General features: G+C 63.0%; 92 protein-coding genes and 1 tRNA gene (1 of these 93 cut by a window edge). 22 read left to right on the top strand and 71 right to left on the bottom strand.

Annotation, left to right across the window (positions count from 1 at the left end; translation table 11 throughout):
- Positions 1–316 precede the first annotated feature (316 nt).
- From CRO48_RS22100 to phnG, 15 genes are all read right to left on the bottom strand, one after another.
- Positions 317–823, bottom strand: coding sequence for a TIGR00645 family protein (locus CRO48_RS22100; RefSeq protein ID WP_097142030.1), 507 nt, complete (start codon positions 821–823; stop codon positions 317–319).
- A gap of 116 nt (positions 824–939) precedes the next feature.
- Positions 940–1,548: a phosphonate metabolism protein/1,5-bisphosphokinase (PRPP-forming) PhnN gene (phnN, locus tag CRO48_RS22095; protein ID WP_245423621.1), complete on the bottom strand. Its 609-nt coding sequence runs from the start codon at positions 1,546–1,548 to the stop codon at positions 940–942.
- Positions 1,545–2,684, bottom strand: coding sequence for an alpha-D-ribose 1-methylphosphonate 5-triphosphate diphosphatase (locus tag CRO48_RS22090; protein ID WP_097142029.1), 1,140 nt, complete (start codon positions 2,682–2,684; stop codon positions 1,545–1,547). Before CRO48_RS22090 ends, phnN begins: the two co-directional genes overlap by 4 nt.
- 1 nt (position 2,685) lies before the next feature.
- Entirely contained in the window at positions 2,686–3,396 is a 711-nt protein-coding gene (locus CRO48_RS22085) for a DUF1045 domain-containing protein (RefSeq protein WP_097142028.1), read from the bottom strand.
- A 120-nt stretch (positions 3,397–3,516) separates the two neighbouring features.
- Positions 3,517–5,025, bottom strand: coding sequence for a phosphonate ABC transporter, permease protein PhnE (phnE, locus tag CRO48_RS22080; RefSeq protein ID WP_097142027.1), 1,509 nt, complete (start codon positions 5,023–5,025; stop codon positions 3,517–3,519).
- An 11-nt stretch (positions 5,026–5,036) separates the two neighbouring features.
- The gene (gene phnE / locus CRO48_RS22075) at positions 5,037–5,999 is read right to left on the bottom strand and encodes a phosphonate ABC transporter, permease protein PhnE (protein ID WP_097142026.1); all 963 of its coding nucleotides are present in this window, start codon (positions 5,997–5,999) and stop codon (positions 5,037–5,039) included.
- Between the two features lie 84 nt (positions 6,000–6,083).
- Positions 6,084–6,989 (bottom strand): phosphonate ABC transporter substrate-binding protein, encoded by a 906-nt coding sequence (gene phnD, locus CRO48_RS22070; RefSeq protein WP_097142025.1) that lies wholly within the window; start codon positions 6,987–6,989, stop codon positions 6,084–6,086.
- Between the two features lie 84 nt (positions 6,990–7,073).
- Positions 7,074–7,928 (bottom strand): phosphonate ABC transporter ATP-binding protein, encoded by an 855-nt coding sequence (gene phnC / locus CRO48_RS22065; protein WP_097142024.1) that lies wholly within the window; start codon positions 7,926–7,928, stop codon positions 7,074–7,076.
- A gap of 132 nt (positions 7,929–8,060) precedes the next feature.
- A complete protein-coding gene (locus tag CRO48_RS22060) occupies positions 8,061–8,678 on the bottom strand; it encodes a DapH/DapD/GlmU-related protein (RefSeq protein ID WP_097142023.1) in 618 nt (205 codons plus the stop codon).
- Complete coding sequence (phnL, locus tag CRO48_RS22055) at positions 8,675–9,382, bottom strand: phosphonate C-P lyase system protein PhnL (RefSeq protein ID WP_097142022.1); 708 nt, start codon at positions 9,380–9,382, stop codon at positions 8,675–8,677. The genes CRO48_RS22060 and phnL overlap by 4 nt, the downstream gene beginning before the upstream one ends.
- Before the next feature lie 48 nt (positions 9,383–9,430).
- Positions 9,431–10,207, bottom strand: a complete 777-nt coding sequence (gene phnK / locus CRO48_RS22050; protein ID WP_097142021.1) for a phosphonate C-P lyase system protein PhnK — start codon at positions 10,205–10,207, stop codon at positions 9,431–9,433.
- A 154-nt stretch (positions 10,208–10,361) separates the two neighbouring features.
- Positions 10,362–11,255, bottom strand: coding sequence for an alpha-D-ribose 1-methylphosphonate 5-phosphate C-P-lyase PhnJ (locus CRO48_RS22045; protein WP_097142020.1), 894 nt, complete (start codon positions 11,253–11,255; stop codon positions 10,362–10,364).
- Positions 11,252–12,364 (bottom strand): carbon-phosphorus lyase complex subunit PhnI, encoded by a 1,113-nt coding sequence (locus CRO48_RS22040; RefSeq protein ID WP_097142019.1) that lies wholly within the window; start codon positions 12,362–12,364, stop codon positions 11,252–11,254. The genes CRO48_RS22045 and CRO48_RS22040 overlap by 4 nt, the downstream gene beginning before the upstream one ends.
- Positions 12,365–12,368: 4 nt before the next feature.
- Positions 12,369–12,977: a phosphonate C-P lyase system protein PhnH gene (gene phnH, locus CRO48_RS22035; protein ID WP_097142018.1), complete on the bottom strand. Its 609-nt coding sequence runs from the start codon at positions 12,975–12,977 to the stop codon at positions 12,369–12,371.
- A complete protein-coding gene (gene phnG, locus CRO48_RS22030; RefSeq protein WP_097142017.1) occupies positions 12,974–13,447 on the bottom strand; it encodes a phosphonate C-P lyase system protein PhnG in 474 nt (157 codons plus the stop codon). The genes phnH and phnG overlap by 4 nt, the downstream gene beginning before the upstream one ends.
- A gap of 121 nt (positions 13,448–13,568) precedes the next feature.
- On the opposite strand from phnG, the gene phnF reads away from it, so the two are divergent.
- Positions 13,569–14,291, top strand: coding sequence for a phosphonate metabolism transcriptional regulator PhnF (phnF, locus tag CRO48_RS22025; RefSeq protein ID WP_097142016.1), 723 nt, complete (start codon positions 13,569–13,571; stop codon positions 14,289–14,291).
- Between the two features lie 56 nt (positions 14,292–14,347).
- On the opposite strand, the gene CRO48_RS22020 is transcribed toward phnF, so the two are convergent.
- Both CRO48_RS22020 and CRO48_RS22015 read right to left on the bottom strand, forming a co-directional pair.
- On the bottom strand, positions 14,348–14,512 hold the full coding sequence (locus CRO48_RS22020) for a DUF1328 domain-containing protein (protein ID WP_097142015.1): 165 nt from the start codon (positions 14,510–14,512) through the stop codon (positions 14,348–14,350).
- Between the two features lie 168 nt (positions 14,513–14,680).
- Positions 14,681–14,878: a CsbD family protein gene (locus tag CRO48_RS22015; protein ID WP_097142014.1), complete on the bottom strand. Its 198-nt coding sequence runs from the start codon at positions 14,876–14,878 to the stop codon at positions 14,681–14,683.
- A gap of 189 nt (positions 14,879–15,067) precedes the next feature.
- On the opposite strand from CRO48_RS22015, the gene CRO48_RS22010 reads away from it, so the two are divergent.
- Both CRO48_RS22010 and CRO48_RS22005 read left to right on the top strand, forming a co-directional pair.
- A complete protein-coding gene (locus CRO48_RS22010) occupies positions 15,068–15,223 on the top strand; it encodes a DUF3309 family protein (protein ID WP_097142013.1) in 156 nt (51 codons plus the stop codon).
- Between the two features lie 32 nt (positions 15,224–15,255).
- The gene (locus tag CRO48_RS22005; RefSeq protein ID WP_097142012.1) at positions 15,256–15,516 is read left to right on the top strand and encodes a glycine zipper domain-containing protein; all 261 of its coding nucleotides are present in this window, start codon (positions 15,256–15,258) and stop codon (positions 15,514–15,516) included.
- A gap of 73 nt (positions 15,517–15,589) precedes the next feature.
- Here the strand turns inward: CRO48_RS22005 and CRO48_RS22000 are convergent, their stop codons facing one another.
- The gene (locus CRO48_RS22000) at positions 15,590–15,775 is read right to left on the bottom strand and encodes a NepR family anti-sigma factor (RefSeq protein WP_097142011.1); all 186 of its coding nucleotides are present in this window, start codon (positions 15,773–15,775) and stop codon (positions 15,590–15,592) included.
- A 149-nt stretch (positions 15,776–15,924) separates the two neighbouring features.
- Between CRO48_RS22000 and CRO48_RS21995 the strand changes: the two genes are divergently transcribed.
- The gene (locus CRO48_RS21995) at positions 15,925–16,728 is read left to right on the top strand and encodes a response regulator (RefSeq protein ID WP_097142010.1); all 804 of its coding nucleotides are present in this window, start codon (positions 15,925–15,927) and stop codon (positions 16,726–16,728) included.
- Between the two features lie 117 nt (positions 16,729–16,845).
- Here the strand turns inward: CRO48_RS21995 and CRO48_RS21990 are convergent, their stop codons facing one another.
- The 7 genes from CRO48_RS21990 to CRO48_RS21960 form a co-directional block, all read right to left on the bottom strand.
- Positions 16,846–17,193, bottom strand: a complete 348-nt coding sequence (locus tag CRO48_RS21990) for a RidA family protein (protein ID WP_097142009.1) — start codon at positions 17,191–17,193, stop codon at positions 16,846–16,848.
- Positions 17,194–17,365: 172 nt separating this feature from the next.
- A complete protein-coding gene (locus CRO48_RS21985; RefSeq protein ID WP_280952690.1) occupies positions 17,366–17,893 on the bottom strand; it encodes a gluconokinase in 528 nt (175 codons plus the stop codon).
- An 8-nt stretch (positions 17,894–17,901) separates the two neighbouring features.
- Positions 17,902–18,729, bottom strand: a complete 828-nt coding sequence (locus tag CRO48_RS21980) for a dipeptide ABC transporter ATP-binding protein (protein WP_097142007.1) — start codon at positions 18,727–18,729, stop codon at positions 17,902–17,904.
- Positions 18,726–19,580, bottom strand: coding sequence for an ABC transporter ATP-binding protein (locus CRO48_RS21975; RefSeq protein ID WP_097142006.1), 855 nt, complete (start codon positions 19,578–19,580; stop codon positions 18,726–18,728). Before CRO48_RS21975 ends, CRO48_RS21980 begins: the two co-directional genes overlap by 4 nt.
- Positions 19,580–20,497 carry an ABC transporter permease subunit gene (locus CRO48_RS21970; RefSeq protein WP_097142005.1) on the bottom strand — a complete coding sequence of 306 codons (918 nt, stop codon included), beginning with the start codon at positions 20,495–20,497 and terminating at the stop codon, positions 19,580–19,582. The genes CRO48_RS21975 and CRO48_RS21970 overlap by 1 nt, the downstream gene beginning before the upstream one ends.
- Positions 20,498–20,509: 12 nt before the next feature.
- Positions 20,510–21,514: an ABC transporter permease subunit gene (locus CRO48_RS21965; RefSeq protein ID WP_097142004.1), complete on the bottom strand. Its 1,005-nt coding sequence runs from the start codon at positions 21,512–21,514 to the stop codon at positions 20,510–20,512.
- A gap of 96 nt (positions 21,515–21,610) precedes the next feature.
- Positions 21,611–23,206, bottom strand: coding sequence for an ABC transporter substrate-binding protein (locus CRO48_RS21960; protein WP_097142003.1), 1,596 nt, complete (start codon positions 23,204–23,206; stop codon positions 21,611–21,613).
- A gap of 426 nt (positions 23,207–23,632) precedes the next feature.
- On the opposite strand from CRO48_RS21960, the gene CRO48_RS33280 reads away from it, so the two are divergent.
- Both CRO48_RS33280 and CRO48_RS21950 read left to right on the top strand, forming a co-directional pair.
- Positions 23,633–24,355, top strand: coding sequence for a helix-turn-helix transcriptional regulator (locus CRO48_RS33280; protein WP_176526846.1), 723 nt, complete (start codon positions 23,633–23,635; stop codon positions 24,353–24,355).
- A gap of 177 nt (positions 24,356–24,532) precedes the next feature.
- Complete coding sequence (locus CRO48_RS21950; protein WP_097142001.1) at positions 24,533–24,940, top strand: response regulator; 408 nt, start codon at positions 24,533–24,535, stop codon at positions 24,938–24,940.
- 80 nt (positions 24,941–25,020) lie between these two features.
- Here the strand turns inward: CRO48_RS21950 and rirA are convergent, their stop codons facing one another.
- Complete coding sequence (gene rirA, locus CRO48_RS21945) at positions 25,021–25,485, bottom strand: iron-responsive transcriptional regulator RirA (RefSeq protein ID WP_097142000.1); 465 nt, start codon at positions 25,483–25,485, stop codon at positions 25,021–25,023.
- Positions 25,486–25,657: 172 nt separating this feature from the next.
- On the opposite strand from rirA, the gene CRO48_RS21940 reads away from it, so the two are divergent.
- Positions 25,658–26,692 carry a Fe(3+) ABC transporter substrate-binding protein gene (locus CRO48_RS21940; RefSeq protein ID WP_097141999.1) on the top strand — a complete coding sequence of 345 codons (1,035 nt, stop codon included), beginning with the start codon at positions 25,658–25,660 and terminating at the stop codon, positions 26,690–26,692.
- A gap of 96 nt (positions 26,693–26,788) precedes the next feature.
- On the opposite strand, the gene CRO48_RS21935 is transcribed toward CRO48_RS21940, so the two are convergent.
- Positions 26,789–28,285, bottom strand: coding sequence for a CoA-acylating methylmalonate-semialdehyde dehydrogenase (locus CRO48_RS21935; RefSeq protein ID WP_097141998.1), 1,497 nt, complete (start codon positions 28,283–28,285; stop codon positions 26,789–26,791).
- A gap of 120 nt (positions 28,286–28,405) precedes the next feature.
- On the opposite strand from CRO48_RS21935, the gene CRO48_RS21930 reads away from it, so the two are divergent.
- The gene (locus tag CRO48_RS21930; RefSeq protein WP_097141997.1) at positions 28,406–29,287 is read left to right on the top strand and encodes a LysR family transcriptional regulator; all 882 of its coding nucleotides are present in this window, start codon (positions 28,406–28,408) and stop codon (positions 29,285–29,287) included.
- Between the two features lie 119 nt (positions 29,288–29,406).
- Here CRO48_RS21930 and CRO48_RS21925 read toward each other — a convergent pair whose 3' ends face one another.
- From CRO48_RS21925 to CRO48_RS21905, 4 genes are all read right to left on the bottom strand, one after another.
- Positions 29,407–30,456, bottom strand: a complete 1,050-nt coding sequence (locus CRO48_RS21925) for an NAD(P)-dependent alcohol dehydrogenase (RefSeq protein ID WP_097141996.1) — start codon at positions 30,454–30,456, stop codon at positions 29,407–29,409.
- 371 nt (positions 30,457–30,827) lie between these two features.
- Positions 30,828–31,226, bottom strand: a complete 399-nt coding sequence (locus tag CRO48_RS21915) for a (R)-mandelonitrile lyase (protein ID WP_097142038.1) — start codon at positions 31,224–31,226, stop codon at positions 30,828–30,830.
- A 505-nt stretch (positions 31,227–31,731) separates the two neighbouring features.
- A tRNA-His gene (locus tag CRO48_RS21910) sits at positions 31,732–31,808 on the bottom strand.
- Between the two features lie 179 nt (positions 31,809–31,987).
- Complete coding sequence (locus tag CRO48_RS21905; RefSeq protein WP_097141995.1) at positions 31,988–32,437, bottom strand: phasin; 450 nt, start codon at positions 32,435–32,437, stop codon at positions 31,988–31,990.
- 232 nt (positions 32,438–32,669) lie between these two features.
- Here CRO48_RS21905 and CRO48_RS21900 point away from each other — a divergent pair, with 232 nt between their 5' ends.
- Positions 32,670–36,266 (top strand): PAS domain S-box protein, encoded by a 3,597-nt coding sequence (locus tag CRO48_RS21900; protein ID WP_097141994.1) that lies wholly within the window; start codon positions 32,670–32,672, stop codon positions 36,264–36,266.
- A 242-nt stretch (positions 36,267–36,508) separates the two neighbouring features.
- Positions 36,509–38,092, top strand: coding sequence for an ABC transporter permease (locus CRO48_RS21895; protein WP_245423622.1), 1,584 nt, complete (start codon positions 36,509–36,511; stop codon positions 38,090–38,092).
- 271 nt (positions 38,093–38,363) lie between these two features.
- Here CRO48_RS21895 and CRO48_RS21890 read toward each other — a convergent pair whose 3' ends face one another.
- The gene (locus tag CRO48_RS21890; protein ID WP_097141993.1) at positions 38,364–40,316 is read right to left on the bottom strand and encodes an acetoacetate--CoA ligase; all 1,953 of its coding nucleotides are present in this window, start codon (positions 40,314–40,316) and stop codon (positions 38,364–38,366) included.
- A gap of 187 nt (positions 40,317–40,503) precedes the next feature.
- Here CRO48_RS21890 and CRO48_RS21885 point away from each other — a divergent pair, with 187 nt between their 5' ends.
- Entirely contained in the window at positions 40,504–42,342 is a 1,839-nt protein-coding gene (locus CRO48_RS21885; protein WP_141402091.1) for an AsmA family protein, read from the top strand.
- A gap of 174 nt (positions 42,343–42,516) precedes the next feature.
- On the opposite strand, the gene CRO48_RS21880 is transcribed toward CRO48_RS21885, so the two are convergent.
- From CRO48_RS21880 to CRO48_RS21860, 5 genes are all read right to left on the bottom strand, one after another.
- Complete coding sequence (locus CRO48_RS21880; protein ID WP_097141991.1) at positions 42,517–43,335, bottom strand: ABC transporter permease; 819 nt, start codon at positions 43,333–43,335, stop codon at positions 42,517–42,519.
- 3 nt (positions 43,336–43,338) lie between these two features.
- Positions 43,339–44,250, bottom strand: a complete 912-nt coding sequence (locus CRO48_RS21875; protein WP_097141990.1) for an ABC transporter permease subunit — start codon at positions 44,248–44,250, stop codon at positions 43,339–43,341.
- Between the two features lie 3 nt (positions 44,251–44,253).
- A complete protein-coding gene (locus CRO48_RS21870) occupies positions 44,254–45,393 on the bottom strand; it encodes an ABC transporter ATP-binding protein (protein ID WP_097141989.1) in 1,140 nt (379 codons plus the stop codon).
- A gap of 133 nt (positions 45,394–45,526) precedes the next feature.
- Positions 45,527–46,627 carry a polyamine ABC transporter substrate-binding protein gene (locus CRO48_RS21865; protein WP_097141988.1) on the bottom strand — a complete coding sequence of 367 codons (1,101 nt, stop codon included), beginning with the start codon at positions 46,625–46,627 and terminating at the stop codon, positions 45,527–45,529.
- A 174-nt stretch (positions 46,628–46,801) separates the two neighbouring features.
- Complete coding sequence (locus CRO48_RS21860; protein ID WP_097141987.1) at positions 46,802–48,217, bottom strand: helix-turn-helix domain-containing protein; 1,416 nt, start codon at positions 48,215–48,217, stop codon at positions 46,802–46,804.
- Between the two features lie 239 nt (positions 48,218–48,456).
- Between CRO48_RS21860 and aceA the strand changes: the two genes are divergently transcribed.
- The 3 genes from aceA (at position 48,457) to CRO48_RS21845 (ending at position 51,383) form a co-directional block, all read left to right on the top strand.
- Positions 48,457–49,746 carry an isocitrate lyase gene (gene aceA, locus CRO48_RS21855; RefSeq protein ID WP_097141986.1) on the top strand — a complete coding sequence of 430 codons (1,290 nt, stop codon included), beginning with the start codon at positions 48,457–48,459 and terminating at the stop codon, positions 49,744–49,746.
- A gap of 128 nt (positions 49,747–49,874) precedes the next feature.
- Positions 49,875–50,114, top strand: a complete 240-nt coding sequence (locus CRO48_RS21850) for an SMc00767 family acetate metabolism repressor (protein WP_097141985.1) — start codon at positions 49,875–49,877, stop codon at positions 50,112–50,114.
- A 177-nt stretch (positions 50,115–50,291) separates the two neighbouring features.
- Positions 50,292–51,383, top strand: coding sequence for a helix-turn-helix transcriptional regulator (locus CRO48_RS21845; RefSeq protein WP_097141984.1), 1,092 nt, complete (start codon positions 50,292–50,294; stop codon positions 51,381–51,383).
- A gap of 66 nt (positions 51,384–51,449) precedes the next feature.
- On the opposite strand, the gene CRO48_RS21840 is transcribed toward CRO48_RS21845, so the two are convergent.
- The 4 genes from CRO48_RS21840 to CRO48_RS21830 all read right to left on the bottom strand — a co-directional run bounded on the left by CRO48_RS21840 (position 51,450) and on the right by CRO48_RS21830 (position 57,832).
- Positions 51,450–53,288 carry a methyl-accepting chemotaxis protein gene (locus CRO48_RS21840; protein ID WP_097141983.1) on the bottom strand — a complete coding sequence of 613 codons (1,839 nt, stop codon included), beginning with the start codon at positions 53,286–53,288 and terminating at the stop codon, positions 51,450–51,452.
- A gap of 183 nt (positions 53,289–53,471) precedes the next feature.
- Positions 53,472–56,003: a methyl-accepting chemotaxis protein gene (locus CRO48_RS21835; RefSeq protein ID WP_097141982.1), complete on the bottom strand. Its 2,532-nt coding sequence runs from the start codon at positions 56,001–56,003 to the stop codon at positions 53,472–53,474.
- A 270-nt stretch (positions 56,004–56,273) separates the two neighbouring features.
- Positions 56,274–56,423, bottom strand: a complete 150-nt coding sequence (locus CRO48_RS32320; protein WP_176526845.1) for a hypothetical protein — start codon at positions 56,421–56,423, stop codon at positions 56,274–56,276.
- A 227-nt stretch (positions 56,424–56,650) separates the two neighbouring features.
- Complete coding sequence (locus tag CRO48_RS21830; protein ID WP_097141981.1) at positions 56,651–57,832, bottom strand: BaiN/RdsA family NAD(P)/FAD-dependent oxidoreductase; 1,182 nt, start codon at positions 57,830–57,832, stop codon at positions 56,651–56,653.
- Between the two features lie 175 nt (positions 57,833–58,007).
- Between CRO48_RS21830 and CRO48_RS21825 the strand changes: the two genes are divergently transcribed.
- The 5 genes from CRO48_RS21825 (at position 58,008) to edd (ending at position 65,083) form a co-directional block, all read left to right on the top strand.
- Entirely contained in the window at positions 58,008–59,444 is a 1,437-nt protein-coding gene (locus tag CRO48_RS21825) for a glutamine synthetase family protein (protein ID WP_097141980.1), read from the top strand.
- Between the two features lie 106 nt (positions 59,445–59,550).
- On the top strand, positions 59,551–60,837 hold the full coding sequence (locus tag CRO48_RS21820; protein WP_097141979.1) for an NAD(P)/FAD-dependent oxidoreductase: 1,287 nt from the start codon (positions 59,551–59,553) through the stop codon (positions 60,835–60,837).
- Positions 60,838–60,929: 92 nt separating this feature from the next.
- Positions 60,930–62,402 carry a glucose-6-phosphate dehydrogenase gene (zwf, locus tag CRO48_RS21815; RefSeq protein WP_097141978.1) on the top strand — a complete coding sequence of 491 codons (1,473 nt, stop codon included), beginning with the start codon at positions 60,930–60,932 and terminating at the stop codon, positions 62,400–62,402.
- An 8-nt stretch (positions 62,403–62,410) separates the two neighbouring features.
- The gene (gene pgl, locus CRO48_RS21810) at positions 62,411–63,109 is read left to right on the top strand and encodes a 6-phosphogluconolactonase (protein ID WP_097141977.1); all 699 of its coding nucleotides are present in this window, start codon (positions 62,411–62,413) and stop codon (positions 63,107–63,109) included.
- A gap of 153 nt (positions 63,110–63,262) precedes the next feature.
- Positions 63,263–65,083 (top strand): phosphogluconate dehydratase, encoded by a 1,821-nt coding sequence (gene edd / locus CRO48_RS21805; RefSeq protein WP_097141976.1) that lies wholly within the window; start codon positions 63,263–63,265, stop codon positions 65,081–65,083.
- A 42-nt stretch (positions 65,084–65,125) separates the two neighbouring features.
- On the opposite strand, the gene CRO48_RS21800 is transcribed toward edd, so the two are convergent.
- The 6 genes from CRO48_RS21800 to CRO48_RS21775 form a co-directional block, all read right to left on the bottom strand.
- Positions 65,126–65,542 (bottom strand): hypothetical protein, encoded by a 417-nt coding sequence (locus tag CRO48_RS21800; RefSeq protein WP_097141975.1) that lies wholly within the window; start codon positions 65,540–65,542, stop codon positions 65,126–65,128.
- 102 nt (positions 65,543–65,644) lie between these two features.
- Positions 65,645–66,736 carry an ABC transporter ATP-binding protein gene (locus CRO48_RS21795; protein WP_097141974.1) on the bottom strand — a complete coding sequence of 364 codons (1,092 nt, stop codon included), beginning with the start codon at positions 66,734–66,736 and terminating at the stop codon, positions 65,645–65,647.
- Between the two features lie 20 nt (positions 66,737–66,756).
- Positions 66,757–68,409 (bottom strand): beta-galactosidase BglA, encoded by a 1,653-nt coding sequence (gene bglA, locus CRO48_RS21790; RefSeq protein ID WP_097141973.1) that lies wholly within the window; start codon positions 68,407–68,409, stop codon positions 66,757–66,759.
- Between the two features lie 27 nt (positions 68,410–68,436).
- Complete coding sequence (locus tag CRO48_RS21785; protein ID WP_097141972.1) at positions 68,437–69,582, bottom strand: carbohydrate ABC transporter permease; 1,146 nt, start codon at positions 69,580–69,582, stop codon at positions 68,437–68,439.
- A gap of 1 nt (position 69,583) precedes the next feature.
- Positions 69,584–70,594, bottom strand: a complete 1,011-nt coding sequence (locus CRO48_RS21780) for a carbohydrate ABC transporter permease (protein WP_176526844.1) — start codon at positions 70,592–70,594, stop codon at positions 69,584–69,586.
- A gap of 102 nt (positions 70,595–70,696) precedes the next feature.
- The gene (locus tag CRO48_RS21775) at positions 70,697–72,055 is read right to left on the bottom strand and encodes an ABC transporter substrate-binding protein (RefSeq protein WP_097141971.1); all 1,359 of its coding nucleotides are present in this window, start codon (positions 72,053–72,055) and stop codon (positions 70,697–70,699) included.
- Positions 72,056–72,326: 271 nt separating this feature from the next.
- Between CRO48_RS21775 and CRO48_RS21770 the strand changes: the two genes are divergently transcribed.
- Positions 72,327–73,370, top strand: a complete 1,044-nt coding sequence (locus CRO48_RS21770; RefSeq protein WP_097141970.1) for a substrate-binding domain-containing protein — start codon at positions 72,327–72,329, stop codon at positions 73,368–73,370.
- Positions 73,371–73,490: 120 nt separating this feature from the next.
- Here CRO48_RS21770 and folD read toward each other — a convergent pair whose 3' ends face one another.
- Positions 73,491–74,390, bottom strand: coding sequence for a bifunctional methylenetetrahydrofolate dehydrogenase/methenyltetrahydrofolate cyclohydrolase FolD (gene folD, locus CRO48_RS21765; RefSeq protein WP_097141969.1), 900 nt, complete (start codon positions 74,388–74,390; stop codon positions 73,491–73,493).
- A 388-nt stretch (positions 74,391–74,778) separates the two neighbouring features.
- Between folD and CRO48_RS21760 the strand changes: the two genes are divergently transcribed.
- Entirely contained in the window at positions 74,779–75,573 is a 795-nt protein-coding gene (locus CRO48_RS21760) for a WecB/TagA/CpsF family glycosyltransferase (RefSeq protein WP_097141968.1), read from the top strand.
- An 83-nt stretch (positions 75,574–75,656) separates the two neighbouring features.
- Here the strand turns inward: CRO48_RS21760 and CRO48_RS21755 are convergent, their stop codons facing one another.
- The 23 genes from CRO48_RS21755 to CRO48_RS21645 form a co-directional block, all read right to left on the bottom strand.
- A complete protein-coding gene (locus CRO48_RS21755; protein ID WP_097141967.1) occupies positions 75,657–76,187 on the bottom strand; it encodes a hypothetical protein in 531 nt (176 codons plus the stop codon).
- Positions 76,184–76,552 (bottom strand): hypothetical protein, encoded by a 369-nt coding sequence (locus CRO48_RS21750; protein ID WP_097141966.1) that lies wholly within the window; start codon positions 76,550–76,552, stop codon positions 76,184–76,186. The genes CRO48_RS21755 and CRO48_RS21750 overlap by 4 nt, the downstream gene beginning before the upstream one ends.
- 16 nt (positions 76,553–76,568) lie before the next feature.
- Positions 76,569–77,132 carry a rod-binding protein gene (locus CRO48_RS21745; protein WP_097141965.1) on the bottom strand — a complete coding sequence of 188 codons (564 nt, stop codon included), beginning with the start codon at positions 77,130–77,132 and terminating at the stop codon, positions 76,569–76,571.
- Positions 77,133–77,461: 329 nt separating this feature from the next.
- Positions 77,462–77,860, bottom strand: coding sequence for a hypothetical protein (locus CRO48_RS21740; protein WP_097141964.1), 399 nt, complete (start codon positions 77,858–77,860; stop codon positions 77,462–77,464).
- A gap of 9 nt (positions 77,861–77,869) precedes the next feature.
- Positions 77,870–78,619 carry a flagellar biosynthetic protein FliR gene (gene fliR, locus CRO48_RS21735; RefSeq protein WP_097141963.1) on the bottom strand — a complete coding sequence of 250 codons (750 nt, stop codon included), beginning with the start codon at positions 78,617–78,619 and terminating at the stop codon, positions 77,870–77,872.
- Positions 78,616–80,703 (bottom strand): flagellar biosynthesis protein FlhA, encoded by a 2,088-nt coding sequence (gene flhA / locus CRO48_RS21730; RefSeq protein ID WP_097141962.1) that lies wholly within the window; start codon positions 80,701–80,703, stop codon positions 78,616–78,618. The genes fliR and flhA overlap by 4 nt, the downstream gene beginning before the upstream one ends.
- A gap of 112 nt (positions 80,704–80,815) precedes the next feature.
- Positions 80,816–81,082, bottom strand: coding sequence for a flagellar biosynthetic protein FliQ (locus CRO48_RS21725; RefSeq protein WP_097141961.1), 267 nt, complete (start codon positions 81,080–81,082; stop codon positions 80,816–80,818).
- 7 nt (positions 81,083–81,089) lie between these two features.
- Positions 81,090–81,506, bottom strand: coding sequence for a flagellar hook assembly protein FlgD (gene flgD, locus CRO48_RS21720; protein ID WP_097141960.1), 417 nt, complete (start codon positions 81,504–81,506; stop codon positions 81,090–81,092).
- Positions 81,500–81,946 (bottom strand): flagellar biosynthesis repressor FlbT, encoded by a 447-nt coding sequence (flbT, locus tag CRO48_RS21715; RefSeq protein ID WP_097141959.1) that lies wholly within the window; start codon positions 81,944–81,946, stop codon positions 81,500–81,502. The genes flgD and flbT overlap by 7 nt, the downstream gene beginning before the upstream one ends.
- On the bottom strand, positions 81,943–82,290 hold the full coding sequence (gene flaF / locus CRO48_RS21710) for a flagellar biosynthesis regulator FlaF (protein WP_097141958.1): 348 nt from the start codon (positions 82,288–82,290) through the stop codon (positions 81,943–81,945). Before flaF ends, flbT begins: the two co-directional genes overlap by 4 nt.
- Before the next feature lie 38 nt (positions 82,291–82,328).
- Positions 82,329–83,390 carry a flagellar hook-associated family protein gene (locus CRO48_RS21705; RefSeq protein ID WP_097141957.1) on the bottom strand — a complete coding sequence of 354 codons (1,062 nt, stop codon included), beginning with the start codon at positions 83,388–83,390 and terminating at the stop codon, positions 82,329–82,331.
- 4 nt (positions 83,391–83,394) lie between these two features.
- On the bottom strand, positions 83,395–84,828 hold the full coding sequence (flgK, locus tag CRO48_RS21700) for a flagellar hook-associated protein FlgK (protein WP_097141956.1): 1,434 nt from the start codon (positions 84,826–84,828) through the stop codon (positions 83,395–83,397).
- Between the two features lie 39 nt (positions 84,829–84,867).
- Complete coding sequence (locus tag CRO48_RS21695; protein WP_097141955.1) at positions 84,868–86,094, bottom strand: flagellar hook protein FlgE; 1,227 nt, start codon at positions 86,092–86,094, stop codon at positions 84,868–84,870.
- 126 nt (positions 86,095–86,220) lie between these two features.
- Complete coding sequence (rem, locus tag CRO48_RS21690; protein ID WP_097141954.1) at positions 86,221–86,892, bottom strand: transcriptional activator Rem; 672 nt, start codon at positions 86,890–86,892, stop codon at positions 86,221–86,223.
- 270 nt (positions 86,893–87,162) lie between these two features.
- Positions 87,163–87,735, bottom strand: coding sequence for a transglycosylase SLT domain-containing protein (locus CRO48_RS21685; RefSeq protein ID WP_097141953.1), 573 nt, complete (start codon positions 87,733–87,735; stop codon positions 87,163–87,165).
- Entirely contained in the window at positions 87,665–89,152 is a 1,488-nt protein-coding gene (gene fliK / locus CRO48_RS21680) for a flagellar hook-length control protein FliK (protein ID WP_097141952.1), read from the bottom strand. The genes CRO48_RS21685 and fliK overlap by 71 nt, the downstream gene beginning before the upstream one ends.
- Positions 89,149–90,432, bottom strand: coding sequence for a chemotaxis protein MotC (gene motC / locus CRO48_RS21675; RefSeq protein ID WP_245423620.1), 1,284 nt, complete (start codon positions 90,430–90,432; stop codon positions 89,149–89,151). The genes fliK and motC overlap by 4 nt, the downstream gene beginning before the upstream one ends.
- Positions 90,433–90,469: 37 nt before the next feature.
- Positions 90,470–91,624 carry a flagellar motor protein MotB gene (locus tag CRO48_RS21670; protein ID WP_097141950.1) on the bottom strand — a complete coding sequence of 385 codons (1,155 nt, stop codon included), beginning with the start codon at positions 91,622–91,624 and terminating at the stop codon, positions 90,470–90,472.
- Positions 91,621–92,271, bottom strand: coding sequence for a hypothetical protein (locus CRO48_RS21665; RefSeq protein WP_097141949.1), 651 nt, complete (start codon positions 92,269–92,271; stop codon positions 91,621–91,623). Before CRO48_RS21665 ends, CRO48_RS21670 begins: the two co-directional genes overlap by 4 nt.
- 341 nt (positions 92,272–92,612) lie before the next feature.
- A complete protein-coding gene (locus CRO48_RS21660) occupies positions 92,613–93,584 on the bottom strand; it encodes a flagellin N-terminal helical domain-containing protein (protein WP_097141948.1) in 972 nt (323 codons plus the stop codon).
- 345 nt (positions 93,585–93,929) lie between these two features.
- Positions 93,930–94,865: a flagellin N-terminal helical domain-containing protein gene (locus tag CRO48_RS21655; protein ID WP_097141947.1), complete on the bottom strand. Its 936-nt coding sequence runs from the start codon at positions 94,863–94,865 to the stop codon at positions 93,930–93,932.
- Positions 94,866–95,112: 247 nt separating this feature from the next.
- Positions 95,113–96,090 (bottom strand): flagellin N-terminal helical domain-containing protein, encoded by a 978-nt coding sequence (locus CRO48_RS21650; RefSeq protein ID WP_097141946.1) that lies wholly within the window; start codon positions 96,088–96,090, stop codon positions 95,113–95,115.
- 250 nt (positions 96,091–96,340) lie between these two features.
- The gene (locus CRO48_RS21645) at positions 96,341–97,207 is read right to left on the bottom strand and encodes a flagellin N-terminal helical domain-containing protein (RefSeq protein WP_097141945.1); all 867 of its coding nucleotides are present in this window, start codon (positions 97,205–97,207) and stop codon (positions 96,341–96,343) included.
- A 403-nt stretch (positions 97,208–97,610) separates the two neighbouring features.
- Between CRO48_RS21645 and CRO48_RS21640 the strand changes: the two genes are divergently transcribed.
- On the top strand, positions 97,611–98,453 hold the beginning of the coding sequence (locus CRO48_RS21640) for an O-linked N-acetylglucosamine transferase, SPINDLY family protein (protein WP_245423619.1). The gene runs 1,068 nt beyond the window's last position; the window shows 843 of its 1,911 coding nt (coding positions 1–843); it begins with the start codon at positions 97,611–97,613; its stop codon lies off the right edge, out of view.

Here is a 98,453-nt window from a genome sequence, read left to right as displayed (position 1 = left end):
AAGAACCTTAGAGCGAGTTCGTCGGTCGCCAGCAGCGCCGCCGCCCTCGTTGGTGAGGCGGTTTCTACGGCCCAACACAAAACAAGTCAACAGCCCAAATGACAGTTTTTTGAAATTTTTCCCCACACCCAAACCAAAACCCCGGTTTTCCAGCAATCCTGATCCCAAAAATTCTCAAACATCACAAAACAAACCAAAACTAAGCTCCCATGCCTGGCCAAGGCACGCCCGTACCCCCGCCTCAGGACGCAAAAAGGGCGCCGGTGGTCTCCCGCGGCGCCCTTTCTAGGTCTTCACCTATCCACCAGCGGACAGGTCAGGCCTTGATCTTCAACTGGGTCATGATCCTCTCGAGGTAGCCGAGCAGGACCGCCGAGATGACGAAGGCGAGATGCATGAAGGTCAACCACATCAGCTGCATGTCGGTATATTGCTGGGCATTCAGGAACACCTGCAAAAGGTGGATCGACGAGATGGCCACGATCGACGAGGCTACCTTGATCTTCAGGCTGCCGGAATCGAGCTTGCCGAGGAAGGAAACGTCGGCTTCCGCCTCGTCGAAGCGGCTGACGAAATTCTCGTAGCCGGAGATCATCACCATCAGGATGAGGCTTGCCACCAGCGCGGCGTCGATCAGGCCCAGCATGGCAAGGATCATGTCCGCGTCGTCGAACACGAAGGCATTCTTTGCAACCTTGAGGAGCTTGTAGGCGAAGGACACGGCGTAGACTGCAAGCGCCGCCACAAGCCCCAGATAGAGCGCGACGAGAATCCACCGGCTGGAAAGGATGATCCGTTCGACCAGGATTTCGAGGGACTTCATGGGCGGCTCCGTCTGTGGTTTTCGATCTGACGCGAGTGATTAACCAATGGCTTCCAGACGGGCAAGTGCCGCTCGAGCCGTCTTCCGCACGCAACGAACCACAGGTGTTGCCAGCTTCAGCGGGCAACAGCCCCGACGAGCAGATCGACGAACGCGCCACCGGCCACCTCAAGCGGGCCACTGTTGTCGATCGTTATGCAGTCGATCGGCATGTCCGGCATACGCGGCTGGCGCTCGAGGCGTCCGGCGATGGCGTCACCGCTTTCCCGCCCGCGCCGCGCCAGCCGTTCGGCGCGAACCTCGGCATGGGCGGTGATCGTTACCACCGTCAACCTCGAAAACGCCGCGACGAAGGCAGGCAGCGCCTGGCGGCTGCCGTTCACCAGCACCACCCTGCCCTGTTCCACTTCGGCCTGCACCTGCATGGGGACGCCGTAGCACAGCCCGTGCGCCTCCCAGGCGACGCAAAAGGCCCCCTCGTCCTTCATCCGGGCGAAGGTCGCCTCGTCCACGCCGATATGAGCCTCGCCGCCGGCGTCTGCCGGGCGGGTAATCACCCGCCTTGCAAAGACGAAATGATCATCACCGGCGAGATTCCGCGCGGCATGGGCCATGACGCTATCCTTGCCCGCCCCGCTCGGCCCGACGACGACGATCGCCATGCCGCGTCCCGCATCCGTTGCCGGCGCCAATGCCCCCCCAACCGTTCCTGCCACTGCCGTCATGCCACCCGCCCGCCCTGGCGCCAGACGGCACGGACGACCGGAACGCCCTCCGGACGGCGGACGCGGACGAGATCGGCGCGCAGGCCGGGGGCGATGCGCCCGCGGTCGTCAAGGCCGACGGTGCGGGCCGGGGTGGCCGACACCATCGCAATCGCCTTCGGCAGGCTGATCGCCGCGTTCTCGTCTGCGAGAATGAAGGGGGCCTGAATCAGGCTCAGCGGCACGTAGTCGGAGGAGAGCACGTCGAGCACGCCCATGGTGGCGAGATCGCGGGCGGCGATGTTGCCGGAGTGCGACTTGCCGCGGACGATGTTCGGCGCGCCCATCAGCACGCTCATGCCCGCACCGTGCGAGGCCTTCGCCGCCTCGACACTGGTCGGAAACTCCGCAAGGCGGATGCCGTAGCCAATCGCCTCTTCCACATGCTCGAGGGTGGCGTCATCATGACTGGCCACCGCGATGCCGCGCGCAGCGCAGTGGGCGGCGATCGCATCGCGATGCGGTTTGGCGTAGCGGGCGGACAGCTCCTGCTGGCGCCGGCAGAACTCCGCGAAGGCCTCGTCGGACAGGCCGCGCTTGGTCTTGTAGTAGAGCGTATACTGCTCCATCGTCTGGAACTGGCGCTGGCCGGGCGCATGATCCATCAGCGAGACGAGACGGACCTGCGGGTCGTTTTCAAACTCTCCGAAGTGATCGAGCACGTTGTCGGTGGAGACCTCGCAGCGCAGATGGATCAGATGGTCGGCGCGCAGGCGATCGTCGCGGCCGGCCTGCGCAAGCGCGTCGGCCATGGCGCGCATCTCGCCCTTCGCGAAGCCGCCGTCCTCGTCCGACCCCATGCGCAGGCAGTCGAAGACGGTGGTGATGCCGGAGGAGGCAACCTGGGCGTCGTGAGCCTGGATCGCAGCGGTCGTGTTCCAGCGCACGCCGGGGCGCGGCGAATAGTGGGCCTCGAGGTGGTCGGTGTGCAACTCGACTAGCCCGGGCAGCAGGTAGTCGCCGCCCATATCCTCGCCGGCGACCGTCGGCGTGTCGGAAATCTCGGCGATCAGGCCGTCGCGGATCAGTACGGCTCCGTGGACGATCTCGTCCTCGAGCACGATTTTCGCATTGGTCAGGGTCAGTTCGGTCGACATATCAGGCGATCTTTCTGTTGGCGGTTCCGCCCGTCAGCGGGAACAGCGAATGCACGATGAAATCTGCGCCGCGGGACGGCTCGCGGAAGAGGGCTATACCCGAAATTGCAAGCGGGCGCGCATGGTACTCAGAGAAATGCCGCAGCAGCGCCTCCTCCATCGCCGGGGCATCGGAAGCGGCGACCCGGCCGGTCAGCGTCATGTGGAAACGGAACGTGTCGAACACGTAGGGGTAGCCCCATTGCACCAGATTCTGGCGTTCCTCGCTGGAAAGCTCGTCCGGCTTGCGTCGCGCAATGTCCGCCGATGACAGCGGCCCGCGAAAATCCTCGAACCGGCGGACCACTTCGCCGGCGAAGGCCTGCAGCGGTTCGCATTCATCTGCGGGAACCAGGGCGAAGAAGGAACCCAGGCGGCCGACGACCACCTCTGGAATCTCGAAGCTCTCCATGGCGGCGGCGAAACGGGCGACCTCGGCGACGAGGTCGGCTTCGTTTCGGCCCTCGGCAAGCTCGAACGGCGCCTTCAGGGTCGCGTGGAAACCGTAGCGGCGCGGATCTGCCGTCAAGGACGCCAGCGCCGGCGGCTCGAACCCCGCAACTGCCGGCTGAACCAGCGATGCACCGTTGAAGGCGTTGCGGCCGAGCCACCGCGCTGCGGCAAGCGTGAGGCCATCGCTGGCGGCCGGGGTGAAATAGAGGGCATATCGCACAATCAAACTTCCTGTTCAGTTCCGAGGCGCCCAAGGCGCGACCGCGACCGTAGAAGGGATTCGTGTGGCAGCATCATGCCATTGCCAGCTGCGAAATCCATTACACCGTATGGTGGCCACTCAATGGTGGGCTCGTCCGATCAATCGCGACCGCAGCGCATTCGAGATGCCGTCGAAGACGAATACGACGATCAGGATCAGCACCACCATATAGGCAACGTTCTCCCAATCCGAATTGGTCCGCATCGCTTCCCACAGTTTCAGGCCGATGCCGCCGGCGCCGACCGCACCGATGATCGTGGCCGAACGCGTATTGGATTCCCAGAAATACAGCGCCTGCGAAACAAAGACGGGCAGGACCTGCGGCAGCACGCCGAAACGCTTGACGGCGACGGACGGCGCGCCGACGGACTTGACCCCCTCGCGCTGCTTGTCGTCGATGTTCTCCAGGGCCTCGGAATAGAGCTTTCCAAGCGTGCCGGTGTCGGTCAGGAAGATAGCCGACATGCCCGCAAGCGGCCCCGGCCCGAAGGCACGGGTGAAGAACAGCGCCCAGATCAGCATGTCGACGGAGCGCAGGAAGTCGAAGAAGCGCTTCGTCAGCTGGTTGGAAATCCAGCTCCGGGTGATGTTGCGGGCAGCGACGAAGGCCAGCGGGAAAGCAAGCAGCGTTGCCAGCACCGTTCCGACGAACGCCATCACGATCGTCTGCAGAAGCTTGGTCCAGACGTCGAGATGCTGCCATTCGGAATTGTAGAGGATGTTGTTCCAGGCCAGCGAGATGTTGGAGCGGGCGGGATCGATGCGGTCGCCCCAGGCGATCAGCGAGAACACCTCGGAGGCCGACTTGTCGAAGAAGGGCGAGCGCGTGTCGAACACAAAATTTGCCCAGCCGAGGAAGCGCTTGCGGATGCTCACCTCGTCCCCCTCGATCTCCGCCCAGCCGGCGATGCCAAAGGAGAGGACGACCTTCTCGCCGGGCCGCTTCTGCGTCGCCCATTGCGGCAGGGGCTGCGTCTCGGGCGTCACGGTGCGGCCGTCGATGGCAACACGGAGGCGTTCGCCGCCGTGCTGCACGGTCACCTCGCCAGGCAGCACCTCTATCCGGGTGGAGCGGCCCATGACGACCTCGGCACGGGTGACGACTTCTTCGGTACGCGTCTCCGTCGCCGGCGGAGCCGTCGTGACCGCCTCTGCGGCAGCGCTGCCGAGTGCTGCACCCGGTGCCATGAAGCTGGTCGTCGGCTTGGGCGAAGTGGTGCGCGCCGCCGCCGGCACCTCGATGGTACGGGTCACCGTCTGCCGCTCGGCAATCAGCCAGTCGGGGTTCGGATTGTCGCCCAGCGGCGAAAACCTCGGATAGACGATCTTCATCGTACCGTGATCGTCCATACGGATCTCGGGGCGCACCTCATAGGAGACCCAGTCGGCCAGGTAGGTGCCTGCCAGCGACCAGTTGGCATTTCCGAGCACCGCACCGATGGCAAAGAACCACCAGCAGTACACTCCGTAAAGCACCGCTGCGAGCACGATCAGCGGCATGCGGAACCGCGCCCAGAAGGTGGTCCGGAAGATTTCCGGATGCCGGGCCGCGATGTCTTCCATTTCCGACACGTGAAGCTTGGTCATGGTCTCTTTCCTCACTGTGCGAGTTGGAAGGCCTGGTCACCGACGAGGCGCCGCCTTGCCCAGGCGGATAGCTGGTCGACGGCGACGATGGTGCAGAAAAGCAGGAGCACGATCGCCAAGGTCTTGGCCTGGTGGTTCTGCCCGATCGAAAGGCGCAGCAGCTCGCCGATACCGCCGCCGCCGACGGCGCCGATGATGGTGGAGGCACGCACGTTGATCTCGAGTCGCAGCAGGAAATAGCTTATGAAGTTCGGCATGACCTGCGGAACGATGGCGAACCAGACGCGCTCGATCCAATTGGCGCCGGCAGCCCGCAGGCCCTCCTCCGCCTTCATGTCGGCATTCTCCACGACCTCGAAGAAGAGCTTGCCAAGCGCGCCGATCGTGTGGATCGAGACCGCGATCACGGCGGGCAACGGTCCGAGCGAGAGAACGGCCAGGAAGAAGCCGGCAAGCACAACTTCCGGGAAGGCGCGCAAGATTTCCATCATGCGGCGAACGAAACCGCGGACGAACCAGTTGGGCATCAGGTTGCGGGCGGCGAGGAAGCAGAAGACGAAGCCGAAGACCGTACCGACGATCGTGGAAAAGATCGCGATGTTGAGCGTCTCCAGCATCTTGTAGAAGTATTCCGGCACATAGAAGCTGTCGGTTATATAGTGCCGTCCTTCGGGGTAGTTGTATTTGAAGCTACCGTCATAATAGGGCGACGGCAGGTCGAACAGCGCCCGGAAGATCTCCAGGGCATCGCGCGGGATCATGTCACCGACGAAGTCGAAAAGATACGGCAGGCGGTCGAAGAACTTGCCGGCATTGGTCTCGTTGGCAAACCAGAGCGAGCCGCAAAAGGCGACCGCGAAAAGGCCGAGGCCTAGCCAGGTGTACAAACGACGCTTGGCGGCCAGTTCCTGCCAATGGCGCTCGATCAGCGCACCGCTCTCGCTGAAGTCCTTCGGTAGCGTATTCACAGCCATGCCGGAGTCCCGCCTCGCTCACAATTCACGAAAATGGAGACGCCGGCCGGTAACCCGGCCGGCGTCCGGTTTATCCAAAAAGGATCAGCCGCCGATCGTCGCCTTGCGGGCGTCGATGATCGGCTTGTAGAAGTCGACGTTGACCTCGGTGAAGGAGGTGAAGTCGCCACCCATGACGGCGGCGAAGCAGGCCGCATCCTTCTTCGGCAGGTCCAGCATGAACTGCTTGAACTTTGCCTTCATGTCGTCGGCCATCGAGCTGCGCACGACGATCGGGCCGTTCGGGATCAGCGGCGACTTCCAGATCTCGACGAGATCGTTCATGTCGAGGATGCCCTTCTCGACCATCTTGTGCAGGTTGCCGGAGGTGTAACCGTCCTTCCATTCGCCGACGCCCGAGCCGAAGGTCGTGCCGGCATCGAAGGTGCCCTTCATCACTTCGAGGACGAGGTTCTCATGGCCGCCGCCGAAGCCGGTCTCGCCGAAGTATTCCTTCACCGGGGCGCCGATCGCTTCCGGGAGGGTGACGAGCGGGACAAGATAGCCGGACGTGGAGTCCGGATCGGCGAAGCCGAGCTTCTTGCCCTTCAGGTCTTCCAGCTTGGTGATGCCGCTGTCCTTACGGGCAACCATGATCGAGTGGTAGCCGGTCGAGCCGTCGGTCTGGACGGTCGTCAGGATCGGCTCGACGGCATCGGCCTTGGCGAGGTAGATCTTGGCGAAGCCGGAGGCGCCGAGTTCGGCATAGTCCAGCGTGCCGCCGAGCAGGCCCTGGATGACGCCGTCATAGTCGGCGGCCGGGAAGAACGACACCTTCTCGAAGCCGAGTTCGGCCTTCAGGTGGTCGCCGAGGCACTGATAGTTGCGCAGGCGGTCGGCTTCGTTCTCGCCGCCGATGATGCCGACGCGGAATTCCTTCAGGTCTTCTGCCTGGGCGTGGCCGACCAGCGCCAAAAGGGCGACTGCGCCGAAAAGAGCTTTCTTCAGCATGGACTTCTCTCCTGTTTGACCGGCCCCCGCCGGCTCTGAGAATGATGGCGGCCCTTGACGCGGGCCGTTCGATCCCGGCAAGGCTCAGATGCCTGCCAGTGCCAGCGGCGTGACGCTGGCGGATTCTTTCACGTTGTCCTGTACGAGCCCCGCGCCGCCCTTGATGCTCGTCGAGGTCACGGTCTCGTCGATTTCCGCGCCATCGGCGCCGGTGCCGTAGATCGCGCGCACCGCGGCCGCATCGAGATCGCGCGGGGCACCGTCGAAAACGATCCGGCCGGCCGACATCCCGATGATGCGCTCGCAATAGTTGCGGGCGGTGTCGAGCGTATGCAGGTTGGTCATCACGGTGATGCCCTCGCGCTCGTTGATGTCGCGCAGCGCATCCATCACCACCTTGGCGTTGAGCGGATCCAGCGAGGCGATCGGCTCGTCCGCCAGGATCATCTTCGGCTGCTGCATCAGCGCACGTGCAATCGCCACGCGCTGCTGCTGGCCGCCCGACAGCGTGCCCGCCTTCTGCAGCGCGGTCTGCTCGATGCCGAGGCGCTCCAGTGCCGCGATCGCCATGATGCGTTCCTCGCGGGTGAACATGTTGAGGATGCTGAGCGCGGTCGAACGATGATTGAGGCGGCCGAGCATAACGTTGGTCAGCACGTCAAGACGCGGCACCAGGTTGAACTGCTGGAAGATCATGGCGCAGTCACGTTGCCAGTTGCGCAACGCCGCACCACGCAGCGAGGAGACCTCGACGTCGCCGAAATGGATCGAGCCTTCGCTCGGATCGACGAGCCGGTTGATCATCCGCAGCATGGTCGACTTGCCAGCTCCCGAGCGGCCGATGACGCCGACCATCTGGCCCTGGGGAATGTCGACGCTGACGGAGCTGACTGCGGCCTTGCCGCCAAACCGGCGCGTGACGTTCTTTAGGCTAAACATGGCTTCCCCTCTCGAGGCTTGTTCATTGACACTGCTGCGGCTTTAAAGCCGATGGATGAATGCGGAATGTCAGTTTCATGTCTGTTCGGTAACAATCCACAAAGCCCGGATTGCCAGGGCTTTGGGCAAGGTTCAGCCACCGTATTTGACAAGGAAGGCATCGGCGTCGAGTGCTCGGAAATCCTCAAGGGCGACACGCAGGCGGGCGTGGTCCCAGTCCCACCAGGCAAGCCTTTCGAAACGTTCGGCAATATCGCGTCCGAAGCGTTCGCGGATCAGCTTCGCGGGCACGCCGCCGACGATGGTGTAGGGCGCGACGTCCTTCGTCACCACCGCGCCGGAGCCGATGATGGCGCCATTGCCGACGGTGACACCGGGCAGGATGGTGGATCCGTGGCCGATCCAGACGTCGTGGCCGATGACGACGCGGTTGCTCCGCCGCCAGGCAAAGAAACTCTCCTCCCTGTCGGCGTCGGGCCAGTAGTCGGCGGCACGATAGGTGAAGTGGTGCAGCGTCGCCCGCCACATCGGATGGTTGGTGGCATTGATGCGGACCGAGGAGGCGATGTTTGCAAACTTGCCGATCGTGGCGCACCAGACCGAGCCGTCCTCCATGATGTAGGAGTAGTCTCCAAGCTCGGTCTCGGCGATGCGGCAGCGCTCGGAGATCTCCACGAAACGACCGAGCGTGCAGTCGGTGACCGATGCCGTTGTGTGGATGAGCGGAGTGTGTTCCGAAAGCCTGGTCATGCGGCGGCCTTTCGCGGCGAGAATGCCGAGACGTCGATGACGCGATCGGCGACCCGGACGCGCACGTCGTCGTCATGGAAGATGCCGAGCAGGGCCACGCCCGCCCGCTTCTTTTCCGCGATCATGTCGACGACGATCTCGCGGTTCTTCGCATCCAGCGAAGCCGTCGGCTCGTCGAGAAGCAGGATGCGGTGGTCGGTGATGAAGCCCCGGGCGATGTTGACGCGCTGCTGCTCGCCGCCGGAGAAGGTGGCCGGCGGCAGTTGCCAGAGTTCGCGCGGCAGGTTGAGCCGGGCAAGCATGGTTTCCGCCTTTTCGCGAGCGACTGCGGGGATCGCACCGTCCGCCACGAGCGGTTCGGCCACGACGTCGACGGCCGCGACCCGCGGCACGACGCGTAGAAACTGGCTGACATAGCCGAGCGTCACCCGCCGGACGGCGAGCACGCTGCGCGGGTCGGCGGTCGCGAGATCGACGAACTGACCTTCGTGCTCGACGAGAATCTGCCCGGTGTCGACGCCATAGTTGCCGTAGACCATCTTCAAGAGCGAACTCTTGCCGATGCCGGAGGGACCGCCAAGGACGACGCACTCGCCCGCCTTGACGGAAAAATTGACGCTGGAGACGACTGGCAGGCGGATGCCGTCCCTCAGGTGCATGGTGAAGCTCTTTGCGACTTCGGATACGACGAGTGGCGTCGCCATGATCGATTTCCTTCTAAGCTGGGTGTTCGGCAACGGATGCCGGCCCGGTCAGACCTGCAGGATGGAGGAGACGAGAAGCTGGGTGTAGGCCTCGCGCGGATCGTCGAGCACGCGATCGGTCAGACCCTGCTCGATCACCTGGCCGTCCTTCATCACCATCATCCGGTGCGACAGGAGCCTTGCGACCGCGAGGTCGTGGGTGACGATGATCGCCGACAGGCCGAGGTCGTGGACCAGTCCGCGGACGAGATCGAGCAGGCGCGCCTGCACCGAAACATCAAGACCGCCGGTTGGCTCGTCCATGAAGACGAGGCGGGGTGCAGTGACGAGATTGCGGGCGATCTGCAGGCGCTGGCGCATGCCGCCGGAAAAGGCGCGCGGCTGGTCGTCGATGCGGTCAATGCCGATCTCGACGCGGCGCAGCCAGTCGCCTGCGGTCTCGCGAATGTTGCCGTAGTGCCGCCCGCCGACCGCCATCAGCCGCTCGCCGACATTGGCGCCGGCCGAGACCGTCATGCGCAACCCGTCAGCGGGGTTCTGATGGACAAAGCCCCAGTCGGTGCGCATCAAGAAGCGGCGCTCGGCCTCGCCCATGCGGGCGAGATCGCGCATCTGGCCGTCGCGGGTGCGGTATTCGATCGTGCCCGATGTGGGCATCAGCCGGGTGGCGAGGCAGTTCAGAAGTGTCGTCTTGCCGGAACCGGATTCGCCGACGATGGCGAGCACCTCGCCCGGCCAGAGGTCGAAGGAGACGTTGCGGCAGCCGATGCGGGCGCCGTAGAATTTCGAGATGTCGCGGACCTTCAGAAGCGGGGCGTCGGTCATTGCTGGAACTCCGTCGTTTGCGTCTTGCGCCCTGTTCTCCCGATCGGGGAAAAGTGCCGGGCGCCGCGAGGCGATGAGGCTGGGTGGGCGCGGCGACCTTGCCGATCGGTGTCGGGCAGAGGATGGTGTCGGCGCCATACGACGCGGTCGCCACTCATCGCGCCGCCTCCTTGCCATAGGCGAGCATTGTGCCGCAGTGGCCGTGGGCGCGGCGATCCTCGCAATGGTCGGTATCGGAGCAGACGAACATCCGCCCGCCGCGATCATCGAGCACCACTTCGTCGAGATAGACGTTCTCCGCGCCGCAGAGCCCGCAGGGCTTGTCAAAGCTCTGGACCTCGAACGGATGGTCCTCGAAGTCGAGGCTGACGACCTCGGTGTGCGGCGGGACGGCATAGATGCGCTTCTCGCGGCCCGCGCCGAACAACTGGAGCGCCTCCGACATGTGCATCTTCGGGTTGTCGAACTTCGGCGTCGGCGACGGATCCATGACGTAGCGGCCTTCCACCTTCACGGGATAGGCATAGGTCGTCGCGATGTGGCCGTTCCTGGCGATGTCCTCGTAGAGCTTGACGTGCATCAGCCCGTATTCCTCGAGCGCATGCATCTTGCGGGTTTCGGTTTCCCGCGGTTCGAGAAAGCGCAGGGGCTCGGGGATCGGCACCTGATAGACCAGCGTCTGGCCGGTCGTCAGCTTCTCCTCAGGGATGCGGTGACGGGTCTGGATGATCGTCGCCGCGCGCGTCCTCGTCGTCACCGCGACGTTTGCGACCTTCTGGAAGAAGGCGCGGATGGAAACGGCGTTGGTGGTGTCGTCGGCGCCCTGGTCGATGACCTTGAGCACGTCTTCCGGCCCCAGGATCGCCGCCGTTACCTGCACGCCGCCGGTGCCCCAGCCATAGGGCATCGGCATTTCCCGCGAAGCAAAGGGCACCTGGTAACCGGGGATCGCGATCGCCTTCAGGATCGCGCGACGGATCATGCGCTTCGTCTGCTCGTCGAGATAGGCGAAGTTGTAGGTCGCCAGTTCGCTTGCTGCCGTTGTCATTCTGCGGCCTCCGGAATGTCGCTATCGGTTTTGTCACCGCGTCCCGCCTCATATTCCCGGCGCATGCGGCGGACGAGATCGAGTTCGGCCTGGAAGTCCACGTAATGCGGCAGTTTCAGATGCTCCACGAAGCCGGTCGCCTGCACGTTGTCGGAATGCGAGATGACGAATTCCTCGTCCTGCGCCGGCGCCACGACATCTTCGTCGAATTCGCTTGCTCTCAGCGCCCGATCGACGAGCGACATGGCCATCGCCTTTCTCTCGCTCTGCCCGAAGACAAGGCCGTAGCCGCGCGTGAACTGCGGCGGACTTTTCGCCGAACCCTTGAACTGGTTGATCATCTGGCATTCCGTGATGCGGATGCGCCCGAGCGAGACGGCGAAGCCGAGTTCGGGCAGGTCCAGCTCGACGTCCACCTCACCGATGCGTATTTCACCCACGAAGGGGTGGGAACGGGCATAGCCGCGCTGGGTGGAGTAGCCGAGCGAGAGCAGGAAGCCCTCGTCGCCGCGGGCGAGCGCCTGCAGGCGGAGGTCGCGGGCCATCGGAAACTCCAGCGGCTCGCGGGTCAGGTCACCCGGCACGTGGCCTTCCGGCAGCGTGCCGTCGTCCTCCATCAGATCCTCGTCCGCCAGGATGTCGGTGACACGCATGATGGGCTCCTGCCCGCCCTCGCGCTGCAGGGCCTCGTCGACAGGGGCATCGTGCAGCAGCGACGGATCGAGCAGGCGGTGGGTATAGTCGAAGGTCGGGCCGAGCAGCTGGCCGCCCGGCAGGTCCTTGTAGGTGGCGGAAACGCGGCGTTCGACCTGCATGTCGGCGGTCTCGAGCGGCACCGAATAGCCGAAGCGCGGCAGCGTGGTGCGATAGGCGCGCAGAATGAAGATCGCCTCGATCAGGTCGCCGCACGACTGGCGGATGGCAAGCGCTGCGATGGCGCGATCGTAGAGCGAGGCCTCCGCCATCACCCGGTCGACGGCGAGGCCGAGCTGGGCGACGATCTGCTCGATCGTGATCGACGGCAGCGAGCGGTCGCCGCGGCGACGGTCGGCGAGCAGGCGGTGGGCGTTGGCGATGGCGGCCTCGCCACCCTTGACGGCAACATACATGGGCTCAGGCCTCCCTGTTGTTGATGACGGTGGTGCGCGGCAGGCAGAGGATGCGATCGCCGGCCACGAGAATGAGGTCCACTCCGCGCGGGAACATGGCCCGGTTCGCTCCGGCCAATGCCACGAAGGTTTCCGGCAGCCCCTGCGGGGCGACCACCGCCTCGTCGCGGATACCGGGGCCGGTCAGCACCAGCGGCCGACCGCCCTCGAAGCTTTCAATCTCGACCACAAGCGTTGCCGAACGGTCCGGATACTCCTGGGTGCCCTGTGCAAAGAGGCCGAAGCCCGGAACGACGGCGCCCTTTTCTACGAAGGCGAAGCGGGCGTCCTGCTTCTCGACGGTCACCGCGGCACCGGCATGGAATGCCAGCCAACCGGGCAGCTTCGACTTCGAAAGCTGCGGTGTCAGCCAGACCGGGGTATCGTGGTCGCATAATGTGAGCGCGATCGCGCCCGCTGCCGCTCCGAGCGGCTGCGGCGGCCTCGCGGCTGCGGCAATCGTCCCGATCGTGCCCGGCCGGGCCATGCAGTCCATGACCGTGCGGAAGACCGACTGGGCGGCGAACACCGGCTCGGCGAATGCGCCGGAAAAAATCTGGGCGTCGGGCATCAGTCGTCTCCCCTGACCATGGTGAAGAAATCGACGCGTGTGGCAGCCGTCTCCCGGATCCTCTGCGCGTCCTCAGCCTCGATGCGCGCCGACACCTGCGAAAGCAGACGCTCGACTGCCGGGGCATGCTCGGGCAACTGAAGGAGAGCGTCGAAGATCGCGGCAAGCCGCGCCTTCTCGCCGTCGGTGCCGAGCGACTGCCCATGACCGACGGTGCCGCCTTCAAGGCGGACGCTGGCGCGTGTCGCCGTCACTTCACCAAGGTTGAAGGGCGCGCCGCCGCCACCGATGCGACCGCGGACCATGACGAGCCCCGTCTCCGGCCCGCGAACCGGCACGGCCTCGGGCCGCTGCGGCAGGGCATTCCAGACCTGCTCCAGCTCGAGCCGGGTTGCCTTCGCCAGCACGCCCATGGCCTGCCTGCGCCTTTCCGGCCCGGTGCCGGGGAGCGGCTGCTGTCCATCTGATGCCATTGCAAATCTCCAAATGCGCTCTCGAAAATTGTCTATTGATCTAGACAACTAGACATCGTATGGTGTCGTCTTACCGGGTCAAAATGACAGGCATGTGACGAGTCGTGCCACAGGAGCGGAAATGATCGAGCGGCGATCGGGCGTGGCGCTATGGCGGCAGATCGCCGACAGGATACGCCTTGCGATCAATAGCGGCGACTACGACGCAACGGGGATGATGCCGGCGGAGACGGCTCTCGCTGAACGCTTCGGCGTCAATCGCCATACGGTGCGCAGCGCCCTTGCTGCACTTGCCGAAGAAGGCATGGTCCGTGCCGTGCAGGGCGTGGGCACCATGATCGAGCGCCGCGACCGCCTAACGTTTCCGATCTCGCGGCGTACGCGGTTTTCCCAAGGCCTCGGCGATCAGGCCAAGGAGACCGAGGGGCGGCTGGTTCGCCAAGGGGTGGAACCGGCGCCCCCCGCCGTTGCCGCAGCCCTTGGGATTGCGACGGGAACCGAGTGCGTGCGCCTGGAAACCCTGGCCCTTGCCGACGGCAAGCCGATATCGCTCGCCACGAGCCATTTTCCGGCGGCGCGGTTCGAGGGCATCGGCGATCTCTATCGAAAGACCGGATCAATCACCAAATCGCTTTCGGCGCTGGGCGTTGCCGACTATGTGCGCCGCTCGACGGAGATTTCAGCCGTTCATGCCGAGGGCGACGACGTCCGCCTCCTCAAGCTATCGCCCGGCGCGATCCTGCTCGTAACGACGGGCATCAATGCGGATGCGGCAGGCCAGCCGATTCAGTACTCCCGTACGCGCTTTGCGGCTGATCGGGTGAAGTTCTTCGTAGAGACCTGACGCACGAAAAGGGCGGAGCATGCGCCCCGCCCTCTCGTTTTCTACCATCTGACGGTTCAGACGCGGCGCGACCAGCCGAACAGCAGCGAGACGACCAGAAGCACCAGGAAGACGAAGAACAAAATCTGTGCAATGCCTGCCGATGCGCCAGCTATTCCGCCGAAGCCCAGCACGCCTGCGATCAACGCGATGACCAGAAACACAACAGCGTAGTAAAGCATACCAGCAACTCCTCTTTTATCATCGAGAGGAGAACGAGGCGGTCGACAAAAAGTTCCGATACGGAAAATTTCTATCGAGAACGCCCATGTCTATTCACATCACAAAGAAAAACACCGCTGCGCGTGAGCGCAACGGCGTCTTTTGCTTCTGCATGAGGCATGGAGGCCTTAGTGGTGACGGGACCAATCATCGATCTCGCGCTCGGCCTCGTCCTTTGCCATGCCATAGCGCTGCTGAAGCTTGCCGGAGAGTTCGACCCGGCGTCCCTTGATCACGTCGAGGTCGTCATCCGTAAGTTTGCCCCACTTCGCCTGGGCCTTGCCCTTGTACTCGTTCCACTTGCCTTCAATGATGTCCCAATTCATGTGAATCTCCTTTCGGCTTGTGTTGCCGACAGACAAACGCGCCCGGCAAGCGAACGTTCCGCCGTGACGGCGGATAAATTCAACTGTCGGCGATTGTTTCGAAAATTCGCACCACCCCCGGAACAATTGTTCATGCCGCGCATTTCCCCGCCAACGAATTAAGCTGCGTTTTCGCAGGGGAGGTGCTTGATGCTTGGAACGATTCTTCTCATTGTCCTTATTCTGCTTCTGATCGGGGCTTTGCCGAACTGGGGCTACAGCAGCGGATGGGGATACGGTCCCTCCGGTGGTATTGGGCTGATCGTCGTCATTTTGCTGATCCTGATCCTCATGGGGCGCATTTGACCGATTTTCGTTTTTGAAGAGGACTGGACATTATGAGAAATCTTATTGTCGCGGGCGCCATCGCTCTTTCCGCCTTGACTGTCAGTTCGTGCACCCAGACTGAGAAGGGCGCCGCCATCGGCGCCGCGTCGGGTGCGATCATTGGCGGTGCTGCGACCAACAGGGTCGGCGGTGCTGCGGTCGGTGCCGTTGCAGGCGGCGCGATCGGCGCCCTGATCGGCAATGCCAACGAGCCCGGTCGCTGCATCTACCGCGATCGATACGGACGGCGCTATGAAGCTCCGTGCCGCTGAGCAACATCCCGATGAAAGCAGAAACGGGCCGCTGGCCCGTTTCTTTGCGTGTTTCGACGCTCGGCGCGTCGCGTCAGGGCTGCTTGGCCTTCCGCTCGGCCTCGTCCAGCTTGTCCAGCAGATCGAGCAGTTGCTCCGGCAGGGGCTCGGTTTCGATCGAATCGTAATAGGATCTCAGCTTGCGACCGACGATGCCGTTGGAGTCGAGAGCACTCGTCGTACCATCCGGCTTTCGGCCGCGCGTAGCGGGCTTGGTCATCGCTATCTGCTCCTTCGCGCCGGTCCAGCAACTTTGTTTAGCCCCAAAGTCAGCCTAACCATTGGGGTTTGATTACGCACCAAAATCGTTTCCGTGGAATGAATTTACAGGAAACTGACCGATTTCGGTACCAATTCAGGGAGAAGTATATGTCGCTATCCACCCGTATTGCACCCCATCTGCCGTTGTTGCGGCGATTCTCGCGTGCGGTAACCGGCTCGCAGACCTCAGGAGATGCATATGTGGCAGCGATGCTGGAAGCGCTCGTTGAAGACATAACGCTTTATCCCGAGCGTTCGAATGACCGCATCAGCATTTTCAGGCTCTATTGCTCGCTTTTCGACAACGTGCAGGTGAACATTCCGCCGAGCTCGGAATCGCCCTTCGGCTGGGAACGCCAGGCCGCCGCCAACCTTGCCCATGTCACGCCGCTGGCGCGGAAGGCCTTTCTCCTCGTTGCCGTGGAGGGCTTCGAGCTGGCCGAATGCGCCGACATCCTCGGCATTTCCGAGGAAGAGGCGAAGGCGGCCCTGAACCAGGCGTCGCGCGAGATCTCCGAACAGGTCGCAACAGACATCCTCATCATCGAGGACGAACCCCTGATCGCCATGGACATAGAGGACATGGTCACCGCGATCGGTCACCGCGTCACCGGCATCGCGCGCACGCATTCCGAAGCGATCGAACTGTACCGGCGCTCGCCGCCCGGCATGGTTCTGGCCGACATCCAGCTTGCCGACGGCAGCTCGGGCATCGACGCCGTCAACGACATCCTGAAGTCGAGCACCATTCCGGTGATCTTCATCACCGCCTTCCCGGAGCGGCTCCTCACCGGCGAGCGACCCGAGCCGGCGTTCCTCGTGACCAAGCCGTTCAATCCGGACATGGTCAAGGCGCTGATCAGCCAGGCGCTGTTCTTCGACGAGCATTCGCGGCTGGCCAAAAGCGCCTGACGCCATCCTCGAACAGCGAGATGCAAAAGGGCGGGCCGCAACGCGGCCCGCCCTTTCATCTTCCGTCACGTCGATCCGCACGCGTCACAGCGGACGGCGGACTTCGCCGTTCGAGGATCAGGCCTGTGCGGCCGTGACGATGATCTCGACCAGATATTCCGGACCGGCCAGCTTGGATTCGCCGGTGGCGCGTGCCGGTGCGTTACCCTGCGGCACCCAGGCGTCCCAGACAGCGTTCATCTTCTGGAAATCGGCCATGTCGGCAAGCCAGATCTGGGCGGACAGGATGCGGGTCTTGTCGGAGCCCGCAAGCGCCAGCAGCCGGTCGATCTCGGCCAGAACCTGCTTCGTCTGCGTCGTGACGTCGGCACCCGGCTCACCGACCTGGCCGGCCAGGTAGATGGTGCCGTTGTGGACGACTGCGCCGCTCATGCGGGCGCCGGTTTCAAAGCGAGTGATGGTCATCGGTTCGTTCCTGTCTTTGGTGTTCGAGCCCTGTGGCCGGCCAAACAGAGGCAGCAGCCACCCGCCGGCGGGTATCTGGAGCGGCCTCAGGTCTATACGATTGCCGCACGCGCATTGCCAGCACGATTGTGCCAGCGGAAATTGTGCCTGCGGAGCAATCCCCGGAACCGTCCTACCGGCCTTTCTCCGCCAGCACGGAAAGCTGTGTCAGGCTGGCGGCAATGACGTCTGCGACCGACGCATCGATGTCAACCGTCGCCACGTCCGGCTCGCCGGAAGGGTCCTCAAGGGCCGCAAGCTGGCTGTCGAGCAGGCACGCCGGCATGAAATGGCCCTTCCTCTCCCCCATCCGCTCAAGCAGAAGCGCGCGGCTGCCGCTCAGGAACACGAAGGAAAGGCCACTTCCTGCGGCCGACCGCAGGCGGTCGCGGTAGGCGCGCTTCAAGGCGGAACAGGAGACGACAATCCCCTGCTCCGATGCCGTGGCGTCGCGCAGCCGCTCGCCGATCCGCTCCAGCCAGGGCCAGCGGTCCGCGTCCGTCAGCGGCACGCCCTTCGACATCTTGTCGATATTGGCCTGCGGATGCAGTTGGTCGCCTTCGAGGAAGGAATAGCCGAGGCTTCCGGCAAGACCTTCGGCGACAGACGTCTTGCCGCAACCGGATACGCCCATCACGACGATCGCCCTGCCACTGTTCACGACCGGCCTCAGGCGCGCTTGCGCCGCTCGAGGCGGGCCTTGATCGCCTCCACGTCGACCCGCGGCGTGGCGGCAAACAGCGTCTTGGTATAGCTGTGCTGCGGATCGCCGAACACCTGATCGCGACTGCCGTATTCGACCGCCTCGCCGAAGTACATCACCATCACGTCGTCGGAGATGTGGCGCACGACCGACAGGTCGTGGCTGATGAAGACGTAGGTCAGGTGAAACTCTTCCTGCAGGTCGGCGAGAAGGTTGAGCACCTGGGCCTGGACCGACAGGTCGAGTGCCGAGACCGGCTCGTCCAGCACCAGAAGGCGCGGGTTGAGCATCAGCGCACGAGCGATCGCCACGCGCTGCCGCTGGCCGCCGGAAAACATGTGCGGATAGCGGCTGTAGTGCTTCTCCTCGAGCCCCACCTTCTTCAGCATCGCCATCGCCCTGTCCCGGCGCTCAGCGGCGGGGATCTTGGTGTTGATGATGAGCGGTTCGGTCAGGATGTCGCCGATTTTCTTGCGCGGGTTCAGCGAACCGTAGGGGTTCTGGAAAACGATCTGCACCTTGCTGCGCATGTCTGACGACAGCGGTTCGGCCACAATGTCCACCTTTTGGCCGTCGATCAGCATCTCGCCCGACGTGACCGGGTCGATCATCGTGACCATGCGGGCAAGCGTGGACTTGCCACAGCCGCTTTCGCCGACGATCGAGAGCGTCTTGCCCTGCTCGACCTTGAAGCTCACGCCCTTGACCGCATGGACCGTCTTGGCCTTCTTGAGAAGGCTTCCGGGGATGTGGTAGTCGCGCTTGAGATTGCGCGCCTCGAGAACGGGGGTCATCGAACGGCTCCCTCGAAAATCTGTTGGTCGGTGAGCTTTTCCGTGATCGTCGGCAGCCTGCCACCCACGGCATTTTCCGGCAGGGCGGACAGCAGCGCCTTGGTATAGACGCTCTTCGGATTCTCGAAGAGCGAGAGCACGTCGGCCTCCTCGATCTTCCGGCCCTTGTACTGCACGATCACGCGATCGGCGGTCTCGGCCACCACGCCCATGTCGTGCGTGATCATGATGAGGCCCATGCCGTGCTCGGCCTGGAGCTTCATCAGAAGGTCGAGGATCTGCTTCTGGATCGTCACGTCGAGCGCCGTTGTCGGCTCGTCGGCGATGAGAAGCTTCGGATTGCAGGCGAGCGCTGTCGCGATCATCACACGCTGGCACTGACCGCCAGACATCTGGTGCGGATAGTGGCCGAGTCGCTCCTCCGGGTTGGGGATGCCGACAAGCTGGAACAGCTCGATCGCCCGGGCCCGCCGCGCCTTGCGGTCGAGATCGGTATGCACGCGCAACACCTCCTCGATCTGGTAACCGACGGTGAAGCACGGATTGAGGCTGGCTACCGGCTCCTGGAAGATCATCGAGATCTCCTTGCCGATGATCTTGCGCCGCTCGGCGTCCGACATCGACTGCATGTCGCGGCCGTAGAAGGTGAGCTTGTCGGCGGTGACCTTGGCGGTCCAGGGCAGAAGGCCCATGGCGGCCAGCATGGAGACGGACTTGCCCGAGCCGGATTCGCCGACGATGGCGAGCACCTCGCCCTCGTCGACCTTCAGCGAGACACCGTCCACGGCCCGGAACGGGCCAGAGGCCGTCTGGAATTCGACGACCAGGTTCTGGATTTCGAGGAGCGACATCACGACCTCTTCAATTTCGGATCAAGAGCATCGCGCAGGCCGTCGCCCATCAGGTTGATGGCGAGCACGGTGATGAGAATGGCAAGGCCCGGGAAGGTGACGACCCACCAGGCGCGCTGGATGAATTCGCGCGCTTCGGCAAGCATCGTGCCCCATTCCGGCGTCGGCGGCTGGGCGCCCATGCCGAGGAAGCCGAGGGCTGCCGCGTCCAGGATCGCCGCCGAGAAGGCGAGCGTCGCCTGCACGATCAGCGGCGCCAAGCAGTTCGGCAGGATGGTCAGGAACATCAGCCGCAGGGTGCCCGCACCCGCCACTTTCGAGCCGACCACATAATCCTTGGTGCGCTCGGTCATCACGGCCGCACGCGTCAGGCGCACGAAGTGCGGCTGGTTGACGAGCGAGATCGCGATCATCGCATTCAGCAGGCCGGGGCCGAGCACTGCGACCAGCACCAGCGCCAGCAGCAGCGAGGGAAACGCCAGGATGATGTCCATGATGCGCATGATGAAGGTATCGACCCGCCCGCGGAAATAGCCGGCGACGAGACCGATCAACACACCCGAGATCACCGACAGCGTCACGACGACGAGGCCGATGAAGAGTGAGAAGCGCGCGCCATAGATCAGGCGCGAGAGGATGTCGCGGCCGACAGCGTCCGTGCCGAGGATGTGCCCCCAGCTGCCGCCTGCCTGCCAGACCGGCGGCATCAACAACATGTCGCGGTTCTGGACGCTCGGGCTGTGCGGCGCGACGATGGGCGCGAAGATCGCGACGAACAGGATGATCAGGAAGACCACCAGGCCGATCACCGCACCCTTGTTCCGCGAGAAGTAGAACCAGAATTCGGAGAGACCGGACGGCGGCGCCTTGGCTTCGGCGACCTTCGGATCGACGGCCTTGCTTTCGATTGCAGTCATTTCAGCCACCTCCTAGTGCCGGATCCGCGGGTTGATGAACCCGTAGAGCAGATCGACGATCAGGTTCACGAGCATGATGACGCCGGCGATCAGCATCAGGCCGCCCTGCACTACCGCGTAATCCCGCTTGAACACCGAATCGACCATCCACTTGCCGATGCCCGGCCAGGAAAAGATCGTTTCCGTCAGGATCGCGCCGGCCAGCAGCACGCCGACCTGCAGGCCGATGGTGGTGATGACCGGAATCATGGCGTTGCGCAACGCATGCACGCCGACGACGCGCAAGGGTGCGAGCCCCTTGGAGCGGGCGGTGCGGACGTAGTCTTCACCCAGCACTTCGAGCATCGCCGACCGCGTCTGGCGGGCGATGACGGCGAGCGGAATCGTCGCCAGCACGATCGTGGGCAGGATCAGGTAGGTGACCGCCGACTTGAAGGCGCCAGCCTGCCCGGACAGAAGGCTGTCGATCAGCATGAAACCGGTGACGGGCGGGAAGAAATACAACAGCGAGATGCGGCCCGAGACGGGAGTCCAGCCCAGATAGCCGGAGAAGAAGATGATCAGCAGCAGGCCCCACCAGAAGATCGGCATCGAATAGCCGACGAGGGCCGCGCCCATCACGGTCTGGTCGATCCACGAGCCGCGCTTTACAGCCGCCAGAACGCCTGCGGGAATCCCCAAGCAGACGGCGAGGATGATGGCGCAGAGCGACAGTTCGAGGGTCGCCGGGAAGAGCTGCAGGAAGTCGTCCAGCACCGGGCGCTTGGTGACGATCGAGCTGCCGAAGTCGCCGGTCAGCAGCCCGCCCAGGTAATCCAGGTACTGCACATACATCGGCCGGTCGAGGCCGAGCTGGTTCATCAGTTCGGCATGGCGTTCTGGCGACATGACCCGCTCGCCGGACATCAGCATGACCGGGTCGCCGGGAAGGAGTCGGATGAACGAGAAGGCAATGATCGATACCCCGATGAACGTGGGTATCAGGACGGCAAGCCGTCCGAGAATGAAGCGTAGCATGGGAGCCAATCCCTGTTGGAAAAAACCGACGGCCCGAATGTCTTCGGGCCGCCGGCAATGCACACTCTTTGTCGGCGTGCTTTTCTTGTTGGTATTTTACTCGGCGATGTCCACACCGTCAAAGCGGTGGATGCCGAGCGGGTCCATCACGAAGCCCGTGACCTTCTTGTTCATAGGGACGGCGACGAGCGAGTGGTCGATGGTGTTCCAAGGGGCTTCCTTCTTGAAGATGACCTGGGCCTCTTCATAGTACTTCGTGCGCTCTGCAACGTCGGCGGTCGCCTTGGCCTTCGTCATCAGGTCGTCGAATTCCTTGTTGCACCATTGTGCGCGGTTGTTACCGCCGACGGCGTCGCAACCAAGCAGCGTGTCGAGGAAGTTGTCCGGATCGCCGTTGTCGCCGGTCCAACCGAGGATGACGGCACCGTCGCGGTTCTTGTCGGAGGAGAGCTTGAGGTATTCGGCCCACTCGTAGGAGACGATCTCGACCTCGACGCCGATCTTGGCAAGGTCGGCCTGCATCAGCTCGGCGGCGCGGCGCGCGTTGAGCATGTAGGGACGAGCGACCGGCATGGCCCAGATCTTCATCTTCAGGCCGGAAACGCCTGCATCCTCAAGCATCTTCTTGGCTGCTTCCGGATCGTACTTGTCGTCTTCGACGGCGTCATTGTACGACCACATGGTCGGCGGGATCGGGTTCTTGGCAACCGTTGCCGCGCCCTGGAACACAGCATCGACGATGGCCTGCTTGTTGACGGCCATGTTGAGCGCCTTGCGGACCTCGACTTTGTCGAACGGAGCCACCAGCGTGTTGTAGGCGAGGTAGGCGACGTTCAGGCCTTCCTGCTCCAGAACCGTCAGGTTCGGGTCTTCCTTCAGGCCGGCAACGTCAGCGGCGTTCGGATAAGGCATGATATGGCATTCGCCGGCCTTGAGCTTCTGGGCGCGGACGGCGGCGTCGGTCGTGATCGCGAAGACGAGGTCGTCGATCTTCTGCGCGCCGCCCCAGTAGTCCGGGTTGGCCTTGTAGCGGATGGCGGCGTCGGCCTGATAGGCAACGAAGGTGTAGGGGCCGGTGCCGAGCGGCTGCTGGTTCATCAGCTCCATCTTGCCGTCGGCTTCGAGCTTGTCGGCGTACTCCTTCGACAGGATCGAGGCGAAGTCCATGCCGAGGTTGGCGAGGAACGGCGCTTCCGGGCGGTTGAGGGTGAACTTGACCGTCAGATCGTCAACCTTCTCGATCGACTTGATCAGTTCCGGGAAGCCCATGCCGGCAAAGTACTCCCAGGACGCGCCCGCGACGTACTTGTTCCACTTGTTGTCTTCCTTGTACTGGCGCTCGAACGAGAAGATGACGTCGTCGGCACTGAGTTCGCGCGTCGGCGTAAAGAATTCGGTGGTCTGGAACTTCACGCCCGGACGGAGCTTGAAGGTGTAGACAGTGCCGTCGTCGGAAACGGTCCAGCTTTCGGCAAGGCCCGGCTCGATCTCCGTGCTGCCGTGCTTGAATTCAACGAGGCGGTTGTAGACCGTGCGCGACGATGCGTCGAACGTCGTACCAGCGGTATACATGCCGGGATCAAAGCCTTCCGGCGATCCTTCGGAGCAATAGACGAGGGTCTTGGACCAGGCGGCAGACGCCATCATGGACGCAAGCGCGGTCGCCGCGAGGAGAGTAGTCAGCTTTTTCATAGCGAGCTTCCCAGATTTTGCTTTTTTGTTTGTTTCGGTCGCGGGTGCGCAAGTCGGGCCCCCGGCCTTGCGCGGATGGAACGATATTTGCCGCGCGATTGCAATAAGGCCGCGAATAATTTTATCCAGATGTAAAACAGTAGAGAAAAATCATCCGCAGAAGGCATTTTACGGGCCATTTCATCTGTCTCGCGCCCATGGCAGGCCGGCGACGCATACCGGGCATGAATCGAACGGACACAACTGCCGGCACACCTGACCGACATGCGCGAAACGTACGAAATTGCTCCCAGAAACGGTCACTTACGTGCATGTCAGGCATATTCTCACGGAAAAATGTGTCCCACTGCGAAAAAACGGACCTAATACTCTTTGCTCATGCTTTTTGCGCGGCTACAGTCCTGCGTCAGATGGTTGGGGAGCCGCGTGGCCGCACTTTCACCGCATCATCGCCGATATGATTTCGAATGCGATTTGGACAAGGCTCTCAATCGTGTCGATTTCTTCCGCCTGTTTCACGGCACGGCGCTGCGCTTCGGCTTCGAGCATTTCTGCGTCATTCAGTTGGGGGCGGATCAGGAAGGCGGCAGCCTTGCGAGCAAGCTTGTGCTGCACGACCTGTCGGCCGGCCTTGCGGAAACCTACGACAAGCGGCACCGCTTCCACGAATCCGACGTGGCGAAAAGCCTTCACCGCTCGGCCATACCGACGGTCTGGCGAGCCGGGGATCTGCCGGTTGAGACCGGCGACGGCGCGACACATAGCCTGCTGACGCAACTCGGCTTCGAGCTGGCGGCGGCCGTTCCCGTACAGGCCACGTCCGGCGCCCGCCATGCGGTGATCTACCTCGGCGACAACAGCGACATCCATCGCCAGCAGCACATGGAACTATGCTACGAGACCGCTTGCGTCTTCGACTACTTCTTTCGTGCCGTCCTATCGATCAAAACCGGAACAGGCCTGACTCGGCGCGAGACCGAAATCCTGCGGTGGATATCCTATGGCAAGACGGCGAGCGAGATAGCCCTCATCGTTTCGGTCTCGGAGCACACCGTCAACTCCCATACCGCAACGATCCTGAAGAAGCTCGACGTGGTGAACCGCACGCAAATGGTCGCCAAAGCGATCCGAGAGCAGATCATTCAGTAGGCCGGACCACTGGGAACGGTGTACAATTGCAAAACGAGGGGTTGTGGTAGACCGTTTGTTGAACCACAGTGCGACGAATGTGGCGGGACGCTACCGCGGCTTCCGGACGACGTCGCGCGAGACCAACCGGTCCACATGCAAGATAGACAACCGGTTAACGCCCAGGCCGAGCTCGCCATGACCGTCACCATAAACATCCTGCTCGTTGACGACGATCCCGCCGAGAACGTCATCATGCGCGCCTTGATGCGCAAGGTACCGAACGTCGATGTCAAGCTGCACTATGTCGAGACGGTGGAGGCCGCCCTCGAATTCATCCGCACCGGCGAACCGCGCCTCGACATGATCCTGATGGACAACCGCCTGCAGCCGCAGGCGGACTTCCGCGAGACGGTCCCTGAACTTCGCCAGAACGGCTATATCGGCCCGATCGGCGTCATCTCGTCGTCGATCGCCGACGCCTACTTCCAGAACATCGACGACTATGGCGTCGACTTCCGCATCGACAAGTCGGAGCTGGATCCGACCGCGATCGGCTTCATTATTCAGGAATTCGTCGACAAAGGGATGGGCACTTTTCAATAGCGCCGCAAGCGAAAGTGCGCCGCACGAAAAAGCCCCGCGACCGGACGGGCACGGGGCTGGCTCAGACGGAAAAGCAGCTCTCAGGCCGCAGGCTGGCGCTCGGCAGGCGGACCTTCAAGCCCAAGCAGGAAGCCGATCTGCGGGCGCGCCTTGACCAGGTCGTCAATCGTATACTGCTGCAGGACATCGAAGAACGCGTTCAGCGCCTTGCGCAGCGCGGCGTTCAGGCCGCAGCTGTCGACCAGCGGACACTCGATTTCGCCGGCCTCGAAACATTCGGCCATGGCGAACGAATCCTCGGTTACGCGCACGACGTCGAACAGCGTGATCTCTGACGCGGGCTTGGGCAGTCGGACCCCGCCGTTACGTCCGCGCACCGTTTCCACAAGTCCCGCACGCGTCAGCGGCTGGAGAATCTTGAACAGGAACAGCTCCGAAACGCCATAGGCCCTGGCGATCTCGGGAATGCGACTCAGCTTTTCGCCGTTCGCAGCGCAGTACATCAGCAGCCGCACAGCATAGTTGGTCTGTTTCGTCAGGCGCATTGCCGACTCCGAATCCGATAAGGTTGGCTCTACATATAGGCCGTATCAAAGTTTGGAACAATTCCAAAAAAGCGGAAAATCAAATTCATGTTATAAGCGCGCGCGGCATTGACTGCCGACCGCCCCCCGCTAAAGGTGACTTAGCCAGTTAAGATATAAGGAGGACCGTCCCATGGCACACTCATGGAAGATCGCACTTGCCCTTGCGCTAGCCGCAAGCACCGCCGCACCGGCGTTGGCAGAGGGAGAAGTGAACATCTATTCCTATCGCCAGCCCGACCTGATCAAGCCGTTGCTCGACCGCTTCACCCAGGAGACGGGCATCGCGACGAACGTGCTGTTCCTGGACAAGGGCCTCGTGGAGCGCATCCAGGCGGAAGGCGAGAATTCGCCGGCGGACATCATCCTGACGGTCGACATCAGCCGCCTTACCGAAGCCAAGGACGCCGGCGTCACGCAGCCGATCAAGAGCGCGATCGTGGACACCGACATTCCGGCACAGTATCGCGATCCCGACGGCGCCTGGGTCGGCCTGACCACGCGCGGCCGCGTCGTCTACGCCTCCAAGGACCGCGTCGCACAGGATACGATCACCTATGAAGAGCTGGCCGACCCGAAGTGGAAGGGCAAGATCTGCATCCGCGATGCGCAGCACTCCTATAATGTCGGCCTGATCGCATCGCTCATCGCCCATGACGGCGAGGCAAAGACGGAAGAGTGGCTGAAGGGGCTGAAAGCCAACCTTGCCCGCAAGCCGGACGGCGGCGACCGGGACCAGGCCAAGGCCATCTTCGCCGGCGAATGCGATATCGCCCTGGGCAACACCTACTATGTCGGCCTGATGATGACCAATGACAAGGAGACGGAGCAGAAGGACTGGGCCAACGCGATCAAGGTCCTGTTCCCCAACTCCAACGATCGCGGCACGCATGTAAACGTGTCGGGCGTCGCCATGGCGAAGAATGCGCCGAACAAGGAAAACGCGCAGAAGCTGATCGACTTCCTCGCTTCCGGCGAAGCCCAGGAAATCTATGCCGAGCAGGTCTTCGAGTATCCTGTCATGCCAGGCAAGGAGCCCTCGGACATCGTCAAGTCGTTCGGCACCATCAAGCCGGACACGCTGCCGCTCGCAGAGATCGCCGCCAACCGCAAGAAGGCATCGGAACTGGTCGACAAGGTCGGCGTGAACGACGGCCCGGGCAACTGATCGACGCACGCGATCCGAGAAATGCGAACGGCGGCCGAGAGGCCGCCGTCTTTTTTAGCTCGGTGGGCCTCGCGAGCAAGGCCACCTATCCGAGATTTACTTCATCGTCGGCATGACGAACTCGGCGCCGTCCTTGATGCCCGACGGCCAGCGGCTTGTGACCGTCTTGGTGCGCGTCCAGAATTTGATCGAATCCGTGCCGTGCTGGTTGAGATCGCCGAAGGAAGAGGCCTTCCAGCCACCGAAAGAGTGGTAGGCAAGCGGAACCGGGATCGGCACGTTGACGCCGACCATGCCGATGTTGATGCGGGAGGCGAAGTCACGGGCCGCATCGCCGTCGCGGGTGTAGATCGCAACGCCGTTGCCGTATTCGTGCTTCATCGGCAGCGAAAGCGCTTCCTCGTAGTTCTTCGCACGCACGACCGAGAGGACCGGCCCGAAGATCTCGGTCTTGTAGATGTCCATCTCAGGGGTGACGTGGTCGAACAGGCAGCCGCCGACGAAATAGCCGTCCTCATAGCCCTGAAGCTTGAAATCGCGGCCATCGACGACGAGCTTCGCGCCCTCTTCCACGCCGCGATCGATCAGGCCCCTGATGCGCGCCTGGGCTTCCTTGGTGACGACCGGGCCCAGATCGGCTTTCTCGTCGGTATAGGGGCCGATACGCAGGCTCTCGACCATCGGCGTCAGCTTGTCGATCAGGCGGTTGGCGGTTTCTTCGCCGACCGGGACGGCGACCGAGATTGCCATGCAGCGCTCGCCGGCGGAGCCGTAGCCTGCGCCCATCAGCGCGTTTGCGGCCTGGTCGAGGTCGGCATCGGGCATGATGATCATGTGGTTCTTGGCGCCGCCGAAGCACTGGGCGCGCTTGCCGTTCATCGCCGCGGTGCCATAGACGTAGCGGGCGATCGGCGTGGAGCCGACGAAGGATACCGCGCCAATGTCCGGATGGGTGAGGATCGCGTCGACCGCACCCTTGTCGCCGTTGACGACGTTGAGGATGCCTGCCGGCAGGCCGGCCTCGATCATCAGTTCCGCAAGGCGGATCGGCACTGAGGGGTCACGTTCGGAAGGCTTGAGGATAAAGGCGTTGCCGCAGGCGATCGCGGGCGCGAACATCCACATCGGGATCATCGCCGGGAAGTTGAACGGCGTGATGCCGGCACCGATGCCCACGGGCTGGCGCATAGAGTACATGTCGATGTTCGGACCGGCGCCTTCGGTGAACTCGCCCTTGGCAAGATGCGGGATGCCGATGACGAATTCGCAGACCTCGAGGCCGCGCAGGATGTCGCCCTTGGCGTCCTCGATGGTCTTGCCGTGCTCCTTCGAAAGAATCTCGGCAAGGTCGTTCATGTTTTCGTTCAAGAGCTGGACGAACTTCATGAACACGCGGGCGCGGCGCTGCGGATTGGCCGCAGCCCAGGCGGGCTGGGCGGCCTTGGCCACTTCGACGGCGGCGGCGAGCTCGGCATCGCCTGCCAGTGCGACCTTTGCCTGCACTTCGCCGGTGGCGGGGTTGAATACGTCGGCCGTGCGGCCGCTCTTGCCGGCAACGTGCTTGCCGCCGATGAAATGTCCGATCTCACGCATGGGACTTCCTCCAACTGTTTATAAAGGCATGATCGCACTACAAATTGCTCAACTCAATCGCCTGATGTAAGCAACCGTTGTGCATAAATTATAGCCCCAACCGGGGTCGAAGGCGAAATCATGAACTGGGACGACGTTCGCATGTTTCTCGCGGTTGCCCGCACCGGACAACTTCTGGCCGCCTCCCGCCGGCTCGGCGTCAACCACGCGACGCTCAGCCGCCGCGTCAGCGCGCTGGAGAAGGAGATGAAGACGCGGCTTCTGGTCCGGCGGACGAATGGCTGCGAGCTCACGGCGGAGGGCGAAGTGTTCCTCCACGCCGCCGAGCGGATGGAGACGGAAATGCTCACAGCCCAGGCCAGTATCGGCCGCATCGATGCCGCCGTCGCGGGCACCGTGCGCATCGGCGCGCCGGATGGCTTCGGCGTGTCGTTCCTGGCGCCGCGGCTCGGCCGACTGACGGCGCGCCACCCGGAGCTGAAAATCCAGCTCGTGCCGGTGCCGCGCTCCTTCTCCCTTTCGCAGCGCGAGGCCGACATCGCCATCACGCTCGAACGGCCCGACCAGGGGCGGCTCGTTTCCTCCAAGCTGACCGACTATACGCTCGGACTCTATGCAAGTCGCGGCTATCTTGCCGGCAACGGCGAACCCGGCGACATCGAGGCGCTGAAAACGCATCGGCGCATCGGCTATGTGGAGGACCTGATCTTCACCGCCTCGCTCGACTTCACCGGCGAGATCCTACGCAACTGGAACGCCTCGTTCGAGATATCGAGCGCCACGGGACAGACGGAAGCCGTGCGCTCCGGCGCCGGCATCGGCATCCTTCACAACTATATCGCCCGGCAGGACCCGGAACTTGTCCGCATCCTCCCGGACGCGACGATCCGGCGGGCTTACTGGACCACCTATCACGAAAGTGCCAGGGACCTTGCGCGGGTGCGTACGGTGACAGGCTTCGTGCAGGAACTGGTGGATCAGGAACAGGGGATCTTCGTCTGACGCGGCAGCGTATGGTCCAGCCGCGATCGCCCCGGCACGGGGACGGCATTACCGGGCCACTCCGAGGACCCGGTCATGCCTGCTGAAACCAAGGCCTCACTGGCCCTGCCGAGGTCTCATTACGCGGCCTGAAGCGACGCCATGTCGATGACGAAGCGATAGCGCACGTCCGAGCGCTCCATCCGGTCGAAGGCCTGGTTGATCTGATCCATGCGGATCATTTCGACATCCGGAAGCACGTTCTTGCGGGCGCAGAAGTCTAGAAGCTCCTGCGTCTGGCGGATGCCGCCGATCGGCGAGCCGGCGACGCGACGGCGACCCAGCAGCATGGGAACGCTGTTGAATGCGCTCATCGGTCCGACCTGACCGACGATGACCAGCGTACCGTCGACATCCAGCAACGGCAGGTAAGGATCGAGATCGTGCTTGACGGGGACGGTATCGACGATCAGGTCGAAGCTGGACTGTGCCGCCTCCATCGCCTCTGCATCGGTCGAGATCAGCAGCTTGTCGGCGCCGAGCGCAAGCGCATCCTCCGCCTTGCCGCTCGAACGGCTGAGCACGGTCACCTCCGCGCCCATCGCCGCGGCAAGCTTGACCGCCATGTGTCCGAGACCGCCAAGCCCGATGACCCCGACACGGCTGCCGGGACCGACGTTCCACGTCCTGAGCGGCGAATAGGTGGTGATGCCGGCGCACAGCAACGGTGCGGCGCGGGACAGGTCGAGTCCGTCCGGAATGCGGCAGGCGAACTCCTCGCGAACGACGAGGTGCTTGGAGTAGCCGCCGCGCGTGATATCGCCGGTGATGCGGTCGGGCGCATTGTAGGTGCCCGTGTTGCCCTTTCGGCAAAGCTGCTCCTCCCCGCGCCCGCACTGGTCGCATTCGAGGCAACTGTCGACCATGCAGCCCACCGCGACGTGATCACCCACCTTGTAGCGGGTGACCTCGCTGCCGATCTCGATGACGCGCCCGACGATCTCATGGCCGGGCACCAGCGGATAGACCGTCCAGTGCCAGTCGTTGCGTGCCATGTGCAGATCCGAATGGCAGACCCCGGAATAGAGGATCTCCATGACGACGTCGTTTGCGCGCGGAGCGCGACGCTCGAACGTGAACGGGACGAGCGGCTCCCTGGCATCGATCGCGGCAAAACCATAGGTTTTCATGCGGCAATTCCTTCTTTCTGTACGAACTGATGATAATGAAATGGAGGCCTATCGGCCGACCCGTGTTTGGAGATTTGCGGGATTGCGCGCGCCCCGGATCGCCAAATTATGCAGTGCTTCAATCATCGCGGCGTGTTCGCTGCCCGACAATTCCACGCTCGCTGCTCCCAGATTCTCACCGGGGCGGTGAAGCGTGGTCGTCCCGAGGATAAGATTGACCGCATCGGAACGCCCAGGGCCGGCAGCATAGCCGTGGTTCAGCCCCCCTGCAGCCGAAGCCGATTCCGAAACCTCTCGGCCGTCCGGCCAGGAACACGCTTCTTCATGACGCTTTCTCTTTCGTTTCGCGAGCCAAGTCTTCGCGGGACGGATCAGACGGCGCCATATTGCGCGTCCGTGACCTTCTCCATCCACTCGACCGCCTTGCCGTCGAGGGCCTCCTGGATGGCGATATGGGTCATCGCCGTCGCCGGACCAGCACCATGCCAGTGTTTTTCACCGGGCTCGAACCAGACAACGTCGCCGGGCCGGATCTCCTCGACCGGGCCGCCCTCGCGCTGCACGCGGCCGCAACCGGCCGTAACGAGCAGCACCTGCCCGAGCGGATGCGTGTGCCAGGCGGTGCGCGCGCCGGGCTCGAACGTCACCGCATTGCCTGCCGCCCGCGCAGGCGAGCTGGCGGGAAAGAGCGGATCGATGCGGACGCTTCCGGTGAACCAGTCCGATGGCCCCTTGGTCGAAGCCTGAGTTCCTGCGCGGCGAATTTCCATGGGGTGTTCCTTCCTGACCGATGCCGGCGACTTTGCGCCATTCGCGTCCACCATAGCACCTGTCCTGCGGTGCGATTAGCCAGTGGAGATCGCATGTACTTATGAATGAGCCTCATCAATGCTGCGGGAAAACCTGGATGATCTCCTGCGGTCGCGACCGTGACTCGCGAACGGGCTCCGCGCGCGCTGCCCAGGCTGCATCGGTTTCTTCGAACGATGCCTCTTGTGCGCCTGCGCCGTATCAGGTCAGCGGCCGTCAGCAAGGCTGGCACACGCTCGTGCTCAAGGGGGCGGCTCCTGTCCGGGAAAACAACGGATGCCGTGTCATCGGGTACAAGATGAACAGCAAGATCAGCCATGCGATGATGACGTCGCGAAAATCCATTGGATTTTCAGAAGTGCTACACAACAGGAGTTTGGGAAGATATCGATAGCCTCGTTCGTCACGAGGCATGTCTCAGGGACAAACCGTTACCTGTGGGTCCGGGTCGGACAAGTGGAGAAATGGTACGGTTGGGGGGTCTCGAACCTCCGACCTCAGGTGCCACAAACCTGCGCTCTAACCAACTGAGCTACAACCGCACTCAAAGCGCCTTGGCGCTTTGGCGTTCACATACGGGCAGGCAGACGAGATTGCAAGCCCCTAGTTGACCGATCCATATTAAAAAGGGCCGGACATGGCGTCCAGCCCTTTTCTGCCCCTAGCGTCCGGCTCGGCGCTTCAAGCGAGCGCGAGGCAGACGCCGTCCTGATGAATATGCTCAGGCGGCCTTGAAGGTCTTCAGCGCCTTTTCGGCTGCCGACTTGCCGGGCTCGGCAACCTTCTCGGCAACCTTGCGGGTTGCTTCCTGCATGGTCTTTGCCTGTTCGACGACGACTTCGGCCTGCTTGCGCAGGAAGGCAGTCTGCAGCTCGAACAGTTCGGAGACGGACTTCACGCCAAGCAGCGCTTCCATATGCGAAAGCGAGCTCTCGGCATTGGTGCGCAGCGCGTCGATGGCGGCAAGGCCGAGTTCGACGGTGCCGGCCTGAGCGTTTTCGAGGGTTGCCTCGACGACCTTCGTCGCGTCTTCGGTGGCGGTCTTCAGCTTGGAATAGGCTTCCTTGCTCTGAACGGCGCCCTTCTCGGCAAACTCGCGGAAGCTGTCGGATACCTTGGCCGGGTCGAATGCGGCAAAGGAGAATACGTCATCGGTCTTCTTAACTGCCATTTCAATCGTCCTTGATACAGCCCTCGCAACGAGGGCCTGATTGCGGAATGAGTTGCTTATATACGATCTTATTGTGCGTTGCAACATTATTGTGCGGCGCACAACGTTAACCCTTCCGGCTGAAAGAGCGGGACGGCGAGAGCGGCGAAGCTGGACCCGTGCAGTGCCCGCCGCTATTAATAAAGCGTTAAGCGTGCGGCGGTGGCCGCCGGGAACCCATGACAGGCTGCCGATGTCCGCTCATCAGTACCCCTTTATAGACGTCGCCGTGCACGAACGGGTGCGCCTTCCGTTCGCCCGTGGCGAGGCGGTGGTGCTGTTTTCGCTCGATATGCAGAGTGTTCTCTGGGCGAACGGCCGCGGCGCCGCGCTCTTCGGCCACATGTCGATCTACGATTTTCTCGACGCGCCCCTGCCCACCGGCGACGTGGTATTCCGCCAGCTTGCAGCCGCCGCGCGGCAACTGCCGCATAGCGGGATCGGGCGCAGCATGCTTTTGCGCATTGGCACCGGATATCGCGGCCTGCCGGTAAACACCCATGTCGAGCGCATCACGCTCCAGCCGGGCCAGGACGCCATCCTCTTCAGCACGCCTTCGGCAAGAACGGGCGAGACGATCGCGCAGCGGGCCGCTTCGCTGCTGGTCGGTTTCGACGATCCGGATACGCACATGGCGGTTCTCGGCGACGACGGGGCCATCGTCGCCGCCTCGCCCGGCTTCGGCCGCCTCGGGATCAGCGAGGAGGCGCGGCGACGGATGGTGGAGGCTGCCAGGCGCGAGACCGACGGGCTCATCAAGCGCCCGGTGCCAACCGGCAAGGGCCTCCTGCCTGCCGCCCTCGGCCGGATTTCCGACGAACCGGCCCTCAACCTGCTTTTCGCCGTCGAAACCATTCTCGGCCACATGGACCCGGAACAGGAGACCGGCGGCGCGGCTCCTGCAGACGCGGCCTCGACGAGAGAAGGCGCATCCCTCTCAAGCGATATCGTGGCGGACGGCCTCGCGGAATTGCCGGCAGCCGGAGAGCCGATGCAGGCGCAAGAGCCGGCCGAAGCCATAGAGACGGTTCCGGTGGAAGGGCGCGAACCTCCTCCGGCAGTCGAACCGGTTGCGGACGTTTCGACGGAGCTGCCGGCCGATGACATTCCTGTTGATGCCACGGGCGATGCTCCCGAAAGCGACATCGCGCCCGCCCCTGCGACTACCGACGCCGACATTCCGGCCCAGGCGGCACAGCCTGGGGGCGAAGACGACGCGCGTCCGGCGCTTCAGAGCCATACCGAACCAGCAGCCGCCAAGCCCGAACGGTCGATCCGCCCTGTCCGTTTTGTCTGGAAGATCGATGCGGAAGGCGTATTCAGCGAGCTCTCCGACGAGTTCGCCGCGGTCGTCGGAGAGCATGCGGCCGACGTGATCGGCGTGCAGTTTACGGAGGTCGCCCGCCGATTCGGTTTCGATACGGACGGTGCGATCGCGGAACAGCTGCACCGACGCGACACCTGGTCGGGCAAGACGATCCAGTGGCCGATCGAGGGAACGAACCTGCTCGTGCCCGTCGATCTGGCAGCCCTTCCCACCTATTCGCGTAGCCGCGAATTCGACGGGTTCCGCGGCTTCGGCATCGTTCGGATCGCGGACGCCGTTGAAGATCCAAACGGGCTTGGCCTCAAGATCGGCGCCCACGACGTCCCGGACGTAGACGATTTCGGACAGGCAGACATTTCGACCGACGACGCGCCGGGCGACATGCCGGACGACTTGGCGGACGCGGCGCATGGCGAAATCTCGCCACCGCCTTCGGTGCTCGACGAGTTGCTGGAAGAGGAAATGGAGGGCGAGGCGCCTGCCTCCTCTGAAGAGACCGTCGCGCTCATCGCCGACAGTCCAGACCATACCGAGGCCGACGACCAATTCCGTGGCGAGCGTCCTGCCCTTCGCCTCGTCGAACCCGCCGCCCGCCGCCAGTCGGACAAGGTCGTCCAGCTGGACGATCGACGCGGACGCTCCGCCCTGACCAGCGGCGAGCAAGCCGCCTTCCGCGAGATCGCCCGCCAGCTCGGCGAGACGTTCGGCAAGCGCCAGCCCGGCGATGTCCCGCAGCAGGACCAGCCGGCAGCGCCGCAGGCCGAAGCCGGGCAACACCCGACTATTGGGAGCAAGGCCGAGTCCGCTGCTGCAAATCCTCCCGCGGCCGAGGCCGCCGCCAGGGCGCAGGAACCGACGCAGGCGGACGGGCAGAGCGCGGACGGCGACGAGATCCCCGGCCTCGAGGTCGGGGAACACGCCGACGATGCGCCACCGAAGAGCTTGTCGATCACCGCAGCCAGGACGGCCATGGACTACGGGCTGACGGCATCGGTCGTCGACGCCTTGCCGTTGGCGCTCCTGATCCATGCGGGCGACCGGATGATCCACGCCAATCCGGAATTCCTCGCACTTACCGGCTTTGCCTCGCTGGACGAACTGGAGCAGGCCGGCGGACTGGATATCCTGCTGGACCAGCCGGAAGAGGAAGACGCGGCCCAGCCGGGCTCGATGCTGCTGCACCATGCGGACGGCGTCACGGCCACGCCCGTCACTGCGCGCCTGCAATCCATCCGCTGGGAAAGCGGCACCGCGCTCATGCTTGCACTTTCGCCGGCAGCACCGTTTGAGGCAGAAGCGCCAGCGGTCGAGGCCACTGTCGCCGAATCTGCCAATCTTTCAGCGCTTCGCAACGAAGCCAACGAGCTGCGTTCCATTCTCGAAACCGCGACCGATGGCGTCGTCGTGGTGGACCAGGAAGGCGAGATCCGCTCGATCAACCGCTCGGCAAGCGCGCTGTTCAACTATGACGAGGAAGAGGTGCGCGGAAAGCCGTTCGCCATCCTCTTCGCCCATGAGAGCCAGAAGGCCGTCATCGACTATCTCGCCGGTCTCGCCGGCCACGGCGTCGCGAGTGTGCTGAACGACGGCCGCGAGGTCATCGGCCGGGAGGCCTCCGGCGGCTTCATTCCGCTGTTCATGACGATGGGGCGCCTCTCCTCCTCCAGCGGCTATTGCGCCGTCATCCGCGACATCACCCAGTGGAAACGGACCGAGGAGGAACTGCGCAACGCCAAGCGGGCGGCAGAGACGGCGAACGCGCACAAGAGCGAATTCCTCGCCCGCGTCAGTCACGAGATCCGCACCCCGCTCAACGCCATCATCGGCTTTTCCGACATGATGGCCGGCGAGCGCTTCGGCCCGATCGGCCATCCGCGGTATGTCGAGTATGCCAACGATATCGGCCGGTCCGGCCGGCACGTGCTCGATATCGTCAACGACCTGCTCGACATCTCCAAGATCGAGGCCGGCGAGATGGAGCTCGACTTCACCGCCGTTGGCCTGAACGACACCATCTCCGAGGCGGTCGCGCTGGTCCAGCCACAGGCGAACAGCCAGCGGGTGATCATCCGCACTTCGCTTTCGACGGCGGTTCCGCCAGTCGTGGCGGATCTGCGTTCGATCAAGCAGATCGCCCTCAACATCCTTGCCAACGCGATCCGCTTCACGCCGTCCGGCGGACAGATCGTCGTCTCGACCTCCTATGAGGTGAACGGCAGCGTCGTGCTGCGCATCCGCGACACCGGCGTCGGCATGACGCGCAGCGAACTGGAGCAGGCGATGAAGCCGTTCCGGCAGGTGACGACGGGCGCGCGCAAGCGCGGCGACGGCACCGGGCTCGGCCTGCCGCTGACGAAGGCGATGGTCGATGCGAACCGCGCCCAATTCGCCATCAACTCCAGCCCGAACGAGGGGACGTTGGTGGAAGTCACCTTTCCCTCGCCGCGCGTGTTGGCAGTGTGAGGCAATTGCGCTAGTTCAGTCCGGCGCGGAACAGGCCGTCCGGCCGCAATCGGTTCGCACGTCGCTGCGTTCGGCTGCCTCCACGCCCGAATGAATCTTTCCGCAGGGGAAAGGCGCATGGAAGGACGACAGCGTTGCAGGCAATTTCCCGTTTCGCCCTGATGAAGAAGCGCGTCAAATCGGGGGCCAGCACCCATCGCACGCTGGTCGCGACAGCGCTGTTCACCTCGCTTGTCGTGCTGATGCCGCTGATCGCGATCATCATGATCGCCGCCGGCGGCTCGGGCAGCGACTGGCCGCACCTGATCAATAACGTGCTGCCGCGCGCGACGGTGCGGACCCTCCTGCTTCTCGCAGGCGTCGCGACGGCGACCGCGGTCACCGGCGTCGTGACCGCATGGCTGACGGCGAGCTGCGAATTCCCGCTGCGGCGCTTGCTGACCGTCGCCCTCGTGCTGCCGCTGGCGATCCCTTCCTACCTCTCGGCCTACGCGTTCGGCCAGTTCCTCGACTATACCGGCCCCGTGCAGACCGCGATCCGCACGGTTTTCGGCTTTGCGACGCGGCGGGACTACTGGTTCCCCGAGGTGCGCACCACTGGAGGGGCGGTGCTGGTGCTCGCGAGCGTCCTCTATCCCTATGTGTTCCTCGCCGCACGCGCGATGTTCCTGATGCAGGGCCGCGCTGCCGCCGACGTGGCCCGCACGCTCGGCGCCGGCCCGCTCACCGTCTTCACCAGGGTCCAGATCCCGATGGCGCGACCGGCGATCATGGTCGGCCTGACGCTCGTCGCCATGGAGACGCTGAACGACATCGGCGCGGTGGAGTATCTGGGCGTGCAGACTCTGACATTCTCGATCTTCGATACCTGGCTCAATCGCGGCAGCCTTGCCGGGGCGGCACAGATCGCCTGCGTCATGCTCGTCTTCGTGGCCCTGCTGCTCGTGATAGAACGCGCGGCCCGCCGCCGGCAGCGCTTCGCCAGCAACAAGACCACGGCGGCCGTGGCCGATTCGATCCGCCTCAGGCTGACAGGCTGGAAGCGCTGGGCAGCAGTCGTCGCCTGCCTCCTCCCCCCGGCCCTCGGCTTTGCCATTCCCGTGCTCGTGCTCGGTACCTATGCGCTGCGTCGGCTCGACCAGTTCGCCTCGCTGCGCCTTCTCTCCGCGCTCTGGCACAGCGTGCTGATCTCGTTTTCGACGGCATGCGTCGCCGTGCTGCTCGCCTTCCTGCTCGCCTATGCCGCCCGCACGGCGCGCTCGCCGCTGACCGTCCTTGCCGGCCGCCTCGCCTCGTTCGGCTATGGTGTGCCCGGCACCGTTCTGGCGATGGGCGTGCTCATTCCGCTGGCGCGCTTCGACAACGGCGTCGACGCGGTCATGCGGGAGTGGTTCGGCCTCTCGACGGGGCTGCTTCTGACCGGCAGCGGCGTCGCCATCATTTACGCCTGCACCGTCCGCTTCCTGACGATGGCGGAAGGCACGATCGACGCCGGCTTCCACAAGCTCTCGCCGCATCTGGACATGGCTTCGCGGACGCTGGGGCGCACGAGCGCCCAGACATTGCGCGCGGTGCTGTTGCCGATGATGCGGCCCGCGACGCTGACGGCGGCACTGATGGTGTTCATCGAGGCGATGAAGGAACTGTCGGCCACGATCATGCTGCGCCCGTTCAACTTCAATACGCTGGCGACGCTCGTCTACGAGGATGCGTCTCGGGCCAAGGTGGAAGATGCATCGGTCGCGGCCATGATCATCGTCGCGGCCGGTCTCATCCCCGTCTTCTTCGTCTCACGTTCGCTGAACAGCACGAATGGGGGCAAATAAAAAGCGGGCGACCTTTCGGCCGCCCGTCACAATTCAATGCTGTCCAACCAAAGCGTCAGGATACGACGTCATGCCATGAAGGCGGCAAGGCCGCCGATCGTCCTCACATTGGACGTGCTCAAGTCGCAATGACCATGGCCGCCCGCGCCTTAACAAATCCTTACCTGACGAATTTCAAGCCGCCTCCGGCATTCACTTCTTGGTGAAACTGGTTAATTTCGGCGGCTTGAAATCGTTAACGGCATCAGTGGCTTACGTAGGCAGCGGCAGATCAGTCCTGCAACTGAGGCAGGTTGGCGAACAGTTCCAGCGCCTCCGGATTGGCCAGCGCCTCCTTGTTTTTCACCGGTCTCCCGTGCACGACCTCGCGTACGGCGAGTTCGACGATCTTGCCGGATTTGGTGCGCGGGATGTCGGCGACGGCGACGATCCTGGCGGGCACGTGACGCGGCGAGGCACCGGTGCGGATGCGCGTCCGGATCGCCTTTTCCAGCACCTCGTCCAGGACGTAACCGGGCGCGAGCCTTACGAAGAGAACGACGCGCACATCGTCGTCCCAGTCCTGGCCGATGCACAGGGCTTCGGCCACTTCCTCCATCTGCTCGACCTGGTTGTAGATCTCGGCGGTGCCGATCCGCACGCCGCCGGGATTGAGCGTGGCGTCAGAGCGGCCATGGATCACGATGCCGCCGTGGCTGGTCCACTCGGCGAAATCACCGTGGCACCAGACGTTGTCGAAGCGCTCGAAGTAGGCCGCGCGATACTTGGCGCCGTCCGGGTCGTTCCAGAACATTACCGGCATCGAGGGAAACGCCTTCGTGCAGACAAGCTCGCCCTTCTCCTGGCGGACCGGCCGGCCTTCCTCGTTCCAGACGTCCATCGCAAGGCCGAGGCCGGGGCCCTGAATTTCCCCGCGCCAGACCGGCTTCAGCGGAACACCGAGCACAAAGCAGGAGACGATGTCAGTTCCGCCGGAGATCGAGGCAAGCTGCACGTCGGGCTTGATCCCCTCGTAGACGAAGGTGAAGCCCTCGGGCGACAGGGGTGAACCGGTCGAGGTCAGAAGGCGCAGATCGGAAAGGTCGTGGCTCGTGCGCGGCGTCAGCCCGCCTTTCCTCACGGCGTCGATATACTTCGCCGAGGTGCCGAATACGGCAAAGCCCTCTTCGGCGGCATAGTCGAACAGGACGTTTCCGTCGGGATGGAAGGGAGAGCCGTCATAGAGGCAGAGCGTGGCGCCGACGGCGAGGCCCGAGGCCAGCCAGTTCCACATCATCCAGCCGCAGGTGGTGAAGTAGAAGAGACGTTCGCCTTCGCGCAGGCCGCAATGATAGCGGTGTTCCTTGAGGTGCTGCAGAAGCGTGCCGCCGGCGGAATGGACAATGCACTTCGGCACGCCCGTCGTTCCCGACGAGAACAGGATGTAGAGCGGATGGGAAAAGGGCAGCCGGCGATAGGCGACGGCCCGGGCCCCGAACGGTGCGATGAAATCGGCAAGCGTGCTGCCCTTTTCAACCGAAGCGGCAACGGCCACCGCGTCTCCGGCATAGGGGATGACCAGAAGCGGCGCGCCGAGCTTTCCCGCGACCGCCTTGACCTTTTGGCCCACGTCCTGGAGCTTGCCGGCATACCAATAGGCGTCGCAGGCTATGAACAGCTTCGGCTCGATCTGGCCGAAGCGGTCCAGCACACCCTGCTCGCCGAAATCGGGCGAGCACGACGACCAGATGGCGCCGAGGGAGGCGACGGCAAGCATGCAGGCGATGGTTTCAGGCATGTTCGGCATCATGGCGGCGACCCGGTCGCCCTCCCCGATCCCCATGGCGGCGAGCGCCTGCTGCAGGCGCGAGACGATGGCGTGCAGCTCGTCCCAGCTCCAGCGATAGGACACCCTGTCCTCTCCGCGGAACACCAGCGCATCGTCACGCCCGGTCCGGCGCAGCAGATTCTCGGCGAAATTCAGCGTCGCATCCGGGAAGAATCGAGCATCCAGCATAATGTCGCCGTTGACGAGCGCCCGCTCGCCGCGCGCGCCGATGACCTGACCGTCCTCCCACACGGCAGACCAGAACGCGGCCCGATCCTCTACGGACCAGGCATGAAACTCGTCATATCCGGAAAACCTTCGACCCGCAGTCTTCGCGCAGGCATTCATGAAGAGCGCCATCGGGCTCTTCTCCATGATTTCACGCGACGGCTCCCAAAGCGGCTTTTGTCCGTTCATTTTGTTCCTCCACTCCAATAGAGCCTGTATACCATGGTGCGTTGCAATATAAAGGCGAGACGAAGTGTACAGCCTTGCCGAAAGCGGTATTTCGCGTTCGCATCCATTTGATTTCTTCCGGCCGAAGGCCTATCCCCTTGCGAGGGGGCATGAGACAGAGCATCCGGGGCAACGGACCGACAACGTGATGGGCATTCAAAACAGGTTTCGACCGAAGCTGCTGCTGCTGCTTTTCGTGGTCATGGCGGCGCTCGTGGTCGTGCTGCGCCTGTCGGGGCCGGCGCTCGTCTCTTCGGAGCGCGTGAAAGATCAAATCGAAGCCAAGGTATCCGCCTGGACCGGGGCGCAGCTGAGTTTCAGCGGCACGCCGACCTTCACTTTTTGGCCACATCCGCAGATGCGATTCGAGCACGCTCGCCTGACCGACCCCGCACCGGTGGCGGGCGACGGACTGCTTTTCACCGCCCAGACCGTATCTGTAAGTTTCAGCCTGCTCGGCTCGCTGTTTGGCGCGCCTTCGCTTGGCGAGATGGAGCTCGTCCGTCCCGTCTTCCACATCAGGCGCGACGAACACGGCAAGTTCAACTGGCGCCGCGGCGACGGCATGCGCACTGCGCTCAAGGAGAGCAGTGCGGGCGAACAGGAGACGGCAGCGCCGCTTCCGGAATTCGGTGAGGTTGCCATGCGCGATGGCGCAATCGTGGTCGAAGACCGTCGCCGCGGCGAACAATACCGGATATCCGACGTCGAAGGCAGCATCGACTGGTCTGCCGTTTCGTCGAAACTTGACGTCGCCCTGCAGGGGGTGATCAACAGTGAAGTCGCACGGTTGAAGCTCACCGCCGGCCAGCCGATGCAGCTTCTCAAGGGCCAGAACTCGGCGGTCCGCGTCACCCTTGATTCCGATCCGCTGAGGGTCGATTTCGACGGCACCGCAAACCTGTCGGCAAACGCCTACGCCGCCGGCCAGGTCAAGCTCTCCACCCCCTCCTTCGGACATCTGCTTGCCTGGCAGGGCACCCGCTTTTCGCCCGTTGGCAAGCTCGGCGAAGTGTCCCTCGAAGGCCAGCTCAGCACCAACGGCGCTACGGCCCGGGTGGACGGCCTGATGCTTCAGGTTCAGGAATCGCAGGCCACCGGTGCGCTCGACGTGAGCCTGCCTCCACAAGGGACACCCCGCATCGGCGGAACGATTGCGTTCGACAAAATCGATCTCCGTTCGATGATCGACGCCTATTCGCCGCTGCCGGGCGGAGACGACGACTCCTTACCCGCACCCGTCGCCGCACTTGCGGCGATCGACCTGGACCTGCGCCTGTCCGCGCGCGAAGCTCTCTTCGAGCCCGTCGTGCTCGAAGAGCTTGCGGCCGGCATCCGCTCCGTCGATGGGGACACATCACTCGACATCGCCGACGCCACGCTGCTCGGCGGCAATGTCAGCGGCCATATCTCGGTCATCGGCGACGAGAGGGGCAGCTCCGGCGGCGAACTGCAGGTCTCGCTTCAAAATGCCGACCTCGGTGCGCTGGTGGGCCTTTCCGGACTGTCCGGACCGCTGCCGGTCGGCCGTGGCAGCGCCGACATCAGCCTCTTCACCGATCGCGCCGTATCGGAACTGCAGAGGGGCGACATATCAGGCACCTTCCGGTTCAACCTGGATCAGGGCACGATTTCCAGCTTCGACGCGGAGACCTTCGAAAAGCAGATGGCGGAAAACGCCGTCTTCAATGCGGGCAAGGCCGCGAACGGATCGTTCGATTTCAGCGATGGCCTCATCGAGGGACGGATCGAGCGCGGCCTGGCGGAACTCACCAAGGCCACGTTCGACGGGCGAGACAAGCGGCTCTCGCTGTCCGGCGTGATCCCCTACCACAGCAGAAATGTCGCGCTGGCAGGGTCGCTTGCCGACCGCTTCCAGTCCGAGGACGCGATCGTATCACCGACGATCAATTTCCTCATCGGCGGCTCCTGGCCGGATCCGGTCATCTCTCCCGTATCCGTGCTGACGGAAATCCCCGCGGACTGAAACGGGCCGCCGCCACAGGACTGGCGGCGCGCTGATCCATTGGCGACCCAAGCTGTGGCGGCGCGCCACCATCGTAGAGCCAATCAAAGCGCGCCGGCTCAGGACGTGTCGGCACTGCGCTGTTTTGCACCGTTTTCATGCGTCGCCAGAAAGGTCGCCCCTCGGGAACCGATTTCAACGGCCGGCGACGGCAGCCTGCTCGTCGCGCTGGCGCTGAAGTTCCCGCTGCTTGGTGACAATCGAGGCAATGACGACGCCGATCGCCACGAGCGCGATCAAGAGCGTGCAGGCCGCGTTGATCTCCGGCGTCACCCCCAGTCGCACCTGGCTGTAGATCTTCATTGGCAGCGTCGTGGCGCCGGGACCGGAGGTGAAGCTGGCGATCACGAGATCGTCAAGCGACAACGTGAAGGCCAGCACCCAGCCGGAGAAGACCGCTGGCGCGATGATCGGTAGCGTCACCTCGAAGAAGGTGCGCAGCGGCGTAGCGCCCAGGTCGAGCGCCGCCTCCTCGATCGAACGATCGAAGGACAGCAGGCGCGACTGCACGACGACGGCGACGAAGCACATCGTCAACGTTATGTGGGCCAGCGTCACCGTCCAGAAACCGCGATCGAAGCCGATGGCCACAAACAGCAGCAGAAGCGACAGGCCGGTGATGACCTCGGGCATGACGAGCGGCGCGTAGACCATCCCGGAGAACAGCATCCTGCCGCGGAAGCGCGTGTAGCGCACGAGCGATAGGGCAGCCATGGTCCCGAGAACCGTTGCGATGGTTGCCGACAGGAGGGCAACACGAATTGTCACCCAGGCGGCGTCCATCAGGCCCTGGTTGTTGAAGAGCGAGACGTACCATTTGGTCGAAAAGCCCGCCCAGACCGTAACGAGCTTGGATTCGTTGAACGAGAAGACCACCAGCAGGACGATCGGCAGGTACAGGAAGGCGAAGCCAAGCGCGACCGAGACGATGTTGAAGCGTGACCAGCGTGTCATGGCTTATCTCCCCTTCTCGTCGGCCTTGGCCTGCATGTTCTGGAAGAACACGATCGGGACCACGAGGATCAGCAGGAGCACGGTGGCCACCGCCGCCGAGACTGGCCAGTCACGGTTGGAGTTGAACTCGTTCCACAGCGTCTTGCCGATCATCAGCGTCTGCGAACCGCCAAGCAGATCGGGAATGACGAACTCGCCGACGGCAGGGATGAAGACGAGCATGCAGCCCGCCACGACACCGGCCAGCGACAGCGGGAACGTAACTTTCCAGAATGCGGTGATCGGCGGGCAGCCGAGGTCCTGCGCGGCCTCGATCAGCGAATGATCCATCTTTTCCAGGGCCGAGTAGATCGGCAGGATCATGAAGGGCAGGTAGGAATAGACGATGCCGATATAGATCGCCCAATTGGTGTTGAGAATGATCAGCGGCTCGCTGATGATGCCGACAGACAGCAGCAACTGGTTCAGGAGGCCTTCCGGCTTCAGAATGGCGATCCACGCATAGACGCGGATCAGGAAGCTCGTCCAGAAGGGCAGGATCACCAGCATCAGCAGCGTAGGTCGCCAGGTGCGCGGCGCTTGCGCCATGCCATAGGCGATCGGATAGGCGATCAGCAGCGTCAGCAGCGTCGATATGCCGGCGATCTTGATACTCGACAGATAGGCGTTGAGATAGAGCGCGTCCTCGGTCAGCCAGACGAAATTGTCGAAGCTCAACTGGCGGATATTGTCGATGATGCCGGAGAGCCCGTCTGCCAGCGAGAAGACCGGTTCGTAGGGCGGCTGGGCGATCGCCGTCGTCGATAGCGATATGCGAAAGACGATGACAAAGGGAACGAGGAAGAAGAGCAGCAGCCAGACATAAGGAACGATGATGACGAGGCGGCTGAAGATGGAGGATCCGAGCGCCTTCATGGTTCAATCCCTCAAGACGACGCCGGCGGTCTCGGCGAAGGAGACCCAGACCTTTTCGTCGTAGCCGATGGGGTTTTCCACCTCGCGCTGTGCGTTCAGCATCGAGGTCTTGACCACCTTGCCGCTCGGAAGCTTGATGTGCAGCACGGTCATGTCGCCAAGATATGCGATATCCCAGATCTCGCCCTCGGAAGTGTTGACGGCCGGATCGGCGGGTGCGGTGCGGCTGACCTTGAGCTTCTCGGGACGGATGGCGAAAGCGGCGCTCGTGCCGACCGAGGGGGCGGCATCGCTGACGGCCCGAACGGTAAAGTCGCCGCCGGCAAGCTCCACGCGGCCGTTGCCGGCCGCCTTCACGTTGCCTTCCAGGATGTTCACGTCGCCGATGAAGTCTGCGACGAAGCGCGAATTCGGCGCCTCGTAGATCTCCGCCGGGGTCGCGACCTGGACGACCTTGCCGTGGCTCATCACCGCGATGCGGTCCGCCATCGTCATCGCCTCCTCCTGGTCGTGCGTCACCACGACGAAGGTCAGGCCGAGCTGTTGCTGCAGATCCATCAGTTCGAACTGCGTTTCCTCGCGCAGCTTCTTGTCGAGCGCGCCGAGCGGTTCGTCCAGCAGGAGCACCTTGGGCCGCTTGGCGAGCGAACGGGCGAGCGCCACGCGCTGGCGCTGGCCGCCCGAGAGCTGCTGCGGCTTGCGCTTGGCGAACTGCTCGAGCTTGACCAGCTTGAGCATCTGCTGGACGCGTTCGCCAATCTCCGCCTTTGGCATGCCGTCCTGGCGCAGTCCGAAACCGATATTGCTCTCGACCGTCATGTGCGGAAACAGCGCGTAGGACTGGAACATCATGTTGACCGGCCGCTTGTAGGGCGGGATGGCTGCGATATCCTGGCCGTCCAGGATGATCTCGCCGGAGGTGGGGCGCTCGAAGCCTGCGAGCATGCGCAGAAGCGTGGACTTGCCGCAGCCGGAAGCGCCGAGAAGCGCGAAGAACTCGCGGTGGTAGATATCGAGGGTCAGGTTGTCGACGGCGGTGAAATCACCAAACTTCTTCGTGATGTTCCTGAACGAGATGAAAGGCTTGGACTGAGGATCCGCCCATGGCGCGAATGAGCGGCGGATATTGCCGAGTGATTTCATTGACTGCCCCCGGTTGTTTTCGTTCGATATCTGCACGATCCCGTCCGGAAGTCGATTTCGACCGCCTATCGTGCACTGGACGCTCAACAGCAAATTGCCCGGAAGGATATCCGGGCAATTTGTATCTCGTGCATTACTGGCCGGTGACGACCTTGGTCCAGATGCGGGTCACAACCCGCTGCGTCTTCGGATCGTAGGGCAGCTTCGTGTAGAGCTTCTTCATCACGTCTTCCGGCGGATAGATCGCCGGATCGTCGATGATCTCCTTGTCGATGAAGGCCTGCGACGCCTTGTTGCCGTTTGCGTAGAAGATGTAGTTCGACGCCTTGGCCGCGACTTCCGGCCTCATGATGTAGTTGATGAACTCATGCGCCTCCTCGACATGCGGGGCATCCGTCGGGATCGCCATCATGTCGAACCACATCAGGGCGCCGCCGTCGGGGATGGTGTAGTTCACCTCTACACCCGCGCCGGCCTCGGCCGCACGGTCGCGCGCCTGCAGGATGTCGCCGGACCAGCCGAGCGCCAGGCAGATGTCGCCGTTGGCGAGTGCGTTGATGTATTCCGACGAGTGGAACTTGCGGATGAACGGACGCACCGATTCCAGCAGCGCACCGGCCTTTTCCAGATCGGCCGTGTCCTTGGAATTGGGGTCGAGGCCCAGGTAGTTCAACGCCGCCGGAACAATCTCGTCAGCCGTATCCAGAACGTAGATGCCGCAATCCTTGAACTTCGCGGCGATCTCCGGATTGAAGATCACGTCCCAGCCCGGAGCCGCATCGCTGCCGAGGATCTCCTTGGCCTTCTTCACGTTATAGCCGATGCCGGTGGTGCCCCACATATAGTCGATGGCGTATTCGTTGCCCGGGTCATAGGCTGCGACGCGCTGCGAGACTTCGTCCCACATGTTGGAAAGGTTCGGCAACTTCGACTTGTCCAGCTTCTGAAAGACGCCGGCCTGAATCTGCCGCTGCAGGAAGTTTCCGGTAGGTACGACGACGTCATAGCCGGTGCCCCCGGCGAGCAGCTTGGTTTCAAGCGTCTCGTTGGAATCAAAGACGTCGTAGACGACCTTGATGCCGGTCTCCTTGGTGAAGTCGGCCAGGATCGATTCATCTATGTAATCGGACCAGTTGTAGACATTGACAACTCTGTCTTGCGCCTCGGCCTGCACGCCAATCACAGCGCTCAGGGCAATCACAGCGGCGGTCGCCAAAAGGTTACGTCTTTTCATGCATGTAACTCCCAGTTTTATCGGTTCCCCGAGTGGCGGTTCTTTATTGATTATCTTTCTTTTTCAACGCGCGACAAGCTTCATTCTCACGTAAAGCTTTGTCAATTTGATATCACAATCCCACCATTCGTATCATATTTGAAATCGCTTTGATAACGGAATGCAAGCGGAAATTCATTGAAAATCGAAGAGACTGAGCCCGGCCACCATCTCATCGAGCCCCAGAGGGCGCGTCACGGGCGGCTCGGCACGGGCCAGACAGCCCTGTCGTTCACAGAAGCGACACGCGGTTCCGGCGGCAACCGGCGGGAGGGCTGCAACCGCCTCCCCATAGACCGTTTCCTTTGCAAGGGACGCCTCGCAACCAACAAGGATCGCCGTGCGCCGCACCCGTTCGCCGAACGTGGCCTGCGGGCCTTCGACGGTTCTCGACAAGGCGAGAAAGCCGAACCCGTCAGGCATTTCGAGGCGGTCGACGAGGATCTGTCCCGGCTGCGCAAAGGCAGCATGCACATTGAGCTTGGGACACCCGCCGCCGAAGCGTGCCTGCGGGAAGCCCTGTGCGCCCGCCCGGCGCAGGCGGTGACCGGCATTGTCCACCTCCAGCAGGAAGAAGGGGATCGCCGCCTGCCCCTGACGCTGCAGCGTGGTCAGCCGGTTTGCCACCTGTTCGAAGGAAACCGCAAAGCGCGCCCGCAAGACGTCGAGATCGAAACGCGCCCGCTGGGCGGCGGCGAAAAAGGCATCGTAGGGCATCATCAGGGCGTGGGCGCCGTATCTGGCGAGCTCGAAGCGGGCGATCCGGCGCGCCTCGCTGCCGGATAGCGCGAGACCGCCCAGCGCCTGCGCAATCTGGTCATTCAATGCGATCTGCGCCACCTCCATCGCCACCTCGCCCAGCTGGCCGTGATGCGAAAGCCGCTCCGACAGGAACAGGCGCATGGAATGCCGATCGAACCGCCGGCGCAGGGTCGGCATCGTATGGATCGGCAGCACGCGCACGACCACACCGTGCTCCTTTCTCAGCCACGTCTTGAGCGCGCCCAGCAGATCGTCGCCCGGAGCAAGTGCTGCATGGAAGGCCTCCGCGGCCACATCGATACCGTCGAAGTAGTTCGCCCGCTGCTCCAGCGCCTCGCGCACCTCGTCCATCGGCAGGCGTGCGCCGGCGATCGCAGTCGCCCGCCCCTCGCTCGCCAGGAGATCGGCGAGATCGGAAAGGCGCGACGCCTGCTCGCGATAGGCGCGGTAGAGCTTGAGAATGCCGCCGGCAACATTCGGCGCGGCTTCGGCCACCTCGACCAGTTCCAGATCGCCCGGCAATTCGCCGGAGAGAAGCGGGTCTGCGAACACGTCGCGCAATTGCCGGATGCTGCCGCCCGCCTCGCCCTGGAGATCCTCGATGTCGACCTTGTAGACGGATGCGAGCCGCAACAGCAGCTGCACCGTCAGCGGCCGCTGGTTCCGCTCGATCAGGTTGAGATAGGAGGGCGAGATCGACAGCGCTTCCGCCATGGCCGTCTGCGTCAGCCCGAGCGTGTTGCGGATGCGGCGGACCTTCGGGCCCGCAAAGATCTTGTTCTCGGCCATTGTCAATCCTTTGACACTCGCAGCATCGTTTGCATCGATCGACGCTTTTACATTATTTACAATTTTACAGCTGGCGCTTGTCAAGTCGGATACATGTTAACCCGTTTCCATAGCTTGATTATTCATTTCCCCTCGAAGATTTTTGCGCTGCGATGTAAATATTTTCACATCGCCTTCCGGCAATTCGCAAATCAGCGAGTGGCGCAGGCAACAAGAGTTCGACATGGAGGATGGATTATATGACTGACTTTTACAATCTCGTTCCGAGCGCGCCAAAGGGCCGCTACGACGGCATCACGCGTCCCTATTCGGCGGAAGACGTGAAGCGCCTGCGCGGCTCGGTCGAGATCCGTCACTCGCTCGCCGAAATGGGTGCGAACCGCCTGTGGCAACTGATCCACCAGGAGGACTTCGTCAATGCGCTCGGCGCGCTTTCGGGCAACCAGGCGATGCAGATGGTCCGCGCGGGCCTCAAGGCGATCTATCTCTCCGGCTGGCAGGTCGCAGCCGACGCCAACACCGCTTCGGCCATGTATCCCGACCAGTCGCTCTATCCGGCCAATGCGGCGCCGGAACTTGCCAAGCGCATCAACCGGACCCTGCAGCGCGCCGACCAGATCGAGACGTCAGAGGGCAAGGGGCTTTCGGTCGATACCTGGTTCGCGCCGATCGTCGCCGACGCAGAGGCCGGTTTCGGCGGCCCTCTCAACGCTTTCGAGATCATGAAGGCCTTCATCGAGGCGGGCGCTGCGGGCGTCCACTACGAAGACCAGTTGGCGTCTGAGAAGAAGTGCGGCCATCTCGGCGGCAAGGTGCTGATCCCGACGGCCGCCCATATCCGCAACCTCAACGCAGCCCGGCTTGCCGCCGACGTCATGGGAACGCCGACGCTGGTGATCGCCCGCACCGATGCAGAAGCGGCCAAACTCCTGACCTCCGATATCGACGAACGCGACCAGCCTTTCGTCGACTACGATGCGGGGCGCACCGTGGAGGGCTTCTATCAGGTCAGGAACGGGCTGGAGCCGTGCATCGCGCGCGCCGTCGCCTATGCACCGCACTGCGACCTGATCTGGTGCGAAACCTCCAAGCCGGATCTCGAACAGGCGCGCAAGTTCGCCGAGGGTGTCCACAAGGCGCATCCGGGCAAGCTGCTGGCCTACAACTGCTCGCCGTCGTTCAACTGGAAGAAAAATCTGGACGACGCGACGATCGCCAAGTTCCAGCGGGAGTTGGGCGCGATGGGCTACAAGTTCCAGTTCATCACGCTCGCCGGCTTCCATCAGCTGAATTTCGGCATGTTCGAGCTGGCGCGCGGCTACAAGGATCGACAGATGGCCGCCTATTCGGAGCTGCAGGAGGCGGAGTTCGCCGCCGAGGTCAACGGCTATACGGCGACCAAGCACCAGCGCGAAGTCGGCACCGGCTATTTCGACGCCGTATCGATGGCCATCACCGGCGGGCAGTCGTCCACGACCGCAATGAAAGAATCGACGGAGCACGACCAGTTCCGACCAGCCGCGGAATGAACGGCAGATCAGGAGGCGAGATCGCGCCCTCGCCCCCGCCTCTCCCCGCATTCGGGGAGAGGCAGAGACGTAAAGCGCACCCCCAGGACCAAACTTTCAAGAACCCCGATCAAAAGAGGAGAAATGCCATGACCGTCCAGACCCGTGTGAAGGAAAGAGCAGAGGAACAATCCTCGGCGATGACGCCGGACCAGCAGGCGCTGATCCGCATGGTCGCGAACGATCTTCACCGCCTGAACCATGCCGTGATGAAGGCCGTAGAGGCCGGGGTCTCTGTCGAGCTCGTGCGTTCGGCTCGCCACCACGGCGGCGACGGCAACTGGGGCGACCTTCTCATCCCCGTGATCGTCACCCAGGGCCGGGCGTGACGTCCGCTGGCGGATGACCTCAGACTGCGTGGCGGGCCGGAACTCTCTCCGGCTCGCCTGCGTGACTATCGCCGTCCACGCAGGCCGCAGCTCGCGCCGGTCTTTTTGATTGCACAACCGACCATAATACCCCTTTAATTGAGTTCAGCATCAAGGCGGAGGAATGTCGGGTCGCAGATGGCGGTGGCAAGTTCGGCAGAACTGACTGATCTGATCTATGGCAGCCTGTTTGGCGAATGCAGCTGGCAGGACTTTCTCGATCGGCTTGCGACGACCCTGCCAAACGGCAAGTCCGCCTTTCACTACCAGGACATCGGTTCGCCGGTTGCCCATGTCGGCTACGTATCCGGCTTCAGCAGCCACGAACTTGACCAGTTCCACCGGCATTTCGCTGCCATCAACCCCTGGGTGCCCGGAACGCTATCGGTGCCGGTCGGCCAGGGCTTGACCGCGGAGAGCATCGTCCCGCGCGCGGAACTGGCCAAGACGGAGTTCTACAACGACTGGCTCAAGAGCCAGACCGGCTGCGAGACAAGCATCGGCGTCACCATCGTGCGAGACGATACCCGCACCTTCATCCTCTCCACCTGCACCTCCTCCACCGACAGCGACTTCAATCACAATGCAGCCGGGCTCTATACCGAGCTTGCCCCGCATCTCAGGCGCGCGGTCGATTTCGCCCGGCGGGGCGATCTGGTGTCCGGCGAATGGCGCGCAGGGCATGCGCTTTTCGAAGCGATCGGCGCGGGCCTGATATACGTCTCCGAGAGGGGAAGCATCCGCACGCTGAACGACCGGGCGCAATGCATGATCGCGGAGGGAGAAGCGGCGACGGTGACGGCAGGCGGCAAGCTTGCACTGAAAAGCGAGCGAGCCGCGGAAACGCTGAGATTTCTGCTGTCACGGCAGGGATTGCAGCATAAGCCCTACGTCGCGGTGGAGAAATCCGCCACCGGAGCGAATTACAAGCTGACGCTCTTGCGCATGAAGTCCGATCCTTTCACCGAACTCCTCAACGGTCCGACGGTGGCCGTCATCATCGAACCGGGCGCTGCCGCGCACCAGAGATGTGAGCACATCCAGGCCCGCTACCGGCTGACGCCGAAGGAGGCGGAGATTTCCTCGGCAATCGCCGCGGGCCTGTCGCTGAAAGAGATCGCCCTCGGCGGCGGCCTCAGCTACGAGACCGTGCGCTCGCATGTGAAGAACATTTTCAGGAAGCTCGAGGTCAGTTCCCAGGCCGCGCTCGTGGCACGGCTGCTGGAGTAGCGGTTGCCCGGACGGGTCAGTTGCTTCTTCACTTCTATATCCGGACCATCCGCAGCCACTGGTGCTTCAGGCGGCGTACCTCCGCGCCGCGCTGCCTTGCTCTGCCAGGCGGAACTGCGCGACCAGCGCCATCAGTGCGTCGGCCTCGTCCGCGAGCTTGCGGCTGGAGGCACTCGTGCTCTCCACCATGGAGGCGTTCTGCTGGGTCATCTGGTCCATGTGGTTGACGGACGTATTGACCTCCTGCAGCGCTGCGGACTGATCGCGGCTGGCCGTGGCAATGGTCTCGACGTGCTGGCTGACGGCTGCCACCTGCGCACTGATCGTGGAAAGCACGGCACCGGTATCCTGAACGAGGCGGGAGCCCGCCTCCACCTCCTGCGTCGAACGCTCGATCAGGGACTTGATCTCCCGCGCCGCCTCGGCGGAGCGCTGGGCGAGTTCGCGCACCTCCTGTGCAACGACGGCAAACCCCTTGCCGGCATCGCCGGCGCGCGCCGCCTCTATGCCTGCGTTCAGAGCCAGGAGGTTGGTCTGGAAGGCGATATCGTCGATCACCTCGATGATCTGCTCGATCTTGCGCGAGGCCTCTTCGATGCGGCCCATCGCAGCGATCGCGCTGGAGACGACGAGGCCGGATTCGTCCGCGGTCCGGCGCGTCTCCGTGACCCGGAGGTTGGCTTCCTGCGCCCGATCGGCGGAAGCGCGGACGGTCACGGTGATCTCCTCGACCGCGGCAGCGGTCTCCTCCAGCGAGGCGGCCTGGGACTCCGTTCGCCGCGACAAGGCTTCGGCGGACTGCCGCATGTCGCCACCGCTTTGCTGGATCGACGCCGCGTTGGCGCGAATCTGCAACAGCGTATCCTGAAGCCGCGCGAGCGAAGCGTTGAAGTCGCGACGCAGATCGTCGAGCCGCCCTGCAAACGGGCTGTCGATACCACGGGAGACGTCACCCTGTGCCAGGCGGCCAAGGCCTGTGGCAAGTTCGTCAACCGCGAAAGAGATCTCGCGGTCGGTCTGCTGCTTTTCACCATCCGCGCGCGTCCGCTCCCGGGCCGCTTCTTCCTGCCGGGCAGCGGCCTCGCGCTCGGCCGAGATCTTGCGCACGGCATTGTCACGGAAGACCTCGAGGGCGCGGGCGATCTGGCCGAACTCGTTGGCTTTATCAAGACAGGGGACCTCGGCCTCAAGCCGTCCATCGGCAATGTCACGCACTGCAGCGATGAGCGAACGCAACGGCCGCACCGAACGCCTCACGGTGGCATAAGCCAAAGCGCCGAAGGCAAGCAGGGCAAACAGCCCGGCCGCGACCGCCATGACCTGCAACGTGTGGATCTTGGCAAAATAGACTTCCATGGGGATGCCGATGAACATCGTCCCGACATTGGCTCCCCCTTGCGCCTTGATCGGGAAGTAGCCGGTCATGAACTGTTTGCCGAACAGCTCGGCGGGACCATAGTAGGCCTCGCCTCTGGCAAGAGCAGCCTGGGCGGGGTGATCGGCCGCAAGCCTGGTGCCGACTGCGCGGCTGCCGTCTTCCTTCTTCACGTTGGTGGAGACGCGAAGATAGTCGGCGCCCTCCCTGCGGAAGATGGTGGCGACGCCGGCGATCGATTGCGCCGTCCGGTCGACGAGACTGTGGTTGACAAAGTCCGACACCGATTCGGCCTGCACTGAAACGAGTGTTCCGCTCGCAATGTCGATCTTCGACCCCTCGATATCGCCCGCCAGCAGCACCGCCATGTTTCGGCTGGCGTCCCGCGCATCGGTGGCTGCCTCCTGCAGGACGTACTGGCGCAGGTTGTAGTGCATGACGCCGACGATGACCGCACCGGTGAGAAAGATGAGACCGATCGTCATGGCCACATACTGAGCAGCGATCGAGGTCCTGACCATTCGAAACATAAGACACTCCTGGATATCGAGAGCTTAGCTTAGGCTGCACTTGATAAGAAAAACTGAAGGTTGCGCCTTAAGTCTGACAATTGACAATTCCGCTTTTCCGCCGCTCGACGGCAGGCAAGCACGCAAAACGCCGCCCCACATGGCTGCGGGACGGCGTTTCGAGGAAACAGAGCTGCGCGACGATCAGGCCGCTTCGTAGGTCGGGTACTTGCGGGCGTCGGCAGCCTCCAGCCGGAACTGCTCGACAAGCATCATCAAAGTGTCGGCCTCGCTCGAAAGCTGGCGGCAGGCGACCGTGGTCGTCTCCACCATGGCTGCGTTCTGCTGGGTCATCTGGTCCATCTGGTTGACCGAACCGTTGACCTCGTTCAGCGCCACGGCCTGGTCGCGGCTGGCTGTCGCCATCATGTCCACATGCTGGCTGACCGATACGATCTGCTGGCTGATCGACGCCAGCACCGAGCCCGTCTCCTGCACCAGCCTTGCGCCGGCGTTGACCTCCTGCGTGGACTTCTCGATCAGGACCTTGATCTCGCGGGCGGCTTCGGCCGAACGCTGCGCCAACTCCCGGACCTCCTGCGCGACGACGGCGAAGCCTTTGCCAGCCTCGCCCGCACGCGCTGCCTCGATACCGGCATTCAGCGCGAGAAGGTTGGTCTGGAAGGCGATGTCGTCGATCACCTCGATGATCTGCTCGATCTTGCGAGACGCATCCTCGATGCGGCCCATGGCCGAGATGGCGTTGCCGACGACGGCGGCCGAGCTGTCGGCGTTGCGTTTGGTCTCGACGACGACGGCGTTGGCCTCATGGGCCCGCTCTGCCGACGCTTTGACCGTCACCGTGATCTGGTCGACGGCTGCGGCGGTTTCCTCGAGCGAAGCGGCCTGCGCTTCCGTGCGCTTGGAAAGCTGGTCGGAAGAGCCGCGCAGTTCGGCACCGCTCTGCTGGATCGACAAGGCGTTGTTGCGGATCTGGCCGAGCGTGTCCTGCAGACGTGTCAGCGACACGTTGAAGTCCTGCCGAAGCTGCTCCAGTCGGCCGGTGAACGGGGTATCGATCTGGCGGGACAGGTCGCCCTGCGCCAGCCTGCCGAGACCTGCAGCGAGCGCGTTCACGGCAAAATCGATCTGGTGATCCAGTTCGCGCTTCTCCGCGTCGTTCTTCTCCCGTTCCGCATCGGCCGCCGTGCGCTGCTGCTCGCTCTCCGCCTCGATGCGGATCTTCGACAGGGCGTTTTCCTTGAACACGCCGAGCGCACGGGCCATGTCGCCGATCTCGTCGCGGCGCGCGCCGCCGTCGATGGCGGTATCGAGCACGCCGTCGGCCAGCCGGCGCATTGCCGCCGTGATCTGGCCGATCGGCCCCTTCAGCGTCAGCACCAGGGCACCGCCGGCAAGCAGCGCGATCACGATGCCCGAAACCGTGGCCAACACCGACACCTGGTTCGCCTTCTCGCTCTCGACGGAGGCATTGTTCTTCTGGCCTTCCGCAAAGGCGGTCATCTGCCCCCAGATCCGGTCGATGTCGGCGGCAGCGGCGGCAAACTCGGCCTCGCGCTTGTGGCTGATCTCGACCAGGGCAGCGCTGTCCTCGTCCATCTGCCGGATCATCGGCGCCAGCGAGGCGATCAGCTTCTCGAAGAAGGGGAGTTCGGCCGCGGTATTGGACAGGCTCTGGACATCGGCCTCCATCACCTTGAACTCGCGCACGAGCCTGTCGCGTCCCGCCTGGTCGGGCCGCTGCAGGAAACCGGCGGCGGCGATCCGGATCGAGTAGGCCGAATTCACGAGCTTGCGCGTGACGGCCAGCAGCGCGCCAGCCTTGACCAGCGGCGCATCGAGCTTTGAAAAGGTGATCGTCGCGTCGCGCATCTTCAGGGCGGCAGCACTCTGCAGCTGGATCCCTGTCTGGCGGAAGCGCGCGATGAGGCGGCCGATCGCCGCTGCATTTTCCTCGCTCTTGTCGCCGCTGGCGGAAAGCTTGCCGATCTCGTCCACCGTCTTCTCGAACGTCTCGTGGACAGCCTTCTGGTTGGCAGGAAGGCCGGTGCGGACACGGCGCGTCAGCTTGACCAGCTCTGCCTGCGCGTCGGCGGCAACCTTGATCTTCTGTTCGGCGTCGGGTGCCCGGGAAAAGCTTGCCGAAAACGCGTTCAGCGCGTCGCTTGCGGATTTCAGACGCTCCGCCTCACGCAGCAGGGTCTTTGCCGCCTCTTCGTCCTTGCGTACGCCCCGCTCGATGCGGGTCGCCTCCTCCAGCACCTTCATCTGCTCGCCGAGCAGGCTGGCGAGGCTCATTTCCATCGACCGGCGCAAGGCGAGTTCGTTTTCGTACAGCGTCCAGAGCTGGCCGACGCGCTCGCCGATCATCGTGCTGCCGTCGACGGCCTCCTGCAGCTGCCGCCGTCCGGCCTCGTCCTCGACCTGGGCAAATGTATCCGCCAGCAACTCCTGCTGCGCGTCGATCGTTCTGGTTACGGCGTCACGCGTCTCCTCAGACGTCTGCTGCAGGAACGCGTTCATTCCCGCATAGACGTCCTTGAAGCCGCTCAGCGACTGCAGCACGCTGTTTGAGATTTCCATGCGTCCCTGCAGCATGCCCGAAGCATAGAGGCCGGTGAGGCCCACGGCGCTGATGCTGACGACGAAAGGAAGAATGAAGAGAACGACCTTGGTCTGAATCTTGAAGCGGGCAAGCACCCTGTCGATGAACATCGGGCATCACTCCCTGCGGCCGACCGCCTCCCCCCGCCCGCATCTTCACGGGTCTCCCAGGGGTCGGTCATGCGAAATTGATCTGAAAAAATACGGATTTTCGCCGTTTGACCCGGGCGCAATCATTGCAGGACCGCTGCGCATTCGGCGCGGTTCGGGTCAGTATCCGGCAATCATGGGGGTGAAGTTTTAAGAAACTTCAAACGATTAAAGCGATTGATCATACTTTTGCCGCGCGGCCCCAGGCTCGGGCGGCCGTTTGCTGGCCGGTCAGTAAATCCAGGCGATCGATACTGTAAGGAGCGCCAGAAGCAGCGCAGCCACCGAGCAATTGAAGGCGACGCCCAGTGCGGCGCGGCGTTTTTCTTCGGTGGCGATGGCAAGCGCGCGGGCGACGGGACGGCGGTGTACTGCGGTCATGGCAAGACTCCGGTTACGAGCTACGGGCATCCCGGTTGATCCGGCCAGCCGGCCCACGTCATGTCATTTCGGCCGCTTTTCCGTTTCCCCGGACATCCGGAGAAACGGGCGGCGAAACGCCGGCTTGCGGCAGGATCGGCCCGCACCTCTTAATGAACCGTAAATCGGCCCTCGCCCAATTGCGACCCCTACTTTCGCAGGGCGCATGCACGCACCTGCGCAGGCCTTCAGACCGCCTGTCCAGCGGCATGACCGGAGGCCCAGGCCCACTGGAAATTGTAGCCGCCGAGCCAACCGGTGACGTCCACAGCCTCGCCGATGAAATGCAGTCCCGGGACCGATTTCGCCGCCATCGTGCGTGAATCCAACTCGTCGGTGTCCACGCCGCCCAGCGTTACCTCGGCGGTGCGATAGCCTTCCGATCCCGCCGGGCGGATCCGCCAGCGGCGGACATGATCAGCAAGCATCTCGATCTTTCGCCCCGCGACTTCCGCCAACGGCCCGTCGACGTCCGACTGGCTGACGAGGAGCTGCGCGAGCTTGCGGGGCATATGCTCCGACAGAACCGTCTGCACCGCCTGCCGGCCATTTTCCTTTCGCGCCGCCGCCAGAAGGGCGGCAAGATCGACATCCGGTTGCAGGTGCAGCGTGATTTCGTCGCCTTCGCGCCAAAATGACGATATCTGCAGGATGGCCGGGCCGCTCAAGCCGCGATGGGTAAAAAGCATCGCCTCTCGAAACTCTGTCTTCCCGTGACGCGCGACCACCTCCACCGCGACCCCCGGCATGCCCTCGTGTGCGGCGAGAGACTGGGGATCGAGCGTCAGCGGCACGAGCCCCGGCCGCGTCTCCACCACGCGCAGGCCGAAGAGCTCGGCGATACGGTAGGCAAAGCCTGTCGCACCCATCTTCGGGATCGACTTTCCCCCGGTCGCGATGACGAGCGAGGCGGCGTCGACGGGACCGCCGCTCGTGGAAACACGGAAGCCGGTCGCCGTCTTCTCGACGGACGACACTTCCGTCATCAGGCGCAGTTCGGCACCGGCATCGCGCATCTCCTTGAGGAGCATGGCGATGATGTCCTTGGCAGAATGATCGCAGAAGAGCTGCCCCAGCGTCTTTTCGTGCCAGGCGATGCCGTGCCGCTCGACGAGGCCCAGGAAATTGCGCGGCGTGTAGCGCGCGAGGGCGGATTTGCAGAAATGCGGGTTCTGCGACAGGAAATTCCTGGGCTCCGCATGGATGTTGGTGAAGTTGCAGCGGCCGCCGCCTGAGATGCGGATCTTCTCGCCGGGCGCACGGGCATGGTCGATCACGAGCACGCGCCGTCCACGCTTGCCCGCCTCGATCGCGCACATCATGCCGGCAGCACCCGCACCGATGATGACTACGTCCGTCTTTTCCGCCACGCCGCATCGTCCCTGTTTCGGCCTCTCCCTTTTCCTTTCGTTTGCCGAAAGTCAACCTGCACCGCGCCAGCCGGCCGTATCCGCCCGAGAAAGCTCGCCTTTCGGCATTTCGCCCCCCTAGCCAATGCCCAAACTCCGGATATGATGACCCATCCGAAACCAACCCCGGTGTGTCATGCCCTCAAAAAAGACCGTTGCCTCCACCGTCCAGAAAGCCAGCCGCTCCTCCAAGATCCCTCCCGCCCTGAACTCGCTTCGCGGCGTCAACAACTGGAAAGAGGCGTCCGACTGGCTCAAGCTACGAGGCATCGAAGACGTGGAGTGCATAACCCCGGACCTTGCGGGCGTGCCGCGCGGCAAGATGATGCCGTCGTCCAAGTTCACTTCCAACACCTCTCTGGCGCTGCCCTCCGCGCTCTACCGTCACACGATTTCCGGGGAGTACCCGGAGGAGACCGGCAACTTCCGCTATGAGCCGCGCGACAGCGACCTCAAGCTCGTTCCCGACCTCTCGACGCTTTCGATCGTACCCTGGGAGAGCGACCCGACCGCGCAGGTCATCTGCGACATCGTCGGCTCGAATGGCGAGGATGTTCCCTACACGCCGCGCAACGTGCTCAAGAACGTCGTGCGGCTCTATCGCGAGCGCGGCTGGCGACCGGTCGTGGCACCGGAAATCGAATTCTATCTCGTCGCCCTCAACGACGACCCGGACTATCCACTGCACCCGCCGAAGGGGCGCTCGGGACGCTCGATCCTGGGCGGCCAGGGCTATTCCATCGCCGGCATCAACGAGTTCGACGAGTTGATCGACGACATCTACCATTTCTCTGAAAAACAGGGACTGGAGATCGACACCCTCATCCACGAGGAAGGGCCGGCGCAGCTGGAAATCAACCTTCGCCACGGCGATCCGATCGAGCTTGCCGATCAGGTCTTCATGTTCAAGCGCACGATCCGCGAGGCGGCGCTGAAGCATGGCATCTATGCGACCTTCATGGCCAAGCCGATGCAGGGCCAGCCCGGCTCGGCGATGCACATCCACCAGTCGGTGGTGGACATCAAGACCGGCAAGAACGTCTTCTCCAATCCCGACGGCTCGGCATCGAAGGAGTTCTTCCAATTCATCGGCGGCATGCAGCGCTATGTGCCTGGCACACTGGCGATGATGGCACCCTATGTGAACTCCTATCGCCGACTGACGCCAGACATGTCGGCGCCGGTGAATGTCGCCTGGGGATACGACAACCGGACGACCGCATTCCGTATTCCGGTGTCGGACGCCGCCGCCCGGCGCGTCGAAAACCGCCTGCCCGGCTCCGACGCCAACCCCTATCTGGCGCTCGCCGCCTCGCTCGGCTGCGGCCTGCTCGGGATCATGAACGAGGTGGAGCCATCCGCGCCGACGGAGGACACCGCCAACGAAGGCTCAATCGACCTGCCGCGGAGCCTCCTGGAAGCGGTTTCGCTGCTGGAATCCGATCCGGCGCTCCACGACGCCTTCAGCCCGGAGTTCATCGGCCTCTATGCCGGCGTCAAGCGCGGCGAGTTCGAGACGTTCATGCAGGTGATCAGCCCCTGGGAACGCGAGTTCCTGCTGCTCAACGTCTGAGCCCGCGCCCGACCGGCCGTCGGCGCCGCCCGCTTGTCACGGGGCGCCGGCGCCGTTGGCCGATACGCATTCCCTTCCAGCAACGATCGTGACCGAGAGCATTCACATGTCCTGGCAAAGCCCGATCTCCCCCGGCATATCCTGGTACGAAAAGACCGTCGGCGATCGCCCCGAATATCCGAAGATGTCCGGCTCGTGCGAAGCAGATGTCGCCATCGTTGGCGGCGGTTTCACCGGTCTGCAGGCAGCCTACAATCTTGCGCGCAAGGGCGTGCGCGTCGTCCTGGTCGACGCCAACCGTTTCGGCGACGGCGCATCCGGGCGCAATGGCGGCCAGCTCGGCACCGGCCAGCGCTCCTGGCCGGAGGAACTGGAGGAGGAGCTCGGCTACGAGCGTTCCAAGGGTCTCTTCGACCTTGCCGAACACGCCAAGCGCCACCTTCTGGACTTTGCCACCGAGCAGGATCTCGACATCGAGTTCATGCCCGGACAGATGAACGTCTCGCACAAGAAGGCGCTCGAGGCGGACTACCGCGCCAATCCGGAAATCGCAGCCAGCCGCTACGGCTATACGCAGTCCACGTTCATGGACAGGGAAGAGACGCAAGAGCGGCTCGGCTCGAAATTCTATCTCTTCGGCGTGCGCGACACCGGCACCGGACATATCCACCCGATGAAGCTGCTCGTCGGCATCGCCAAGGCGGCGAAGGCGGCGGGCGCGACGCTGCACGAGCAGACGCCGGCGCTCAAGATCGAGCGGGCCGGCGGCAGGGCCGTCATTTCGACCGCAAGGGGCACGATTACCGCCGACAGGGCCCTGATCGCCTGCAATGCCTATATCGGCAACCTGGAGCCAACGACGGCCGCCCATGTGATGCCGATCCGCTCCTTCATCGGCGCCACCCCGGTACTCGACGCCTTCCCGAAGATCATTCCCGGAGGCGAGTCCATCGCCGATTCGCGCTTCGTCGTGCGCTACTTCCGCAAGAGCCGCGACGGGCGGCTGCTGTTCGGCGGGCGGGAGGCCTATACGGCCGACAACCCCAGCGACATGTCGGTGCATATCCGCCGGCAGATCGCCGAAATCTATCCCGAACTCGCCGACATCGCCATCGAGCATGCCTGGGGCGGATCGGTCGGCATCACGATGCCGCGCAAACCCTACGTGCGCGAAGTCATGCCCGGAATTACCTCGATCGGCGGCTATTCCGGCCATGGCGTGATGCTGTCCAACTACTGCGGCAAGCTCTATGTGGACGCGCTGACCGGCGGAAGCGCCGAACTCGACATGCTGGGTTCGCTGAAGATTCCGGCGTTTCCCGGCGGCGCCCGCCTGAGAACGCCGCTCCTTTTCCTGGCCATGACGTGGTATGCCATGCGCGACAGGCTCTGACGCAATCCCGGCTATTTTGTCGCGCTGCACTCTGGCCTTTTTAAATCGATTAGATTATAACGCCACCAACGCGAACCAGATAGAGAATTGCAATGAGCAGCCAAATCATCCCCGTGGAGCCGTTCGACTACGTCGTCTTCGGCGGCACCGGTGACCTCGCCGAACGCAAGCTCCTGCCGGCGCTGTATCACCGGCAGATCGCGGGCCAATTTACCGATCCGACGCGCATCATCGGCGCGTCGCGCGCGGCCATGACACACGAAGCCTATCGTGAGTTCGCCACCAAGGCATTGAAGGAATTCCTCAAGCCCGGCGAGTTCGACGACAAGGAAGTCAAGATCTTCACCGACCGGCTGTTCTACGTCTCGGTCGACGCCAAGTCCGAGCAGGGCTGGGACGATCTGAAGAAGATCCTCGATGAGGGCAAGGATCGCGTGCGCGCGTTCTATCTGGCCGTCGCACCCGCGATCTTCGGCGAGATCGCCGAGAAAATCCGCGACCACAAGCTGATCACCAAGCAGACCCGCATCGTCGTTGAGAAGCCGATCGGCCGCGACCTGGCGTCGGCCACCGCGCTGAACGATACGATCGGCCGGGTGTTCCGCGAAGACCAGATCTACCGGATCGACCACTATCTCGGCAAGGAGACGGTGCAGAACCTGATGGCGCTAAGGTTTGCCAACGCCCTCTACGAGCCGCTGTGGAACTCCGCCCATATCGACCACGTGCAAATCACGGTGGCAGAATCGGTCGGGCTGGAAAGCCGTGCAGGCTACTATGACAAGGCCGGCGCGCTGCGCGACATGGTGCAGAACCATATTCTCCAGTTGCTCTGCCTCGTGGCCATGGAAGTGCCGTCATCGATGGACGCCGAAGCCGTGCGCGACGAGAAGCTGAAGGTGCTGCGCGCGCTGAAGCCGATCGACGACTACAATGTCGAGCGGCTGACGGTTCGCGGACAGTACCGCGCAGGCGCCTCTGCCGGGGGACCGGTCAAGGGCTATCTCGAAGAGCTCGAGGGCGGCGTCTCCAACACCGAGACCTTCGTTGCCATCAAGGCCGAGATCGGTAACTGGCGCTGGGCCGGCGTGCCCTTCTATATCCGCACCGGCAAGCGTATGGCGAGCCGCGTCTCCGAGATCGTGATCACCTTCAAGCCGATCCCGCATTCGATCTTCGAACCGGCCGCAGGCCGCATCGAGGCCAACCAGCTGATCATCCGGCTCCAGCCGGACGAGGGTGTCAAGCAGTGGCTGATGATCAAGGATCCGGGTCCGGGCGGCATGCGGCTGCGCAACGTCTCGCTCGACATGACCTTCGCCGAGGCTTTCGAAACGCGTAACGCCGATGCCTATGAGCGGCTGTTGCTGGACGTTGTGCGTTCGAACCAGACGCTGTTCATGCGCCGCGACGAGGTGGAGGCGGCCTGGCGCTGGGTCGATCCGATCCTCAAGGCGTGGGACAGCACCGGACAGACGCCGCAGGGCTACACCGCCGGCACCTGGGGCCCGAGCCAAGCCATCGCGCTGATCGAACGCGACGGCCGCACGTGGCACGAAAGCTGAGGCGGGGCATGGCAACGAAAACCCACGAATTCGCCGATGCCGCCTCGCTGGCGAAAAATCTGGCCGAAGCCGTCGCCTCGGTGCTGAAGGTCGCGATCGCCGAACGCGGCGCGGCAACCATCGCCGTTTCCGGCGGCTCGACGCCGAAACGGTTCTTCAAGGCGCTGTCGGCGCACAAGCTCGACTGGTCGAAGGTCACCGTGACGTTGGTCGACGAGCGGTTCGTGCCAGCTGACAATCCGCGCTCGAACCACCTGCTTGTCGCCGACAACCTGCTGCAGGGCGAGGCTGCCAGCGCGCGGTTCCTGCCGCTCTATCACGCCGCGGCCACCGCGGACGAGGCGGCAAAGCTTGCAAGCACCGCCATCGCAAGCCTGCCCGCCCCTTTCGATGTGGTCATCCTCGGCATGGGCAATGACGGGCACACCGCTTCCTTCTTCCCCGGCGGCGACCGCCTGGCAGAGGCGCTTTCGAGCGGCACGCCGCGCGGCGTGATCACCATGGAAGCCGAAGGTGCCGGCGAGACCCGGCTGACGCTGACGTTCTCCAGCCTGCATGACGCCCGGTTCCTCGTGCTGCATATCGAGGGACAGGCAAAGAAGGACACGCTGGAAAACGCACTTGCCGATGGCGAGGAGAAAGACATGCCGGTGCGGGCGGTCCTGCGCCGGGCTGCCACGCCCGTCGACGTCTACTGGGCGCCGTAGCGCCCATCTCTGCCTTGCGGGCGGTTGCGCCCGGCACAAGGCAACAGCCGAAGGGTGCCACATCGCACCCCGCAGGCTTTACGCATCGGACCGCCCGTGAGGGCGTTTCGATGGCGCGTGACCATTGCAAACGAGCGAAATCAGGATAATCCCATGTCCGCCGATGCCCGTATTGAAGCCATTACTGCCAGAATCGTCGAGCGTTCGAAGCCCTTTCGCGAGCCCTATCTGGATCGTGTTCGCGCCGCCGTTTCCAAGGGCGTACACCGCTCCGTCCTCGGTTGCGGCAACCTCGCGCACGGCTTTGCGGTCTGTTCCCCCGCCGAGAAGACGGCGCTGGCAGGCGACCGCGTCCCCAATCTCGGCATCATCACCTCATACAACGACATGCTTTCGGCGCATCAGCCGTTCGAGACCTACCCTGCGCTGATCCGGCAGGCGGCTCACGAGGCCGGCGGCGTGGCTCAGGTCGCCGGCGGCGTGCCCGCCATGTGCGACGGCGTCACCCAGGGCCAGCCCGGCATGGAGCTGTCGCTTTTCTCGCGCGACCTGATCGCAATGGCGGCCGGCGTCGGGCTTTCGCACAACATGTTCGACGCGATCGTCTACCTTGGTGTCTGCGACAAGATCGTCCCGGGCCTGACAATCGCCGCGCTGACGTTCGGGCACCTGCCCGCCGTGTTCATCCCCGCCGGCCCCATGACCTCCGGCCTGCCCAACGACGAGAAGGCGCGGGTGCGCCAGCTGTTTGCCGAGGGCAAGGTCGGCCGCGACGAACTTCTGGATGCCGAGTCCAAGTCCTATCATGGGCCTGGTACCTGTACGTTCTACGGCACGGCGAATTCGAACCAGATGCTGATGGAGATCATGGGCTTCCATATGCCCGGCGCCTCCTTCGTCAATCCCGGCACGCCACTGCGTGATGCGCTGACCAAGGAAGCGTCAAAGCGCGCGCTAGCCATCACGGCGCAGGGGAACGAGTTCACCCCGGCCGGCGAAATGATCGACGAGCGCTCGATCGTCAACGGCGTCGTCGGACTGCACGCGACCGGCGGCTCGACCAACCACACCATGCACCTGATCGCGATGGCGCGCGCGGCGGGCATCGTTCTGACCTGGCAGGATATCTCCGAGCTCTCCGACATCGTGCCGCTGCTGGCGCGCGTCTATCCGAACGGGCTTGCCGACGTGAACCATTTCCACGCGGCTGGCGGCATGGGTTTCCTCATCAAGGAACTGCTCAAGGCCGGATATCTGCATGACGACGTGCGCACCGTCTACGGCCAGGGCCTCAATGCCTACACGATCGAGCCCAGGCTGGGCGGGGACGGCAATGTGCGCCGCGAGCCGGCACCGCATGTCAGCCACGATCCGAAGGTGCTCGCCAGCACCGAGCATCCGTTCCAGCACACGGGCGGGCTGAAGATGCTGTCCGGCAATCTCGGCAAGGCGGTCATCAAGACCTCGGCGGTGAAGCCGGAGCGACACGTCATCGAGGCGCCGGCCAAGGTCTTCCACGACCAGGCGGAGCTGAATGCAGCCTTCAAGGCGGGCGAACTGAAGGGCGACTTCATCGCCGTCGTCCGCTTCCAGGGCCCGAAGGCCAACGGGATGCCGGAACTGCACAAGCTGACGACCGTTCTCGGCATCCTGCAGGACCGCGGGCAGACCGTGGCGCTGCTGACCGACGGTCGCATGTCGGGCGCATCCGGCAAGGTGCCGGCGGCAATCCACGTCACGCCCGAGGCGATCGACGGCGGCCCGATCGCCCGCATCCGCGATGGAGACCTGATCCGGCTGGATGCCGTCAAGGGGACAATAGACGTGCTGGAGGATGCGGCCGCCTTCGCGGCCCGGCCACCGGCGACGGCGGATCTCTCCGCCAACGAATTCGGAATGGGGCGCGAGCTGTTTGCCTCGTTCCGCGCCATTGCCGGCCCGGCGGACCAGGGCGCGAGCGTCCTGTTCGCCTGAGGGCGCCTGGCTCATTCCAGCATGTAAATGCGGGACTGCGCGTCAGCCGCCGTAGATGTCCAGCGTGCGGTTGCGATGGTTTGGATGGGTCGAATAGACGAAGGCGCGGTTCAGGTCCTTATCGGCCAGCAGCCGAAGGAACCGCGCCTCGACGATATCGTTGGCGTGAACGCGCTGTGCGAGGCAGCCGATCATCGGGATGCGGGCACTGACAATGTCGAGATAGAAGTTTTTCGGCAAGTTGAACTTGGTCGTCATCTTCAGGATCGCACCGCTGCGCGAGAGCTTGATGATCTGGCAGCGCCGGGAAACAAGATTGACGATGCCGCCATTTTCCGTGAACTCGAGGCGAGCCTCGTTACAGGTATCCTCCATCGGGAAAGTCTTTTCCCGGTCGTACATGAAGGATTCTTCCTTGTTCAGGTAGTTCGTACGCTGCTGCAAGAACTGCATGCTCATTTCGGTATTCCCAAGCCTTCCCTGTGCCTCGGAAGCTAGGAGAAAAACCCTTAAGATGGGGTTGAATGCGGATCACCAGAATCCACACCCTGTTCCGGATCACTACAGCGCACGATAGCTGCGTCCATCCTTGTCGAAGAGGTGAAGCTTGCTGCGCTCGGCGGAAAAACGCACCCTGTCGCCACGCTTTACGGCGCGGATGCCGGGGATCTTCGCGATGATCGGCTCGCCTTCGACCAGGCCCTCTATGTAGAGCAACGTCACCTCGCCCAGGGCCTCGACGATAGACACCGTTCCTTCGAACAGGAAGTCGTCGCCCATGGTGATCTGCAGGTCTTCCGGACGGACGCCGAAGCTCGCATCCCTGCCCTGCTCGGCATCTTGCGTGGCGATGTCCAGCGTCGTCTTCATGCCACCCTTCAGCTCCACGGTGGTCGCATCGCCGGTCGCCACGATCTTCGCCGGAATGACGTTCATCGCCGGCGAGCCGATGAAGCGGGCGACGAAGAGGTTGGCGGGGCGCTCGTAGAGTTCCAGCGGCGCGCCCACCTGCTCGATGTGCCCGGCCGAGAGCACGACGATCCGATCCGCCAGCGTCATCGCCTCGACCTGATCGTGCGTGACGTAGATCATCGTCGTGCCGGCCATGCGTTCGGACAGCTTGGCGATCTCGATGCGGGTGGCGACGCGCAGCGCCGCGTCGAGATTGGACAAGGGCTCGTCGAACAGGAAGACCTTCGGGTTGCGGCAGATGGCGCGGCCGATCGCCACGCGCTGCCGCTGCCCGCCGGAAAGCGCCTTTGGCAGCCTGTCGAGATACTTGGTCAGCTGCAGGGTCTCGGCCGCGGACCGTACTCGGCGGTCGATCTCTTCCTTGCTTTCCTTGGCGATACGCATGCCGAACGCCATGTTGTCGTACACGGTCATGTGCGGGTAGAGCGCATAGGACTGGAACACCATGGCGATGCCGCGCTTGGAGGGCGGCACGTCGTTCACCCGTTCCCCATCGATCATCATGTCGCCGCCGGTGATGTCCTCCAGACCGGCGATCATCCGCAGAAGCGTCGACTTCCCGCAGCCGGACGGGCCGACGAAAACGATAAACTCGCCCTCCTTGATGTCGAGGTCGATCCCGTGGATCACGTCGACCGCGCCATAGGACTTGCGGATGTCCTTGAGTACCAGTCCGGTCATGCTGCTCCCCTTTCTTCTGATTATGCGAACCGGGCGAAAAACGCGCCCCATGCGTCCAGCGCGATCGTGGTGTCCTTCAGTCTGCCGTCAAAGCCGTGGCCTTCCAAGATCTCCATGGGTGCGGCCGGACGGTCCACTTCGCACGCTTCGCCGCCCATGTTGAACAGGCAGAGGATGCGCTCGTTGCCGTGACTGCGGACAAAGGAAACCACGGAGCCTTTTGCGGGCGCGAACTCGATCTCGCCCTTGGCAAGGGCTGGGTGCAGCCTGCGGAAGGCGAGGAAACGGCGGTAGTGGTTGAGCACAGAAGCCGGGTCCTTCTCCTGTTCGGAAACCGCTGCACTCAGATGCGCCGAAGGGACCGGAAGCCAAGGCTTCCCCGTGGTAAAGCCGCCATTGATGGCGGCACCGTCCCAGGGCATCGGCGTGCGGCAGCCGTCGCGCCCCTTGAAATCCGGCCAGAACTGGATGCCATAGGGATCCTGCAGATCCTCATAGGCGAGCTCCGCCTCCGGCAACGCCAGTTCCTCGCCCTGATAGATGCAGACCGAGCCGCGCAGCGACATCAGCAGCGACGCCAAGAGCTTGGCGTGTGCCGCGTGATCGGCCACGCCTGCGCCCCAGCGGCTGACATGGCGCACGACGTCGTGGTTGGAAAAGGCCCAGCAGACCCAGCCGTCGGGAGCCGACCGCTCGAGCGCATGCTGCACGTCGGCAATCGTCCCAGGCGTGGGGGCGTCCGGCGCCAGGAACTCGAAGGCGTAGCACATCTGCATCTTGTCGCCGCCGGAGGTATATTCGCCGGCGATCTCGAGGCCGCGCTGGCTGTCGCCGACCTCGCCGACGGCTGCAATCGCCGGAAACTCGTCCATCAGCGCGCGGAAGCGCTTCAGGAACTCGAGATTCTCCGGCCGGTTCTTGTCGTAGAGATGTTCCTGGTAATTGTAGGGGTTCACCGCGGGTGCCGTCTGGGCATTGCGCCGTTCGGGTGCGAGCGAAGGATTGTCGCGCAGTTCCCTGTCGTGAAAGTAGAAGTTGATCGTATCCAGCCGGAAGCCGTCGACCCCGCGTGTCAACCAGAAGCGGGCGACAGACAGCAATGCGTCCTGTACCTCCGGATTGTGCAGGTTCAGGTCCGGCTGCGACGTCAGGAAATTGTGCATGTAGTACTGCAGCCTGGTCGGGTCCCATTGCCAGGCCGAACCGCCGAAGATCGACAGCCAGTTGTTCGGGGGCGTGCCGTCCGGCTGGGAATCGGCCCATACATACCAGTCCGCCTTCGCATTCGCCCGGCTCGACCGGCTTTCCGCGAACCAGGGGTGCTTGTCGGAGGTATGCGACAGGACGAGGTCGATCATCACGCGGATGCCGAGCCGGTGCGCCTCGGCGACCACGGCATCGAAATCCGCAAGCGTTCCGAAGATCGGATCGACGTCCTCGTAGTTGGAGACGTCGTAGCCGAAATCCTTCATCGGCGAGGTGAAGAAGGGTGAGATCCAGATCGCGTCCACACCCAGCGAGGCAATGTGGGGCAGGCGTTCGGCAATGCCCTTCATGTCGCCGATGCCGTCGCCGTTGGTGTCCTGGTAGGATCGCGGATAGATCTGGTAGATCACCGCGCCGCGCCACCAGTCCTTGTCGACCGCAGGCAGGGATGCATTCGTCGTCGTCATCTGTAGGTCCTGTGTTTGCGTTGTGCGTCAGCCGCCCTTGACCGACCCGGCCAGCAGGCCGCGCACGAGGTAGCGCTGCAGGGCGAAGAAGACGATCAGGGGGACGATGATGGTGATGAAGGCCGACGCCGTCAGGATTTCCCAGTTGCCGCCGCGCGAGCCGAGCAGGTTGACCAGGCGGCCGGTGAGGACCAGTTCGTCGTTGCCGGTGCCGAGGAAGACGATCGCCACCAATAGGTCGTTCCAGGTCCAGAGGAACTGGAAGATGGCGAACGACGCCAATGCCGGGAAGGAGAGCGGCAGGATGATCTTGACGAAGATGTCGAAATCGCTCGCCCCGTCGACCCTTGCGGATTCCATGATCTCCTTGGGCAGGCCGGCCATATAGTTTCTCAGCAAATAGATGGCGAGCGGCAGGCCGAAGCCCATGTGCGCCAGCCAGATGCCGACATAGGTCTTTGCCGGCACGCCGAGGAAGGCCCCGACGCCGTTGTAGAGTTTCAAAAGCGGGATCAACGACATCTGCAGCGGCACGACGAGCAAGCCCACGACGACTGCGATCAGGATCGCGCGCCCGGGAAACCGCATCCAGGCCAGCGCGTAAGCGCAGAAGGCCGCAACCAGGATCGGGATGATCGTCGACGGGATCGCGACCGTCAGCGAGTTGATGAAGGACTGGCCGATCCCTTCTGCGCGCAGCACCTCGCGATAGTTGTCGAGCGTGAACCGCGGCGGTATGGCGGCGGTGAAGAAGATGCGCTGGCCGCGCGTGCCTTCCATGCGGGTGTCCGAGACGATCTCGAAAGTGCCGTCCGCCTGCACGGTCAGCCGCTCGCCGTCATTCATCTGCACAGTCTCGCCCGGCTGGAAGGCTGCGGGCTCGCGGCTGTTGAAGCCGAAGGCCGACACCTCTGCCTGCTGGCCTTCCATCACATTGCCGGCCACGACGAACTTGCCGTCGCGTTCGACCTGCGTCTCCGGAGAAGGGGCGCGGTAGACGAGGTTCTGTGTCGATGTCGAGAGGGCCGTCCACCAGCCGGAGACGGCGAGCTGGTCCTTGTCGCGCAGGGAGGAGATCAACAGGCCCGCCGTCGGCAGCGTCCACAGGGCGACGAGCAGCAGGACCGACAGGTGAACGACGATGGAGAGCGGGGATCTGGTAGCTCCGGACATCTCAGTGGCCTCCCGTCTCGCGCATGGCGTTGCGGATGTTCCAGATCATGATCGGCACGACGAGGACCATGATCACGACAGCGATCGCCGCCCCCCGGCCGAAATCGCCGCCGCCCCGGAACATCCAGTCGAACATGAGGTTGGCGAGCACCTGCGTCTGCCACTGACCGTTGGTCATGGCGAGCACGATGTCGAAGACCTTGAGCACGAGAATGGTGATCGTCGTCCAGACGACGGCAATCGTGCCCCAGATCTGCGGGATCATGATCTTGAAGAAGATCTGCAGCCCGTTGGCCCCGTCGATGACGGCGGCCTCCAGCGTTTCCTCCGGAATCCCGCGCAGGGCGGCAGACAGGATCACCATCGCAAAGCCGGTCTGGATCCAGATCAGGATGACCATGAGGAAGAAGTTGTTCCAGAAGGGTAGCGTGATCCACGCCTCCGGGGAGCCGCCGAAATAGGTGACGATCGCGTTGAGGATGCCGATCTGCTCGCTGCCTTCGGCACGATAGTCGTAGACGAACTTCCAGATGACGGCGGCACCGACAAACGAAATCGCCATGGGCATGAAGATCAGCGTCTTGGCGATGTTGCCCCACCAGATCCGGTCCGTCAGCGCGGCGATGACGAGGCCGAAGAAGGTCGAAAGCGCCGGCACCACCAGCAGCCAGAGGAAGTTGTTGAAGATCGACTGGCGGAACTCGCCGTCACTGAGCATCCAGAAGAAGTTCGAAAGCCCGACGAGGTTTTCCCCGGAACGGTCATGGAAGCTGAGGCGGACGGATTCGAAGACCGGATAGACCAGGTAGATCGCCAGCGCCAGCAGCGCGGGCAGCATGAACAGCCACGGGCGGATCGCGTTCGTGGTTCTCAGGTTCTGCGAGGCCTTCGCACCGGACAGGCCCTTGGACGGAAAGATGGCGTCCAGGATCCAGTTGGTCGCGAAGAAGTAGAAGGCGCAGGCAAGCACGCCCGCAAGCATCGTGACGATGGCAAACACCAGCTGGTTCAAGGTCCCCTCCTCCGGAGCGCAAGGCCTGTCTCGGGTGATCGGGCCCGATTGCAACGCCGGGCCACGACTGTGGCCGGCGCCTTGCGGCGCCGGCAGCCTCGACTACTTGATGGCATCCCACGCCTTCTGGATGCCGTCGGCGACATCCGCGGAAGACTTGCCACCGACGAAATCGACCATGCCGGTCCAGAAGGCGCCGGCACCGATCTTTCCGGGCATCAGGTCGGATCCGTCGAAGCGGAAGGTCGTCGAGTTCAGGAGGATCTCGCCCTGCTTCTTCATCGGCGCGTTGGCGTAGGCTTCCTGGTTGGCGCTCTTGAAGGGCGTCAGGAAGCTGGACTGCGCCATCCAGACCTCATGGGCAATCGGGGTCTTGAGGAAGTCGAAGAAGGCGCGCGCGGCAGGCGTGTCCTTGGTGATCATCGCCAGCGTTCCGGCGCCCAGCACCGGGTTGCCGAGATCCGACTTGGAGGCATAGGGCGGCATGTAGAAGAAGTCCGCATCCTGCCCGACGACCGTTCCTTCCGGGAAGAAGGAAGGAATGAACGAAGCCTGGTGGTGCAGGTAGCACTTGGGCGGTGATGAGAAGAGGCCCTTGGGGCTGTCGCGGAAGTCGGTCGAGGCCACGGCGGCGGCACCGCCGGCCACGAACTTGTCGTTCTTGGCAAACCACCCGAATTCGTCGATCGCGCCGGTGACAGCCGGATCCGTGAAGGGAATCGCATTGGTCACCCACTTGTCATAGGTCTCCGGCGTCTGGGTGCGCAGCATCAGGTCCTCCACCCAATCGGTCGCCGGCCAGCCGGTCGCCCCGCCCGAACCGAGACCGATGCACCACGGAGTGCCGCCATCGGCGACGATCTGTTCCGTCAGCGCCTTCAGGTCCTCCATGGTCTTGGGAACCTCGTAGCCGGCGTCCTCGAAATTCTCGGGGACGTACCAGACGAGCGACTTCACATCGATCTTGTAGGGGAAGGCGAAGAGATGGGCGTTGCCGTCCTTGTCCTTGTAGGTCGACAGGTCCACCCAGGACTGGCCGGCGGCATAGTTTTCCATCAGCCACGTCTTGGTTTCGTCGCCCAGCGGGGTCAGGTAGCCTTTGGAGGCGAGGTCGGCGATCAGGCCCGGCTGCGGGAGAATGGCGACATCCGGCGGGCTGCCGGCCTGCGTGTCGATGACAATCTGCTGTTCGTAGTTCTCGGAAGACGAATACTTCACCTCGACGCCGGTGGCTTCGGTGAAGTAGGCGAAGACGCTGCGAAACAGCGCCTCGTCCTCGCCGCGCCAGGGACCGAATATGGTAAGCGTCTGGCCCTTCAGGTCGTGGCCGGCCTTGAACTCCTCGAAGCTCGACCAGTTGAACCTGGAATCCTCGCCCGGCTTGAACTTCAGATCGGCCGCACCGGCACTCCCAGCAAAAAGCGCCACCAGCGCTGCCGTCGTCAGCAGTGTCTTTCTCACGTGATTTCCTCCCTTGTTGGCCCGCCCGCGTCTGCGAGCTCCTCCGGTTCGCAAACTTCCGCGCCTTTCAAAGCGCTTTGAGCGGCAAGAATTCCCTATCGGCGGCTTTTCGTCAAGCGACTTCCGTCAATGCGGGGAGAGCGTTCCCGATTCCACGCGCCGCAGCACGGCTTTTGCGGCGCAAACATTCAATTTCCCTTTCACAGGAAGAACGGCTGATGCTAGATGGTTTCCGCGCCTGGAACGGGAGGCTTCCAAAGCGCTTGGAATCATGAAGGCTAGGGATGTGAACCTCAAGCAATTGTCGGAGTTGCTCGGCCTGTCGCAGACGACGGTGAGCAGGGCGCTCAACGGGTATCCGGAGGTGAACGCGGAGACACGCCAACGTGTCCTCGATGCGGTGCGCAAGACCGGATACAGACCGAACCGCGCGGCACAGCGGCTGGCGACGGGCCGTGCCGGCTCGATCGGGCTCGTGATGCCGACTGCGGACGGCCACGATTCCGACGTCCATTTCGGCGAATTCCTCGCCGGCCTCGGAGACGAGGCCGTCCGGCACGATTTCCATTTCGTTATCAATCCGAGCCATCCCGACGACGAGGAGGCCACCTGCAGGCGGCTTGTGGCGAGCGGTAACGTCGATGCGCTCTTCATCGCCTACATGCGCGTGAACGATCCGCGCATCGCCCTTCTCAAGTCGCTGTCGATTCCGTTTCTCGTGCACGGCCGCTCGATCGGCACGCCGCTCGACTATCCTTTCCTCGACATCGACAACACCGCTGCCTTCCACGACGCGACGAAGCTTTTGGTGCAACTGGGGCACCGGCGCATCGCGCTTCTGAACGGCCCGGAACACCTGGCCTTTGCAATCCGCCGGAAGAAGGGCGTGGAGCGTGCGCTGGCGGAGGCTGAGGCGGGCCTTACGCTCAAGGAGACCTGCGTGCAGCATTCGGCGATGACGGACGAGCACGGCTATCGCGGCATGCAGCGCTTCCTCGCCCTTGCCGAGCGGCCGACGGCGGTTCTTTGCTCGAGTACCGTGCTTGCACTCGGCGCCGTCCGGGCGCTCAACCAGGCCGGATTGAAGATCGGCTCGGACGTCTCGCTTATCGCCCATGACGACGTCCTGCCGATGCTGAAGCCGGAGAATTTCAGCGTGCCGCTGACGACGACGCGCTCGTCGCTGCGGACCGCGGGTTCGCGGATAGCCAAGCGGCTGATATCCCGCATCCTCAATCTGGAGACCCTGCCCGAGCAGGAACTGTGGAAGGCCGAGCTGATCGTTCGCGCCTCGACCGGTCCTGCTCCACGATAGCGCGCGGGCGGCGGGGGCGGTCGCGGCGTTGCCGGCGCCAGAAAATGCGGCTGCAACGGCTTCGTCGCCCGCATCCGACGCGGGGCTGCTTCTTCCCCGCGCCGTCCATGCTCGCCGTGGTCAGAACCGCGGCGGCTTGAGCCCCGCCTTGCGGTAGGCGGCGATCACCGTATTGGCCATCAGCATCGCGATCGTCATCGGGCCGACGCCGCCGGGCACCGGCGTGATCGCGCCGGCGACCTTCGCGCATTCGTCGAAGGCGACGTCGCCGACGAGGCGGGACTTGCCCTCGCCCTTTTCCGGCGCGGGAACGCGGTTGATGCCGACGTCGATCACCGTCGCACCGGGCTTCACCCAATCCGCTTTCACCATCTGCGGCCGTCCGACGGCGGCGACCAGAATGTCGGCGTTGCGGCAGGTGGCAGCGAGGTCTTTGGTGCGCGAATGGGCCGAGGTCACGGTGGCGTTGGCATTCAGGAGAAGGGCGGCCATCGGCTTGCCGAACAGGTTCGAGCGGCCGATGACGACAGCGTTCAGGCCGGACAGATCATCGCCGCGGATGCCGCGAACCAGCACCATGGCGCCGGCGGGCGTGCAGGAGATGAGGCCGCCCTCGAGATCACCGGTCGCGACCTTGCCGGCGTTGACCACATGCAGCCCGTCCACGTCCTTCTCGGGCAGGATCGACTGGATGATCGGTTCGGAGTTCAGATGCTTCGGCAGCGGCAACTGCACGAGGATACCGTGGATCGTTTCGTCGGCGTTCAGTTTTTCGACGAGCGCCGCCAATTCCTCCTGCGTCGTCTCCTCCGGAAGCGTGTGCTGGATGGAGGTGAAACCGCATTCCTTGGCCATGCGGCTCTTGGAGGAAACATAGGCGTGGCTTGCCGGATCGTCGCCGACGATGACGACCGCCAGCCCCGTCTTGACGCCTGCCTCCTGCTCGAGCTTCCGGGCGGCGGTCTTCACCGCCTCAATCACGGAAGCGGCAACCTGCTTCCCATCGATAATGGTGGTCACTTTCTTCTCCTCGCGGGCTTCGCGAAAATCTAATGTCCAGTCGGCGCCGGTATTGGCCTCAAAGCGTCCTATGCTGTCCCGAATCGAACTTTGCAAGCACGAGTAAAACCGCTCGGCGCTGAGCGCAGCATAGAGCCGCCTTCTCTTACGCCGATCGCCACCCTTTGCGAAGGCCTGCCGGGTCGCCTTGCAAAGGGTGCAGGTTAAAGAAGCATGAACGTGCGCGCTCGATCTTTAGCGATCAACTTAAAGCACCCTTCAGCCGGAGCTGATACACGCATTGCGATGCATGAAGGATCGTTGCAGCAATGCCTGAATTTCTCGTCTCCGGCCGGAAAACGCGCTTCGCAGTAGCTGTCGCAGGACAAGCCTGGCGGAGGGACGTGCGATGAACGTTCAGTCCCGTTCCACCGTCATAAAGGCGTCGCAGCGCGATATCCTGGGTCTTCCCGTGTGCGATCTCGACTGGGCCGGCGCGTTCGATTTCGTTTCAGGCCTCGCCGAAATGCCGATCGGGCAGACGACGATCGCGTTCCTGAACGCCAACAACGCCAACCTGATGCTGCGCGACGACGAATATCGAAGCGCGCTCGAGCGCCAGATCGTGCTGCCAGACGGGCATGGGGTCGACATCGCCTCGCAGGTCTTTCACGGCAGCTCCTTCCCCGCCAATCTCAACGGCACCGACTTCGTGCCGGCTCTGCTCACCTATATGGCGAAACCGAAGCGCGTCGCGCTGATCGGCGCCGAACAGGAGGTGCTGCAGCTCGCTGCGCAGAAGTTCCGCGAACACACGCCCTGGCACGAGTTCCATGCCATTTCCGACGGGTTCTTCGACAAGAAGGAATCCGATGCCGTAGTCGAGAGAGTCCGGCGGCTTGCGCCCGACATCCTGCTGGTGGCGATGGGCACGCCGGTGCAGGAAAAATGGATCGACCGCTATGTGTCGCCCGGCCATGCGCGGCTGGTGATCAGCGTGGGCGCCCTGTTCGATTTTGTCGCCGGCCGCGTTCCGCGGGCCCCGGCCCGCATGCGCAAGCTGCGCTTGGAATGGCTTTTCCGGCTGGCACAGGAGCCGAACCGGCTGTGGTACCGCTATGTCGTCGGCAATCCCGTCTTCCTCTATCACGTCGCGCGCTACAAATTCGGCACGCTATTGGGGCGCAACGACAACGGCGCCTGACGGCCTTCTCACCGTGGAAATAAGAAACGCCGCGCGGGCCTGTTCACGCGGCGTCTTTTCTTGTCCGGCAAGGAGCCTGGCCGTCAATGTCCGGAAGCTTCGGAAGACGGAGCCTCGCCGCCAGATTCGCTTCGAACGATGGCCGTTCCCTTGCGCGTCGGCTTCACGCCGACCTCGACCTTGGCAATGTAGTCGATCTGCTCCACCAGCACCTCGTCGATGACCTCGTCGCCGAAGCGCTTGTTCAGGCCTTCCCTGACGCGCGTCCGGAAAGCATCGACGTCGAAACGGTCGAGCTTGCTGACGTCGATCAGCCGCTCGCCCACAAGCAGCGAATACAGCTCGTCCGTGAGCGCTTCGTTGATCGGCAGCACCTGCTTGGCGGCCAGCTCCTTGTTCGCGGTATAGGACAGCCGCGTCAGGAAATACCCCTTCACCGCACCGTCCGAGATGACCGGGATCGTCGCCTGCCCGCCCTTGACGAGCTCCATCGCCGCCGCGCGGGCGGCGGCCTCATCATCGACCCTCGGCGCGGCGGCCATCTGCATGGAGAAGTACACCGAACCCAGCGTGAGAACGCAGATCCAGACGCCGGTGAGGATCAGTTTGATCACGGCTGATACCCCAGGCGGAACTGTTCCTGCGAGTAGGTGCCGTCGTCTTCCTGCTCGCGCACGGCGTCCTTGAGGAGCTGGACGACCGCGCGGGCGGCTTCGAGATGTGCGGCGATGCGCTGCGCATTCACGGCCAGCTTCTCACGCAGGCTCTGCATCTGCGGTCCGAACGAGCGCGGCATCATTTCAGCGGCGACGTCGCGCGAGAGCATCGACAGCTCATACAGGCAGCGGCTCTTGTGCGCATTGGAAGTCTGCAGATCGAACTTCGGATCGACGCCAATACCGGCGTTCTCCGCGTCAACGATGTTCTCAAGCCGGTTCAATACCGTGCGGATGCGGAGATCGTTCGTTGCCATGTCCATTTTTCTAGTCCTCCGATCAAGCTGTCTTGTTGTCGTTGTCGCCACGCTCAACGGCGGCGAATGTGTTGCGTTGAAGCTCCTGCACCATTGCGGTCGAGACGCGCTGCGCGTTCGGATCGATCACTGCAATGTCGGCGCCGGTAGCGCTTTTCTTCTCGTTGTCCTTGGCCAGGCTGGCGGCGATGCCGATGCCGCCGCTTTTCGAGATGACGTCGCCGATCTGCTCGGCCATCATGCCGCGCCAGATCTCGCCGGCTGTTCCCTTGCCGTAGACATCTTCGCTGTCGGCCGGCAGCATCGACTTCACGAAGTTCTGCAGAACCATGGCCTCGAATTTGCGATAGGTCTCCGGCATCGCCTTGTTGGCGGAAACGCCGCTCGTGCCCGTCGCCGCCGACGCAACCGAGTCGCGGTTGAGGATGCCGACGGCCGCGCCGAATCCGGCGCCCGCGTCGGCAAGGCTGTTCGCCTCGAAGCTCGCGCGGTTGGATTTGAGCTTGGCCTGCGCCTCCTGCACGGATGCAGGATCAGCCGCCCGCACGACATCAAGCACCAGATCACTGGGGGGTGAAATTGCCACGGTTCTTTGCCTCTCGGGTATCTCGGAGACCGCCCGCCATCATGGCAGACCGCCCACAGTTCATCGCGAAGATCCCGAACCGCCGGCTCGATGGGCGTTGGCACGCCGACCCGAACACGACCCAGATGGTGGGCTTTCATCCTTCGTCTCGGATTCGACTATCGCTTCTCAACCTTACGGGAGGCTGATCTCGCGAAATGCATCCCCAGGATCGGCGCCCGGCGGGAAGCTCGCCCATGAAAGCCGGCCGAAGGGCACGCGTCAGCGCCTCCACCCGATTTCTATCGGCCAGTACTGCCTGCAGCGATCGGTATTGTCTCGAAACGGAATCAGCGATCGGAGCCGTCGCCATAAGCGATATGCTGGTCGATGAGGTCGTAGACGGCGTTGTCGGCCGCTTCGCGATCCTCGGCGCTACGCGCGTCGCGCATCTGCTCTTCGAGGCGATCGCCCTTCGTACGCTCGCGCATGATGCGCATTTCGTGCATCTGCTGGACACCGGCCAGCATCACGTCCTTGTGGCGCAGCTTGCCGATCTGGGCGGCGTAGATGCCGGAGAAATTGCGGTGAACGGGGTTGAGCGAGCTGATGGCACCGGCGACCGCATCCATGGTCTCCGTCACCTCCTGGCGCTGCTGCGTGGTCGCCGCCAGGTCCATCTCCGCCATCTGCTCGAGATGGCGCTGAACGGAGACCAGACGCTTCAGCTTGTCGGATCGCTTGGTCATGGTTCGTCCTTAGCGTCCTTCGAAGACCGGCACAAAGCTGGTGGCGAAAATCTCCAGCAGCGAGGAGATGCCGAAATAGACCAGGAACAGGCCGCCGAAGATGATGTAGGGCAGTGAGATGAAGTAGATCGGCATCTGCGGCGCAAGCTTGTTGATCAGGCCCACGGCAATGTTGAACAGCAAGCCGTAGATGATGAAGGGGCTCGCCAGGCGGAGCATGATGATGAAGGTCTCGACCAGGGTATCGGTGAGGGTAATCAGCGCGCTCTGCGGATTGAAGCCGCCCATCGGAATCGCCGTATAGGAATCAACCAGCGCCCGGAAGACGATGTGGTGGAAGTTGAGCAGGAACAGCACCATCAGGCCGGCAAAGCTGATCAGGTTGGTCAACTGGTTTTCCTGGGCGTCCTCTAGCACGTCCTGCGAGGGCGGCGCGTTGAAGCCGATCATCATCGTCAGCACCGTGCCGGCGAACTGCAGACCCAGCACGTAGTAGCGGGTGATCAGGCCGATGACGGCACCGGTCAGCGTCTCGAAGCCGATCAGCTGGATGTAGCCCATCGTGGTGCCCTGCGTCCTGGGATAGATCGTGTCCCAGAGGATCGGCAGGATGCCCATCGACACTGCGACGGCGACAAACAGCCGGATCTGCATGGGCAGGCGCGCGGACGCGAAGCCCGGCAGCAGCATGAAGCATCCGCCGACACGACAGAAGGCGGCGAACAAGGCCAGTACCGTGCCCTGCGGGTCGGTGATCATGAGATCGAGCCGAGGATCTTTATCTCGATGCCCTTGGCAAGTTCGACATGTGAGAGGACCGGCAGGGTGGCGAAGAGGCGTTCGATGATCATGCGCACATAAGTACGGGATTCGGGCGACGTGACCAGCACGAAAGGCGTTCCGCGGTCGAGGAATTCACGGATAACTTTCGTCGCCTGCTCGCTGAACTCCTCAAGCTGCCGCGGGTCGATGTCGAATTCCACGACTTCGCCCTTTGCATCGCGCTTGAGCGCCTGGTGGAAGACCATGTCCCAGCGGTTGCCGAGGCGCAGTACGGGCAGCACGCCATTCTCTGCGAGGTCGCCGCAGATCTGCTGCGCCATGCGGATGCGGACGTGCTCGACAATCTGCTCGGTCTTGCGAACGTGCGGTGCGAGTTCGGCCACGGCTTCCAGGATCAGGTGCAGGTTGCGGATCGAGACGCGTTCGGCCAGAAGCAGCTTCAGCACCGCCTGCAGCCCGGAATAGGACATGTGCGAGGAGCAGATCTCGTCGGCAAGCTTGCGGTACTCGGGATCCAGCCGCTCGATGAGGATCTTCACGTCCTTGTAGGAGAGAAGCTGCGGCAGGTTGTTGCGGATGACCTCCGACAGGTGCGTCAGCACGACGGAGACGTTGTCGATCGGATGGAAGCCTTCGCGACGGACGTCGTCGGCGAAGGTTTCGAGGATCGACACGGCCGGCATGCCGAATGCGGGCTCGCGGATCTCGTCGCCTGGAGCGCTCGGCTTGCGGCCGCCGCCGGTCACCACGAGAACCTCGCCGACGCGAACGATGTTCGAGGCCACCGTCGTGCCGTGAATACGGATGTGGTAGGCCTTGTCGGCGACCGAGATGTCGTCGGAGACCTTGATCTCGGGAACGACGAAGCCGTACTGGGTGGCGAACTTCTTGCGCATCTTGCCGACCCGGAACGCGAGTTCCTGGTGGGCACCGAGAAGGCGGGTCGAGACCTGCTTGCCGAGCAGAAGCTCGATCTCGGCGGTCCTCAGGGCCGACTTGACCGAGTCCTTGTCGGCCTCCTTCGTCTGCATCGCGTTCTTGGCTTCCTGCTCGCGGCGCAGCTTGTTTTCTTCCTCCTGGCGGCGCGGGATGGCCCATGCGCCAAAGCCCATGATGCCGCCCAGGACCATGAAGGGGAGGAACGGCAGGCCGGGCATGACCGCCAAGAGCACCATCAGGCCGGCTGCGACCATGAGGGCGCGCGGATAGCCGCTGAGCTGGTTGACGACCGCCTGGTCCGTCGAGCCGGGGGCGCTGCCGCGCGATACGAGGAGGCCCGCCGCCAACGAGACGATCAGTGCCGGGATCTGGGACACGACGCCGTCGCCGACCGACAGCTTGACGAAGACGTCGGCGGCCTCGCCGATCTCCATGCCATGGCGGAAATAGCCGATGATGATACCGCCGAAGACATTGATCGCGGTGATGATCAGACCTGCGATTGCGTCGCCGCGGACGAATTTCGAGGCACCGTCCATCGAACCGAAGAAAGAGCTCTCGTCCTCCAGTTCGCGCCGGCGACGCTGGGCTTCCTTCTCGTCGATCAGGCCCGCGGAGAGATCCGCGTCGATCGACATCTGCTTGCCGGGGATGGCGTCGAGGGTGAAGCGGGCGCCGACTTCGGCGATACGCGTCGCACCCTTGGTGATGACGATGAAGTTCACCGTGATCAGGATGAGGAAGACGATCAGACCGATGACGAAGTCGCCGGACATGACGAGGTCGGCAAAGCCCGCGATGACGCTGCCGGCCGCATCATGCCCCTGGTGCCCGTGCGACAGGATCACGCGCGTGGTGGCGATGTTCAGCGCCAGCCGGATCATCGTTGCGATCAGGAGAATCGTCGGGAATGAAGAGAAATCGAGCGGCCGCTGGATCCACAGAGACACCATGAGGATCAGCACCGAGAAGGCGATGGAGAACGCCAACCCCATGTCGATCAGGAAGGGCGGGATCGGCAGGAACAGGATCGACAGGATGGTGACGATACCCATCGCGAAGGCGATGTCACGTCCGCTCGGATTGACCTTGGGGATGGAGAGTGAAGGTACCTGTGCCATTGTCGTCCCGTCTCGTCATGAGAGGAGCGGTCCGCAAGGACCGCGATGCTGCCCCGACCTCTATCCCGCGAAACTTGCGCGAGGGTGGCAGCGTCGACGAAAGACTGACGGGCTAGAAGCCGGTCTCGATGCGCGAGAAGATAATGCCGCTGAAAATAGAAATCTGCGCCCCGATGAAAGGCGCAGAAATGGCGACGGTAACCAGAACCGCCAGGATCTTCGGAACGAAAGTGAGCGTTACTTCCTGAACCTGGGTCAGCGCCTGGATGAAGGCGATAACGACGCCGACGATCATCGCCGCAAGGACGGCAGGTCCTGCCGCGACGATCACGGTCCAGATCGCCGCCTGCGCGATATCGAGGGCGTCAGCCTCATTCATAGTGGATTTACTTCACCTTTACGCCCGGACCGACGACCAGCTTTTCGCCCGAATCAAGCGTTGCCACGATGCCATCCGTATACAACGTGACTTCCTTGACGACACCTGAAATCTTGCCATCCTCGCTCGTTATCGTCCGGCCGATGACGGAATTGGCTTCCTGGAGCGACGTGCGCTGCAGGAGGCTTTCCAGGTTCGTGTTGGTCTTGATGGTCTGCTCCACCTGCGAGAAAGTCGCAAGCTGCGCCATCTGCTGGGTTGGGTCCATCGGCTCCGTGGGATCCTGGTTCTTCAACTGCGCCACGAGCAGCTTGAGAAAACTCTCGTAGTTCAAGGTCGCGGTCTTGGCGTCGCTGCCAGATTCGGTCGCCGAGGCGCCCGGGGTATATCCGGAGTACGTGGTCGCGCCGACTGCGTCTACCATATCGCGATCTCCTTGCGGATCTGCTCCACCGTCGCCGGCGTGAGCTCATGATTGTTGAGGATCCGGTCCTCGATCGTATACAGCCCGCGGATCGCCTTGAGCGCCTCGAAGGCGCGTCCCTGCGTGACGAGGCCGTCGATGCGCTTCAGCTCGGCCAGCACCTGTTCGTCGCGGAAGCAGTTGAGAAGCATGATGACCGACTTGCGGAAGATCGCCGTCGATTGCTCCGCGCCATCCGGATTGATCAGGATCATCTGCGCGATGAAATAGAGCTGGCGCAGCGGAGTCGTCGCCTGTTCGGGCTGAAGAACGTGGTTCTCCAGCAGGAAGGTGACATCGTTCAGGAATTCCAGCGCGACCTTCCGATCGACCCGCAGGACCGCCCCGTTGACGAAAATGCGCTCACCCGACTTCAGTGAGATACGCAGAGTGCTCTTCATTTTATTCCATCCCTGATGATGGTGGTTATATCGATGATGCCCTGGAAATTCGTCGACTCGCGCTTACGGATGCGGTCGAGTTCCCCCAATATCCAGATGGCAATTGAAATGAGATTGGCGCGCAGCTCCTGGTCGAGCATGTTCTCCGGATTGCCGAGATCCTCGACGAAACGAATCCAGACGCGTCGCGTGAAGTAGACGGCTTCGATCGTGTCCTTGCCGTAGCCGTCTGCCTGCGCGGCCTTCCGGAGAAGGTCGAGGGAACGGTCGAGAACCTGACGCTCCCGGCTTCGGGCGGTTTCGACACCGTCCTCCATGATCTCGACATACGAGAACTGGTACATTTAGACACCCTTCATGTTTGTCATCGCATCTCTGATCATCAGAGATAGTTGACCAGGCTCATGTTCTGCAGCCGGCCCGTCAGCGTGTAAGCGAGCTCAAGCTGCGTCTCGAGGGTCGTGATCCGCGTCGCGGTCTCGTTGGTATCGACCTTTTCGAGGCTGTTGATGCTGTTGCTCAGGATTGAGGACTGCGCCTCCAGCGAGGTCGTCGCCTGCTTTACCCGAGCCTGCGACACGCCGAGCGTGGTGCGATCGCCGTCAACGCCCGTGATGGCCGAACCGATATAGGCGAGCGAGGTGTCGCTCACAGCCTTGCGGGTTTCGGCGCTGAGACCGAGGTTCAGAAGTTCGTAGCCGATGACCGTACCGAGTGCGAACATGCGCATGCCGTCGGTATTGGCATTGGTCGAGCTCTGGATGACCTCGGAGTTGCTGATCCGGCTCGTCATGTTCTGGTCGGAAGCGTTGGACCAGTCGGTGGCCCAGGTTCCGGTCGGGCTGGTATCCATGAACATCGTTTCCAGCTCCGACATGAAGTCGTTCATGTCGTCTGCGGAAATCGATGCCACCTGCGCGTCGGACTGGTCGAAGCCGAAGAAGTCGAAGAAGGCCTGATCGAAGGTCGCCTTCGCCGTCGAGCCGGAATCGAGGTAGTCGTTCACCGGCATGACGTCGGTATTGATGCCCGACAGGAGATACTCGCCGCTGAAGGACGTGTTCGCCGCGTTGGTGAACAGCGAGATCGCGCTGGCGAAGGTCTCCTTGGTTCGATCGAGCTGGTCCTGAGATTCGGTGCCGGAGAAGCTGACCAGGTTTTCCATCACGGAGTTCGCGGCTTCCGAAATCTGCCCCAGCGCTTCCTGCGAGGCTGCGAGGCGCTGCGTGGTCAGCGAATTGGTGCTGAGCAGCGATTCGAGGCGCTGCAGATCGCGATGCAGATTGAGCGTCCGCGCCGTCTTCGCGCCGAGCACCGCACCGATGTCGGCGTGGCGGCCGGTGACGGTCTCCTTCTGCTTCGCCATGAGCTCCTTCTGCGCTTCGGCGATTGTCCGAAGCATGGTGCTCTGCATGGTCATATTGGATACGAAAGACGTCTTCATGAAATCAGCCTGCTGCCTGGAGGAGCGCGGTCATCATCTCGTCGACCGCAGCCACGAGTTTCGCCGAAGCCTTGTAGGATTGTTCGAGGTCGAGAAGCAGCGCCAGTTCCTCGTCGAGGCTGACCGCCGTCACGTTCTGCAAAGCCGATTGCGTTCGCGACAGGAGAGCGCCTTTGTCGTCGCTGGCGGTGACGGCGGCGCTGCGCAGTTGTTCCACCCAGCCGATCGACGACGTGGCAAAGTTGAGCAGGTTCACCGACGTATCGACCCCGGCGGCGACGTCGAAGGACATCGTCGTCGAGAAGGCGGCGGCGTACTTGTCTAGAAGCGTCGAGTAGCTGGCGTCGTTATTTGTGTTCTGATTGAGATTGGCGCCATCGCGCAACTTCATCGGATCGCCGCCGCTGGCGGTGATGAGCGCCGGATTGACGACGATCGAGCCGGCGAGCCCCGACGTCAGCGTCCCGGGAACGACCGTCGACTGCGTGGAGCCGTCGATCCAGGTGAAGAGACCGGGCTGGCCGTTGTCCTGGAACATCGAGATGACGGCGCGCGCCATTTCGTCGAGCTGCGTCTGGAAGGTGGGCGCGATGTCGTCACGCAGCTGCAGCAGCGCCGAAAGCGTGCCCTGGCCGCTGGTGTTGCCGCCGCTGCCGGGATTGAGTGCGACGCCGTCAATGTAGATCTGGTTGCCGGTCGTCGTCGCCGCATAGCTGGTCGTCGACGTGAACGTCACGGTCCGTGGCACGGTCTCGAACAGGGTGGTGCCGTCGCTCGTGTAGAGCGACATGTCGTTGTTAGCGCGCACGTTGACGGTGACACCGACGATTTCCGATATCTGGCTAAGCAGCTTGTCGCGCTGGTCCAGGGCATCGTTGACGTCCTGCCCTGCCGCCGTTCCCGCCTTGATCTTGTCGTTGTAAGTCTTGAACTCGGAGAGAAGACGGTTGAGCTCGGTGACCGCGGTGGCAATGTCGGCATCCGCTTCGGCGCGCAGTTGCTGCACGGAGGAGGTGGCCGAGTTAAGCGAATTCGCCACGTCCACGGCGTTGGCGACGACCGTCTCTGCGAGAGACTGCTCGCTCGGCTTGTCGGCAAAGGTCTGGAGATTGTCGCGCAAGGCTGCAAGGTAGCTGGCCGTCGACAGCTCGTAGTCGTCGCCGCCCAGGATCCCTTTCAGGCGCTCCAGCCCCGCCAGGGTCGTATCCTGGGCGTAGGATTTGGAAATGCTGAGCAGGTTCTGCTTCTGGAGGGCCTCGTTCTGCGCGCGGATGGTGTGAACGACGGTGGCGCCGTTCCCCGTCGAGGCCAGAACCGCGGAACGGCGGCTGTATGCGGTGTTGCTTGCGTTGGCAATGTTGTTCGAGGCCACGGCGGTTTGCAGCGCCGTGTTCGAAAAGCTGGACTGGGCAATCTTCATTGCCGTGGAAAGCGACATCGTATTCAACCTACCGTTCTATTGAAATTGCGGCTCCCGTCAGCGTACCAGGTTGACGAGAACTTCCATCAGTTCGGAGCCGGTCTGGAAGACCTTCGAATTGGCCGTGTAGTTGCGCTGCGATTCGATCATGCTGGTGAGCTCCTCGGCGATATCGACATTGGAGTCTTCCAGCGCGCCCGAGAGGATCGAGCCGTAACCGCTGTTGCCGGCATATCCCATGACGATGACGCCCGAGTCGTTGCTCTGCGAGTAGACGTTGCCTGCAAGCGGCGTCAGGTTGTCCGGGCTCTGCACATTCGCCATCGCGATGCGGAACTTCGGGATCAAGTCGCCATTGTCGTACTTCAGGGAAACGATGCCGTCTGCGCTGATCTCGTAGCCGGACACCTCGCTCGGGCCACTGCCGTTGATGTCTCCGTCTGCAGCAAAGTCCTGGTTCAGCTGCTTGGAACCGCCGATCGAGATATCGAGACCGCTGAGGACCGGGGCGCCGGCGCCTACACCGAACGTAAGGCTCGAGGTGGTGATCGTCCCGCTGGCAGGCGAGGTGAGGTTACCGGTCGAGTCGAAGGTGAGCGCCTGGGTCGCAAGCGTCGAGACCGTTCCAGTGTCGGGGTCGGTATAGGTGACCGCCAGCGACCACGCTCCGGCAGTGCCGGTGGTGGAATAGGTGAAGTCGAGCTTCCGCGTGTTGCCGAGGCTGTCGTAGGCGACGAGAGAGGTCGCCTTGGAATAGGGATGCGGTTCGTTCGACGGCAGGGTCACGTCAAGCTGGCCTGACGTCGACGGCGTTGCTGAAGGGGCTGCCGACTTGAGGTTGATCTCGGAGAGACCATCGTAGCCGTTGATAACGATCGTCGGATCCGCCGTGGAGGAATACTCGTAGCCCATCAGCTTGTAACCGGCGGTATTTCTCAGCGAGCCGTCGTCCATGACGGTGAACGCGCCGGCGCGGGTCAGGTATTCGATGCCGTCCGAGCCCTGTACGATGAAGAAGCCACTGCCGTTGATCGCCAGGTCGGTGGCCGAGGTCGTATAGGTGAACGTGCCCTGCGCGGAGATCGAGTAGCGTACGTCGGTGGTGACGCCACCGGAATTGTACGCACCGCCGGTGGTCGGCAGGATCAGCGAGGAAAACTGGGTGGAGGCTTTCTTGTAGCCGGTCGTGTTGGCGTTGGCGATGTTGTCGGCAACCGTGCTCAGGCGATTTGCCTGGGCGTTCATGCCGGAGACGCCGGTTCTCATGGTACCGTAGAGGCTCATGCTGATTCCTCGCTATTCGAATTTCGGGCTGAGAGTAGGAGGCGGGCCTTGCGTGAGGCTGTCTGCGGCTTGTTTATACCGCCGGCCCCGCCTGTTGCTGCGGGCCGCGACCGGCCCGCGCAGTAATCAGTTCCAGTCGATGCAATAGCCGAGGAAACGCTTCGAATCGATCGGGTCGAAACCGAGCTTCTTGCGCAATTTCTTGCGCAGCTTGCTGATGTGGCTCTCCACGACGTTCTCTTCGACGTCCTCGTCGAAAATGCCGTAGATGGCGTTGAAGATCTGGGTCTTGGACAGACGCCGGCCGCGGTTTGCGACCAGGTATTCCAGGATGCGGCGCTCGCGGCGCGGCAGGGGAAACACATTGCCCTCGATTTCCGGATCGCGACCGTCCGAGAAAACGCGGATGGGGCCGATGTCGGTGTGATTGGCAAGAGCCTTCAGGCGCCGCCGGATGGCGGCGGCCCGTGCGAGGATTTCCCGCGGGTGGACCGGCTTGCGGACGACATCATCGACGCCGCAATCGAAAAAGGCCAGGGTGGTTTCCAGCGATGGGCTGTCGCTCACGGCGATAACCGGCGCCTGGGACCGGTCGCGGATCGCCCGCGGCAGTTCCAGCGACTGCTGTCCCTGCCCGATCAGGAACGCCTCGACGGCCTCCAGATCGCTGTCGGCCGCCGAATTGACCCATTCTCCGAATTCCTTCGGATCAAAGCCCGTCGAGGGTACGCCCTCGCGTCCAAAAAGTGATGTGTAACCGTCCTTAACGAGCTCGCGCTCATCAACCACTACGATCATTCGTCCGCCTCCGAATCAGTGTGGTGCTTCGTTAAGAAAGTGGTACGAATCGTGGGATTCAGCGGCAATTACATAAAATCATCCGGATTATTTAATAATTGATTAACCATAGGGGCGCGATTTGCACTAGATATAGTATGCCAAAGCAAAGGTGCGACTATTTTCTGGTGGAAAAGTTAACGCTCGGCGGCAATCCGGACTTGTCAGCCACAAAGCACGCGCATTGCCGCCACATTTGGCAAATGGCACGATTATCAATCAATGATTGTATTATTGGCAGAAGGCGCGAGCGTTGTTCGTCCAGCTTCCGTAGCCGGTCGCGACAAGGTTCGCGATCACCCGGCAGACGTAACGCTTCTGTGCAGGGTCGTTGTTCGGACCCGCGTGATAGCGTGCCACCGCCATCGTCCAGGTCTCGTGACGATCCCTCAGCTCCGACAGAAAGCGCGCCGCATATTCGACGTTGCGTCGGGGATTGAGCATCTCGGAGGGCGATGAAAACTCTGCCCCGTGGAAGTGATAGTTGATCTGCATGCAGCCGAGGTCGATCAGCTTGGCGCCGCTCGCGCGTGCCTGCTGGAAGCGCTGCAACGCCTCGCGCTCGCTGCTTGCGAAGTAGGCCTTGCCCTCGATGTTCAGGGCGTAAGGCTGCAAAGACCCCTTACGGCCGGTCTCCGTGAGACCGACCGAATAGAGGATGCCGGCGGGAATGTCGTATTTGGAAGCGGCAGCGAGGATCTCTTTTTCACAACTGCCGACCGCCGCCTGAGCGCTACAGATAGACGCCGCCAGAGCCGCGAGACTGGTTAGCGACAGAAGAGCCGTCTGCCTGGCCGTAATCATACGACGTTCCCTCGTTGAATGCCTTGGTATCTGCCTGACGGGCGGCATTGCCGCCCTGTTGCTGGCCGCCGCCCTCGCGCGCCTGCTGCTGGCCGGAGAACTGCGCCTGCGGATCGCCCTGCCCCGTGCTGCCGCTGCGATCGGAGGAAGAGGTCAGCTGAACGCTGACCTGGTCCACCGCAAACCCATGGCCGCGCAGCGCCTTGATGATGGCATCCTGATCGTCGCTGAGATTGCGGTAGGCCTTCCCGGTTTCGACCTTCAGGTCAACCGTCAGCGCCTCGCCCTGAAGCCGCAGCGTCGCTGTGACCGTACCGAGATCGATCGGGCTCAACTGAATCTTGAGCGTATTGACGACCTTGCCGGTCTTGTCGTCCTGAGCCGCCGTCAAGGCGGAGGCCAGCGTGGGATCGTGTGCGATGGCCGAGGTTACCGCAGACGCATTGCCGGTCGGCGCGAGACCGAGGTAGCGGCGCGAATCGAGGACCGTGACGGCCTCGATCTTGGCAGCCGGCGTCCCTTGCTCCTTCACCGCCACGTCCCCGTTTCCGCCGATGGCGATCTCGACCGGTCGTGCCCTTCCGTCGGAACGAACCAGCCGAAAGACCTGGTCTGCATCGGAGCCTGCAACATCGTCGGCCGCCACGGGCGCATCAGCGATTGCATCAGGCGCCATGCCGGCCGCGGCTGCGCCACGCGTCGCGTCGGCGAGGGTCGATTGCGCGCGAACACGGCCAGAGGCGGCATCGCCCGTTTCGCCGCCCTTGATCGCTCTGGCCGGCACATTGGCAAGCATCAGTTCTGCGACACCGGTCGTCACGGACTTGGCCGCTTCTCCGCCGTTGTCGCCAACCTGCTGCTGTGCGCCCTGGGCAACAACTGAAGCGGCAGCCTGCGCGAGATCCGTGTTCTGTGCCGGTTCGGCATTCGCCGGGGTGCCGGCCAGAATGTTCAGAAGACCGTCATAGCCGCCATCCGCATCGGATCGGGCGGGCGGCCCCTTGCGATCATCCGCGGGACGGGAGGACATTCCTTTCGTCTCAGCCACCAGTGCAGCGATATCGGCGCCAGAGAGACCATCTGCTGCCGCCTCGGCCGGAACCGCTTCGCCGGTGTCGGAGGCGTCGGCGACCGTGCCGGGCAATGGCGCCTGCACCTCCTGCTTGCCGGCATCCGCCGCAAAGCGGTCCTGGATCGAGGCGACGGAAGCGAGCGAAGGCAGCGCGTCCGAACCTGCCTTCACGACACCGTCCAGAATGGCCTCGCGCGTGATGGAGTTTTTGGCGCCGCCCTTGCCGGAAAGAGTGTCAAAGGTTTCGGAAAACTTGCCGCCTGCGCCCTCCAACGTGGATTTGGCGGCGCCAAAGGAGCGCTTGCTATCGAGCTGGCTCACTATATTGGTGTCGATGCTGCTCAACTGCCCTCTCCCTTCAGGAGTTTGTCGATCTCGTCCAGTTTCGACCGGCTCGTCGAGACGAAGCTGTCGATCGCGGGATCGCCCTTCTGATCCTCACCTTGCATCTCACCGCCGGCCACAGCCGACTGTTCCCCTGCCGCAGGCGCCGCAGGATCTGCCACGACCGCCGTCGGGCTCATTCGTTCATCTTCGCTTACATCATCCGCGCCGACGCTCTCCACGCCGCTTTCGGAAGGTGCCACAGACGGTGCCTCATCGATCAGCACGGGCGGGCGCAAGACTTCCTCGGCCACCCTGCGGGCGGCTTCCTTCAGGGCGCGGTCCTTGGCGGAAAGATCCTCGTCAGGGATGGCGACGAGTTTCTCCATCACCGCACTGACGTCGGAGGAAGAGACGGAGACCAGGCCGGAATAGAGGCCCGCCAGCGTTCGCGGCATCTTTTCGCCGTCGGCCGTCAACGCCTGCGCGCGCTCAGAGGCCATAGCGGCAAGCCGCCCGTTGCCGGAGATGGCCGACAGCCGCGCCATGCGCAGGTAGACCTCGCGCTGCCGCGGCGCGTCCATGAAGGAGAGGATTTCCTGGATGTTGTCCTCGCCGATCTCTTCGAAGTGCTCGGTAGCGAGTTTAACGAACAGGTCCGCAAACTGGCTGGCATAGGGCGAGCGCAGGAAACGCCGCGCATAGCGGCTGGAATAGCGAACGCCTTTCTCCACCATGCCATTCTGCTCGGCGACATAGATCGAACGGCGCAGAGCGGCCTCTTCAACGAGCGTGCCGGGTGCGATCAGGCGGGCCCAGTCGAAAAAGCTGAGCGCCAGCGTCGGGTCCTTGCGCAATACGGAGTTGGCAGACACCAGCGCCAGATAGGGGGCGATCTCGAGGTCCTTGTACTCGGGAAAGATTTCCGCCACCGACTTCGAGTTTATGGCGCCACGCCCGGTCACGTAGTTGCGCACGGCATCGGTGATGCGCGCGTCGAAGTGGCCGGAAACGTCGTTCTTCACGAGAAGTTCGAGCGTTTGCGGATTGCCTCCGCTCATTGCGTAGACAAGTGCTGCATCGACATTGCGCGGATCGGCAAAGATCGTGGTGTCGGCTGTGCGCAGCCGCTCGTCGATGGTCGACAGCAGGAAGCGCTGCATTTCCATCGCCGAGTGATCGCCGAGCACGACGGTGTCCTGCACATACTGCAGCGAGCGGATCATCTTGTACGGCGCAAGGTCATCCAGGGCCTGCGCATGCGCCGAAGCTGCGAGGCCGAGCCCCGCAGCGACTGTCATTCCGTATATCTGGAGCCTTCGCCTCCACCGCATCGCGCTAGCCCTCGTTCGCCTGGATGAGGATTTCGATGCGGCGATTGACGTCGGCCATCGGATCTTCGGGGACCTTCAGCCGGCGATCGGCAAAGCCGCTGACCTGGCTGACCCGCTTCTCGTCAAGACCGCCGCGCACCAGCATGTAGTAGGCGCTCTGCGCACGCGCAGCCGACAGCTGCCAGTTGTCGCCGTTGCCACGGAAGGGCCGTGCGTCGGTATGGCCGCGAATGGCGATCGCGCCGCCGCGTTCGGCAAGGATCTTGCCGATCTTCTCCATCGCGATGACCATGTCCTTCTTCGGCAGTGCAGAACCAACGTTGAACATGGCCGAGTTGATCTGGTCGGTCAGGCTGACCAGCAGACCGCCTTCGGCCGGGGTCACCGTCAGGCCCTCGGCGAGTTTGCCGAGCGTGCCGATGTTCTGGACGATTTCCTGCTGCAGCTTCCGCGCCTCGTCCGATGCCTTGCGTTCGGCTTCGCTCTGTTCCTTCGCGACGTCTTCCGGTTTCGCTTCGGCGGTCTCGCTGGCCTTGTCCTGACCAGGCTTGGCGACGCTTTCGCTGCCGGCGCTGGTCGCCTGGCTTATTTCCACCTGCTGGGTCCAGAAGTCCGGATCGAAGGGATCGCGATAGGCTTCGCCGCCGGCAGCACCGGTGGCCGGGCCGGAATCGGCTGCACCGCCTTCGCCCTTGGCGCTGACATTGGCCTGCTGACCGACTTCCTGCGCAATCTCGGACAGCACGGAATACGGGTTCTCGAAGAAATCGGCCTGCGAGTACTGCACTTCCTCGCCCGCGGTCGTGCTCTGGTCCTTGCCCTTCTCCGCACCCTCCGCCTGCGACTGCTTCTGGCCGTCGCTGTTGGACTTCTCCTGGGTGTTCTCGCCCTCCGCCTGCTTACCGGGCTTCTTGAGCGACTTGTCGGCCGGCTTGTCGTCGGTGAGCTTGATGGGATTGAAGTAGGAGGCGACCGAGGCCTTCGTTTCCTCGTTTGCCGCATTGACGAGCCACATGACGAGGAAGAAGGCCATCATGGCCGTCATGAAGTCGGCATAGGCGATCTTCCAGGCGGAGGCGTGATGTTCGCCCTCGTGGTCGCCATGGCGCTTGACGATAATGATCTCGTTCTTGCCGTTGTGGTGATTTTCTTCGCTCATGCCAGTACCCTGCGGACCGTGTCAGCCCAGGCCGCCATGCGCGTGACCAGGACCGTATCCCCGAATTCTGCCGATAGATCGAGATCTGCCGCTTCCAGGTGACGAAATAGCGGGGCATGCCCCTCGAAGTGCGACAGCAACATTTCATAGAGGTGCGACGGTCCCTTGACCGTCACCACCAGGCCTTCGCCTTCGTGGCAACCGCTGCGGATCATCGTGGCGAGATCGGCAACCGCCTTACGAGCGAGGACCTCGTCCAGAACCGGCGCCAGCACGTTGGCCGCCTGGCTTGCCAGGAGGTCTGCCACCGTGTCCGACATCGCCGATATTCGCTCCGCGATCATCGCTGCGGCCTGCTTTTCATAGCTGTCGCGCAGTTCGGCGAGGCTCGCGGTGTGTGCGGCCTGCATCGCCTCCATCTCCTCGCGGTGCGCGCGCGAAAGTTCGGCTTCCGCCTCGGCCCTGCCCTCGGCGAATGCCTTGGCGCGCTCGGCTTCGATATCGACCGGTGACTCCGGCACGGACAGGTCGAACAGCGCTTGCGGTGCTGCGGCAGGCCCTCCCAGGGCGCTATCCCGCGGAAACGGCGATTGCGTCTGACGCGGCGGGCTGAAATCCTTCAGATATCTTGCAAGCTGCAGGCTCATCGGACGCCTCCGCGCTTAGCGTCTGGGACCGACGTGCGCTGAACGCGTAAACACCGCCCGCTGCTCTGCCCTGTTTCCTGCCTCGACACGTTTTTACTCTTCCACACCGCTGCCACGTCTCCTGGGACTTCGCGCCGATGACGTCCGGCCGGCGCACAATCTTCCTGACTGCAGGTTGCGAAACTAGAGGGTCAAACTTGTGCGAGGATGAATGTCTTGGGCCGCGCCAGGGCAAATCGCGCGGCCCAAGCGTCCGGCGTACCGATGACCATGGCACCCCGGGAGCTGAAGCGGCCATGCGAGGGACAACGTGCCCTTCGCCGCGGCCGCGCATCGCAGCCTTACTGCCTGAACAGCTGCAGGATGTTTTCGGAGTTGGTGTTTGCAATCGACAGCGACTGGATGCCAAGCTGTTGCTGGGTCTGCAGCGCCTTCAACCTAGTGGATTCCTCGTTCATGTCCGCATCGACCAGACGCCCGACACCCTGTTTGATCGTGTCGACCAAGGTGGCGACGAAGTTCTCCTGCATCTCGATTCGCTTCTGGATCGAGCCGAGGCTCGAGGCAGCACTCGTCATTGCCTCCAGCTGGCCATCGATGAACTTGGTCATCGCGTCCAGGGCATCTTCCTCGGTGGCGCCGGCGCCGAGCGCTGCCTGCACGCTGGCAAGGTCGGTAATGTCGAGCGTCGAGACGGAGAAGCCGAGAGCGGTGGTTCCGTCCATCGCTTCCTTGTCGAGAATGCCGAGCTTGCCGTCGCCGAGGTCGAAGAGCACGGTCGAGCCATTCAGCGGGTAATCGACCGTCGTCACCGCCACGGTGCCCGAAGAGTTGCGGATGAAGGATGCGACCACCTGCTTGGTGACGGTCGTCGCAACCGTCGCCGTCGCACTGGTGCTGATCTTTTCCTGAAGCCAGTTCTCGCCGGAGAAGGAGGCCGATTCCGCAACACTCTTGAGCTGCGCCTGCAACTGCTCGATCTCTTCCTGGATCTTTGCGCGGTCGGTACCCACGCCATAGGCGGCGACCAGCTTGGCCTTGATCTCCTGCACCGTTTCGATGGCGCTTTCCATTGCCGCATATGCGGTATCGACCTTTGCGGCACCCAGTCCCAATGCGTCCTGGACGGTGGACAACGCGCGATTGTCGGAGCGCATGGTGGTAGCGATCGACCAGTAGGCTGCGTTGTCCGCCGCCGTTTCGACGCGCTGGCCGGAAGAAACGCGCGCCTGGGTGGTCTCGAGGCTTCTGTCAATCGAACGCAGGGTCTGCAGCGCTGCCATTGCGGCGGCGTTGGTCAAAATGCTGGCCATCGTCAATACCTTGTATGGGGGATGTTTTGCAGGCCGGAGTGATAAACCGGCAACGGAGGAACCGCGTCATGCGCGCTGTCACCAACCGTTTGCCCTGGGCGACAGTCCATCATTCTTAACAAAGGGTTAATCGGCAAATGGTTAACAAATGGTTAACGCCGTTAGGGATTCCTTAAGATCCTGCGAAACCCGGGCCCAAATCGCCAACGGCGCAAGCCTCGCGCAAGCCGTCAGCAGGGACGCGCCACCTGCCGGCGACGGGAAACGAAAAATCCGCGGCTCCTTGCGGAACCGCGGATTTTTCCAGTCAGAGCGGGACGAAGTCGCCCCTAGCCAGGGCGCCGCTTACTGACGGAAGAGCTGGAGAATGTTCTCGGAATTGGTATTGGCGATCGACAGCGACTGGATGCCGAGCTGTTGCTGGGTCTGCAGCGCCTTCAACCTGGTCGATTCCTCGTTCATGTCCGCATCGACGAGCCGGCCGATACCGGAATCGATCGAGTCGCTGAGCTTGGAGGCGAAGTCGGCCTGCAGGCCGATCCGCATTGAAATGGAGCCCAGTTCAGCTGCAGCACTCGTGATCGCCTGGAAGGAGTCCTCGACCAGTTTGAGCGCTTCGGCCATGTTGACGGCAACGTAGGTGCCGGTGAATTCGGTGATGTCCAGCGTGTAGACCGAGAAGGTCGAACCACCAGAGAAGGCGATGGTCGTGCCGACGATGCCGCTGGTGGCATCGATGCCGCCGCTGCCATCGCCGCCGAACAGCAGGTTTCCGGTTGCGGTATCATTGAGGCTATAACCTGTGGTCGTCACGGCGACGGTGCCGCCGGCGGTGCGCACAAAGCCGGATACAACGCTCTTGTCGGCGGCGTCGCCGGCGATCCAGTTCTCACCGCTGAACGATGCCGACTGGGCAATCGACATCAACTGCTTCTGCAACTGACCAATTTCTTCCTGCACCTTGGCCTTGTCGACGCCTTCTTCGGTGGCCGCGACGATCTTTGCCTTGATTTCCTCTACGACGTCCTTGGCGCTTTCCATTGCCGCGTAGGCCGTGTCGACCTTGGCGGCGCCGAGACCAAGCGCATCTTCGACTGCCGAGAGAGCCTTGTTGTCTGAGCGCATCGTCGTCGCAATTGACCAGTAGGCGGCGTTGTCGGCTGCGGTGCCGACGCGCAGGCCAGAGGAAACGCGCGCCTGCGTCTCTTCCATGCTGTCATTGATCGAGCGCAGCGTCTGCAGAGCAGCCATTGCGGCATTGTTGGTCAGAATACTGGTCATTGGAAAGGGCCCCTTCAACGGCTAGGTCTTTCAAAAGGGACATCCCGGAATCGCCGGGAACGATGGAGCGGCCTGATGCCCGTTAACCGAATCTTCGCCTTGGTTAACCCATCGTTTCGATGGCTCCAGATAATGCAAACATGGTTAACAAATCTTAAACAGACGGGGAGGAAAGATTAAAAAGCGAAAAGCCGCGCCCCTTTCGGGGCGCGGCCTTCCAATTGAATTTCTCTGTTTTCTATCCGTATTAACGGAAGAGCGAGAGGATATTTTCCGAGTTGGAGTTGGCGATCGACAGCGACTGGATGCCGAGCTGCTGCTGCGTCTGCAGGGCCTTCAGGCGGGTCGATTCCTCGTTCATGTCGGCATCCACCAGTCGACCGACGCCCGAGTCGATTGCATCGCTCAGCTTGTTTGCGAAGTCTTCCTGCAGATCGATGCGCAGCGCGATCGAGCCGAGCTGCGAAGCGGCCTTCTGCATCAGCTGCAGACCCGTTTCGACCAGCGACAGGGCGCTTGCCATGTCTTCGTCGGAGTAGGCCGAGATGTCCATGTCGAGGATCGTGACAGTACCATCCCAGGTCGCGGTGGTCGCGGTCAGACCGAGGTCGATGGCGCTCGAGCCGAGGATACCGCCGGTGCCGGTGTTGGCCGTGGTGTCGATGGTGCCGAAGAGCACGTTGGAATCTGCGGTAGACGCGTCGGAATTCAGCGTGTAGGTCGTCGAGTTCGTCAGAACAGTGCTGTCGGCGTTGCGGATGAAGCCCGAAACGATGGTCTTGTCGGCAACGTTGGTGGCGGAGGTATCAGTGCTGTCGAAAACCAGCCAGTTCTGGCCGTTGAACGACGCGCCGCTGGCGATGGAGATCAGCTGCTGCTGGAGCTGCTTGATTTCTTCCTGAACCTTTTCCTTGTCGACGCCCTGCTCGGTTGCGGCGACGACCTTCTTCTTGATTTCGTCGACGACGTCGATGGCGCTTTCCATACCGGCATAGGCGGTATCAACCTTGGCGGCGCCGAGGCCGAGGGCGTCCTGAACGGCGGAGATTGCCTTGTTGTCCGAACGCATCGTGGTGGCGATCGACCAGTAGGCAGCGTTGTCGGCAGCTTCACCTACACGCAGGCCCGAGGATACGCGACCCTGGGTTTCTTCCATGTTGGAGTTGATCGAACGCAGCGTCTGGAGTGCCGACATGGCTGCGATGTTGGTCAGAATGCTCGTCATAATTGGTGCCCCTAAAAGCGAAACGAAAAGAAAGGGACATTCCGGGTTTCACCGGGAAACGGCGGTCAGCGTTCATGCCTGCTAACTGGTTAATTTTCTTAGTTAACCCGCCGTTTCGATGGGCTAAGGAAACACCAATAAAGTTAACCAAGATTGAACGGGAAAAATAAAAATGAAAAAAGCCGCGCCCCTGATCGGAGCGCGGCCTTCGATGTTTCCTGCGATGCGGGCGAACCCGCGGTCAGCCCGATTAACGGAAGAGCGACAGGATGTTCTGCGAGTTGGAGTTGGCGATCGACAGGGCCTGGATGCCAAGCTGCTGCTGCGTCTGCAGAGCCTTCAATCGCGTCGATTCCTCGTTCATGTCCGCATCGACCAGGCGGCCGACACCCTTCTCGAGCGCATCGCTCAGCTTGGATGCGAAGTCTTCCTGCAGTTCCACGCGCTTGGACAGCGAACCCAGCGTGGAGCCGGCGGTCTGCAGCGAGTCGAGGGCAGTCTGGACGTCGTCAAGCATCGTGGCGAGGTCGGCGGTCGTGGAGTCAACCGTCCAGGTCGCGTCGTAGATGTCGCCGAGGATACCACCCGTGCCGGCGGTGGCATCGAACAGGGCGTGGGTGGAGGCGTCGTAGCTCTCGGTCGTGACCTTGACGCCACCGCTGGCGTCGCGGACGAAGCCGGTGACGACGGTCTTGGCAGCGGTGTCATCCGGAACCAGCCAGTTTTCGCCGTTGAACGACGCGCCCGTTGCAACCGACAGCAGTTGCTTCTTAAGCTGGTCGATTTCTTCCTGAACCTTGGACTTGTCGACGCCTTCTTCGTTGGCGGCGGTGACCTTCGCCTTGATTTCCGAAACGATGTCGATGGCAGCTTCGATACCTGCGTAAGCTACGTCGACCTTGGCAGCGCCCATGCCGAGAGCGTCTTCAACAGACGAGATCGCCTGGTTGTCCGAACGCATGGTGGTGGCAATCGACCAGTAAGCGGCGTTGTCCTTGGCAGCGCCAACGCGGTAGCCGGTCGAAATACGATCCTGGGTGGTCTCCATGTCGTTGTTGATCGAACGCAGCGTGGCGAGAGCCGAGAGGGCCGAGGAATTGGTCATGATGCTAGACATTAGCTTTGTCCCTTATACGAAATACTATTGCTGGGGACATACCGGACTTAAATTTACTACCGGCTACTCCAGATCGGCTTCATGCCACTTGGTCTCTATATTCATCCCGAGAAACCAAACCTGTCGTGTGAGGTCGAATATCGGGCCCAATCCTTTCCCGCTCCTTAATTTCGACAGTAGGATTTGCCGGTCTTTCCCGCATAGTTAATAGATGCGAAGTTTATATGGTTAAGGACGAAAGCTTATATTGAATATATTTTTAACCATGTTTTCGCTTCCGGAATCACCGGGCGACTGACCCGCGCAAGGTTCGCCGGATACGGTTACCCGACCCATGTGCGGCGAGGCGCGATCGATCGCCAATCGTTGCAAACAGCCACCAGTTCGAACGGAGCACCCGCAGTTGAACCCGAAAGTCTCGTTTTCGATCGCTTCGCTGGAATACCAGAAGGGCGAATATCGTCAGGCCCTCCATACGCTGAACAAGCTGCTCGACATCCAGAAGGACGGAAAGACCTATGCGCTGCTGGCGAAGACTTTCGCCAAGATCGGGCTGCGGTCCGATGCAGCCTCTATCTTCGAGGTCGCCGCGAGCTATGACGACGCCCACTCCACGGAGTACCGCAAGCAGGCGATGACCCTTCATCTAGAGTGCGGCAACGAGGACGAGGCACTCGTCTCCGGCAAGCGGCTCTTCGAGAAGGATCCGAACGATCCGGACGTCGCCTTTGTGCTGGCGACAATCTTCCTGAAGCGCGGCGAGCGCGACATCCTCGAAGGGCTGAGAAAACCGCTGATCCTCAGTGGCAAGCCGGAGCACATCGCCCTGGCGGGTCAGTTGCTGACCGAGCACCTCGCCGACGAGAACAATTACCTGACGACTCAGAAGGTGCTGCAAGGCGCGCCCGGCAACACAGGCATCCGCAGCGTCTATCTCACGCAGGCGCGGGAACTGAACGACTACGTTGCAATCGAGAAGCACCAGCCGTTGCTCGACAAGGCCTATGCCAAGGGCGATCTCGCAGACCTGTCCCGGGAGCACCCCTGGTTCAACCTCAACTGGTGCGGCGACGAGAAGATCAACAGTCTGTCGAAGTATTTGATCAAACCCGCAACGCCGGAAACGACCGCGCTGCGCCGGCAGATGCCGCACACATGGTCCGACAAGATCAGGATTGGCTACCTGTCCTCGGACTTCTGGGACCTGCACGCGACGATGAAGCTGCTGCGCAACGTTTTGGAGCGT

Source organism: Rhizobium subbaraonis (assembly GCF_900220975.1).
GTDB lineage: Bacteria > Pseudomonadota > Alphaproteobacteria > Rhizobiales > Rhizobiaceae > Mycoplana > Mycoplana subbaraonis.
Note: the sequence above shows the minus strand (reverse complement) of the source record. Positions and strands in the feature narration are given on the sequence as shown.

What these genes read in the sequence shown, in the direction of transcription:
- CRO48_RS22100 (WP_097142030.1), bottom strand. Translation starts at nt 823, where the DNA reads ATGAAGTCCCTCGAAATCCTGGTCGAACGGATCATCCTTTCCAGCCGG.
- phnN (WP_245423621.1), bottom strand. Translation starts at nt 1,548, where the DNA reads ATGACGGCAGTGGCAGGAACGGTTGGGGGGGCATTGGCGCCGGCAACG.
- CRO48_RS22090 (WP_097142029.1), bottom strand. Translation starts at nt 2,684, where the DNA reads ATGTCGACCGAACTGACCCTGACCAATGCGAAAATCGTGCTCGAGGAC.
- phnE (WP_097142027.1), bottom strand. Translation starts at nt 5,025, where the DNA reads ATGACCAAGCTTCACGTGTCGGAAATGGAAGACATCGCGGCCCGGCAT.
- phnE (WP_097142026.1), bottom strand. Translation starts at nt 5,999, where the DNA reads ATGGCTGTGAATACGCTACCGAAGGACTTCAGCGAGAGCGGTGCGCTG.
- phnD (WP_097142025.1), bottom strand. Translation starts at nt 6,989, where the DNA reads ATGCTGAAGAAAGCTCTTTTCGGCGCAGTCGCCCTTTTGGCGCTGGTC.
- phnC (WP_097142024.1), bottom strand. Translation starts at nt 7,928, where the DNA reads ATGTTTAGCCTAAAGAACGTCACGCGCCGGTTTGGCGGCAAGGCCGCA.
- CRO48_RS22060 (WP_097142023.1), bottom strand. Translation starts at nt 8,678, where the DNA reads ATGACCAGGCTTTCGGAACACACTCCGCTCATCCACACAACGGCATCG.
- phnL (WP_097142022.1), bottom strand. Translation starts at nt 9,382, where the DNA reads ATGGCGACGCCACTCGTCGTATCCGAAGTCGCAAAGAGCTTCACCATG.
- phnK (WP_097142021.1), bottom strand. Translation starts at nt 10,207, where the DNA reads ATGACCGACGCCCCGCTTCTGAAGGTCCGCGACATCTCGAAATTCTAC.
- CRO48_RS22045 (WP_097142020.1), bottom strand. Translation starts at nt 11,255, where the DNA reads ATGACAACGGCAGCAAGCGAACTGGCGACCTACAACTTCGCCTATCTC.
- CRO48_RS22040 (WP_097142019.1), bottom strand. Translation starts at nt 12,364, where the DNA reads ATGTATGTTGCCGTCAAGGGTGGCGAGGCCGCCATCGCCAACGCCCAC.
- phnG (WP_097142017.1), bottom strand. Translation starts at nt 13,447, where the DNA reads ATGGCATCAGATGGACAGCAGCCGCTCCCCGGCACCGGGCCGGAAAGG.
- phnF (WP_097142016.1), top strand. Translation starts at nt 13,569, where the DNA reads ATGATCGAGCGGCGATCGGGCGTGGCGCTATGGCGGCAGATCGCCGAC.
- CRO48_RS22020 (WP_097142015.1), bottom strand. Translation starts at nt 14,512, where the DNA reads ATGCTTTACTACGCTGTTGTGTTTCTGGTCATCGCGTTGATCGCAGGC.
- CRO48_RS22015 (WP_097142014.1), bottom strand. Translation starts at nt 14,878, where the DNA reads ATGAATTGGGACATCATTGAAGGCAAGTGGAACGAGTACAAGGGCAAG.
- CRO48_RS22010 (WP_097142013.1), top strand. Translation starts at nt 15,068, where the DNA reads ATGCTTGGAACGATTCTTCTCATTGTCCTTATTCTGCTTCTGATCGGG.
- CRO48_RS22005 (WP_097142012.1), top strand. Translation starts at nt 15,256, where the DNA reads ATGAGAAATCTTATTGTCGCGGGCGCCATCGCTCTTTCCGCCTTGACT.
- CRO48_RS22000 (WP_097142011.1), bottom strand. Translation starts at nt 15,775, where the DNA reads ATGACCAAGCCCGCTACGCGCGGCCGAAAGCCGGATGGTACGACGAGT.
- CRO48_RS21995 (WP_097142010.1), top strand. Translation starts at nt 15,925, where the DNA reads ATGTCGCTATCCACCCGTATTGCACCCCATCTGCCGTTGTTGCGGCGA.
- CRO48_RS21990 (WP_097142009.1), bottom strand. Translation starts at nt 17,193, where the DNA reads ATGACCATCACTCGCTTTGAAACCGGCGCCCGCATGAGCGGCGCAGTC.
- CRO48_RS21980 (WP_097142007.1), bottom strand. Translation starts at nt 18,729, where the DNA reads ATGACCCCCGTTCTCGAGGCGCGCAATCTCAAGCGCGACTACCACATC.
- CRO48_RS21975 (WP_097142006.1), bottom strand. Translation starts at nt 19,580, where the DNA reads ATGTCGCTCCTCGAAATCCAGAACCTGGTCGTCGAATTCCAGACGGCC.
- CRO48_RS21970 (WP_097142005.1), bottom strand. Translation starts at nt 20,497, where the DNA reads ATGACTGCAATCGAAAGCAAGGCCGTCGATCCGAAGGTCGCCGAAGCC.
- CRO48_RS21965 (WP_097142004.1), bottom strand. Translation starts at nt 21,514, where the DNA reads ATGCTACGCTTCATTCTCGGACGGCTTGCCGTCCTGATACCCACGTTC.
- CRO48_RS21960 (WP_097142003.1), bottom strand. Translation starts at nt 23,206, where the DNA reads ATGAAAAAGCTGACTACTCTCCTCGCGGCGACCGCGCTTGCGTCCATG.
- CRO48_RS21950 (WP_097142001.1), top strand. Translation starts at nt 24,533, where the DNA reads ATGACCGTCACCATAAACATCCTGCTCGTTGACGACGATCCCGCCGAG.
- rirA (WP_097142000.1), bottom strand. Translation starts at nt 25,485, where the DNA reads ATGCGCCTGACGAAACAGACCAACTATGCTGTGCGGCTGCTGATGTAC.
- CRO48_RS21940 (WP_097141999.1), top strand. Translation starts at nt 25,658, where the DNA reads ATGGCACACTCATGGAAGATCGCACTTGCCCTTGCGCTAGCCGCAAGC.
- CRO48_RS21935 (WP_097141998.1), bottom strand. Translation starts at nt 28,285, where the DNA reads ATGCGTGAGATCGGACATTTCATCGGCGGCAAGCACGTTGCCGGCAAG.
- CRO48_RS21930 (WP_097141997.1), top strand. Translation starts at nt 28,406, where the DNA reads ATGAACTGGGACGACGTTCGCATGTTTCTCGCGGTTGCCCGCACCGGA.
- CRO48_RS21925 (WP_097141996.1), bottom strand. Translation starts at nt 30,456, where the DNA reads ATGAAAACCTATGGTTTTGCCGCGATCGATGCCAGGGAGCCGCTCGTC.
- CRO48_RS21915 (WP_097142038.1), bottom strand. Translation starts at nt 31,226, where the DNA reads ATGGAAATTCGCCGCGCAGGAACTCAGGCTTCGACCAAGGGGCCATCG.
- CRO48_RS21905 (WP_097141995.1), bottom strand. Translation starts at nt 32,437, where the DNA reads ATGGCAGTTAAGAAGACCGATGACGTATTCTCCTTTGCCGCATTCGAC.
- CRO48_RS21900 (WP_097141994.1), top strand. Translation starts at nt 32,670, where the DNA reads ATGTCCGCTCATCAGTACCCCTTTATAGACGTCGCCGTGCACGAACGG.
- CRO48_RS21895 (WP_245423622.1), top strand. Translation starts at nt 36,509, where the DNA reads ATGCCGCTGATCGCGATCATCATGATCGCCGCCGGCGGCTCGGGCAGC.
- CRO48_RS21890 (WP_097141993.1), bottom strand. Translation starts at nt 40,316, where the DNA reads ATGAACGGACAAAAGCCGCTTTGGGAGCCGTCGCGTGAAATCATGGAG.
- CRO48_RS21885 (WP_141402091.1), top strand. Translation starts at nt 40,504, where the DNA reads ATGGGCATTCAAAACAGGTTTCGACCGAAGCTGCTGCTGCTGCTTTTC.
- CRO48_RS21880 (WP_097141991.1), bottom strand. Translation starts at nt 43,335, where the DNA reads ATGACACGCTGGTCACGCTTCAACATCGTCTCGGTCGCGCTTGGCTTC.
- CRO48_RS21875 (WP_097141990.1), bottom strand. Translation starts at nt 44,250, where the DNA reads ATGAAGGCGCTCGGATCCTCCATCTTCAGCCGCCTCGTCATCATCGTT.
- CRO48_RS21870 (WP_097141989.1), bottom strand. Translation starts at nt 45,393, where the DNA reads ATGAAATCACTCGGCAATATCCGCCGCTCATTCGCGCCATGGGCGGAT.
- CRO48_RS21865 (WP_097141988.1), bottom strand. Translation starts at nt 46,627, where the DNA reads ATGAAAAGACGTAACCTTTTGGCGACCGCCGCTGTGATTGCCCTGAGC.
- CRO48_RS21860 (WP_097141987.1), bottom strand. Translation starts at nt 48,217, where the DNA reads ATGGCCGAGAACAAGATCTTTGCGGGCCCGAAGGTCCGCCGCATCCGC.
- aceA (WP_097141986.1), top strand. Translation starts at nt 48,457, where the DNA reads ATGACTGACTTTTACAATCTCGTTCCGAGCGCGCCAAAGGGCCGCTAC.
- CRO48_RS21850 (WP_097141985.1), top strand. Translation starts at nt 49,875, where the DNA reads ATGACCGTCCAGACCCGTGTGAAGGAAAGAGCAGAGGAACAATCCTCG.
- CRO48_RS21845 (WP_097141984.1), top strand. Translation starts at nt 50,292, where the DNA reads ATGGCGGTGGCAAGTTCGGCAGAACTGACTGATCTGATCTATGGCAGC.
- CRO48_RS21840 (WP_097141983.1), bottom strand. Translation starts at nt 53,288, where the DNA reads ATGTTTCGAATGGTCAGGACCTCGATCGCTGCTCAGTATGTGGCCATG.
- CRO48_RS21835 (WP_097141982.1), bottom strand. Translation starts at nt 56,003, where the DNA reads ATGTTCATCGACAGGGTGCTTGCCCGCTTCAAGATTCAGACCAAGGTC.
- CRO48_RS32320 (WP_176526845.1), bottom strand. Translation starts at nt 56,423, where the DNA reads ATGACCGCAGTACACCGCCGTCCCGTCGCCCGCGCGCTTGCCATCGCC.
- CRO48_RS21825 (WP_097141980.1), top strand. Translation starts at nt 58,008, where the DNA reads ATGCCCTCAAAAAAGACCGTTGCCTCCACCGTCCAGAAAGCCAGCCGC.
- CRO48_RS21820 (WP_097141979.1), top strand. Translation starts at nt 59,551, where the DNA reads ATGTCCTGGCAAAGCCCGATCTCCCCCGGCATATCCTGGTACGAAAAG.
- zwf (WP_097141978.1), top strand. Translation starts at nt 60,930, where the DNA reads ATGAGCAGCCAAATCATCCCCGTGGAGCCGTTCGACTACGTCGTCTTC.
- pgl (WP_097141977.1), top strand. Translation starts at nt 62,411, where the DNA reads ATGGCAACGAAAACCCACGAATTCGCCGATGCCGCCTCGCTGGCGAAA.
- edd (WP_097141976.1), top strand. Translation starts at nt 63,263, where the DNA reads ATGTCCGCCGATGCCCGTATTGAAGCCATTACTGCCAGAATCGTCGAG.
- CRO48_RS21800 (WP_097141975.1), bottom strand. Translation starts at nt 65,542, where the DNA reads ATGAGCATGCAGTTCTTGCAGCAGCGTACGAACTACCTGAACAAGGAA.
- CRO48_RS21795 (WP_097141974.1), bottom strand. Translation starts at nt 66,736, where the DNA reads ATGACCGGACTGGTACTCAAGGACATCCGCAAGTCCTATGGCGCGGTC.
- bglA (WP_097141973.1), bottom strand. Translation starts at nt 68,409, where the DNA reads ATGACGACGACGAATGCATCCCTGCCTGCGGTCGACAAGGACTGGTGG.
- CRO48_RS21785 (WP_097141972.1), bottom strand. Translation starts at nt 69,582, where the DNA reads ATGTCCGGAGCTACCAGATCCCCGCTCTCCATCGTCGTTCACCTGTCG.
- CRO48_RS21770 (WP_097141970.1), top strand. Translation starts at nt 72,327, where the DNA reads ATGAAGGCTAGGGATGTGAACCTCAAGCAATTGTCGGAGTTGCTCGGC.
- CRO48_RS21760 (WP_097141968.1), top strand. Translation starts at nt 74,779, where the DNA reads ATGAACGTTCAGTCCCGTTCCACCGTCATAAAGGCGTCGCAGCGCGAT.
- CRO48_RS21750 (WP_097141966.1), bottom strand. Translation starts at nt 76,552, where the DNA reads ATGGACATGGCAACGAACGATCTCCGCATCCGCACGGTATTGAACCGG.
- CRO48_RS21740 (WP_097141964.1), bottom strand. Translation starts at nt 77,860, where the DNA reads ATGACCAAGCGATCCGACAAGCTGAAGCGTCTGGTCTCCGTTCAGCGC.
- fliR (WP_097141963.1), bottom strand. Translation starts at nt 78,619, where the DNA reads ATGATCACCGACCCGCAGGGCACGGTACTGGCCTTGTTCGCCGCCTTC.
- flhA (WP_097141962.1), bottom strand. Translation starts at nt 80,703, where the DNA reads ATGGCACAGGTACCTTCACTCTCCATCCCCAAGGTCAATCCGAGCGGA.
- CRO48_RS21725 (WP_097141961.1), bottom strand. Translation starts at nt 81,082, where the DNA reads ATGAATGAGGCTGACGCCCTCGATATCGCGCAGGCGGCGATCTGGACC.
- flgD (WP_097141960.1), bottom strand. Translation starts at nt 81,506, where the DNA reads ATGGTAGACGCAGTCGGCGCGACCACGTACTCCGGATATACCCCGGGC.
- flbT (WP_097141959.1), bottom strand. Translation starts at nt 81,946, where the DNA reads ATGAAGAGCACTCTGCGTATCTCACTGAAGTCGGGTGAGCGCATTTTC.
- flaF (WP_097141958.1), bottom strand. Translation starts at nt 82,290, where the DNA reads ATGTACCAGTTCTCGTATGTCGAGATCATGGAGGACGGTGTCGAAACC.
- CRO48_RS21705 (WP_097141957.1), bottom strand. Translation starts at nt 83,390, where the DNA reads ATGAAGACGTCTTTCGTATCCAATATGACCATGCAGAGCACCATGCTT.
- flgK (WP_097141956.1), bottom strand. Translation starts at nt 84,828, where the DNA reads ATGTCGCTTTCCACGGCAATGAAGATTGCCCAGTCCAGCTTTTCGAAC.
- CRO48_RS21695 (WP_097141955.1), bottom strand. Translation starts at nt 86,094, where the DNA reads ATGAGCCTCTACGGTACCATGAGAACCGGCGTCTCCGGCATGAACGCC.
- rem (WP_097141954.1), bottom strand. Translation starts at nt 86,892, where the DNA reads ATGATCGTAGTGGTTGATGAGCGCGAGCTCGTTAAGGACGGTTACACA.
- CRO48_RS21685 (WP_097141953.1), bottom strand. Translation starts at nt 87,735, where the DNA reads ATGATTACGGCCAGGCAGACGGCTCTTCTGTCGCTAACCAGTCTCGCG.
- motC (WP_245423620.1), bottom strand. Translation starts at nt 90,432, where the DNA reads ATGACAGTCGCTGCGGGGCTCGGCCTCGCAGCTTCGGCGCATGCGCAG.
- CRO48_RS21670 (WP_097141950.1), bottom strand. Translation starts at nt 91,624, where the DNA reads ATGAGCGAAGAAAATCACCACAACGGCAAGAACGAGATCATTATCGTC.
- CRO48_RS21665 (WP_097141949.1), bottom strand. Translation starts at nt 92,271, where the DNA reads ATGAGCCTGCAGCTTGCAAGATATCTGAAGGATTTCAGCCCGCCGCGT.
- CRO48_RS21660 (WP_097141948.1), bottom strand. Translation starts at nt 93,584, where the DNA reads ATGGCCAGCATTTTGACCAACGCCGCCGCAATGGCAGCGCTGCAGACC.
- CRO48_RS21655 (WP_097141947.1), bottom strand. Translation starts at nt 94,865, where the DNA reads ATGACCAGTATTCTGACCAACAATGCCGCAATGGCTGCTCTGCAGACG.
- CRO48_RS21650 (WP_097141946.1), bottom strand. Translation starts at nt 96,090, where the DNA reads ATGACGAGCATTCTGACCAACATCGCAGCCATGTCGGCACTCCAGACG.
- CRO48_RS21645 (WP_097141945.1), bottom strand. Translation starts at nt 97,207, where the DNA reads ATGTCTAGCATCATGACCAATTCCTCGGCCCTCTCGGCTCTCGCCACG.